The organism is Bacillus sp. NMCN1, assembly GCF_002998085.1.
Lineage (GTDB): Bacteria > Bacillota > Bacilli > Bacillales > Bacillaceae > Bacillus.
The window spans coordinates 1-115,343 of the sequence record NZ_PVQL01000004.1; the positions used below are offsets into that span (position 1 = coordinate 1).

112 protein-coding genes, 1 rRNA gene, 3 pseudogenes, 1 CRISPR repeat array and 2 other annotated features are annotated in these 115,343 nt (G+C 41.1%); of the genes and pseudogenes, 36 read left to right on the forward strand and 80 right to left on the reverse strand.

Features of this window, described 5'->3' with window-relative positions; translation table 11 throughout:
• Together C6W21_RS16550 and C6W21_RS16555 are read right to left on the reverse strand one after the other, a co-directional pair.
• Positions 1-130: ribosomal RNA gene (locus tag C6W21_RS16550) — 16S ribosomal RNA — on the reverse strand; the annotation flags it as partial.
• Between the two features lie 316 nt (positions 131-446).
• Complete coding sequence (locus tag C6W21_RS16555; protein WP_106051500.1) at positions 447-1,325, reverse strand: nucleotidyltransferase-like protein; 879 nt, start codon at positions 1,323-1,325, stop codon at positions 447-449.
• A 190-nt stretch (positions 1,326-1,515) separates the two neighbouring features.
• On the opposite strand from C6W21_RS16555, the gene C6W21_RS16560 reads away from it, so the two are divergent.
• A complete protein-coding gene (locus C6W21_RS16560; RefSeq protein ID WP_003217804.1) occupies positions 1,516-1,863 on the forward strand; it encodes a YgzB family protein in 348 nt (115 codons plus the stop codon).
• 34 nt (positions 1,864-1,897) lie between these two features.
• On the opposite strand, the gene perR is transcribed toward C6W21_RS16560, so the two are convergent.
• Together perR and bcp are read right to left on the reverse strand one after the other, a co-directional pair.
• Positions 1,898-2,335 (reverse strand): peroxide-responsive transcriptional repressor PerR, encoded by a 438-nt coding sequence (perR, locus tag C6W21_RS16565; protein ID WP_012009347.1) that lies wholly within the window; start codon positions 2,333-2,335, stop codon positions 1,898-1,900.
• 157 nt (positions 2,336-2,492) lie between these two features.
• Positions 2,493-2,960, reverse strand: coding sequence for a thioredoxin-dependent thiol peroxidase (gene bcp, locus C6W21_RS16570; protein WP_034664955.1), 468 nt, complete (start codon positions 2,958-2,960; stop codon positions 2,493-2,495).
• A gap of 129 nt (positions 2,961-3,089) precedes the next feature.
• Between bcp and C6W21_RS16575 the strand changes: the two genes are divergently transcribed.
• Together C6W21_RS16575 and C6W21_RS16580 are read left to right on the forward strand one after the other, a co-directional pair.
• A complete protein-coding gene (locus C6W21_RS16575; protein WP_106051501.1) occupies positions 3,090-4,385 on the forward strand; it encodes a glutamate-1-semialdehyde 2,1-aminomutase in 1,296 nt (431 codons plus the stop codon).
• A gap of 246 nt (positions 4,386-4,631) precedes the next feature.
• A complete protein-coding gene (locus tag C6W21_RS16580) occupies positions 4,632-5,705 on the forward strand; it encodes an FUSC family protein (RefSeq protein WP_106051503.1) in 1,074 nt (357 codons plus the stop codon).
• A 228-nt stretch (positions 5,706-5,933) separates the two neighbouring features.
• On the opposite strand, the gene C6W21_RS16585 is transcribed toward C6W21_RS16580, so the two are convergent.
• The 10 genes and pseudogenes from C6W21_RS16585 to fabL all read right to left on the reverse strand — a co-directional run bounded on the left by C6W21_RS16585 (position 5,934) and on the right by fabL (position 15,480).
• Positions 5,934-6,830 (reverse strand): ABC transporter permease, encoded by an 897-nt coding sequence (locus C6W21_RS16585; protein ID WP_106051505.1) that lies wholly within the window; start codon positions 6,828-6,830, stop codon positions 5,934-5,936.
• A 19-nt stretch (positions 6,831-6,849) separates the two neighbouring features.
• Positions 6,850-7,851: an ABC transporter permease gene (locus C6W21_RS16590; protein ID WP_106052105.1), complete on the reverse strand. Its 1,002-nt coding sequence runs from the start codon at positions 7,849-7,851 to the stop codon at positions 6,850-6,852.
• Between the two features lie 61 nt (positions 7,852-7,912).
• Complete coding sequence (locus tag C6W21_RS16595) at positions 7,913-9,499, reverse strand: ABC transporter substrate-binding protein (protein WP_106051507.1); 1,587 nt, start codon at positions 9,497-9,499, stop codon at positions 7,913-7,915.
• Positions 9,474-10,451: an ABC transporter ATP-binding protein gene (locus C6W21_RS16600; RefSeq protein WP_106051509.1), complete on the reverse strand. Its 978-nt coding sequence runs from the start codon at positions 10,449-10,451 to the stop codon at positions 9,474-9,476. The genes C6W21_RS16595 and C6W21_RS16600 overlap by 26 nt, the downstream gene beginning before the upstream one ends.
• Positions 10,420-11,442, reverse strand: coding sequence for an ABC transporter ATP-binding protein (locus C6W21_RS16605; RefSeq protein ID WP_106051511.1), 1,023 nt, complete (start codon positions 11,440-11,442; stop codon positions 10,420-10,422). The genes C6W21_RS16600 and C6W21_RS16605 overlap by 32 nt, the downstream gene beginning before the upstream one ends.
• 112 nt (positions 11,443-11,554) lie before the next feature.
• On the reverse strand, positions 11,555-13,297 hold the full coding sequence (locus C6W21_RS16610; protein ID WP_106056764.1) for an ABC transporter ATP-binding protein: 1,743 nt from the start codon (positions 13,295-13,297) through the stop codon (positions 11,555-11,557).
• Between the two features lie 96 nt (positions 13,298-13,393).
• Positions 13,394-13,924 (reverse strand): nucleoside tri-diphosphate phosphatase, encoded by a 531-nt coding sequence (gene ntdP / locus C6W21_RS16615; protein WP_012009337.1) that lies wholly within the window; start codon positions 13,922-13,924, stop codon positions 13,394-13,396.
• 147 nt (positions 13,925-14,071) lie between these two features.
• The gene (locus tag C6W21_RS16620) at positions 14,072-14,332 is read right to left on the reverse strand and encodes a YgaB family protein (protein ID WP_106051515.1); all 261 of its coding nucleotides are present in this window, start codon (positions 14,330-14,332) and stop codon (positions 14,072-14,074) included.
• 174 nt (positions 14,333-14,506) lie between these two features.
• Positions 14,507-14,653, reverse strand: a pseudogene (locus tag C6W21_RS16625) (gamma-type small acid-soluble spore protein); the annotation flags it as partial.
• Between the two features lie 74 nt (positions 14,654-14,727).
• Positions 14,728-15,480 (reverse strand): enoyl-[acyl-carrier-protein] reductase FabL, encoded by a 753-nt coding sequence (fabL, locus tag C6W21_RS16630; protein WP_003217873.1) that lies wholly within the window; start codon positions 15,478-15,480, stop codon positions 14,728-14,730.
• Between the two features lie 81 nt (positions 15,481-15,561).
• Between fabL and C6W21_RS16635 the strand changes: the two genes are divergently transcribed.
• A complete protein-coding gene (locus C6W21_RS16635) occupies positions 15,562-15,786 on the forward strand; it encodes a hypothetical protein (protein ID WP_003217808.1) in 225 nt (74 codons plus the stop codon).
• Here C6W21_RS16635 and mutY read toward each other — a convergent pair.
• Positions 15,773-16,873, reverse strand: a complete 1,101-nt coding sequence (gene mutY / locus C6W21_RS16640; protein ID WP_106051521.1) for an A/G-specific adenine glycosylase — start codon at positions 16,871-16,873, stop codon at positions 15,773-15,775. The genes C6W21_RS16635 and mutY overlap by 14 nt on opposite strands.
• A gap of 191 nt (positions 16,874-17,064) precedes the next feature.
• Between mutY and C6W21_RS16645 the strand changes: the two genes are divergently transcribed.
• The gene (locus C6W21_RS16645) at positions 17,065-18,045 is read left to right on the forward strand and encodes a metal-dependent hydrolase (protein ID WP_106051523.1); all 981 of its coding nucleotides are present in this window, start codon (positions 17,065-17,067) and stop codon (positions 18,043-18,045) included.
• Between the two features lie 1,122 nt (positions 18,046-19,167).
• Here C6W21_RS16645 and cmr6 read toward each other — a convergent pair.
• The 9 genes from cmr6 to C6W21_RS16690 form a co-directional block, all read right to left on the reverse strand.
• Positions 19,168-19,947, reverse strand: a complete 780-nt coding sequence (cmr6, locus tag C6W21_RS16650) for a type III-B CRISPR module RAMP protein Cmr6 (protein WP_223249623.1) — start codon at positions 19,945-19,947, stop codon at positions 19,168-19,170.
• A complete protein-coding gene (gene cmr5, locus C6W21_RS16655; RefSeq protein WP_041106375.1) occupies positions 19,944-20,312 on the reverse strand; it encodes a type III-B CRISPR module-associated protein Cmr5 in 369 nt (122 codons plus the stop codon). Before cmr5 ends, cmr6 begins: the two co-directional genes overlap by 4 nt.
• Positions 20,309-21,178, reverse strand: a complete 870-nt coding sequence (gene cmr4 / locus C6W21_RS16660; RefSeq protein ID WP_189318218.1) for a type III-B CRISPR module RAMP protein Cmr4 — start codon at positions 21,176-21,178, stop codon at positions 20,309-20,311. Before cmr4 ends, cmr5 begins: the two co-directional genes overlap by 4 nt.
• A 13-nt stretch (positions 21,179-21,191) precedes the next feature.
• Complete coding sequence (gene cmr3 / locus C6W21_RS16665) at positions 21,192-22,424, reverse strand: type III-B CRISPR module-associated protein Cmr3 (RefSeq protein ID WP_106051529.1); 1,233 nt, start codon at positions 22,422-22,424, stop codon at positions 21,192-21,194.
• Positions 22,417-24,228: a type III-B CRISPR-associated protein Cas10/Cmr2 gene (gene cas10 / locus C6W21_RS16670; RefSeq protein WP_106051532.1), complete on the reverse strand. Its 1,812-nt coding sequence runs from the start codon at positions 24,226-24,228 to the stop codon at positions 22,417-22,419. The genes cmr3 and cas10 overlap by 8 nt, the downstream gene beginning before the upstream one ends.
• Positions 24,198-25,493 (reverse strand): type III-B CRISPR module RAMP protein Cmr1, encoded by a 1,296-nt coding sequence (gene cmr1, locus C6W21_RS16675; RefSeq protein ID WP_223260995.1) that lies wholly within the window; start codon positions 25,491-25,493, stop codon positions 24,198-24,200. The genes cas10 and cmr1 overlap by 31 nt, the downstream gene beginning before the upstream one ends.
• Before the next feature lie 57 nt (positions 25,494-25,550).
• Complete coding sequence (locus C6W21_RS16680; RefSeq protein WP_106051539.1) at positions 25,551-26,432, reverse strand: DUF6602 domain-containing protein; 882 nt, start codon at positions 26,430-26,432, stop codon at positions 25,551-25,553.
• A gap of 884 nt (positions 26,433-27,316) precedes the next feature.
• Positions 27,317-27,677: direct repeats of the CRISPR family, unit length 32 nt; unit sequence ATTTCAATCCACGCACTCATGTAGAGTGCGAC.
• Positions 27,678-27,858: 181 nt separating this feature from the next.
• Entirely contained in the window at positions 27,859-28,074 is a 216-nt protein-coding gene (rsoA, locus tag C6W21_RS16685) for a sigma-O factor regulator RsoA (protein WP_080772272.1), read from the reverse strand.
• Positions 28,028-28,630, reverse strand: a complete 603-nt coding sequence (locus C6W21_RS16690) for a sigma-70 family RNA polymerase sigma factor (protein WP_106051543.1) — start codon at positions 28,628-28,630, stop codon at positions 28,028-28,030. Before C6W21_RS16690 ends, rsoA begins: the two co-directional genes overlap by 47 nt.
• A 166-nt stretch (positions 28,631-28,796) precedes the next feature.
• Between C6W21_RS16690 and C6W21_RS16695 the strand changes: the two genes are divergently transcribed.
• From C6W21_RS16695 to C6W21_RS16705, 3 genes are all read left to right on the forward strand, one after another.
• The gene (locus tag C6W21_RS16695) at positions 28,797-28,961 is read left to right on the forward strand and encodes a YvrJ family protein (protein WP_003217819.1); all 165 of its coding nucleotides are present in this window, start codon (positions 28,797-28,799) and stop codon (positions 28,959-28,961) included.
• A 94-nt stretch (positions 28,962-29,055) separates the two neighbouring features.
• On the forward strand, positions 29,056-30,219 hold the full coding sequence (locus C6W21_RS16700) for an oxalate decarboxylase family bicupin (protein WP_106051546.1): 1,164 nt from the start codon (positions 29,056-29,058) through the stop codon (positions 30,217-30,219).
• A 68-nt stretch (positions 30,220-30,287) separates the two neighbouring features.
• Complete coding sequence (locus C6W21_RS16705) at positions 30,288-30,707, forward strand: regulatory YrvL family protein (RefSeq protein ID WP_106051548.1); 420 nt, start codon at positions 30,288-30,290, stop codon at positions 30,705-30,707.
• 7 nt (positions 30,708-30,714) lie between these two features.
• On the opposite strand, the gene C6W21_RS16710 is transcribed toward C6W21_RS16705, so the two are convergent.
• From C6W21_RS16710 to C6W21_RS16725, 4 genes are all read right to left on the reverse strand, one after another.
• Positions 30,715-31,209: a DinB family protein gene (locus C6W21_RS16710; protein WP_106051553.1), complete on the reverse strand. Its 495-nt coding sequence runs from the start codon at positions 31,207-31,209 to the stop codon at positions 30,715-30,717.
• Between the two features lie 48 nt (positions 31,210-31,257).
• Complete coding sequence (locus C6W21_RS16715) at positions 31,258-33,849, reverse strand: YfhO family protein (protein WP_106051557.1); 2,592 nt, start codon at positions 33,847-33,849, stop codon at positions 31,258-31,260.
• Positions 33,850-33,936: 87 nt separating this feature from the next.
• A complete protein-coding gene (locus tag C6W21_RS16720; RefSeq protein ID WP_106051560.1) occupies positions 33,937-34,920 on the reverse strand; it encodes a glycosyltransferase family 2 protein in 984 nt (327 codons plus the stop codon).
• A 290-nt stretch (positions 34,921-35,210) separates the two neighbouring features.
• Positions 35,211-35,483 carry a YfhJ family protein gene (locus tag C6W21_RS16725; RefSeq protein WP_106051563.1) on the reverse strand — a complete coding sequence of 91 codons (273 nt, stop codon included), beginning with the start codon at positions 35,481-35,483 and terminating at the stop codon, positions 35,211-35,213.
• A gap of 116 nt (positions 35,484-35,599) precedes the next feature.
• Here C6W21_RS16725 and C6W21_RS16730 point away from each other — a divergent pair, with 116 nt between their 5' ends.
• Both C6W21_RS16730 and C6W21_RS16735 read left to right on the forward strand, forming a co-directional pair.
• The gene (locus tag C6W21_RS16730) at positions 35,600-35,749 is read left to right on the forward strand and encodes a small, acid-soluble spore protein K (protein ID WP_003217849.1); all 150 of its coding nucleotides are present in this window, start codon (positions 35,600-35,602) and stop codon (positions 35,747-35,749) included.
• Between the two features lie 25 nt (positions 35,750-35,774).
• On the forward strand, positions 35,775-35,948 hold the full coding sequence (locus tag C6W21_RS16735; protein ID WP_106051567.1) for a YpzG family protein: 174 nt from the start codon (positions 35,775-35,777) through the stop codon (positions 35,946-35,948).
• Positions 35,949-35,970: 22 nt separating this feature from the next.
• Here C6W21_RS16735 and C6W21_RS16740 read toward each other — a convergent pair whose 3' ends face one another.
• On the reverse strand, positions 35,971-36,285 hold the full coding sequence (locus tag C6W21_RS16740) for a YfhH family protein (protein ID WP_106051571.1): 315 nt from the start codon (positions 36,283-36,285) through the stop codon (positions 35,971-35,973).
• A 3-nt stretch (positions 36,286-36,288) separates the two neighbouring features.
• On the reverse strand, positions 36,289-37,080 hold the full coding sequence (recX, locus tag C6W21_RS16745) for a recombination regulator RecX (protein ID WP_106051575.1): 792 nt from the start codon (positions 37,078-37,080) through the stop codon (positions 36,289-36,291).
• A gap of 94 nt (positions 37,081-37,174) precedes the next feature.
• Between recX and C6W21_RS16750 the strand changes: the two genes are divergently transcribed.
• From C6W21_RS16750 to C6W21_RS16760, 3 genes are all read left to right on the forward strand, one after another.
• Positions 37,175-38,071 carry a TIGR01777 family oxidoreductase gene (locus tag C6W21_RS16750; protein ID WP_106051579.1) on the forward strand — a complete coding sequence of 299 codons (897 nt, stop codon included), beginning with the start codon at positions 37,175-37,177 and terminating at the stop codon, positions 38,069-38,071.
• Between the two features lie 52 nt (positions 38,072-38,123).
• A complete protein-coding gene (locus tag C6W21_RS16755) occupies positions 38,124-38,234 on the forward strand; it encodes a YfhE family protein (protein WP_017358836.1) in 111 nt (36 codons plus the stop codon).
• A gap of 61 nt (positions 38,235-38,295) precedes the next feature.
• Complete coding sequence (locus C6W21_RS16760) at positions 38,296-38,451, forward strand: YfhD family protein (protein WP_106051583.1); 156 nt, start codon at positions 38,296-38,298, stop codon at positions 38,449-38,451.
• Between the two features lie 36 nt (positions 38,452-38,487).
• Here the strand turns inward: C6W21_RS16760 and C6W21_RS16765 are convergent, their stop codons facing one another.
• On the reverse strand, positions 38,488-39,075 hold the full coding sequence (locus tag C6W21_RS16765) for a nitroreductase family protein (protein ID WP_189318219.1): 588 nt from the start codon (positions 39,073-39,075) through the stop codon (positions 38,488-38,490).
• A gap of 272 nt (positions 39,076-39,347) precedes the next feature.
• Between C6W21_RS16765 and C6W21_RS16770 the strand changes: the two genes are divergently transcribed.
• Complete coding sequence (locus C6W21_RS16770; RefSeq protein ID WP_106051592.1) at positions 39,348-40,604, forward strand: transcriptional regulator; 1,257 nt, start codon at positions 39,348-39,350, stop codon at positions 40,602-40,604.
• A gap of 35 nt (positions 40,605-40,639) precedes the next feature.
• On the opposite strand, the gene C6W21_RS16775 is transcribed toward C6W21_RS16770, so the two are convergent.
• The 3 genes from C6W21_RS16775 to mprF form a co-directional block, all read right to left on the reverse strand.
• On the reverse strand, positions 40,640-41,107 hold the full coding sequence (locus C6W21_RS16775; protein ID WP_106051595.1) for a thiol-disulfide oxidoreductase DCC family protein: 468 nt from the start codon (positions 41,105-41,107) through the stop codon (positions 40,640-40,642).
• Positions 41,108-41,444: 337 nt separating this feature from the next.
• Positions 41,445-41,993, reverse strand: a complete 549-nt coding sequence (locus C6W21_RS16780) for a thioredoxin family protein (protein WP_034665029.1) — start codon at positions 41,991-41,993, stop codon at positions 41,445-41,447.
• A gap of 92 nt (positions 41,994-42,085) precedes the next feature.
• Positions 42,086-44,656: a bifunctional lysylphosphatidylglycerol flippase/synthetase MprF gene (mprF, locus tag C6W21_RS16785; RefSeq protein ID WP_106051599.1), complete on the reverse strand. Its 2,571-nt coding sequence runs from the start codon at positions 44,654-44,656 to the stop codon at positions 42,086-42,088.
• A 168-nt stretch (positions 44,657-44,824) separates the two neighbouring features.
• Here mprF and C6W21_RS16790 point away from each other — a divergent pair, with 168 nt between their 5' ends.
• Complete coding sequence (locus C6W21_RS16790) at positions 44,825-45,304, forward strand: MarR family transcriptional regulator (protein ID WP_008341672.1); 480 nt, start codon at positions 44,825-44,827, stop codon at positions 45,302-45,304.
• Between the two features lie 22 nt (positions 45,305-45,326).
• Here C6W21_RS16790 and C6W21_RS16795 read toward each other — a convergent pair whose 3' ends face one another.
• The 4 genes from C6W21_RS16795 to C6W21_RS16815 all read right to left on the reverse strand — a co-directional run bounded on the left by C6W21_RS16795 (position 45,327) and on the right by C6W21_RS16815 (position 48,143).
• Complete coding sequence (locus C6W21_RS16795; protein ID WP_106051602.1) at positions 45,327-45,608, reverse strand: hypothetical protein; 282 nt, start codon at positions 45,606-45,608, stop codon at positions 45,327-45,329.
• A 12-nt stretch (positions 45,609-45,620) separates the two neighbouring features.
• On the reverse strand, positions 45,621-46,148 hold the full coding sequence (locus C6W21_RS16800; protein WP_106051604.1) for a YfiT family bacillithiol transferase: 528 nt from the start codon (positions 46,146-46,148) through the stop codon (positions 45,621-45,623).
• A gap of 15 nt (positions 46,149-46,163) precedes the next feature.
• Positions 46,164-47,171, reverse strand: coding sequence for a zinc-binding alcohol dehydrogenase family protein (locus tag C6W21_RS16805; RefSeq protein WP_106051607.1), 1,008 nt, complete (start codon positions 47,169-47,171; stop codon positions 46,164-46,166).
• A gap of 708 nt (positions 47,172-47,879) precedes the next feature.
• The gene (locus tag C6W21_RS16815; RefSeq protein ID WP_262982832.1) at positions 47,880-48,143 is read right to left on the reverse strand and encodes an anti-sigma factor; all 264 of its coding nucleotides are present in this window, start codon (positions 48,141-48,143) and stop codon (positions 47,880-47,882) included.
• A gap of 121 nt (positions 48,144-48,264) precedes the next feature.
• On the opposite strand from C6W21_RS16815, the pseudogene C6W21_RS16820 reads away from it, so the two are divergent.
• Positions 48,265-48,644, forward strand: a pseudogene (locus C6W21_RS16820) (YnfA family protein).
• Positions 48,645-48,652: 8 nt separating this feature from the next.
• On the opposite strand, the gene C6W21_RS16825 reads toward C6W21_RS16820, so the two are convergent.
• The 7 genes from C6W21_RS16825 to C6W21_RS16855 all read right to left on the reverse strand — a co-directional run bounded on the left by C6W21_RS16825 (position 48,653) and on the right by C6W21_RS16855 (position 56,092).
• Positions 48,653-50,368 carry an ABC transporter ATP-binding protein gene (locus C6W21_RS16825; protein WP_106051611.1) on the reverse strand — a complete coding sequence of 572 codons (1,716 nt, stop codon included), beginning with the start codon at positions 50,366-50,368 and terminating at the stop codon, positions 48,653-48,655.
• Positions 50,369-50,380: 12 nt separating this feature from the next.
• Complete coding sequence (locus tag C6W21_RS16830) at positions 50,381-51,310, reverse strand: ABC transporter substrate-binding protein (RefSeq protein WP_106051613.1); 930 nt, start codon at positions 51,308-51,310, stop codon at positions 50,381-50,383.
• A 138-nt stretch (positions 51,311-51,448) separates the two neighbouring features.
• Entirely contained in the window at positions 51,449-53,032 is a 1,584-nt protein-coding gene (locus tag C6W21_RS16835; RefSeq protein WP_106051615.1) for a helix-turn-helix domain-containing protein, read from the reverse strand.
• Positions 53,033-53,104: 72 nt separating this feature from the next.
• Complete coding sequence (locus C6W21_RS16840; protein WP_106051617.1) at positions 53,105-54,148, reverse strand: NAD(P)/FAD-dependent oxidoreductase; 1,044 nt, start codon at positions 54,146-54,148, stop codon at positions 53,105-53,107.
• Positions 54,149-54,302: 154 nt separating this feature from the next.
• On the reverse strand, positions 54,303-54,932 hold the full coding sequence (locus tag C6W21_RS16845) for a rhamnogalacturonan acetylesterase (RefSeq protein WP_106051619.1): 630 nt from the start codon (positions 54,930-54,932) through the stop codon (positions 54,303-54,305).
• A gap of 150 nt (positions 54,933-55,082) precedes the next feature.
• On the reverse strand, positions 55,083-55,547 hold the full coding sequence (locus C6W21_RS16850) for a DUF6884 domain-containing protein (RefSeq protein ID WP_106051622.1): 465 nt from the start codon (positions 55,545-55,547) through the stop codon (positions 55,083-55,085).
• Positions 55,544-56,092: a VanZ family protein gene (locus tag C6W21_RS16855; protein ID WP_106051624.1), complete on the reverse strand. Its 549-nt coding sequence runs from the start codon at positions 56,090-56,092 to the stop codon at positions 55,544-55,546. The genes C6W21_RS16850 and C6W21_RS16855 overlap by 4 nt, the downstream gene beginning before the upstream one ends.
• A gap of 173 nt (positions 56,093-56,265) precedes the next feature.
• Here C6W21_RS16855 and C6W21_RS16860 point away from each other — a divergent pair, with 173 nt between their 5' ends.
• The 3 genes from C6W21_RS16860 to C6W21_RS16870 all read left to right on the forward strand — a co-directional run bounded on the left by C6W21_RS16860 (position 56,266) and on the right by C6W21_RS16870 (position 57,577).
• Entirely contained in the window at positions 56,266-56,844 is a 579-nt protein-coding gene (locus C6W21_RS16860) for a TetR/AcrR family transcriptional regulator (protein WP_034620888.1), read from the forward strand.
• A gap of 73 nt (positions 56,845-56,917) precedes the next feature.
• Positions 56,918-57,262 carry a DMT family transporter gene (locus tag C6W21_RS16865; RefSeq protein WP_106051626.1) on the forward strand — a complete coding sequence of 115 codons (345 nt, stop codon included), beginning with the start codon at positions 56,918-56,920 and terminating at the stop codon, positions 57,260-57,262.
• Complete coding sequence (locus tag C6W21_RS16870) at positions 57,263-57,577, forward strand: DMT family transporter (RefSeq protein ID WP_034665057.1); 315 nt, start codon at positions 57,263-57,265, stop codon at positions 57,575-57,577.
• Between the two features lie 52 nt (positions 57,578-57,629).
• Here the strand turns inward: C6W21_RS16870 and C6W21_RS16875 are convergent, their stop codons facing one another.
• Genes C6W21_RS16875 through C6W21_RS16885 form a run of 3 tightly spaced genes read right to left on the reverse strand, consistent with a single transcriptional unit; the run spans position 57,630 to position 64,716 of the window.
• Positions 57,630-57,956 carry a hypothetical protein gene (locus C6W21_RS16875; protein WP_106051628.1) on the reverse strand — a complete coding sequence of 109 codons (327 nt, stop codon included), beginning with the start codon at positions 57,954-57,956 and terminating at the stop codon, positions 57,630-57,632.
• Positions 57,949-58,551 (reverse strand): class D sortase, encoded by a 603-nt coding sequence (locus C6W21_RS16880; protein WP_106052108.1) that lies wholly within the window; start codon positions 58,549-58,551, stop codon positions 57,949-57,951. Before C6W21_RS16880 ends, C6W21_RS16875 begins: the two co-directional genes overlap by 8 nt.
• Before the next feature lie 21 nt (positions 58,552-58,572).
• Complete coding sequence (locus C6W21_RS16885) at positions 58,573-64,716, reverse strand: SpaA isopeptide-forming pilin-related protein (RefSeq protein ID WP_106051630.1); 6,144 nt, start codon at positions 64,714-64,716, stop codon at positions 58,573-58,575.
• Between the two features lie 718 nt (positions 64,717-65,434).
• Between C6W21_RS16885 and C6W21_RS16890 the strand changes: the two genes are divergently transcribed.
• A complete protein-coding gene (locus tag C6W21_RS16890) occupies positions 65,435-66,943 on the forward strand; it encodes an AcpB/EbpR/MafR family transcriptional regulator (protein WP_106056766.1) in 1,509 nt (502 codons plus the stop codon).
• A gap of 52 nt (positions 66,944-66,995) precedes the next feature.
• Here the strand turns inward: C6W21_RS16890 and C6W21_RS16895 are convergent, their stop codons facing one another.
• The 10 genes from C6W21_RS16895 to C6W21_RS16940 form a co-directional block, all read right to left on the reverse strand.
• The gene (locus tag C6W21_RS16895; RefSeq protein ID WP_106051634.1) at positions 66,996-67,277 is read right to left on the reverse strand and encodes a hypothetical protein; all 282 of its coding nucleotides are present in this window, start codon (positions 67,275-67,277) and stop codon (positions 66,996-66,998) included.
• 341 nt (positions 67,278-67,618) lie between these two features.
• A complete protein-coding gene (locus C6W21_RS16900) occupies positions 67,619-68,902 on the reverse strand; it encodes a hypothetical protein (RefSeq protein ID WP_106051636.1) in 1,284 nt (427 codons plus the stop codon).
• Between the two features lie 26 nt (positions 68,903-68,928).
• Entirely contained in the window at positions 68,929-69,495 is a 567-nt protein-coding gene (locus C6W21_RS16905) for a hypothetical protein (protein ID WP_106051638.1), read from the reverse strand.
• Between the two features lie 174 nt (positions 69,496-69,669).
• On the reverse strand, positions 69,670-71,592 hold the full coding sequence (thrS, locus tag C6W21_RS16910) for a threonine--tRNA ligase (protein ID WP_106052110.1): 1,923 nt from the start codon (positions 71,590-71,592) through the stop codon (positions 69,670-69,672).
• A 52-nt stretch (positions 71,593-71,644) separates the two neighbouring features.
• Positions 71,645-71,868: a binding site (T-box leader), on the reverse strand.
• A gap of 37 nt (positions 71,869-71,905) precedes the next feature.
• Positions 71,906-72,128 (reverse strand) — a binding site (T-box leader).
• 74 nt (positions 72,129-72,202) lie between these two features.
• Positions 72,203-73,387: a DUF1835 domain-containing protein gene (locus tag C6W21_RS16915; protein ID WP_106051640.1), complete on the reverse strand. Its 1,185-nt coding sequence runs from the start codon at positions 73,385-73,387 to the stop codon at positions 72,203-72,205.
• A 281-nt stretch (positions 73,388-73,668) separates the two neighbouring features.
• Complete coding sequence (locus C6W21_RS16920; protein ID WP_106051642.1) at positions 73,669-74,499, reverse strand: DNA alkylation repair protein; 831 nt, start codon at positions 74,497-74,499, stop codon at positions 73,669-73,671.
• A 137-nt stretch (positions 74,500-74,636) separates the two neighbouring features.
• On the reverse strand, positions 74,637-75,824 hold the full coding sequence (locus C6W21_RS16925) for an MFS transporter (RefSeq protein WP_106051644.1): 1,188 nt from the start codon (positions 75,822-75,824) through the stop codon (positions 74,637-74,639).
• Positions 75,825-75,850: 26 nt separating this feature from the next.
• Entirely contained in the window at positions 75,851-76,678 is an 828-nt protein-coding gene (locus C6W21_RS16930) for a MerR family transcriptional regulator (RefSeq protein WP_106051646.1), read from the reverse strand.
• 138 nt (positions 76,679-76,816) lie between these two features.
• Positions 76,817-77,140, reverse strand: a complete 324-nt coding sequence (locus C6W21_RS16935; protein ID WP_106051648.1) for a carboxymuconolactone decarboxylase family protein — start codon at positions 77,138-77,140, stop codon at positions 76,817-76,819.
• Positions 77,141-77,166: 26 nt separating this feature from the next.
• Positions 77,167-77,556, reverse strand: a complete 390-nt coding sequence (locus C6W21_RS16940) for a tautomerase family protein (RefSeq protein ID WP_106051650.1) — start codon at positions 77,554-77,556, stop codon at positions 77,167-77,169.
• Between the two features lie 111 nt (positions 77,557-77,667).
• Here C6W21_RS16940 and C6W21_RS16945 point away from each other — a divergent pair, with 111 nt between their 5' ends.
• Positions 77,668-78,552, forward strand: a complete 885-nt coding sequence (locus tag C6W21_RS16945; RefSeq protein WP_106051652.1) for a LysR family transcriptional regulator — start codon at positions 77,668-77,670, stop codon at positions 78,550-78,552.
• 109 nt (positions 78,553-78,661) lie between these two features.
• Here the strand turns inward: C6W21_RS16945 and C6W21_RS16950 are convergent, their stop codons facing one another.
• The 3 genes from C6W21_RS16950 to C6W21_RS16960 all read right to left on the reverse strand — a co-directional run bounded on the left by C6W21_RS16950 (position 78,662) and on the right by C6W21_RS16960 (position 81,567).
• Positions 78,662-79,072, reverse strand: coding sequence for a DUF6508 domain-containing protein (locus C6W21_RS16950; protein WP_106051654.1), 411 nt, complete (start codon positions 79,070-79,072; stop codon positions 78,662-78,664).
• A 137-nt stretch (positions 79,073-79,209) separates the two neighbouring features.
• Positions 79,210-80,595, reverse strand: coding sequence for a 23S rRNA (uracil(1939)-C(5))-methyltransferase RlmD (rlmD, locus tag C6W21_RS16955; protein ID WP_106051656.1), 1,386 nt, complete (start codon positions 80,593-80,595; stop codon positions 79,210-79,212).
• 102 nt (positions 80,596-80,697) lie between these two features.
• The gene (locus tag C6W21_RS16960; protein ID WP_106051658.1) at positions 80,698-81,567 is read right to left on the reverse strand and encodes a DNA-3-methyladenine glycosylase family protein; all 870 of its coding nucleotides are present in this window, start codon (positions 81,565-81,567) and stop codon (positions 80,698-80,700) included.
• A gap of 435 nt (positions 81,568-82,002) precedes the next feature.
• On the opposite strand from C6W21_RS16960, the gene C6W21_RS16965 reads away from it, so the two are divergent.
• The 4 genes and pseudogenes from C6W21_RS16965 to C6W21_RS16985 all read left to right on the forward strand — a co-directional run bounded on the left by C6W21_RS16965 (position 82,003) and on the right by C6W21_RS16985 (position 84,306).
• Positions 82,003-82,509, forward strand: coding sequence for a stress protein (locus tag C6W21_RS16965; protein WP_106051660.1), 507 nt, complete (start codon positions 82,003-82,005; stop codon positions 82,507-82,509).
• 133 nt (positions 82,510-82,642) lie between these two features.
• Entirely contained in the window at positions 82,643-83,602 is a 960-nt protein-coding gene (gene corA, locus C6W21_RS16970) for a magnesium/cobalt transporter CorA (protein WP_106051662.1), read from the forward strand.
• Positions 83,603-83,714: 112 nt separating this feature from the next.
• Positions 83,715-83,945 (forward strand): annotated as a pseudogene (locus tag C6W21_RS16980) (protein rep); the annotation flags it as partial.
• A gap of 25 nt (positions 83,946-83,970) precedes the next feature.
• Positions 83,971-84,306: a hypothetical protein gene (locus C6W21_RS16985; RefSeq protein WP_106051664.1), complete on the forward strand. Its 336-nt coding sequence runs from the start codon at positions 83,971-83,973 to the stop codon at positions 84,304-84,306.
• Between the two features lie 432 nt (positions 84,307-84,738).
• Here C6W21_RS16985 and C6W21_RS16995 read toward each other — a convergent pair whose 3' ends face one another.
• The 3 genes from C6W21_RS16995 to C6W21_RS19405 form a co-directional block, all read right to left on the reverse strand.
• Positions 84,739-85,059, reverse strand: a complete 321-nt coding sequence (locus C6W21_RS16995; RefSeq protein WP_106051668.1) for a hypothetical protein — start codon at positions 85,057-85,059, stop codon at positions 84,739-84,741.
• A 391-nt stretch (positions 85,060-85,450) separates the two neighbouring features.
• Positions 85,451-85,675 (reverse strand): DUF3967 domain-containing protein, encoded by a 225-nt coding sequence (locus C6W21_RS19400; RefSeq protein WP_317615086.1) that lies wholly within the window; start codon positions 85,673-85,675, stop codon positions 85,451-85,453.
• The gene (locus tag C6W21_RS19405; protein WP_317615087.1) at positions 85,566-85,814 is read right to left on the reverse strand and encodes a hypothetical protein; all 249 of its coding nucleotides are present in this window, start codon (positions 85,812-85,814) and stop codon (positions 85,566-85,568) included. Before C6W21_RS19405 ends, C6W21_RS19400 begins: the two co-directional genes overlap by 110 nt.
• Positions 85,815-85,870: 56 nt before the next feature.
• Here C6W21_RS19405 and C6W21_RS17005 point away from each other — a divergent pair, with 56 nt between their 5' ends.
• Positions 85,871-86,329, forward strand: coding sequence for a DUF2716 domain-containing protein (locus tag C6W21_RS17005; protein ID WP_411266046.1), 459 nt, complete (start codon positions 85,871-85,873; stop codon positions 86,327-86,329).
• A gap of 33 nt (positions 86,330-86,362) precedes the next feature.
• On the opposite strand, the gene pdaA is transcribed toward C6W21_RS17005, so the two are convergent.
• Positions 86,363-87,154 carry a delta-lactam-biosynthetic de-N-acetylase gene (pdaA, locus tag C6W21_RS17010; RefSeq protein ID WP_106051670.1) on the reverse strand — a complete coding sequence of 264 codons (792 nt, stop codon included), beginning with the start codon at positions 87,152-87,154 and terminating at the stop codon, positions 86,363-86,365.
• Between the two features lie 101 nt (positions 87,155-87,255).
• Positions 87,256-87,447: an SE1561 family protein gene (locus tag C6W21_RS17015; protein ID WP_106052114.1), complete on the reverse strand. Its 192-nt coding sequence runs from the start codon at positions 87,445-87,447 to the stop codon at positions 87,256-87,258.
• A gap of 146 nt (positions 87,448-87,593) precedes the next feature.
• Between C6W21_RS17015 and yfkAB the strand changes: the two genes are divergently transcribed.
• The 4 genes from yfkAB to C6W21_RS17035 all read left to right on the forward strand — a co-directional run bounded on the left by yfkAB (position 87,594) and on the right by C6W21_RS17035 (position 90,913).
• On the forward strand, positions 87,594-88,715 hold the full coding sequence (yfkAB, locus tag C6W21_RS17020; RefSeq protein WP_106051672.1) for a radical SAM/CxCxxxxC motif protein YfkAB: 1,122 nt from the start codon (positions 87,594-87,596) through the stop codon (positions 88,713-88,715).
• Positions 88,716-88,722: 7 nt separating this feature from the next.
• Positions 88,723-89,559 (forward strand): mechanosensitive ion channel family protein, encoded by an 837-nt coding sequence (locus tag C6W21_RS17025; RefSeq protein WP_106051674.1) that lies wholly within the window; start codon positions 88,723-88,725, stop codon positions 89,557-89,559.
• A 101-nt stretch (positions 89,560-89,660) separates the two neighbouring features.
• Entirely contained in the window at positions 89,661-90,062 is a 402-nt protein-coding gene (locus C6W21_RS17030) for a nuclear transport factor 2 family protein (RefSeq protein ID WP_106051676.1), read from the forward strand.
• Positions 90,063-90,193: 131 nt separating this feature from the next.
• Entirely contained in the window at positions 90,194-90,913 is a 720-nt protein-coding gene (locus C6W21_RS17035) for a YebC/PmpR family DNA-binding transcriptional regulator (RefSeq protein WP_106056768.1), read from the forward strand.
• Positions 90,914-91,266: 353 nt separating this feature from the next.
• On the opposite strand, the gene C6W21_RS17040 is transcribed toward C6W21_RS17035, so the two are convergent.
• The 3 genes from C6W21_RS17040 to C6W21_RS17050 all read right to left on the reverse strand — a co-directional run bounded on the left by C6W21_RS17040 (position 91,267) and on the right by C6W21_RS17050 (position 93,626).
• A complete protein-coding gene (locus C6W21_RS17040) occupies positions 91,267-92,049 on the reverse strand; it encodes a YfkD famly protein (RefSeq protein ID WP_106056770.1) in 783 nt (260 codons plus the stop codon).
• A gap of 67 nt (positions 92,050-92,116) precedes the next feature.
• Positions 92,117-93,184 carry a calcium/proton exchanger gene (gene cax / locus C6W21_RS17045; RefSeq protein ID WP_106056772.1) on the reverse strand — a complete coding sequence of 356 codons (1,068 nt, stop codon included), beginning with the start codon at positions 93,182-93,184 and terminating at the stop codon, positions 92,117-92,119.
• A gap of 64 nt (positions 93,185-93,248) precedes the next feature.
• A complete protein-coding gene (locus tag C6W21_RS17050) occupies positions 93,249-93,626 on the reverse strand; it encodes an OsmC family protein (RefSeq protein ID WP_106056774.1) in 378 nt (125 codons plus the stop codon).
• Positions 93,627-93,701: 75 nt separating this feature from the next.
• Here C6W21_RS17050 and C6W21_RS17055 point away from each other — a divergent pair, with 75 nt between their 5' ends.
• A complete protein-coding gene (locus tag C6W21_RS17055) occupies positions 93,702-94,865 on the forward strand; it encodes an MFS transporter (RefSeq protein WP_106051692.1) in 1,164 nt (387 codons plus the stop codon).
• Positions 94,866-94,881: 16 nt separating this feature from the next.
• Positions 94,882-95,382 carry a GNAT family N-acetyltransferase gene (locus C6W21_RS17060; RefSeq protein ID WP_106051696.1) on the forward strand — a complete coding sequence of 167 codons (501 nt, stop codon included), beginning with the start codon at positions 94,882-94,884 and terminating at the stop codon, positions 95,380-95,382.
• 213 nt (positions 95,383-95,595) lie between these two features.
• Here the strand turns inward: C6W21_RS17060 and C6W21_RS17065 are convergent, their stop codons facing one another.
• From C6W21_RS17065 to C6W21_RS17075, 3 genes are read right to left on the reverse strand one after another with little or no spacing between them, the layout of a single operon-like run.
• Complete coding sequence (locus tag C6W21_RS17065; RefSeq protein ID WP_106051700.1) at positions 95,596-96,414, reverse strand: YihY/virulence factor BrkB family protein; 819 nt, start codon at positions 96,412-96,414, stop codon at positions 95,596-95,598.
• An 18-nt stretch (positions 96,415-96,432) separates the two neighbouring features.
• Positions 96,433-96,765, reverse strand: a complete 333-nt coding sequence (locus C6W21_RS17070) for a hypothetical protein (RefSeq protein WP_106051703.1) — start codon at positions 96,763-96,765, stop codon at positions 96,433-96,435.
• Positions 96,766-96,785: 20 nt separating this feature from the next.
• A complete protein-coding gene (locus C6W21_RS17075; protein ID WP_106051706.1) occupies positions 96,786-97,256 on the reverse strand; it encodes a low molecular weight protein-tyrosine-phosphatase in 471 nt (156 codons plus the stop codon).
• A 174-nt stretch (positions 97,257-97,430) separates the two neighbouring features.
• On the opposite strand from C6W21_RS17075, the gene C6W21_RS17085 reads away from it, so the two are divergent.
• Complete coding sequence (locus C6W21_RS17085) at positions 97,431-98,786, forward strand: alanine/glycine:cation symporter family protein (protein ID WP_106051714.1); 1,356 nt, start codon at positions 97,431-97,433, stop codon at positions 98,784-98,786.
• A 77-nt stretch (positions 98,787-98,863) separates the two neighbouring features.
• Entirely contained in the window at positions 98,864-99,079 is a 216-nt protein-coding gene (locus C6W21_RS17090; RefSeq protein ID WP_003214000.1) for a DUF1128 domain-containing protein, read from the forward strand.
• A gap of 114 nt (positions 99,080-99,193) precedes the next feature.
• Here the strand turns inward: C6W21_RS17090 and C6W21_RS17095 are convergent, their stop codons facing one another.
• A complete protein-coding gene (locus C6W21_RS17095; protein WP_106056776.1) occupies positions 99,194-99,712 on the reverse strand; it encodes a type 1 glutamine amidotransferase domain-containing protein in 519 nt (172 codons plus the stop codon).
• A gap of 254 nt (positions 99,713-99,966) precedes the next feature.
• On the opposite strand from C6W21_RS17095, the gene C6W21_RS17100 reads away from it, so the two are divergent.
• Positions 99,967-104,256: a multifunctional 2',3'-cyclic-nucleotide 2'-phosphodiesterase/3'-nucleotidase/5'-nucleotidase gene (locus C6W21_RS17100; RefSeq protein WP_106056778.1), complete on the forward strand. Its 4,290-nt coding sequence runs from the start codon at positions 99,967-99,969 to the stop codon at positions 104,254-104,256.
• A gap of 49 nt (positions 104,257-104,305) precedes the next feature.
• Here the strand turns inward: C6W21_RS17100 and C6W21_RS17105 are convergent, their stop codons facing one another.
• The 7 genes from C6W21_RS17105 to C6W21_RS17135 form a co-directional block, all read right to left on the reverse strand.
• Positions 104,306-104,740: a terpene synthase gene (locus C6W21_RS17105; protein ID WP_106051729.1), complete on the reverse strand. Its 435-nt coding sequence runs from the start codon at positions 104,738-104,740 to the stop codon at positions 104,306-104,308.
• A gap of 73 nt (positions 104,741-104,813) precedes the next feature.
• Positions 104,814-105,542 carry a trehalose operon repressor gene (gene treR / locus C6W21_RS17110; protein ID WP_106051733.1) on the reverse strand — a complete coding sequence of 243 codons (729 nt, stop codon included), beginning with the start codon at positions 105,540-105,542 and terminating at the stop codon, positions 104,814-104,816.
• 19 nt (positions 105,543-105,561) lie between these two features.
• Positions 105,562-107,262: an alpha,alpha-phosphotrehalase gene (treC, locus tag C6W21_RS17115; protein WP_106051736.1), complete on the reverse strand. Its 1,701-nt coding sequence runs from the start codon at positions 107,260-107,262 to the stop codon at positions 105,562-105,564.
• Positions 107,263-107,277: 15 nt separating this feature from the next.
• Complete coding sequence (gene treP / locus C6W21_RS17120) at positions 107,278-108,714, reverse strand: PTS system trehalose-specific EIIBC component (RefSeq protein WP_106051740.1); 1,437 nt, start codon at positions 108,712-108,714, stop codon at positions 107,278-107,280.
• Positions 108,715-108,878: 164 nt separating this feature from the next.
• On the reverse strand, positions 108,879-109,265 hold the full coding sequence (locus C6W21_RS17125) for a DnaJ family domain-containing protein (RefSeq protein WP_106051743.1): 387 nt from the start codon (positions 109,263-109,265) through the stop codon (positions 108,879-108,881).
• A 79-nt stretch (positions 109,266-109,344) separates the two neighbouring features.
• Positions 109,345-111,069: a methyl-accepting chemotaxis protein gene (locus C6W21_RS17130; RefSeq protein ID WP_106051747.1), complete on the reverse strand. Its 1,725-nt coding sequence runs from the start codon at positions 111,067-111,069 to the stop codon at positions 109,345-109,347.
• Between the two features lie 31 nt (positions 111,070-111,100).
• Positions 111,101-112,759, reverse strand: a complete 1,659-nt coding sequence (locus tag C6W21_RS17135) for a pyridoxal phosphate-dependent decarboxylase family protein (protein WP_106051750.1) — start codon at positions 112,757-112,759, stop codon at positions 111,101-111,103.
• Positions 112,760-113,337: 578 nt separating this feature from the next.
• Here C6W21_RS17135 and ltaS point away from each other — a divergent pair.
• The gene (ltaS, locus tag C6W21_RS17145; RefSeq protein ID WP_106051756.1) at positions 113,338-115,317 is read left to right on the forward strand and encodes a lipoteichoic acid synthase; all 1,980 of its coding nucleotides are present in this window, start codon (positions 113,338-113,340) and stop codon (positions 115,315-115,317) included.
• The last annotated feature ends 26 nt before the right edge of the window (positions 115,318-115,343 follow it).

Sequence of the window (115,343 nt, forward strand, 5' to 3'; positions counted from 1 at the left end):
AGGTTACCCACGTGTTACTCACCCGTCCGCCGCTAACATCCGGGAGCAAGCTCCCTTCTGTCCGCTCGACTTGCATGTATTAGGCACGCCGCCAGCGTTCGTCCTGAGCCAGGATCAAACTCTCCGAGGTATGCAGGATGCATATCACACATGCGTTGCTACACGATGTAGCGAACTTAGTATGTGATCATTTCCTGCCTCGTCAGTTTGACTGACTACCTATGATATATCATAGGATTTTTTTATAAAAACTCGAATTAACAGGTACGTTTTGTCTTGTTTAGTTTTCAAAGATCATCTTCATCGTCGCTCAGAGGCGACTTTCTCAATATAACATTTCGACGCTGTGTGCGTCAAGTGTTTTTTAGAATTTCTTTTTGTCAGCTTTTCTTTCAAAGCAACTTGATTGCTCGTTAGCGACGTATAATAATATACCATCATAATATTCATGCGTCAATATCTTTTTTCACAAAATATCCTCGGTGATAGATTTTTTGTCCCTTTGTCTCAATCGGCTCCACCTGAACAATTCCTTTTTCCACAAAGAAATCAATCATGACGCTAAGGTCAGGCGTGAAATACTTGAGGTCAGGATGCGCGAGAAGCTCGCCAAAAAGCCATATATCTTGCTGTTCCATGACATGACGCAAATGAGCGGCACCAATTTCTGCTTTTGAATGGATCAAAAAATCATTTGCTAAAAATAAAAGTTTCAAACGCTTATGCAAGCTTTCGTGGCTTTCAATGAGTTCTGAATAAAGTTTATATACTTCCGGTTCCATATGACGCACCTGATTCCAAACCGTCACTTCTGGGTGGAAGCCTTTATCGATCACTTCAATACGTGCCAAATGATGCAGAGCATGCACAATGGAATTATATGCATCAAGGAATTGATTTGACTCAAAAAATGCTTTTCCTTCTATATATCTGCGAATGAGCTTGCCGTATTCTAAACCGATTTTAAGTTTGCGGTTTGAAAACGGGAATGTACTCAGTTCATCAATTAAGTTGAAAATATATTCATTTCGATCAAATAGGACTTTCCCATTCAAAATCCAATCAATGATTCGGCGGTTAGTGCCTAGAGTAATCCATTCCTTCAGCTGATCATCTGTGACAACATTTAATGAAGCTGTTTGGTGATCGGATTCATAGTGCTTGATAAACAACGGCTCTTCCGCTTCTTTTACAATGACTAGAAGTGCTGCATCAAAGTTATCCGTCTCAGAAGATACCTTGTGTCTTCTTTCTACTATAATCACAGCTAATGTGTCTGGATGGCTTGCTCTCTCTTGATAAATAGGACGGAGAAGATTTTCCATAGTGATTCCTCCAATACTCGGGTGTAAAGTTCTTCTCTAAATGCTATGTATTTCTCCTCATAGAATCAAAATTCCTTCAATACAAGAAAAAAGATCATTGAATCATTATAAGCAATTTATTCATAAAACTCTATAACTAATTCAAACGGAAAGGTAAAATGTGCTATATTGGAGACAAGGGGGACTAGGGATGGCGAAATACTCCAGTAAGATTAATAAAATCAGAACATTTGCACTTAGTTTGGTTTTTGTTGGCTTTCTGATCATGTATATCGGTGTGTTCTTCAAGGAATCGATTTGGCTGTCGACTTTCTTTATGCTGCTCGGCGTCTTATCGATCGGATTGAGTACAGTGGTTTACTTTTGGATCGGTATGCTTTCTACAAAGGCAGTGCGTGTCGTTTGTCCGGGCTGTGAGAAGGAAACAAAAGTGCTTGGGCGGGTGGACATGTGCATGCATTGCAGAGAGCCGCTTACACTCGATCCAGCATTAGAGGGTAAAGAGTTTGATGAATCCTACAATCGAAAAAAGTCATAAAAAAAGCTGACCATTCAACCGGTCAGCTTTTTCATTAATGATTTTCTTTTTTCGCACATTCTTGACAAGTTCCATAGATCTCCAAGCGATGATGACTGACTTTAAAGCCCGTCACATGGGATGCAAGCTGTTCAACTTCATCAAGGCCAGGATAATGAAAGTCCACTATTTTTCCGCAGTTTTCACAAATCGCATGGTAATGGTCAGATGTCGCAAAATCAAATCGGCTTGAGGAATCACCGTACGTTAATTCCTTTACTAATCCAGATTCCCGGAAGACTCGTAAATTGTTGTAAACCGTTGCGACACTCATATTTGGAAATTTCCCTTCAAGTGCTTTATATATATCGTCCGCGGTTGGGTGAGTCATAGAATTTACGAGAAACTCCAAGATGGCATGGCGCTGCGGAGTAATTCGAACACCGGTTTCTTTTAAAGCATCTAAAGCGTCTTTTAGTTCGTGAGCAGCCATTTCATCATGCACCTCTCTTCAAAAATATTCTTATATTATAATCTTTATAAATAGTGTACCCCCAGAGCCGAATCTTTGTCAATTACAATCCTCTTTTTTACCTATTCTTCTTTACAAAAAAGACCGGCATGTTTGCCGATCTCATCCTGTGATGATATTAAGCGTGAGCTTTCAGTTCCTCAAGCGCTTCTTCTACGTGGTCTTTCACCTTGACTTTTCGCCATTCTTTCACAAGCGTTCCTTCTTTATTAATAAGAAACGTTGAACGTTCAATGCCCATGTATTCTTTGCCAAAGTTCTTTTTCAGCTTCCATACCCCAAAGGCTTCAGACAATTTCTGTTCATCGTCTACAAGAAGCAGGAACGGTAAATCATGTTTTTCTTTAAACTTTTGGTGTTTGTCCTGACTGTCTGGGCTTACGCCAATAATAACGGCATCTAATTCTGCAAAGCTTTGATGGCGATCGCGGAAATCACATGCTTCTGTTGTACAGCCTGGTGTCATATCTTTTGGATAGAAATAAAGGACAATATGTTTTCCTTTAAAGTCAGAAAGCTTTACTTTCTCCCCGTTGTCACCGGTTAATTCTATTTCAGGTACTTGCTGTCCAATTTCGATTGTCATGACACAATCCCTCCAACCTATTTTTTAAATAGCCTATCCAATTTTGAGACGATATTCAACTAAGGACGCTTGCATCGGCATGTTAAAATAATGATAGACGACGTGATACGTTGAGATAGGAGGCTATTTATGAAATTCACAGAATCAGAAAAATTACATCAAGAGGCGCTGGAGCATATTGTTGGAGGTGTCAACAGCCCGTCTCGTTCATATAAGGCAGTAGGCGGCGGTTCACCCGTTGCTATGGAAAGAGGAGCAGGCGCTTATTTTTGGGATGTTGATGGAAACCGCTATATTGATTACCTGGCAGCATACGGTCCAATTATTACAGGACATGCCCATCCGCATATTACAAAAGCCATTACAAAAGCGGCTGAAACAGGTGTCCTTTACGGAACGCCAACGAAGCATGAAGTCACTTTTGCTAAAATGCTGAAGGAAGCCATGCCTGCTTTGGACAAAGTTCGTTTTGTCAATTCAGGAACAGAAGCTGTGATGACAACGATTCGTGTCGCGCGCGCATATACAGGCAGAACAAAGATCATTAAGTTTGCCGGATGCTATCACGGGCACTCTGATCTTGTGCTCGTGGCAGCTGGCTCTGGTCCTTCCACTTTAGGAACCCCTGATTCAGCAGGCGTACCAAAGAGCATCGCCAATGAAGTCATCACCGTTCCATTTAATGATATTGACAGCTACAAAGAAGCATTGGATCGATGGGGCGATGAAGTCGCAGCTGTCCTTGTTGAGCCAATTGTCGGGAACTTCGGCATCGTAGAGCCTAAGGACGGCTTCTTGCAGCAGGTCAATGACCTCACTCATGAAAAGGGCGCACTTGTGGTCTATGATGAAGTGATTACAGCTTTCCGCTTTATGTACGGAGGAGCACAGGACTTGCTTCAAGTAAAACCTGACCTCACTGCATTAGGAAAAATTATTGGCGGCGGACTTCCGATCGGCGCTTACGGCGGTAAAAAAGAAATTATGGAGCAGGTCGCTCCTCTTGGACCAGCCTATCAAGCTGGCACGATGGCAGGAAATCCTGCATCCATTCTTTCTGGTATTGCATGTTTGGAAGTGTTAAAACAAGATGGTGTTTACGATCGCCTTGATCAGCTTGGTGCTATGCTAGAAGAAGGCATTTTAGCCCATGCAAAAAAACATCAAGTAGATATTACGGTGAACCGCTTAAAAGGGGCTCTCACGATTTATTTCACAAAAGAAACCATTGTGAACTATGAACAGGCGGAAAATACGGATGGCGAAATGTTCGCCCGCTTCTTCAAATTAATGCTTTCGCAAGGGATTAACCTCGCTCCTTCTAAATATGAAGCTTGGTTCTTAACGATCGCACATACTGAAAAAGATATTTCTGAAACGCTGCAAGCTGTAGATCGTGCGTTTGAACAGTTAAAACAATCATAATAGGGTCAAAAACAGGCGTAAAAAAATGCGCCTGTTTTTTTATTTATCAGCTCTTGTTTGTCAAAAGCGTGCGAATCTGTTACATTTCTTCTCAATACCTTCTTTTGATGTTTTCATGAACTTTCAAAAATCACTTGAATATTTCGGAAGACCGCTGTATATTACTTAGTTGTTCATCAAAATATTGATAATAAATGACGAGTGATCATCTATTATCAAAAAGAAAGGAATGCAGGGACAAAACCAATGAAACTTGGAGCCCGTATTTTAAAAACTGGTATTGCCATTGTACTCGCGCTTTACCTGGCAACATGGCTTGGGTTGCCAACGCCCGTCTTCGCGGGAATTGCAGCTGTATTTGCTATCCAGCCATCTATTTATCGATCTTTTTTAACGATTGTTGATCAAGTGCAAGCCAATATTATTGGAGCAGCACTTGCCATTACGTTCGGTCTGCTTTTTGGCACAGGACCAGTCATTATCGGTTTAACCGCCGTCATGGTCATCGCCATTAATTTAAAGCTGAAGATTGAACACACGATTCCAATTGCACTTGTAACCGTCATTGCGATTTTAGAAAGTGCTGGGGATCATTTCCTTTCCTTTGCCTTAATTCGAACAGCTACTGTGGTGTTAGGAGTTCTTTCTTCATTTTTAGTGAATTTAATCTTCCTGCCGCCAAAGTATGAAACAAAGCTTGTTCATCACATTATGGAAAATACGGAGGAGATTTTAAAATGGATCCGTCTGAGCTCCAGACAGTCTACTGATCATTCCACTTTAAAGGATGACATCGATCAAATAAAAGAACGCATGATCAAATTAGATCACATTTACTTGTTATACAAAGAGGAACGAAGCTATTTAAAGAAAACAACCTATGTAAAATCAAGAAAGCTCGTTTTGTTCAGACAGGCCATTATGACATCGAATCGTGCTCTGTACTTGCTGAAAAAGCTTCATAAATTAGAAAATGAAATTCATTTGATGCCAGAGCATTTTCAGGAAAGCTTAACGGATGAGATTGATTATTTACTGTATTGGCATGAGCGGACCTTGATGAAGTTTGTCGGAAAAATGAAGCCGCAGGACGATGAATTTCAAAACGAATGCTCTCTTCGCCTTGAAACGTTAACGAAATCATTTATCCAGCATCAGCAAAACCAAGAAAACGACTTGCTCGATTACAATATGCTGAATGTCATGTCCAGCATCATCGAATACCGTGATGAACTAGAGCATTTAGATACATTGATTACAAGCTTCCAGACGTATCACCCAAAAGACAGTGAAATTGAGACAGATGAAAAAGAAGCATAAATAGAAAAGGACGATTCCTAGAATCGGTCTTAGATTGTTGACAAAGGGCTAAAATGATCTTGATTTTAGCCCTTTGTCTTCTTTTCACCGAGATAGAAAACCTTTGCAGCCCTAGGAGGGACGAGTACCTGAGCGGAGCAAATTGAACATTCGTGAGCACCGGCACGCAGGACTGACACCGAATGCGAGGGTTTGTCTGCGCGCTGAGACCGATTCCAAGAATCGGTCTTATTTTATTTTCTTCATTTTAGGATCCAGTGTGTCTCTTAATCCATCTCCCATCAGGTTAAAGCCCAAAACTGTCAGCATGATCGCTACACCTGGGAAAATTAATGTCCAGGGGGCTTGAACGAGATAAGGTCTCGCATCGGCGAGCATTTTCCCCCACTCTGGGCTTGGTGCCTGTGCACCCAATCCTAAAAAGCCTAAAGCCGCTGCCTCGATAATCGCCGTTCCGATCGCAAGCGTCGCCTGTACGATGACCGGCACCATACTATTTGGCAGAATGTGACGCAGCACGATGCGGCGGTGTGACATCCCAATCGCCTTTGCTGCCAGCACGTATTCTTCTTGTTTAATACTCAGCACTTTTGAACGAACGAGCCGTCCAAAGGTTGGGACATTAATGATCGCAATGGCAATAAGGGCATTTTGTAAGGAGGGGCCTAAGATGGAGACAATCGCAATCGCTAGTAGAATACTAGGAAAAGCGAGTAAAATATCAAACAATCTTGAGATCACAGCATCTAGCAATCTTCCGCCATAGCCTGCTATCAATCCAAGCAGTGTGCCTAAAATGACAGACCCGAGAACCGAGAAGAAACCAACCCATAAGGAAATCCGAGCTCCATGCACAACTCTTGAAAATATATCTCTGCCGAAATCATCTGTACCAAACCAGTGCGCAGCTGAAGGGGCGCTAAATCGCTCACCGAGAGATTGTTCATTGATCCCATAAGGAGCAATGAGCGGTGCGAATATCGCTAGGATGAGAAATAAAAAGACAATCACACTGCCAATGACCGCCAGCTTATGCTGAAAGAACTGCTTCATCGATTCAAGAATCAATGATTGAGAGCGTTCTTCTTTTGGTTGAGGTGGTTCAAGCTCTTTTTGCGCTTCCATGTGTTGTCACTCTCCTTCCCTAATATTTAATCCTTGGATCAATGACCGCATACAAGATGTCCACAATGAAATTGATCAGGACAAATATCAGCGCAACGACGAGAATGCCTGTTTGAATGACTGGATAATCACGATAGCTGATGGCGTCATATATATACCGCCCAATGCCGGGCCAAGCAAAAATGGTCTCTGTTAAAATGGCTCCGCCAAGTAAGAGGCCTGTTTGAAGACCAATAATCGTTAAGATCGGAATGAGCGCATTTTTCAGCCCATGCTGATAAATGATGAAAAATGAACGTACCCCTTTTGCTTTTGCTGTTCGAATAAAGTCTGAATGAAGCACTTCCAGCATACTAGCCCTCGTAATCCTCGCTATTATCGCAGCAGGAATGGTTGCAAGAGCTGTACTTGGTAATATCAAATGCTTGATGCTGTCAATGAATTGATCAAACCGTCCTTGTAAAAGCGTGTCCAGCGTATGGATATAGGTGATCGATTCCACTGGATTCCTTACGTTTTCACGGCCCGTTGTTGGCAAAATACCTAATTCGATCGAAAACAGCCACTGCCCCATTAAGCCTAACCAGAAAATCGGCATGGACACTCCTATGAGTGCAATAAACATCGCGACATAATCAAAGAAAGAATGCTTAAACCAAGCACTAATGATTCCTGCATTCACTCCCACAACAATCGCCAGCACCATGGCAAAAAAGGTCAATTCTAACGTCGCAAATAAGTAAGGCTTCATTTCCTGGGCAATAGCCGCTCCTGTTCGTATCGAAGTCCCTAAATCCCCTTTTAAAAGGCCCAGCATGTAATGTCCGTATTGAACATACCACGGCTGGTTTAAACCGAGCTGGATGGTTAACTGTTCTACTGCCTCTTTCGTTGCCCGCTGCCCTAAGATGACCTGTGCTGGATTCCCTGGAATAAACCGAATAATTGAAAACACGACCAATGTCATTCCGATCAGTACTGGGATGAGCATTCCTGCCCGCTTCATACAATAAGCAAACAAACAGCTTTCACCGCCTTTTTCTTTGTTTGAATAAGGGAGATACAAGATCTCCCTTATTTGCTTATTCGAAATACACGTCAGTCAAAGCTTCTGAACCAGTTGGATGCGGCTGGTAACCTTTTAAATCACTAGATGCTGCAAGCATTGGGATCGAATGCACCAATGGAATCCAAGGTGCTTCATCATGAATGATTTCTTGTGCTTTTTTATACAGCTCATTTCGTTTCTTTTGATCTGTGTCTGTCTGCGCTTCAATGAGAATGTCGTGCATTTTATCGTTTTCGAAGAATGTATAGTTGTTGCCGCCAATGCTGTCTTTGTCCAAAAGTGTGTAGATGAAATTATCAGGATCGCCATTGTCCCCTGTCCAGCCTAATAAGAACACATCGGCTTCCCCTTTACTTGCCTTATCTAAATAAGTCGCCCAGTCATATGTCACAATTTCTGCTTTGACGCCGACCTTTTCAAAATTTGATTGAATGACTTCTGCTACCTTCATCCCATCTGGCATGTATGGACGCGGTACAGGCATCGCCCAAAGCTTGATACGAAAGCCGTCAGGAAAGCCCGCTTCTTTTAATAGTTCCTTCGCTTTTTCAGGATCATACGGATATGGATCAATGTCGTCATTGTAGCCTTCTAAAGCTGGCGGAAGAGGATTTTTTGCTGGCTCGGCAAGTCCGCCATAAAATGACTCAATGATGGATTCTTTATCGACCGCATAATTGAGCGCCTGACGAACGAGCTTGTTATCAAGCGGCTTTCTTGTGACGGTCAGTCCGATATAGCCTACGTTCATTGATGGTCTCTCAATGAGCTGGAGTGCTTTGTCGGTTTTAATGCCATCTAAATCTGACGGATTCACACCATCCATCAAATCGATTTCGCCTGTTTTCAGGGCATTTAACCGAGCAGAGTTTTCTGGAATGGAACGAAAGATGATTTGATTCAGTTTTGGTTTATCCTTCTGCCAGTAATCCTCGTTCTTTTCTAACACAATACGGTCGTTTTGCTTCCACTCCTTAAACTTGAATGGTCCTGTTCCCACTGGATTCTCGCGAAATGAATCGCCGCTTTTTTCAACAGCCGCAGGACTTGCAATGCCAAACGGTGACATGGCAATGTTTTTAAGGAATGTCGCCTGTGGGCGCTTTAGCTGAAATTCAACTTCATGCTCACCTTTGACGATGATGTCTTTAATGACATGTCCTTTATCTTTTTTATAGCCGCCAAACATGCCATAGTAAGGAAATTTTTCTGCATCACCATTCATCCAGCGGTCAAAGTTGAATTTCACTGCTTTTGCGTTAAAGTCTGTGCCATCGTGAAATTTCACACCTTCTCTCAAGTAGAACGTGTACGATTTTCCGTCCTTTGCTACATCCCAGTCTGTTGCGAGACCGGGGTGGATGGTCGTGTCTTTCTCACCATAATTCAGTAGCTTTTCAAATATATTCTCTGTGACCTTGAAGGTTTCGCCTTCTGTCGTTGTGATCGGATCAAGTGAAGTGGAATCTCCTCCTCTGCCAAATACGAGGGTGTCTTTTGTTGCTTTTTCTTCTGATGACGGAGCGGACGAACATCCCCCTAAAAAGAGTGCAAGTGCCAGCACAAAAATGAAACTACTGAATAACCATTTCTTCATCATTGTGTTCCTCCTTTTGATATAAGTAACACGCCGCCGCGTGCCCCGGTTCCTCCTCATACAAAGAAGGAACGGCTTTCAGGCATTTCTCCCACCTTTTTGGACACCTTTTGTAGAAAGGACAGCCGCCTTCTATCGTCATTGTGGACTCTTCTACTGACACATCTTGCGTCTCTAGCACGTGATTCATATGTGGAATGGATTTCAGAAGCAGCGACGTATAGGGATGAAGCGGGCTGTGAAACACGTCTTCAGCAGGCCCCATCTCGACAATTCGGCCAGCATACATGACTGCGATTCGGTCGCTCATATACCTGACAACGCCAAGATCGTGAGAAATAAACAGATACGTCAGAGAAAGCGTCTTTTGCAATTCAAGCATCAAATTCAAAATTTGTGCTTGAACGGATACATCTAAAGCAGAAACTGGTTCATCGGCAATGACAAGACTTGGATGGGTAATGAGTGCTCTAGCGATACCAATACGCTGCCTTTGTCCGCCGCTGAATTGGTGCGCATAACGTTCCCCGTAGGAAGGATCAAATCCGACAATGTGCAGCATCTCTTTTACCCGCTTTCGTCTATCTGCTTTCGTCCCATGTTTATGAACAATCAGCGGTTCCTCTAAAATATCTTTGATTTTCATTCGTGGATTTAATGAAGCATATGGATCTTGAAAAATCATTTGAATGTCTTTTCTGAAAGAACGCATGTCTCGTTCTTTCAGAAGAGTGACTTCTTGCCCTTTCAGTTGAATAGAGCCTGACGTCGGTTCAGTCAATCTCATTAAGCTTTTGCCAAGTGTTGATTTCCCGCAGCCTGATTCACCGACAATGCCAAGCGTTTCCCCCTCCTTCACGTGAAAGGACACTTGATTTAAAGCCAGAGTCGAATGTTTGTGTTTTGAAAAAAAAGCAGCAGTGTCATACCGTTTTGTCAGCTGGTTCACTTGCAAGAGTGGATGACTCAGTGTCTTCTCCTCCTTCCATTAGAAAACATGCGACGCGGTGATCCTGTTCAATGGATTGTAAGGCTGGATCTTTTTCAAGACATTGCGCCATTTGATAAGGGCAGCGTGGTGCAAATTGACAGCCGGACCGAATGGCTCCCGGCTTAGGTACATGACCTGCAATAGAGATGAGCTTTTCTTTTTTCTCTTTAAACGATGGAACTGAGGCGAAAAGACCTTTTGTGTAGGGATGCAGAGGTTTTTGAAAAATACGGTCAACGGTTCCTTCTTCTACAATTCGACCGGCATACATAATCATGACTCGCTGGCATATTTGCCGCACAACGCCTAGATCATGGGTAATAAATAAAATAGCGGTGTCCATCTCTTCGTTCAGCTTTTTGAGCAGGCGAAGGATTTGCGCTTGGATGGTCACATCAAGTGCAGTTGTTGGTTCATCTGCGATCATGAGCTTTGGATGGCAAAGCATCGCCATCGCAATCATGACTCGCTGGCGCATGCCGCCTGATAATTCATGCGGGTATTTTTTAAGTAACGATTCGGCTTGCTTCAATCCGACTGTCTGAAACAGATCAACCGCCTTCGCTTTTGCTTCTTTCTGACCGATTGCTTGATGTGTGAAAAGGGCTTCCGTCATTTGTTTCCCGATGGTCATTAATGGGTTCAGAGAGGTCATTGGCTCTTGGAAAATCATCGAAATGTCATTTCCTCTTATCTCTCGCCACTGTTTTTCTGAAAGCGACAGCAGGTTTTGCCCTTCGAATTGAACTTCACCCGTTGTGTCTGTTTGCTGGTTCAGTCCCATTAATGACATAGATGTGATACTTTTCCCGCAGCCAGATTCGCCAACAATTCCTAAGGTTTCTCCTTTTTGAATCGAGAACGATATGTGATGGACGATGGGTACTTTTTGCTTTTTTTGCTGAAATGCAATGGACAGCTGTTTGACATCTAGCAGCACGTCTTGTTCTTTCACATATTCACCACCCCGTCATACTTTTTAAAATTGTATTGAGACAAGCTGGGAAATATGTCATGTTTTTGACAAGCATAAAAAAGCCTATCCGCTAGAATCGGATAGGCTTCTACTAATTTAATGTTTGAATGGTAAATAGATGGCGATAGTGGCTGTCTCGGTTCATTAATTCTTCGTGTGTTCCTTTTTCCACAATCTCGCCTTGTTCGATGACCACAATGAGGTCAGCATGAGTAATCGTCGATAAGCGGTGCGCGACAATAAAGGTTGTGCGGTCCTTCGCTAGCTTTTGCATCGCTTCTTGAATGTAATGCTCACTTTCTAAATCAAGTGCAGACGTTGCTTCATCTAAAATCAAAAGCGGTGGATTTTTAAGAAAGACCCTAGCTATTGAAATCCGTTGTTTTTGACCGCCTGACAGCTTCACGCCCCGTTCTCCTACCTTCGTGTCATACCCTTCAGGAAGAGACATAATAAAATCATGGGCATTTGCCGCTTTTGCAGCCGAAACGATTTTTTCAAAAGATGCTTCTGGATCTCCAACCGCAATATTTTCTTTAATCGTGTCACTGAATAAGAATGTATCCTGCAGCACCATTCCGACTTGATTTCGAAGGCTTCTTGCTTTGTACTCTTTTATATCGATGCCGTCAATTTCAAGTGACCCGTTTGTCACATCATAAAACCTTGGAATTAAGCTGACGAGTGTCGATTTCCCTCCACCGCTCATTCCTACAAGTGCAACCGTTTGTCCTTTTTCTACTTTCAAGGAGACATTGTGCAGAATCTCTTCCTGCGTGTGTTCATAACGAAACGACACATTTTTAAATTCGACCTCTCCTTTTAAATGATCGGCTTCTTTAGCATTCGGCCGATCTGTGACCTCATATGGCTCATCAATAAATTCAAAGATACGATCCATTGACGCCACCGACTGAGTTAAAGTCGTGGATGAGTTAATGAGGCGGCGAATCGGGTTGTACATCCGGTCAATATAACCGACAAAGGCAATCATGGTCCCGATCGAAAGTGATCCATTAATGACGGTGTAGCCAGCAAATGCAATGATTAATAGCGGTGCAATGTCAGTGATGGTATTGACGACGGCAAATGTTTTAGCGTTCCAATTCGTGTGATTAATCGCTTTGTTTAAGAAATTTTTGTTTTCATCATGAAAATGTTCTTGTTCATATTCTTCAATGGCAAAGCTCCGAATGACTGGCATTCCTTGTACCCGCTCATGCAGATGCCCTTGCACTTCAGCCAGCGCCTGCGACCGCTCTTTTGTCAGCTTGCGGAGCCTGCCGTAAAAATACTTCACTGCAAACGCATATAGCGGAAAAATAATGACAGACACGATGGTGAGTTTGATGTCCAGAGTACACATAATGGCGATCACGATCAGCACGGTCATCAAATCCAGCCAAATGTTCATAAGACCTGTGATGACAAACTCTTTTGTCTGCTCCACATCGTTGATGACTCTAGAAATGATTTCTCCTGTTCTCGTGTTGGCATAATAACGAAGGCTGAGCTTTTGAATATGCGAAAACAGCTTTTCCCGAATATCAAACAATACCTTACTGCTTGTCCACTGCGCATAGTATTGTCTATAGTATTCAACAGGCGGCCTCATCACTAAAAATAAGACGAGCATGATTCCCATAATGATTAATAGAGATGATGTCTTTTCTTCAGCCGACCCCGAGCCTTGAATAACATCATCAATGACATACTTTAAAAGCAGAGGCAATGTTAAGGGAATCGAGAACTTGATCATCCCGATGACCATTGTCAATGCAATCTGTTTTTTATACGGTGTAACAAAAGCCATGTAGCGTTTAATGACCCCCATGTAAATCTCCTTCCCAATCTATCAGTGCCTCTTATCCGTACGCAATCAAAAACCTGTTAGCCTAAAAAGCCAAACAGGTTTTTTTGATGCTCTTGCTTATTTTGTATAATGTAAAAAACGTTCATACCACATATCCACAAATTCAGGAGCAAACGGACCTTTCCGCTGGTGAATCCAGTGCAATAATGTATTCAGATGCTCTCTTAAGATACTATCGATTTCCTTTGGATAATTCATCTGCCTCTTATGATCTGCATATTCATCCTCATCCAAAATATTGTACGTCATGTCTGGAAAGACTTTGACATCTAAATCGTAATCAATATACTTGATTGCTTCTTCATCTGTCGCAAAAGGAGAGCTGATGTTGCAGTAATAATATACGCCATCATCTCTAAGCATCCCAATTACATTAAACCATTGTTTTGCATGGAAATAGCAAATAGCCGGTTCTCTCGTCATCCAAGTACGGCCATCGGATTCAGTCACCATTGTTCGGTCGTTTGCGCCAATGATACACAATTCCGTTGCTTTCAGAATGGTGGTTTCATTCCAAATCCTGTGGATCAAGCCATTGTGTTTATAGCTTTGAATTTGGATGGTTTCTCCTTCCTTGGGATAGCCCATATTTTCTCCCCTACTTTCTATAACAAACAAACCTAACAGTCCAAAGACCTAATTTCCCAACTAAACATGTCTCTATTATATTATACCGTTACATCATTAAAAAATGAAATGAAAAAGCCATTCAACCCAATTGAACGGCACACTGTCTTACATCACGGTTGAACTCTTTTCCATCTGCTTATATGAATTGATGACCTCTTCTGTCTGTTTTGTAAACAAGGTTTGGACTTTTTGCAGTTCCACACGTTTCTGTTTGATTTGATCACAAAGCCTATGCCACTCTTCTTTTTTTTCATCCTGCAGCAATTGTTTTTCTGTTTCTAAGCATAGATCGAGTTCTCCCTGTATATCGAGCAACTGATCCATGAGCTGCATTTGTTCTTTGACAAGCTGATCAAAATCAGACATCTAACTCCTCCCTTTGATTCGATTCCACTTTTTGTCTGTATACCATTTCTTGAAAGATCGTGGAAATCCTTTGACTGTTTATGTAGAGGTTTTACAGATTTTGTCGGATGGTGGTGAGTGGCAAAAAGAAAAGCACTTCATTCGTAGATGAAGTGCTTTCCTCTGTTTCAGTGATTAGCTGTTTTGTTGTTTGTTTTGCTCAGCTTTTTGGTTGTGTTTTTTTACTTGCTGTGCGTCAGTCTCGCTAGCAAATTCAGTACCATATTGACCTTGAGCAGAAGCTTGGTTTTGTTTTTTCACTTGTTGTGCGTTTGTTTTGTTTTGTTGTTGATCCATCATTATCACCTCCACGCACATTAATTTGTGCAGAAGGTGTACATCCTATTCATGATTTTTTAAACAAGCAAAGAACGTCCGCCATCCACAATAATGGTCTGGCCTCTAATCATGTCTGCTTTTCCTGATACAAGGAATTCCACGCTGTCGACCATGTCTTTAATTTCCACCATTCGGCCGGCAGGTGTGTTTTTCTTCGCATCTTCTAAAAGCTCTTCCCGGTTCGGGAAATGTTTTAGAGCATCTGTATCGATCGCGCCGCCTGATACTGCGTTCACGACAATATTTTTTTGTGACAGCTCAACGGATAGGTAACGCGTTAAAGCTTCTAGTGCTGCTTTTGATACGCCGACTACTGTGTAATTTTCAAGGTAGCGGATGGAGCCTAGTGAGCTAATGCTGACGATATGTCCGCCGCCGTTTTTCTCCATTAATTTCGCCGCTTCTTGTCCGCAGAATAACAAGGCTTTCGCATTGATATTCATTGTCCAGTCCCAATGGTTTTCTTCAAGGTCCATGATTGGGCGCTGAACGCCAGACGCCGCATTGTTGACAAATATATCTAAACGGCCAAAGGTTTCATCGATTTGCTGAAACATGTCTTTGATTTTCTCAGGCTGACCAACATTGGCTTTCACGACCAATGTTTTCACGCCCATCGCTTCAATTTCTTCCGCTGTTTCAAGTGCGGCTTTTTTGCTTCTCGCATAGTTAATGACAATGTCATATCCTTTTTCAGCTAGGCGAAGGGCAACTTCTTTCCCGACACCTCTACTGCTGCCTGTAATTAATGCACATTTACGTTGACTCATTATGGTTCATCTCCTGATTTGAATAGTTTTTGTTCATTCGCTTCACACTAATAGGAAAGTTCCTATTAGGAGGTTACATTCATGTATGTCGGACGCGATTTAAGCCAGCTTGGCATGATGTCCAAGGATCAATGGAAAGATACTGAGCTTGCTTATTTTCATCATGCTTTCCAACAAATTTTACCTTATTTAAACGAAGAAGGGCAATCTAAGTATCGAGAAATTATTTCAGAAATCGAAGACCGCGGGGGTCTGCACAGAAATGAAGCTGATTATACCCACGGTACAACGGTTAAATACGACTAGGCTCTTCAAGTGCCAGCTTCCATATTTTTTGGTGTGAGACTGGCAAAGCATACGCCTCAAATTCTTCTCGTGTGACTTTTTTTAATGCAGTGTCATCAGATACAGACGTGACACGTCCAAAGAAAACAGAAATATTCCAGATGAGGTGGGTAAATACATGCTGAATGGTGCCTTCTAAATCACCAAGCTCTGCTTGTACACCTGCCTCCTCTTTTAAGAAATCCATTAGCTGCTCTTTTTCCGTTTTTCTTCCCTTTATGGTTTCCAAGTTAGGGAATTCCCATAAATTCGCAAGAAGGCCTGTACTTGGCCGCTTATGAATATAGAGGTTGCCTGCGTCATCAAATAACACCGCTGCTGCCATTGATTTTGCAGTCGGTTTTTTCTTTTTGCTTTTCACTGGGAGCTCATGCTGAACGCCTTCCTCCAGTGCCGAGCAATGCATGTTCACAGGGCAAATAAGGCAGGCAGGAGATGTTGGGGTGCAGATGAGCGCACCAAGCTCCATCAGCCCTTGATTGAATTCTGACGGCTTTTCCCGGGAAATGAGCTGATCCACCGCAAACTCGAAAATGTTTCTCGTTTTTGGTTTTGCAATATCATCCCATATGGACAAAATACGAGAAATGACCCTCATGACGTTGCCGTCTACCGCAGGGTACGGCTTGTTATAGGCGATGCTCAGCACTGCGCCGCTCGTATATGGGCCTACACCTTTGAGCTTTGAAAATTGCTCTTTCGTATCAGGGACAACGCCACCATAGGATTCATAGACTTCTTTCACAGCTGCCTGTAAATTACGCACTCTTGAGTAGTAGCCAAGACCTTCCCATGCTTTCATGACCTTTTCTTCATCAGCTAGAGCGAGATCCTTCACCGTCGGGAATTGCTCCATAAACCGATTGAAGTACGGAATGACCGTATCCACTCTCGTTTGCTGGAGCATCACTTCTGATACCCAGACGCGGTATGGATCTTGATTTTCACGCCATGGTAATGTTCGTTGTTCTTTTTCATACCAATCAATTAAATCATGCTGAAAGCCCGCAATATCTTTGCGGTCCAGCTTTTCTTGAATGTCTTTCATATCTATACTCCTTCTTATTGAACCGAGGGCTAACATTCTGAAAAGAACCTTATTTGTTGTATACTGTTTGTAGATACGTTAACATGTTACATTAAATCAGAACAAAGCAAAAGTGATTTTGCACATAGTCTTGAAAGAAGACGTATACTTTGTATGATTGTTCCTAAGCATGACAACTAGGAGGTAATCAATTGGACACTGGTACTCATGTAGTAATGGGCATTTCTCTTGGGGGACTTGCACTATTAGATCCAGCCGTCAGCGCTGATCCACATATGGCACACGCCGTGATGATCGCGACCATCGCCGGCTCCCAAGCACCAGACATTGATACTGTGCTAAAACTAAAAAATAATGCGGTTTATATAAGAAATCATCGAGGGTTTACTCATTCCATTCCGGCTGTACTGTTCTGGTCATTGCTGATTCCGGCTGTGCTTTTCCCATTTGTGCCGGGGGCGGATTTACTTCACCTTTGGTTATGGACACTATTAGCCGTCGTGCTTCATGTGTTTGTCGATATATTCAATGCATACGGCACACAGGCCATTCGTCCATTTTCAAAGAAGTGGGTAGCGCTTGGGATTATTAACACGTTTGATCCGTTTATCTTTTTTACACACCTTGTCGCTATTGTCGTTTGGGCGATTGGCGGGCATCCCGGCTATACGTTTATTACGCTGTATGCGGTGATTTTCTGTTATTATATCGTCAGGGTGATCATGCAGCTCCAGATCAAACGTCAGTTGCGTGCACGATTCGATGAAATTGAAGACATTATTATTTCGCCTACGATGAAGTTCAGACAATGGCGCATTGCCGTGAAATGTAAATCTTCTTTCCATGTTGGACGCAGTATGAATGGAGAGGTTGTCATTTTAGACACCTTTAACCGTGTGCCGGTCCCTGATACTGAAATTATGAAAATTGCCAAACAAGATGAAAACATTTCAGCCTTTCTCTCCTTCTCTCCTGTCTACCGGTGGGAAGTAGATAAATACAAGGATCATTATGAAGTGCGGTTCATTGATTTGCGCTACCGCAGCAAAGGTCACTATCCTTTCGTCGCGATCTGCCATATCGACATGGACCACCAAATCAAAAATTCCTATACCGGCTGGATTTTCAGTGAAGAAAAACTGCAAAAAAAATTAAGACTCGGCTCTGTGTGAGCGAGTCTTTTTTTGTTGTGTAGGGCTTGGATTTAGGGGGAAGTACATTATTTTGAATTTATGTAATTCGCAGAAACAGTGATCTATGCACTTATGTTGAGTGCGACTAAATACTTTGCTGATGGAATAAGAGACCAGTTATTTCAATCCACGCACTCATGTAGAGTGCGACTGGAAGCGGGGCGGAGCGGATGAACCAGCCAAAAATTTCAATACACGCACTCATGTAGAGTGCGACGCTAACTGTACATGATTCGAAATTTGGAGAAAATTTCAATCCACGCACTCATGTAGAGTGCGACTGCGATTTCTGCCCTAATTATAACATTTTGTAGGGAATGATAGCCAAAACCCTCAATTTTCTATATGGAATTTTGTTTTCACCTCTAAATAATATACATTTTTTCTCAATGTTGTCGAATAAAAAGGTGCGAATGCCCCAGGGATTTTATGTTCTCCTCACATTCGCACCGAATATTTCTTAACCCTATTTAATTAAAAACTATTGCTCTTGAAAATCATACCTATTTTCACTGTTTCATCAACAGACTTGAATCCATTTAAACATATGACTACTGAGTAAGTCATGTTTTTCATACCTATATCAAGCGCAATTGTCAATATATCTTTAAAGCTATCTACTGACGAGAATTTCCATCCTCACACTCATATAGAGTGCGACAAACTGTAGTGAATCCATACAAAGCAGGTCCAGTATTTCAATCCACGCACTCATATAGAGTGCGACTTATTATGACGTGCCTCTGATCAAGGCCAGTATATTTCAATCCACGCACTCATATAGAGTGCGACTTGCTGTCGCTGGGTTGATGGGAGGACTTGGATAATATTTCAATCCACGCATTCATGTAGAGTGCGACGCGAAGAGACTGAGAGACTCCTGGAAATTGCAAATTTCAATCCACGCACTCATGTAGAGTGCGACTGCAATTTCCGCCCTATTTATAACATTTTTTAGGGAATGAGCGTCAAAACCCTTAAGTTTCTATATAGGAATTAAGTTTTCACCCCTAAAAAATATACATTCTTTCTCATTTTTGTCGAATGAAACGGTGCGAATGTTCCAGGGATTTTATGTTCACCTCACATTCGCACCAAGTTTCATGAAATGACGTCGTCCATTTTAAGTCTTCCATAACCTGCATTTGTTTTAGCACCGATTCCTTCGTGTTCTAAAGCGCCTAGTAAGATGGTTTTGGCGAGTTCGAGCCATTCCGCATCTTCTGATAGATTCTTTTTTGTTTTCAATAGAAGTTGAAAGCGGCCGTTGACCACCGTTAAGAAATGAATAGGTGTTGGTGAGTCATCGTCTCGAGGGGCTGGAACACTTCCCTCTTTGTTCATCTTATCTAGCTTGACACTGTTGTAGTCTGAATGATGTGGTGTCATCACATCTACTTTGAATGCTTCCTTTACTGTCTCAGGCATCATGAGCGCATCATGAAATTCGATCATGCCGGCACGTTCGTTTGTTCCAAACAATGTGTTGTAATCACTACCACCTTGTTTTAGTTCTTCAAAGTTTTCACCTAATACAGAATGGGCATAATGAGAGGCTACACCTTTTAAAGCTGTTCCTGGTAAATAAGGAACGCCGTATATCGGGTGTAATAACAATCCCGTTTCAAGTACACCCTCTCCTCCATGTCCAATGACTAACGGCGATATGGACTTGACTAAGCATGTGGGGTTCGTATCGGTATAATATCGCTCCACAAATTTTTCATACAGCAAGTGATTGTATTTTTCCCACTGTTCTTGATGCAGCTCTATCACATTTTCATAAAATGACTGCTTCTTCGCACTGTCCTTTATGATGTCCGACAATGTAGAACCACCAATCTCCCATTTGCTTTTGTTTAAGGTTAATGACAGATTCATTGGATGTCCTCCACATTTTCCGCCCCTTGTTCCACCTTTAAAATAGATTCCGCATATCTTTTTAACCAAACAGATGCACTTAAAGCTTGTCTTGATTTGATTAAGTAATTTCGATTAGAAGCTGACCAATCTCCTTGTATATCTAGTGTTTCTTTTATATCCTGAACGAATTGTTGATAAGCATTTCCTTTTTTTGATTTTGCTTCAAAAAATGTAATGGTGAGCCTTAACCCATTTGTTAAGATCATTGAGGCGAATCTGTGACAGAGTTGACCATATTGATTTGAGAAATTCTCCTCATTCGTTTTGGCATTCATCACATGTTGATACGCTTTCTCAGCATAATGATGCTGAATGAGTTTCATGATCCCTCCCCTCCTGTCATACGCCAGGATACTCTTCCTTTACCTACGTTTGTGTTTCCGCCTAATTGAAGATGCATCTGTTTTTCTAGTTGATTTAAAAGTTGATGTCTAACAGATAAATCATTGCTTCCATCGACACGATCACACCACATGAGCCCATAAAATATGGCTTCTGCTGGTACATACTCTTCATACCAGAGAGCACCTTTACTAACTGTTCGGGTTTCATGATCAATTCTAATACGAGGTGTCACTTCAGAATTCATAGTGACAATGTATTGAAAAACGTCATCACTTACAATCACAAATCGTTCTATCCAAAGAGTTTGTGATTGTTTATCGTCGAATAAAAGTTTGGCCATCTTTTTAGCAAAATCGGTTAGTTGTTGAGATTTTTTGGCTGCCCCTTGGAATTCACCTAGATATAATTCGTCATTCTCTACTAATTTAGAATTCATGGTGACTAGTGTGCTTGATTCTTCTATGAGATCAGGGATATCCAGTGATACGCCTAATGCTTTTGCATCGCGGGCTAATCTTTTCAATATGAGTGGACTTGCCACATATCCAAATGTACCGTATCTACTCGCCACCGGGAATGAAAATAACCGGCCATCTGTCATGACGACTGCTCCTGCGCTTCCATCTTGATCTCCTTGTGTACCAAATACTTGTTGTACGAATGTGTCTTGTCCTTTCGCGCGATAATGTTCACGCTGCACACCTTTGATACTGCTTCCAGGTATAATCGGCCATTCTGTGACTTTTTCTCGTTGAATGGGCATATCAATCACGCCAACTCCTTCACCCGCTCCAATATGAAGGGGGGATAAACAATGTATCCAAAACCAACGGCTTGCTTCCATCGTCTCACTCCTCTTATTCATTCGGTTTCCATGTTCCCCAAAGTGCTAACCCGCAGCCATCTTCACGATCAAACGCTTCTTTGCGCCGGTTACGATCAGATACTGATTGAAGCCACATTTTTTCGGCCAGTTCTGCTGGATCTCCTTCTTCTACTGTAAAGAAGTAAACACTACCTGCGGGGACTAAGCGGCGTATTGCTTTTTCACGCCCTTTGTCTTTATTTGCTAAACTCCATCCAGAGATAGGCTGCCAATGTGGAACAGAGGCCCAAACCAATTTCAGTCGTACATTTGTATCAAATAGTGGTTTTGACATGAGCTGTTCATCCAGCCATCCGGGCTGCCATCCTTTACTGAAATAAGCGGGTGTCGCCAATATCATGCGAACATACGGCTTGTTTTTGAGCGATTCTTTAATAGCATCCGGACATGTCCAATCTTGTTGGTATACATGTGGCCGGTCTTCTATATGAGCCAGCCGCCGTTCACCACCGATTGGGTGAATGCCTGAGAAAGGCTTTAATTCTTCTGACTCTTCAGTAGATAACTCTATTCCTGCCTCCAGTTTAAAGTCATCTGGGAATAAGAGCGATTCTGTTGAAAATAGATGCTGATCTTTTGCCTTTTTACTGCCAGTTTCCACCTCAATTTGTGTTCGTTCCTGACGCTGTAATGCTGGAATAAATGCAGGTGGTGTTTCCTTTTTGAAAGAATGATTTTCCTTCTGCATGTATTGATATTCAGTCAAGGCTTCCTTCACCTGACTCTCATTCACTGCGTCTGTCAGCCAGTTCACCATCCACTTTAGTGATACAAAAGCAGGCGACGATTTCATTTTTTTACGAGCACCAGCTCCAATTGGTGGCCATAATGCCTCACTAAAACGGCCTGTTTTTCCTGTACCAAAAAAGCCCTGTCCTTCCGACATCATTGGCTTCGGTCTCACTTGATACATGCTATACTCATCATCAAATAACTCAAGGTCATGAGGCATTGGCACATATAAATGATCATGCCAGCGATATAAAGGACCTCGCACAAGAGATTTTGAATAATAAGAAAGTGGCGTAGTGTGTTTGATTGATTGTCGTTTCTTCGCTAGAGCTGTACGAAGTGTTCCTGCGACCACACTCGGCGGAACATCGTTTAATGAACGCGCCCGTATACCCGGTACACTTTGAAATGGGCGTGCATCACGAATAAGCAGCGGATCAAGCGGTTGAATGTGAAACCATCTTTCAGGCATGTCCACTTACCTCCTCTAGTTGAAGAGCAATGATCATACATTCAGCGATTGTATGTAATTCTTCTAATGTATTCTTCTTCGGTATATACTTCGCAATCAATTGATCGATCCACTCTTTCGTTTCTTGCTCTGTTTTTGCTTCCGTTTTCTTTTTGAATGCAAGACGTCTTATCTCTAGTGGAATGAGTTCATCTAAAATTTCCGGCTGTTTTCTAAAAGAAGACTGTTCGTATGTTTGATACAACTCTCGTAAGCCATATGCAAAGCCATTCGTGAAATAAGACTGTTTTAACCACGCCGTCATCTCTTGGATAGAGGCCACTGGATCTATTTGAAATGAGACTGAGATATTCATTGTGTCTCCTCCGCCTCGCTTTTGGAAATGAATCGCTAATGAATTTCGCTCTTGTTTTGCATATTGTTCGGCCTGACGTGCCATGCTTCTTACTTCTTCAAGAGGCTCAAGCATATGAACGATGGCAATTCCAATTGAAATCGAAGGAGGTATTTCACTATGTTGATGAGCCTTCATCGTTGAAACAAATTCTCTTTGTAATTTCCCAGCTGCTTCTAAGCATTGATGCACCGGTACATAAGCCATGACATCATCTCCACCGCCATAGATCAATGTACCTTCACATTTGGAAATAATCCCACGAGCCTTTGAAGCAAAAGTTGAGAGTGTTTTAGAAAATGCAATATGACTTTCTACATGCTGTATATTTCGCAGTTGGCTGCCCATCTTATCTCCATCGGCCATGAGAAAGGCATAGTAAGGTGAAGGTGCTGGTGGTTTAACCGGCTGGCCGTGATGCTTGCTGTATTCGCCTTTGAAATATTTTTCGAGCAGCTGTGTGATGTCATTTTTCGCTTCTGTTCGTGTGGTCCCGACAAGTCCACGTTGTTCAAGATAATCTTCTATTCTTCTTTCATAAAAAAGCGATGCCTCACTCAAATCAATAGGGGCTACTGTCAGATTCATATTCTTAAGATATGTTTCTACATCTTTCACATATTGTGTGGCTGCTTTCTTCATCTGTTCATTTTGGTCCAACATATTTTGATAGGGAGCAAAAGCTTTATCACATACAGATGGAAATGTCATACTCGGATGCTTATGTAAGGACAATCGTTTGATCACTGAAATCGCATCTAATGATTCATGTTCACCAATTCCCCATTTCGCTAGTTGCGCCACTTGCTGTGGTGTTTTTTGCTTTTGGAAAACAGACTCTCGTCCACCGTCAAGTGATGATTTTGGTTCACCGAATAACGCCCCTGGTTCATTTTGTTTAAAATCTCTTAAAGTCTTCCGTGCCGCCATTAAACCTTCGACTTCTTGAAGAGCCAAATGATATGGACTTGCGGACGCATTTGCCGCTCTGTCTTGATTTTGCACCTCAGTCCACACAGCATAAAATTCCAATAAATCATCTACTTGTCGATTCCATGTGCCTATTTGAATATAAGGATCCACAATCTCTCTTACAAAATCTGCGTATTCCTTCCATTTGTCATATATTGCTTTTTTCACTTGTCTTGCAACGGATGAAGGCTGTTCGTATGAGATTTCCCCCAGTATTTTATTTGGTGCGTTGTTTGATTCTGCAGAGGATTCGTTGAACACAGGGAAAATAAGCGTTCCACCCAGTTCCTGAAATTTCTTCGCACCTGCTTTACTTAATTCAGATAGAAGAAAAGAGCCAAACCATAAATCACGCGTCCGCCTTGCTTGCGCAATAAATTCTTGAACAGGCCCTATCGAAAATAGCATTAATGTTTGTTTTTGTAATTCTTCTGACAAAATGTTTGCACCTCCTTGCTATGTAAAAAGGCTTGAATCGCCGATGAGTGCGTACGGCCACTCTCGTCTTGTAATGGGTTGTTTGAGTAGGTGGCTGTTGGGTAGATACTTTGTTCATCTGTCACATTGGGCAAAGGCTTTCCGTACCCTAAAAGCGATAACGCTTCGATCTTTGGTTGCTGCAACACCATCACCATGCCCACCGATTCCTTTTGATTAATAGCTAACGGTTTTAAGATTAGTGGTGAAGCCAAACGATTTTTATTTCGCGGGACTAACGTCTTTGTATTAGGCTCCTTTTGAAACCACTTTCTTTTTGCTATTTCTTCTTCGCTTCGCTCCTTATCTTTTTTCGATTTCTTTTTAAAGTTAAAAACAATCGGCATACCAAATTGCGCCCTAGGAAAAGCGATATATCTCTTTGGTTTATTTGAAGGATATGGTAATTGATGATCAGGATGTGACATATTCGCTAGATGACGTATGGAATCTGCCTCAGGCCAATAACTTCTCCCAGCCTCCCCATTTTGGATATTATGTTTTTTACGAAATTCAATGTATGTATCCATTGTTCTCGTCCAGGATACATGCGTTTGAGAAGCTTTATTTTGTAATCTAAACTCCCAGCTTAGCGTTGCCCATTCACGAGGCACTTCGGGAATAGAGATAGCATATTGACATATCTTCTCTTTAAACCATTGATCAAATCGCTCCTTAATGACTTCTTGCACTTTAGGAGAAAATGTTTCACAGTATAAACTCCCACAACCACGTCTCGTTCTTGCGCCAAGTCCCCCAAAATTGATCCACGCCCATAGTGCAGCTTCGATTTCATTGCCTAACTTCTTTTTGTCTTGTGAAGTCATTGAAGCACTCTCGGTCAAATACACATTCATTTTGAAATATCCCATAAACATTTTATTTGGTGTTTTTTGAAAAATATATGTTGGAGGGAATTTGATTTGTTTTTTTTCTTTAAATATTTCTTCAACGATTACTTTAATTAAGCTGCTTTTTTCTGTATGACCAAATATCTCTGCTTCTCGTTTAGATAATTCATTTGCATTCTTGCAAACAGCTCCTCGAGTTGCACGCCACCAGAAACGAAGATGGCCACGAATCGCACTTTCTCGAATCGGTCTGTCTTGATCAATTGAGTTTGATTGGGGCCCTCCCCCAAACATTGGCGTAACTAAATGAATAGTGAGCGGCTCTTTAAAAAGTCTTTGGTCTTCATGAATGTTCGTGTCAATCGCATGTTTCACATCATGCCAATTCGTTTTGGGTTTACTAGATTCCCTTGTCATGTCGCTCTCCTTTCTTCACTTCGTTATCTGTTTCTGAAATAGCTCGGCATATGCATAGTGAGGGAAAAACATGGGATTATTGATGAGCATCAGCAATTGATTTAATTGGAAGTTTAGCGTTAACAGCTCATTGTGATCAATACGTAATTCACTGAGTTTGTTCAAAATCACTTTGTCTTCACTATCATCTTCATTATTTTCTTTCTTTTCTTCATCCTCTTGTTCCTTAGACCTTTCTGGATCATAACAATTTAATTCATTAGCCCACCATCCTAGGTGTTCACCTTCATTAGGAGATCTTAAATGAAATACACTCTTTTGTTTCATAAGTATAAAATCAAATGCTTTGTCTAATATTTCAAACATCTTTGAAGATGAATTTGCTGTTTGCCTTTTTAAATTACTTGCTAAAATTAAAATAGGACGTGTTCGTTTCTGTGTATCATTTTCAACCATGACAACCCCTTGGGCGGCCATCCTAGCTATTCCTTTTGTTTTCGGTACTAATTTTTTTATATTGTCAGACCAAACTTTTAAATTATCAACATCGAAATTTGAACTTTTACATTCTATAGCAACCGCAACCGCCTCAATCGGTATAAACTTCAACGAATTGTGTTGGAACACATACGGCGTATACTGCTCATCAAAAACGGCAATATCGACTTCGTTAGAATGATTTCCTTCTGAGTCAATAATGATGACACCTTGTGCTAATGAATATTTTTTAGGAATGATTTTCCGAAAAAACTCCAACCACATCACTTCTCTAGAATCTCCTGTCAGCCCGCCATGATTAGAAGCAAAGTCGACTTCTTCGGATATCATGCTGTTTAATCTTTGATAATTCTCTAAGATCAGCTGCTCCACTTTACCGGTTCGCTCCGTTTCACCCAAAACAATTCCTCCTTCATCATTCACTACGAATGGATAAAATTTGAATCTAAATGACTACTTTTCATTTCGACTTATTTTGAGATTTTTTAAGGTTTATTTAGGAAAAAGAAGAAGAAAAAAACATGACTGCAAGGAGTCATGTTTTCACTGTACAAATGAACAGTATATTTGATGGCTATTTGAAAGAGGATGTTGTAAGAAGATGATCTTTAAGTTAGTCATAACCGTTTAAGACACAATCATTGAAAACCATGCGCACCTCATATATGGGTGCGACAAATACTATGAAGATTTAACAGACGAAGAAATCATTTCAATCCACGCACTCATGTAGAGTGCGACCCCAAGCCGTCCAAGTTTCGGCATCTGCTTTGCGATTTCAATCCACGCACTCATGTAGAGTGCGACAGGTGGATGGATTGTTGATAACGTTCAAGTGAAAGATTTCAATCCACGCACTCATGTAGAGTGCGACAATACCACTCTTTTGTCATACTAACGTCAATCGTATTTCAATCCACGCACTCATGTAGAGTGCGACTGCGATTTCTGCCCTAATTATAACATTTTTTAGGGAATGATAGCCAAAACCCTCAATTTCTATATGGAATTTTGTTTTCACCTCTAAATAATATACATTTTTTCTCATTTTTGTCGAATAAAAAGGTGCGAATGCCTCAGGAATTTTATGTTCACCTCACATTCGCACCGAATCTCTCTTAATCCTATTTAATTAAAAACTATTACTGATGATAATCATACTTATTTCGCTGCTTCATCAACATCTTTGAATTCATTAATAAAATGGCTGAGACAGAGTTATGTTTTTCACACCTATTTCAAGCGCAATGTCAATAAATCTTTCAAGCTACCTACTGACAAGAATTTTATTCCTCACATTCATATAGAGTGCGACAAATATAAGACCTGTAATTAATACGGCTACTGTATTTCAATCCACACACTCATGTAGAGTGCGACGCGTCTTTCTTTCCTTCTGGTGCATCCTCAGCGTTATTTCAATCCACGCACTCATATAGAGTGCGACGAGGATACGCCTATGCAGGATCGGGCAATATTATATTTCAATCCACGCACTCATATAGAGTGCGACCTTTTAGAAAGTGGATTATGAGTGGAGCTAAGTTATTTCAATCCACGCACTCATGTAGAGTGCGACAAACCATATGAAGCCAATATACGCGTACGATGAATTTCAATCCACGCACTCATGTAGAGTGCGACTGCGATTTCTGCCCTAATTGTAACATTTTTTAGGAAATGATAGGCAAAATCCACAACTTTCAATAAAGAATTTTGTTTTCCCCTTTATAAAATATACATTTTTTCTCAATTTTGTCGAATGAAAAGGTGCGAATGTCCCGGGGATTTTATGTTCACCTGACATTCGCACCATCAGTTCCTCTTACAACTTCGTCATATATTCCACAATAAACTCCCAAAAGCCAGGTCCTTCTTGGTAAATCAGCCTGTCTACTTTTTCGATGAGTTTGATATAGAGTTCTTGTTCGAGGTCTTCTCTTTCTTGATATGCCGTGTTTTGTAGTTTCTTTTTGATCATGGGTGTGAAGGTTTCAATGAGTTCTTCCATTTCTCCATTGGTCATTTTGTCTTCTTGCATGGACATCTCCCCCTGTTTCTTCTTTTAGTTTGTTGAGTGCTTTTTTGTGGATGTTTGAGATGTTTTGTCTCGTTTCGTCTAGCCGGTCGGCTATTTCTTTCATTGTTTGACCTTCAACATAAATATGGGTTAAAACCGTTTTTTGTTTGTCTGTGAGCTGCTGATAGGCCTTGTACAATCTTGGGTCTTGCAGGTGCTCCCCTAAGTCTTGCTGGTTAAAGAGCACAGCTTCATACGTATCTGTTTGAACAGGGTCTTTCACTTCTTGCGTATCAGGATGATCGAGTATGAGCGGAAAACGATGCTGCTTTTTTTTCACTCGTTTGTCAAAGTCGACTGAAAAAATGCGGATCATTGTGGAAATATACTTGATGATGCGGATTTTTTGATAAAACTGCTTGAACTCGGAATCTAGTTTTTTCGCATTTTCTTCGTTTGGCTCTTCCATGACTTGCCGGAGCAGCTGCTGGTTTTTAGGATTGCTTAAAAATTGCTGAATGAGCGGGTGATCAACGATTTCCTTCCATTTTGCTTTCAATAACAGCCGATAATCCATGTGCATCCTCCCCTTTGTTCTCTCTACTTGCATTAAGTGGACAAAAGTTAAAAAAAGTAAACTTTGTGAAACGGGTCTAATGGTTCATTTTCTCCCCCTTTGATTTCCTATTTCTTCTTTCATACCACTTATAGAGAAGACGAGCATCCGCTGGGAGGTGAGACAAATGGAGACCTTTTTTTCGGAGGAATGGCTGAAGCAGCTCGGTCAGGCTGGCTTTCCTGCCATTTTGACAGTTTACTTGCTGACACGTTTTGAACGAAAGTTTGATGAATTAAGCAAACTCATCCAACGATTGGTCGCTGTTCAAAAAAATGATGAATCAGATTGACATCTTCTTGATTCGTTTCACCTTATGAAAGCGAGGGCGAAATGAAAGGCCTTTTGTCACCTCACACAATACGATGTTGAAAGGGGATTTTATCATGAGTGAAAAGCAAAATGGGGTACCGCAGCCGATTCGAGGAGAAAAAGGAGCAACAGTCAAAATTCCACGTAATCTCGAGCGAGACAGACAAAACCCAGATATGCTCACGCCACCAGAAACCGATCATGGAACGGTTCCCAACATGAAATATTCTTTTTCTGATACGCACAACCGTTTAGAAAAAGGCGGCTATGCCCGCGAGGTAACGGTGCGTGAACTGCCAATCTCTAAAAGTCTTGCCTCTGTGAACATGCGACTAAAACCTGGTGCGATTCGCGAACTGCACTGGCATAAGGAAGCGGAATGGGCGTACATGATTTATGGTGAAGCCCGAATTACATCGGTTGATGCAGAGGGGCGCAATTTTACAGAGGATGTGACAGAGGGTGATTTGTGGTATTTCCCTTCAGGCTTGCCGCATTCTATTCAAGCACTTGAACCGGGAGCTGAATTCTTGCTTGTGTTTGATGATGGTTCCTTCTCTGAAAATAGTACGTTCCAAGTGACTGATTGGCTTGCCCATACGCCAGAGGAAGTTGTGCTCCAAAACTTTGGAATGACAAAGGAGCAATTTGAAAAACTGCCAGAAAAAGAGAAGTATATTTTCCAAAAAGGAATTCCTGGTTCCCTTGAGTGTGACAAGGTGAAAACAGAGCAAGGAGAAGTCCCGACCTCCTTTAAATATGAGCTGTTAAAGCAAGAGCCGATTACGTCAAGCGGCGGACAAGTGTGGATTGCGGACTCTACCAATTTCAAAGCGTCTAAAACGATTGCATCCGCTCTTGTGAAAGTTGATCCAGGTGCCATCCGTGAGCTGCACTGGCATCCAAATACGGATGAATGGCAATATTTCATTTCTGGAAAAGCTCGAATGACGGTCTTTGCTTCTGATGGACATGCAAGAACCTTCAACTATCAGGCGGGAGACGTTGGCTATGTGCCATTTGCGATGGGGCATTATGTAGAAAATACAGGAGACGAACCGCTCTATTTCTTAGAAATCTTTAAGAGCGATCATTATGCAGACATTTCACTCAATCAGTGGCTTGCGGTTACACCGAAACAGCTTGTTTTGGATCATTTAGATCAAGGCGAAGATTTCTTGAAACTGCTTGATACTGAAAAACATCCTGTGATCGCTGCGCCTAAAAAAGAGGATTAACGTATGACTTCCTGCAAAAAGGCTGTCCTTTTTGCAGGTATCTTCATGTAAAGGAGTGTTGTTTCCCCATGCAGCAATCTGTTCACGCTTTATGGCAAGGGCTGAAATGGCTCATGGCAGCATCGGCTGTCTGTTACATATTTCTGTTGTTTTGTGTGCTGTTCTTTCATTTAACGGGTGCTTTTTATCAATCGATTTTATCGATGCTTTTATTTATGGGTATCTATGTGGTACTTGGGATATCCCTTGAGCATGTGGAACATGTGCTCATGAGGGTTGTTAGAAAGTGCCGTTCCAAAAAACGCTCCATCGTTTTCTATGCCATTTCACTTCATCTTTTGTTTATTTGGGGTGCTGTCTATTTATCAGACGAATTGGTTGACGGCATTTGGCTGTCTACTTCTGAGGAAATTCTTTTTGCCCTTAGTCTTTGGCTATTTCATTTTTTGTTTGATTATGCGACGTTTTCGTTTGATAAGGAAGCTTAGTGAGGCGCTATCGTCTTTCTGTAGAGAGCGCTTGTTTGACCTGCTCCATATGATGAAGATCATGCTTAATCAAACCTTGAAAATAACTTGATAACGTCAGCTCGGTTTGACCGATCAGAAAGGGTGTAGTCCAGCGAGATGCTTCGATTTTCTTCATTTCTTGAAGCAATTCTGTTCTGACAGCAATAAATCGCCCAATCGTCTCGCTTCTCTCTTCGTGTCTTGCCCTTTCGGCTGACTGTCGATTCATTTCATGCACATCAGGTGCCTTAGATAATGGACGATTGTTCCAAAATTCCTTTAAGCGATCGTGTAAAATAAATTCATCCCACGGAACGAAATGTGCGATGATCTCAGCAATGCTCCACTTTCCATCAGCGATGGCGCTGCGCCATTCTTCGTCTGTTATTTCCGCTAGTGACTGTACCCATTCAAGGGTGTGTTCATAATGATCAGTAATGGATTCTTTGTTTAACGTCAAATGGTTTTCCCCCATTCTCATGCTTTTATGTTGATTGTATCAATTTTGAGAACGATAAAAAAACACCACTTATGATGAAAAGTGGTGTTTCTTGTGTTTTCTCCTTGCATATAGGATCGCACCAATCAAACTGAACAATGAAATCAACGCAAGAACTCTGATATAAGGCGGATAGTAGGTTAGCACAATCTCGTTTTTGCCTTTTTCTATTGGAAAACCAATAAAAGTGTAGTTGGCTTTTTCAATATCAGTCTGCTGACCGTTTACCGTGAGCTCCCAGCCTTTTTCATATGGTACTGGCAGAACCATATAATTATCACCGCGCTTGTTATCATAAGAAATCGTAAAGCGGTTATTTTCAAGCTTTACCTGCTGGCTGCCATTATCCTGTTTTTCTTTTTCATATGCTTTCTCTAGGATGCGGTAAGGCTCTTGATACAGTTTCAGTTGATTGAGCTCATATGTCCCTTTTGGTACTCGAATGGAGAGGATCTTTTCCGCAGGAACCCGAATGGTCACTTCATTGACACCTGTTTTGTAGATAGATGTATTGCTTTTTCGTGAGGTGACGTAGTCGTCAACGGATAACTGAAACCCTGCGTTACGGTCGGTCCGCTTCACATAAAAGCTCACATACACATCCCCAGCGCGGGCCATATCATCTGGCAGTGTGATATTCAGGCCGCCCTTTTCTCCATATACATCAAGCGCGCCTTTTTCGTATACGGCTTGTTCCGTATGAATATTGGTATCCTTGACTCGATCTGATGCGCGCTCGATTTCAGCATTTCCTTTTCTGTCTAAAATGACGCCTTGCAGCATCGCATGCTCTTTATCAAGTGCTGAGGCATTCTTTAAGGATCTTTCTGAATAAACGGTGCTCGTTGTTCTTGCAAATGGCAGCGGCCGTGTATTTTCATATACCTCATAATGCTCGCTTTCTAATATTGGTTTAAAATAAGCTGGCGGTGAGTAAGACATCCTCTTGTCTCTCATATAATACTTCCCGTAGGTCAGGCTGTATAAATTCGCTCGGTCTCCCATTGTTGCATATCGGCTGACACTTTCCCTTCCCATATCGATTTGCAGGTCATTCCAGTAGAAATTGAGCAAATGCTGATTCAATATACTTGAATACACACTCATGCCTTGGAAGCCTTCAAATAACGGGGTATTGTTTCGCACGCCGTTCATCCAATCAATACGGGCGAGCGGATCTTTTGAGCGGCTTTGAATCTGCTGGATCAGCTTCATTTGCTCAGGCCCAGCATACGCTTCACTTTTCAAATACGTATCTGATACTTCCTTAATATTGCTTCTTTCAGATAAGTAGCCCTGCTGATACACGCCTGCTGTCAGTAAGCTAATGGCAAGAAGCACAGCTGAAAAGAGACGAAGGTGCTGGCGTTTTTCCGCATGAATCCATAGGAAAAACAAGCTGATCACAAGCAGACCTATGCCTGTAAATACAACAACATCCATATTTCCCTTTGCCCGTTCTGAAAGGGCGACAGCGAGGAGAAAAACAATCCAAGCACCTAAGACCGCACGCTTTTTCCACTTCCACTCGATTTGTGAAAAATGCTTGATGGTGATGGCAACGACCGCTCCAACTGTAAAGGCAAGAATGTATTCAAACCTGTACTGCGGTGCTGAAAAACCATTAAACACGCTCGCCATCTTTGGGCTAAAGTGAAAAGCAATGAGCAGAATACTGATGGATGTGAACATGAAAAACCATCTGTTTCGGTAAAGCGGAACGAGGAACATACAAATCAGAAAAATCACGGGTAATAAATACACCCTGCTTGCAAACAACAGATGATCATGCAGCTCGAACCAAGGAATGGCCTGTTCATACGGTGGTCTTACATTATTGAGAAAGCCATAAACAGACGGGATAAAAAAAGCGGCACTGATCCCAAAGGATAACAGCGTAGAGATCGCAAGCGTCCAGAACACCTTCCACCCGCGCTCCTCACTTCGAAGCTTGATCATATATCTGAAAACAAGATAGATCGCTAAAAAGATAAAATGAATATAAGCAAAGTAAAAGTTGTTGATGAGCATCAGGCTGCACGCCAAAATAAACCAAGCCGGCTTACCCGTTTTGAATATCCGTTCAACCCCAAGCACAAGCAGCGGAAGCCACATCATGCTGTCGGTAAAAAACTCCCAAAATGTTTGATGCCGAAAATACACAATAGACAGTCCGTAAATTGCGGCACCTGTCATTGCACTTAGTCTATTTTGAACCATTGAAAGAAGCACACGATAAGCGATGATTAGAATGAGCGTCAGCTTGATCACGCTCAGCCAAATCACGGCATGTGCCCAGAAATGAATGTCTGTTGACTGTATGAGATGAAGCGCATTCATCAGCCAGACGACAGCGACTGTCACCATAAAGACCGTCGACGTTGTGAAATAATAACCTAATTGTGTGTATGTACCGCCGCCTAGACCGAATTGATAGGAATAAAAGAAATTCCCTTTGACATATTCGTCGTAAAGCAGCTTTTTAAATGGGAGCATTTGTGAGATGCCATCCCCATCTCCTGTCATGTACCGGCCTTGCGTATATTCATATAAGAAAAAGGAGTGTCCTAATAAAGCAAGAATGAGGCACATTCCAATGATTATCCATCTACGTTTCATCATCTAAATCCTTTCCACAAAAGATCCACTGTTCTTTGAAACAAAACAACCCAGCAAGCGATTCGTGCTTGCCGGTTATTTGACTCCACGTTATTTAAATAACTGTGTTAACACTCGGTCTTGTTCTTTTGAGCTTGTCTCTTGTTGCATGACATTTGATTCCTGGATCAAATAATGCGGCCTCTTTTTCGTTTCATAATAGATACGGCCAATATATTCTCCAATCACACCTAGACTCAAAAGCTGGACACCTCCGAGGAAAAGTACAGCCGATATTAAAGTGAAATAACCCGGTACCATCACGCCCGTTCTGACAATTTGAATAAAGGTGGCCACGATGTAAATCAATGAGAGAAATAAGATCAGTATGCCAGTATAAAAACAAATTCGCAGCGGGCGGTTGTTAAAAGAAATAACGCCATCTATGCCATAGTTAAACAACTTCTTTAGTGACCATTTTGTATCACCATGCTGTCTTTCTACATTTTCATAATAGATGACCTTTTCTTCAAACCCAATCCAGCAAAAAAGCCCTTTTGAAAAACGATTTCCTTCTTTCAGCTGAAGCAATGCATCGATTGCTTGGCGTGAAATTAAACGGAAATCCCCAACGCCATCACGCAAGTCCACTTCTACTACCTTGTTCATTACTTTATAGTACATGGATGCTAAGTATGAGCGAAGCTTGCTGTCTCCTTTACGGTTTCGTTTGGCAATGACTTGATGATAGCCTTCTTCATACCCTCTGACGAAGTCTTGAATCAAATACGTTGGGTGCTGCAGGTCGGCGTCCATGATGATCGCAGCTACTCCCTTCGCATATTCAAGTCCTGCCAGAATAGCGGCTTCCTTCCCAAAGTTACGCGAGAAGGAAATGTATTTGACCTTTGCACTTTTGCGAGAGAGCTCTCTCATGTATTGAAGTGTGTTGTCCTTGCTTCCATCATTCACAAAGATGATTTCAAAGTCATAATGAAAATCGCGAAACTCTTCCTCGAGTGCCTCAAAGATTCGTCTGATGTTTTCACCTTCATTGTAAGAAGGAATTATAACAGAGAGCAATTCTCGTTCCATATCGCACCTTCTCTTCACTTTTTTCACATAGTCTGTTATGTTCATTATTCCTTTTTTGTCAGAAAACGAAACCCTTTTTTATTATCCATAAATTACATGTCTCTTTAATCGTTCCATTATATCAAAGTTTTATTTCCAGTGATTTTCAGTAAGATGAATTTAATGTAATTTTAAGTTTAACCATTGTAAAAAGCCTGTAATTTCGATCACAGACTGGGTATTGTATCATAAAATTGTTTGCTTATTTATATATTTTCCTATTTATTGAAAAAGATGAGTGGGCACTTCTTTTAATGAAGCAGCCCTTTGTTCTGCCCTTGCAGATGCTCGTTTGCCTTTGATTGTTTATTTTGAAATAAATGCAGCTGCGCACCGTAGCTCTCAATCCACTCTTGGACAATCCGTTCTGTTGTTTCCTGCCCTTTATACTTGCGGCCAGCCTTTGCATAAGTTGTTTCAAAATCACTCCAAAGCAGCTCTACCCATGTACGCGCTTCGTCATATGTCAGCATATTGTTTTTTTCCATGAGTTGTTCTGTTAGTCGCTCAAAGTATTGTTCCATGTCGGTTCCTCCTTCATCTAGCAGAAAGTGCCTTTTTAAAAAAACCTCTTTTTTCATATACTACCCTTACGTCTTCAAAAGACGCAAATGATTTGTATTGTTTGGAGGGAATCGATATGCGTAATAAAGCAAAAGGCTTTCCAAATCAAGTGAATCACAAATTTGAAGGCGAGCCAGGCGCCACAGATGCTTATGCGTCTAAAAGGCCGAATGGTGAGACAAATACACGTCCACAGGAACGTATGAGGGCATCAGGGAAACGCTAATTTTTCCAAAGGGAGTGCTTGAGATATGAGTTCAAATGAGAAATCGTATATGGCAGACTTTGTTCAATTAAGGACAACCGCTTACCCTCAACCATGGGCGAATGCAAAGCATTCTGCCTCTCAGGTCAACGGAGAAACGCAGCAAACGCAGCACGACATCGTACTTCAGAACAACGTCCGTAAACAGCGTTCGAAGTAAAGAAAAGGACTGATCTCTAGGATCAGTCCTTTTGCGTAAGCATTGAAATCGGCAGGGCATCTTCCTTATTTGGAGCCGATACTCTGTATCCCCATGCAAATACACCATTTAGATATTCTACGTAAAATTGCTCGTCTGTATCTTTGATTTGATAAGTCGTTTTGATTTGAATCAAGGCTGGATCTAATAAGTAGGCTTTGGCCATATCGATTTTCCGTTCTAAGACGGCATATTCATTTACAATGCCAAGCTGTTCAGCCTTCCGTGCTTTTTCAGAAAGAGAGGCAATTTCCTGCTTCAATTCGTATTCCGTCATCTCACTATAGCGTTTTTCCATCTGTCATTCCCCTTTGTCTAAAACGTGATCAATTGTATCTAGATCAAAGCCTTTTCTGTATAAAAATTGCTTCACTTTCATCTTCTTTTCAAATGATCCGTCATATCCTACCTTGCGCTTTGCTTTCTCTAGCATATAGAGGAGGGCTTCTTCTTCCTTTTCCTCTTCTTGTCCATCATAGGCTTCTTGAAGGGCTTTATCAATAATCCCAAACGAAAATCCCTTTCGCTGCAGCTGCAGCTTGATGCGCTGCTCAATCTCTTTTGCGGAACGATTTTTTTCTTTTCTCACAAGCTTGAGAACCTGCTTCACAGCTTCCTCCAGCTGTAAGTCATCAGGATATTGAGATAGCGCTTGTTCAATGTTGTCATCATCTATCCCTTTGAGTTTTAACTCTTTTTTCAGGACGGACGGCCCTTTGCTGTTCGTTTTACGGTGGGTGCTTACATAGGCTTCCGCAAATTCAAGATCATTTACATACTTATAATGCTTTAATTTGTGTATAATTTCACTAATAGCAGGTGCTGGTATTTCTTTTTTCGTCAAATAATCGGTGACTTCTTTTACTGATCTCATGCGATAAGATAAATAATCGACGGCCTGCTGAAATCCTTTTTTCACAGCATCACCGAATTGAATTTCAATGATATCGGCTTCGTCCAGCTCTTTCCCTTTTTTCAAATCGTGCTGGACGAGCACATCTAGATCAACGCTAAAGGCGTACTTTTCATCAAGGAAGATGTTGACGCGCTCTGTATTGTTTTTCTGAGCAGAAATTTTTGTAATATAAGGCATCCTGTAATCACTCCTTTTCTAAAACAGTCAGGATGTTTCTTCTGATTCAAAATTGTGAAAGATATAGGTATGTATATGAGAGGAGAGATGTCAATTGAATATCGCCATTACCGGAGGAACCGGTTTTATCGGCCAGCATGTTACAAAAGTGCTCGTAGCTGAAGGACATCATCTATATATTTTAACAAGAAACCCAAAGAAATCCGAACAAAATCATTTACATTACGTGCAGTGGCTGACAGAAGGTGCCGCCCCTGAGCATGAATTGCCTGCCATCGATGTCTGGATTAACCTTGCTGGAAAATCCATTTTCACACGCTGGACAGACAAGGCAAAAGAAGGCATCCTCTCTAGCCGTCTACAATCAACGCAAGAAGTGAGACGCATCATCGAAGCGCAGGAATCGAAACCGTCTGTGCTTATTCAAGCTAGTGCTGTCGGTATTTATGGCACATCTCAGACAGGAGATTTTACGGAGGAATCACCTCCTGCGGATACTGATTTCTTAAGTCATACATCAAAGCGTTGGGAAGCTGAGGGACAAAAGATTGAAACACTCGGCATTCGTACAGTCTACACACGGTTTGGCGTCGTGTTAGGAGAAAAAGGCACACTGCCACTAATGACACTGCCATATAAGCTGTTTGCCGGCGGGACGATCGGCTCTGGTTCGCAATGGGTTTCATGGGTTCATGTCGAAGATGTGGCACACCTCATGGCTTATGCGATACACAATGACGACATCTCAGGTCCACTCAATGTCACTTCACCAAATCCTGTTCAAATGAAGCAGCTCGGACAAACCATTGCATCTGCCCTTCACCGCCCTCACTGGCTGAAGGTCCCATCCTTTGTCATTCAAACGGCACTTGGTGAAATGTCATTACTTGTTTTAGAAGGCCAGCGTGCGCTGCCGAAAAAGGCGCTGCTTTCTTCTTATGACTTTTTGCATCCTGAATTAAAAGAAGCGATTTTGCATTCAGAGGAATAAATTTTGTCAAAAACACCCATCCTATTAGAAATGAGATGAGGGGGCGATTTTGATGAAGAAAAAAGAACACCAGCCAACTTCAAAGCTGAAGAAAACCCAGGAAGTCCTGTATCAGCAGGAATTCAAAAAAGCGGAAAGAGCAGCAGAAAAAAGAAACAAATAAGATGGATATTCCACTCCAACAAGCACATAACTAAAGTGATCTTGTAAAGGAGGGAAAGGCTTTGAAAAAAGACCAACACCAAAAAACCAACCACGAGCTTGCGGCTCAAGAGACGGATGGCGAATATGTTGAATTTTCCAAAGAACTTGCAGATCCGAATGACGTAAAAGCAATGGCACGTATGAAAGCAGCCGACCAGCGTGCCAAAAAACAATAAGTAAAAAAGCAGACACTTTAGCGGTCTGCTTTTCTTTTATTGAATTTCAGTGAGAAGACTTGATGCTTTCTGACGTGATTTTTCCTCAGGCACCTCTTCTGGATAACCAATGTGAAGGATCGCAGCAAAACGCTCGTTTTCCTTTAAGCCCATGTCTTGTTGAAAGCCTTTGTCATATAAAATGCGGCCGCTCTTCCAGACCATACCGATCCCTTGATCCCACGCAAGCAGCTGGAGATTTTGAATGAGCGCACTCACGGCGGCAAAATCATCATTTCTCACCACAGGGTTCTCGTCTTCTTTTAGCACGACAAGTAAAAGCGCTGGGACCTTAGAAAAGTAATCTCTATATTGATTGATCTTTTCTTCCTTTGCATCTGGGTTGTTGCGCAGAAAGAACGCAATGAAGCGATCAACAAATGTCGCTTTCGCCTCATCCGTCACCGCATATAGAAAGCGCCATGGCTCCGTGATTTTATGGTTCGGTGCATAGACTGCATCCTCTAATAACGGCTGAAGCTGCTCAATGGTCACCGGCGTCTCTTTGAATTTCCGAATGGATCGTCTATATCTGACAGCGTCTCGAACCGTTAACGCTTCTGTTTGTTGTTTGATTTCTGGCATATCTGTCATCCTTTCAATCAATCTTAATTGAAATTGATTCTCATTCACATTATAAACATCATTTCGGGCAGTTGCAAATGGTCTTTTCTTTCCTGTCTGCTAAAAAGTTGTTTGACTTTTTCAAGTAATGTTACAATCATATTACGTTTTAAACAAATTTTGATAAAAAACCCAGGATGATGAAATAGGTTTAGGTATTCCCATTTTGTCTGATGCGGTTATTTTGTCAAAAGGCTTTCAACCCATGTTTGGAAGGGAGGCTTCTGGATGGAATGAAAATCAATATCGGGCAAATCATCAAGCTCTACCGTTATAAACAGAATATGACCCAATCTGAATTGGCAGAAGGAATTTGTTCTGTCTCTCATTTAAGTAAAATCGAAAATGGCTCAAAGGAGGCCAATCAAGATACGATCAATTTACTGCTTGAACGACTAGGCATCAGTCAAGAAACGCTGTCACAAAAGGCTCGTCACCTGCTGTCACTCTTGGATGAGTTTCAAATGAATATGTATTTCTATGCACTCGATCAGGCAGAACAAAATGCAGAAATGATCATTCAGCACGAGGAACAGTTCTTTTCGCTGGATTTAGGCATTCAGTATCATTTGTCCTTATTTCAATTTTATTTATTAACGAAAAAACAGCCGCTAGCCTTAAAAACACACCGCGTGCTGAAAAAGTTTGAAAAAACCTTTATTAAAAGGGAAAAAGAAATTTTCGAATATCTAGATGGCATTCATCAGATTAAAAATGGTCAGCTCGAAGAAGGACTGAAAAAGCTTGAAAGCTGCTTTTCTTATGCTTCTGTTGAACAGAGCGACCTGTATTATCACTATGCAAAAGCGCTTGGCAACATGGGACATCTTGGTGATGCGCTTGAAGCTACACATCAAGCAATGGATTTATATAGACAAAAGAACAATTTTAAGCGGATTATTCATTGTACACTCATTCATGGCGTGATCTCACTGGAACTAAAAGCCTTTCAAACCGCTAAAAAATATTTAAAAGAAGTGATTTTGCACACTTCTCTTCACCCTGATGCCTATATTAAAATGACGGCTTATTTTTATTACGGGGTGCTCTTAAAACGTGAAGGTGATTTCTCTTCTGCTGTGCCTTATTTACTAGATTCACTCAATTACTTTAATCAAGAACAGATAGAAGATCGTTACTGTGAAACGCTATATGAAATTGCAACATTATATGCTGAATATGACCGCAAAAAGGCCCTTCCCTACATACACGAGCTGTTAAAACAGCCTCGTATTCAGCCAAACTGTTTATATATGATCAAAATCTATAAATTGATGATTGAGGAGAATCCTCATGATTTGAAAACCTATTTAGTCGAAGCAGCCATTCCTTACTTTGAACAAAATGAGCTGCACAGTGAGTACTTGTTTGCTCTTAGAACCTTGCTTTCCTATGCAGCTTCTGAGCTTGACGAACGTGCGTATATGTCCTACACGGGGAAGCTGCTTGATCACCTAGCGTCATATGTTCCCTATTACAAAAAAGCATGACCTTCTGCCGATCGAAGGTCATGCTTTTCTATTCATTAAATGGTTTTTTGTTGATCTGTATCAGGACGGGTGACTTGTTCGACAGAATGAATATACCGTTTTCTCGCAAAATAATCATACGCATGCTGTCCAAATCCTAGCCAAATGCTGAGCACAATGAATGGGACCGTTCCCCATAATGCTGGGATGTTATAAGCAATACGTAGCAAAGTATATATCCCTGAATTTTTCTGATTTTTGGCTAAGGAAATAGACACGATTCGTTTTTCTGCCTTCTCTTCACTTATTTTATTCAGCCTCAGCAGCTGTGAATGTCTAAATGATTCGAAGTGAATACGGTTCTTCCAATCGAGTGATCTTAACAGGTCAATCGCTTTTGCACATGTAGGACTTTGTCCATCATAAAACACAAGCAGCCTGAGTGATTTGATGGAACGCTGATCTCTTTTTTTTGATTCAGCGAGCTTCTTCTTTTCTTGGTCGAGATAAATAATTTTTTTCATAGATTGATCGCCAGCCCTTTTCCGTCATTTGTTTTTTTAGTTCGTTCAAAGGAGATTACAATTAGATTACTATAGTTGCTGGGCCTCTTGTATTGGGAAAAAGCAAACCAACGTGCGTTATATGAGCCTTTAGATAAGGGCAAAATTGATGATTCCATGGCATATATGAGGTTTTTCAACTAAAAGTGGTTGGGAAAATCGTGGTGCTTTGCGGTTTTCTGCGGTTTTCTGTAGAATTCTGCGGTTTTTCTACATCTTTATGCGGTGTTTTGTAGGTGAGACGCAAAAACAAGATAAAAAAAGACTACTTCCCGTTGCGGGGAAGTAGTCTTTTGGTTTATATTTTTTCCAAAACTTCTACTATTTCTTTCTCAATATCTTTCCATAAGTAACGATCTGTCGTATAGTGATGTGCGGCTTCTTTCGCAAATACTTGAAAAGCTTCTTCAAAATCAGGTGCATCCTTGTCTGGTTTTTTCTCATCAACAAAGCGCTGTGCTTCTGTTGAGCGTGGCCCCCATTTTCCTACTTCATTCCCGTCCTGATCAATGATCACGATAATTGGAATCGATCTTGCGGTCCCGTTCGTTAAATACTGATCCATCAGGTCTAGATGCTCGTCCCGAATGAAATAGCGCGCATCAATGAGTGCTTCACTCGCGATACGCATGAAAATCGGTACATTGACCATCGCATCCCCGCACCAATCCGCTGTGATGACAAGCGCTCTGAGCTTTTTCTTTTGCAGCTTTTGAAGCAGCTCTTTTTCTTTTTGATGAATTGCGTACTGATTGTACACCGTAAGCAGATTTTCTCGGTTTTTCTCCATGTTGTGTACATATGTACGTTCAGTTAATCCCTTTGTAAACCATTCATTTAATGTCATATTTACATCCCCCTTACCCTTCAACTTTACCACTTTTTCTGTTCTTTTGTCTAAAAAAACCTTCACCTAGTGAAAGGTAAAGGCTTTATGACTTATTGACGCCGTTTCCGATTTGGATCCATCCCGATCAGCTTGGTGACAAGCACCATGGTAACAGCTAGTGACGTATTCTTTTTATACGCTAAATATTTTCCGTGCCATTCGGGTTTATATTTCTGTTTAAACGACCGTAATCCGCTGAAACTATACATATACCTGACGTTATTGAAGATGACACTCGCCAAACGTTCTGTGAGGAAGGACTGATGAAACGTCCCTACATTTGATAAAGGCGCCATTCCCATGTTAAAGGATTTGTAGCCTTTTTCTTTCGCCCATTGAAAAAGGTGGATAAACAGCGCATCCATCATCCCGTTCGGTGCATCATGCATATGACGCATTAGGTCGATGGAAATCTCCCCTTCTTGATACATCGGCATTAGTGACACAAAAGAAATGATCTCCCCTTGTTCATCCTTCAGTATCGCAATTGGTGCTTTTTGAAGATAATCTTCTTGAAAATAGCCGAGCGAAAACCCTTTTTCATTTTTCTTTCCGAGCCAGCTGTCAGAAATCTGTTTTAAGGTTGAGATGAGCTCATCTGAAAAAGGCGGTTCCAGCATTTCAAACGTATAGCCTTCTCGTTCAAACTTATTGGCCACAGCCCGTAAATTTGATTTTTTCTTACCGGAGAGAGAGAACGTTTCTAAATCGACCATGGCTTCTTCTCCAAGCTTAAAGAAGTGAAAGCCTAAGTCATGATAGAGCGCCATCCCTTCACGTTCTACTTGATAAAAAGCGACGCGATAGCCTGCTTTTTCTGTCTGCTGTAAAAACTCCTCAAGCACAAGTGGATAGGACGCTTTACGTCCAGAGGGATCTCCAAGCACAATGACGCAGCGGCCAATTCGTCCAAATTGAAGCATCGCCTCTCCATCACTTGAGAAAAATAATTTTTTATCGCCTAAAAAGCCAAGATGACTAAGGGCATTTCCGCCCTTTTCTTCTAAAAACGTTTTTAATTTTTCCTCATCTGCTTTTTCTCCAATCGAGAATGCTTTTTTATTAAAAATCAATTTACTAATGAAAAAGAAAAGTGGTACACCGATGAGAGCAATCATGCTTGTCATCGTGATATGACGTTCATTATGCACCAAGTAATCCTTACTCAAGAAATGCCCGATTTTTGTCCAAATAAAGTTGCCGATGACATTATAGTTAAACAGCACGAGTAAATATCCAGCGGCAGCCGCCACAAACTGATACAACGAATAAGGTGCCTGCTGCTTCACAAATTGATTTCGAAGAGACAAAAATACAGCCATGATGACTGGCAGAATAAAGATAAGACTCAAGTTAAATCCTTTTAACAATGTAAACACAAAGCCGCCTGCTAGGGCGATCATCGTCAGCACGTACGATCTTTTTGTTCGTTTATACACTTCAATGGACAAAATCATCAGGATGATTCCGAACATTAAAGAAAGACCATTAAATCCTGATCCCAGAAAGCGTGGAATGATTGTAATTACGCTTAAACGATCAACAGGAAGCACAACAGAAGCCATAATGAGCAGGCCGCTTCCAAACGTTAAAATGGATATAGACCCGTACAATAAACGGATTAATAGGGCGCGGTGTAAGATAATTAAGACGTTCGTTGTTTCAATGGCAGGTGCCATCCTTGGGTTGCCTTCAAGACGTCTAAGCGTCGTTCCGGTTAAATCATATGCAGCAAGACATAGCCCAAGAATAAACGGGAAGATCGAGTATACGAAGCGGTACAATACTAGCGCCGTCAGCACCATCTCTTTGTCAAAACCAATGTATTGCATGCTCAGTAAAAAGATGAGGTCAAACGAACCAAATCCGCCCGGAACCATACTGATTAAACCGCCGATTGACGCAATCGCAAATACGCCTAAAACAATCCGGACATCGACATTCATCCCCATAGAGACGACAGCCATGTACATGACGAGACCAGCTGCCAACCATTCTAAAAACGATGCACCAATATAAGCGTAAATTGGATGCTTCAGTCCATTTTCACCGCTCTCAATCGAACTTTTTCGAATGGATGCCATGATGATATATATCGGTACAATACAGGCAAAGATGATAACAAAGGCCCATAGCCACGGCTCTTGGCTGATAATACTTTCAACAGGAAGCACCCTCACCAAGATCAGATCACTGAAAATAGATAAACCCAAAAGGACCGAGGAAGTCAAAAGGGCAATGCCTTTCAGCAGTTTTTTCGTATCTGTTATGTACTCCTTGTATAGAAGCGTTCTAAGCCCTGCTCCTGATAGACCGCCGAACCCAAGTACACTGTTAAAGGAGTTCGCAATCCAAGAAATACGAATCGTTTTCCAGCCGCTGATTGGCATATTAAGGCTTTTTCTTAAAATAAAATCATATAAGGACATCGATAAAACCGCGACAAGTCCAAGAAAGACAAGAATAAACAAGTCCATTCGATTCAAGCTGTCAATAATATAAAACGTTTTTTTAATGGAAAGGCCGCTCAGTTCCTGCTTGGCGACAAAAATTAAGACAAGGATAATCACGATCGGAAAAAGCAATTTCAAGATCGTCATACCCGTTTTTTTGTTCCACATGTTTTTCCCAACTTTCTAGGTTGTTTCATTTATTTCAACTGAATATTATTATACAACAAATACCACTTGATTCATGCAGTTTAACATTCAAAAGCTTGACGAACCTTTCAATTAGAAGTAAAAATCAGTAATATAGAGAAAAGAGCCGCTTAAAGGAAGTGAACAAGCGTGGAATATAATATTCATGACACCACCGTATTAAAAGAAGAAATTCTATCTCCAGAGGAAAAAAAGACATGGGTGCTTTATATGAAAGTACTCACAGCTGCAGGTCTTGGAGATGTTTCAGAATGGATGAAGCTCGATATGAGTATGCCTCAAATGAAGGTGCTCATGCTGCTCAATAACCATGGCTCTCTCAAGGTATCCGAAATTGCTGAAAAAATGGGCGCTTCTTTGTCCAATATGACAGGCTTGCTTGACCGTTTAGAACAGTCTAACTTTGTTGAGCGAAAGCACTCTGAACGTGACCGGAGAATCATTGTCGTAGAACTAACGGAGGAAGCGAAAAATATTTTCAGAAGCATTTATCAAAAAGGACACGAAAAAATCAAAAATTCCCTGCAACGGCTCAATGATGAGGAAAAAGAAAAGGTCAACGAAGGGCTGGCTATTTTAGAAAAAGCACTGCGTCCTGAACGCGGCTAAACATGAAAAGGAAAAAAGACGGTCACTTGAGATCCGTCTTTTTTATTTCTTCTACTTGTCGATCTGGGGTGAAAAGATTTTTACGAATGACTTCCCTGTCGTCCCATAAAAGATATCCTAAACCGATGAGGACAAAAAGGATACTGATCCATGTACCGCCGGGGAGCAGCTGTTCCAGTTCCTCAATCGTTCTTTCTGAGCCTAAGCTATTACTATATCGTATCTCAAAAAGCACATATTTCGCTATATAAAACAATGCCGCCATACAGATAAACATGGCGCCGACAATTCTTCTACCAGACATGTGATGACTCCTTTAATTCCAATGATTTCTTTTGATTAATTCCGTGATATGGGCAAGGTGATGCTTTGAATGCCAGACGTACATTCCTGTTGCATCATATAAGGACACCGTTTGTTGATCAGCTGGGTGATAATATGACGCAGTGAAGTCATCCTCTGTCATCCCTCGAAGTAACGTGACCCACCTGCGATGCAGACTGCTGATCAAGGGCAGTGACAGGCTGACGGGCGCCTTGCTGTCTGGAAGCTCGGCAAATCCCTCCTGATCGTATGGACGTATGTCCGGTGTCTCTTCTGTGAGCGCAAGCTTGAATCGTACATAAGCATTCAGGTGGCTGTCTGCTACGTGATGAATGAGCTGACGGACGGTCCATCCTCCAGGCCGATAGGGTGTATCCAGCTGAGCATCTGTCAACTGATTGGTCACCGCTTCATACTCTTGTGGAATCGCAGCCAACTGATCAATCCATACCTCAAGCTGTTCTTTCGTTTTTTCTTCAGCCGGTTCATATAAGCCAATCGGATATTGTAATGACGTCATACGCTCTCCCCTCTCTTAAAATCCTTCTAGCACAAATTTGCCAATCATTTTTCCTTGCTCAAGCGTTCGATGTGCCTGCTTCAAATGAACAGCATTGATCGGACTGAGAACCTTTGTTAAGGTATGCGTTAATGTTCCCTGTTCAAATAACTCAGCTGCCTCTGTTAAAAGCTCATGCTGTTTGATCATGTCCGCTGTTTTGTACATAGGTCGTGTGAACATGAACTCCCATACAAATGCAGCACTTTTATTTTTGAGTAATTGAATGTCTAGGTTGTGCTGATTCTCGACAATGGTACAGATCGTGCCTTGGGGTTTTATGGCTTCTGCCATGCCTTTGAAATGTCCGTCTGTATCATTTAAGCATAAAATAAAATCCACTTCGCCTATTCCTTTTTCCTGAAGCTGCGCAAGAAGCGGCTCATGATGATCAATGATATGATCGGCACCTAATGACAGACACCACTCTTTTGTTTCAGGTCTTGATGCGGTGGCGATCACAGTGGCATTCGCTAATTTGGCTAGTTGAATGGCGATAGAACCTACCCCGCCTGCACCGCCGATGATGAGCAGTGTTGCCCCTTCTGCATTCCTCTTCATATGCATTCGGTCAAATAATGCTTCATATGCCGTAATGGTCGTAAGGGGCATCGCGGCTGCTTCTGCAAAGGAGAAATTGGCAGGCTTTTTCGCCACAATCCGTTCATCCACAAGCTGGTATTCACTATTTGAGCCTTGACGGGTGATATCTCCCGCATAGTACACGTGGTCACCAGGCTGAAATAATGTACACGCTTCACCGACTTCAACAACCGTGCCGCTTGCATCGTAGCCAAGAATTTTTAGTTTTTCTTCCTTCTGATCCTTCGGTGACCTCACCTTTGTATCAACTGGATTCACTGACACAGCCTCTACCTTCACCAGTATATCCCTGCCAGTCACTTTAGGCTTTGCTACTTCCTGATCCATCAGGCTTTGCTCATGCTCAATCGGTAAATACTCTAATAGTCCAACAGCTTTCACTCGCTCGCACTCCCTTTCTCCATGCTTCTTTTCCACATTTTATCATAATTTTCTGATGTTTATGGATAGATCAAATGAGTGATTGCACATTTAGGACCCTTTCAAAGCCTTTCGCTCCCTCGCTATATAAGAAGGTCGAGCCCTTTGCAATGAAGGAACATAGGAGAACCAACTTTTGGATTTAAAGAATATCTGAACGTAATAAAACTGGATGTGCTGAAGGAAAAAGATCATTAATAGAAAAATAGCTAGTGACAGAGTTAGGCTATCAGCTGCCCCCTGCATCCATTTAGTGATAAAGAAAACAACAAAACCGATCATCATCAGCTGTTCCAGCCTCTGCATGAGCTGGACAAAGACGTGCCCTCGTTTGGGGAGATCGCCTGACTGGCATTTCCTGATCTTTCTCGATTTATAAAACCAAATGGTACATTCTACTAAGTTATGAGTCATAAAAAGAGCGATGAGGGCGATCAATAAAGGTGATGGGGTATAAAGGACTTGTGCAACAAACGGAAACACTAAAAAATAACATGCAATACATGCGTGTCTGACTGATAAGAGAAATAGTTCTTTTTCTATGTATGGTTTCATCTGTTTCACCTCCATATGTACTACGTCTTATCTGCCAAAAAGTTCCCTCTGCCTATCAAAAAAGGATGCCCTGAAAAAGGCATCCTTTCAATAACAAACTTTAAAATGCAGCGCTTAGTACGACAGGTCCTTGCGGCAGCTTGTTATCCTTTTTTGGTTCAAGGGTGACTGCCACGGTATCCTATGATTCGCTCGCTTCTTTTTCAGATAACGCATAGGTGACAGTTCCTTCTCCTTTGTTATCTGTTTTAAAGCACCGGCTGGAACCGGCTGATCTCCTTTAAAGAGCCACACTTGATAAACAGCAGATGAATCAAGCTGACCCTTTAACCCGTCTGCACTCACAACAAGCTCTTTTTTGCCGTTATGCTCAATCACTGAAAAAGCACCCGTTGTTTTTGGTGATGCGGCTGATGCCAGTGATTTTGTGGCAACAACTCTGACAGGTTCTTCCGCATGTCATAATAGAGGGTAACGAAACGAATTGGAGTGTCCTTCAATGATCTTGACGATCGTTCTATTTTTATTAGCAGGATTAGCGGAAATTGGCGGCGGCTATCTTGTCTGGCTTTGGCTGCGTGAAACAAAGCCCGTCAGTTACGAGATCGCCGGAAGACTCATTTTGGTCGCTTATGGCGTCATCCCCACCTTCCAGCAGTTCCCGACTTTCGGACGGGTTTATGCGGCCTATGGCGGTGTTTTTGTCATTCTTGCTGTGTTTTGGGGATGGTGGGTGGATCGAAAAAAGCAACTGATTTGTACGATTGGGTAGGCGCTCTTATTTGTTTAATAGGTGGGAGGATGATGCTCTTTGCCCCTAGAAACTTTGTCATGAGAAAAAAGCCGGCGCTCTTTTCCCGGCTTTCACATTTCTCCTAATGGGCTTTTTATGCCCCGAATTGTGTTTCATAAAGGCGCTTATATAAGCCATTTTGCGTTAGTAATGTTTTGTGATTTCCTTGCTCTGCAATGCCACCTTTTGTCACAACAACAATTCGATCTGCATGTTGAATAGTTGCAAGGCGATGCGCAATGACTAGCGTCGTTCTACCTTCTGAAAGCTCTTCTAGTGATCGTTGGATCGAAGCCTCTGTTTCAGTATCTAGTGATGAGGTCGCTTCATCCAGTATTAAAATAGGTGGATTTTTCAGAAAAATACGTGCGATTGATACACGCTGCTTTTGTCCACCTGACAGCTTGACGCCTCTTTCACCAATCATTGTATCAAGACCTTCGGGCAGGGATTCGACGAGTTCTTTTAGCTCTGCTTTTGAAACCGCCTGCCATATTTCATCCTCAGTTGCATCAAGCTTTCCATAAAGAATGTTCTCTCGAATGCTCCCATTAAATAAATAGACGTCTTGTTGTACTATTCCAATTTGTTGGCGCAGTGAAGACAGCTTCATCTGTCTACTATCAATGCCGTCTATCGTAATGGTACCAGATTGCCATTCATAAAACCTTGGTAATAAACTGCATAGCGTTGATTTACCAGCACCGGAAGGACCTACAATGGCAACCGTTTCCCCTTGTTTGATCTCCAGATTAATATGCTCAAGGATCAAACTGTCCTTCTCATAACCAAAGCTGACATCATGAAATGTAATTTCACCTTTTAGCCCATCGACATGAATCGCATCAGGTACGTCCTTTTCGTCTGGGGCTTGATCTAAGAGCGAAACAAATCTCTTAAAGCCTGCGACTCCCTTTGGATATGTCTCAATCACTGAATTAATTTGTTGAATGGGTCCTAAAAAGATTCCAGATAGCAGGACGAATGAAATGAATTCGCCATAGGTCATATTCTTTTGCATCACAAACCATGTCCCGCATACAAGTCCAAAGATGGTGACGCCCTTCATAAGCAGGTGACTAATCGAAGCGTGTAATGCCATCATTTTGTATGTGGTTAATTTCGTTTGTTTAAACTGTTCATTGTGTTCAATAAAGCGATCAACCTCATGCGTTTCATTCCCAAATGCCTTCACTACTCGAATTCCGCTCACATTATTTTCAACCCTTGCATGGAATTGACCAATACTTGAAAACATGTGATCAAAGGCAATCGACATTTTCTTCGTAAAATAAACCGATAGCCCTATTAAGAATGGGACAATGAGAAACGTGAGGACGGCAAGCTGCCAATTAATTGATAGCATCAGGGCAAATGCACCTGTAAGAGTCATCATCGCAATAAATAAATCTTCAGGACCGTGGTGAGCAATTTCACCAATATCCATTAAATCGTTTGTCATGCGTGAAACAAGCTTTCCTGTTTTCTTTTGATCAAAGAATCGAAAAGACATTTTTTGTACGTGGGTGAATAGTTGACTTCTCATATCTGTTTCAATATTGATACCTAGCTTATGTCCGAAATATGTCACCACATAATTCATCATTGAGCTGACGACATAGACTGCCAGTAAAATTCCACTCCAAATGAGAATCATTTCCCAGTTTCTGTTTGGGAGAAGGTCATCTACAACCATACTGATCGCGAGTGGAAATGATAATTCAAGTAGTGCCGCTATGACGGCACAGGAAAAATCTAATATAAACAGCCCCATATATGGCTTATAATAGGAGAAAAATCGTTTTAACAAAAAGCAGCCCCCTTACTTCTGAGATAAGTCAGTCAATATCTCAACGAATTTTTCTGCTTGATTGACGATAGCTATTGGATCAAATGGCCAGAAATACGCAATATCCAAGTCATGTACTTGATTCTTTTTCACTGCTTTTAAGCTTTTCCATATTGAATTGTTCTTATCGAATGTACCTCCGTTGGCTTCATCAACAAATATATAATCACCTGCATACTTTGGTAGCAGTTCATATGAAATATGTTCAAATCCTGACTTTCCATTTAAAATAGTGTCTGCAACCTCTTTTGGCGGCTGAAGCTGCAATTGTTCGTAAAGTGCTTGTCCACCTCGATAGATACCATTCCCATACACATAGACATCATTTCTAAATGCACCCAAGATTGACACTGTTTCGCCTTCTTTGATGACTGTTTTCACTTTCTTTCTAGCAGCTTCTATACGTTGATCAAATTTTTTCAAAAACGCTTTTCCTTCTTCTTCTTTATTCAAGATGCCGGCTAATGTAGTGATCTCTTCTTGTGAACTTTTAAATACACCGAACGGGTAAACAATCGTTGGGGCAATTTTTTTGTAGACGTCAAGTACCTTTTCATCGTCTACAGCTGAAATGATGAGGTCTGGTTTTAAGCTTGCCACCTTTTCGGCGGAGCGTTCATCACTAATGTCTGCCACACCATCCACTTTGCCTTTGAGATGTATGTTTTTTAAATCTTGTGTTGTGGCACCAATCGGTTTTACCCCTAGTGCAATAGCACTACCCAAATAGCCATCTACGAGAATACGCTTTGGATTTGCTGGAATCTCGACCTTGCCTTTCACTGTGTCAACCGTTTTTGTTTTTTCTTCGGCTTTTTTACTTTCTTCCTTTTGATCGCAGGCTGCTAGTGCGAATAATAACAATAAAGCCATTAAACTAAGAAATATGCCTTGTTTTTTCATAATTGCTTTTCTCCTCCATATCATGATGAATAACTGAGAATCATTATCATTTATTTGTCTCTCGTATTCTATCAACCGCTTGTCTATCGGTCTATGGATAATCGTCATAACTTGTTTATGGACAATTGTTAGATACTCTTATTCTTTTATTAAAAATTGAGAGAATCGTTTCATGATTTCTATCGCCCGTTCCCCTTCACCAAATCTAAATTCTTCTAGTTTTAACAGGTAGAATGTATCATTTTGCACTGCGGGTAAATTACGCAGGACATCACTTTCCTTCATACGTTTGTCCATATGTCTGTACCATCCATTTCGAACAGCAACAATAAAAAACATATGATCTGCTGCATAATCTGCTAAACGCTCAAGCGGAATCACAACATGTTTATCCGGTTTCAGCACCTCCTCTTGAATGGCTTCAGGGGGCTTCAACCCCAACGTTTTATATAGGTTGATTGCTCCTCTCGCGTGAAAAGACCACATATACACCTTGTCATGTCCCCTTACTTCATATAAAGCAACCGTTTCCTTTTTTTTCAAAAACGGCGTCAAGCGAGCTCTTTCCTTCTGTGCTTGCTTCTCATAACGTTCCACCCATTGCTTAGCTTCTTCGCTCCTTCCGATGAGGCTACCTAAACAAAGTACCTCATCTACAGGACTCAGGCGACTATATGGAAAAACAAGCACAGGAGCGAATTTCTCCATACGTTTCATCCATTCTATGTTTGTATAGAAATAATCAGGCATTAAAATGAGGTCTAAGTTCATGTCTGTTAAAACGGCGTCAGGTGTATGCTCATGAATGACGAAGACATCACTGAGTTGACCTTGAAGCACATCTGAATAAAGAGCAATATCTTCTTCCATGCAAATTGGTTTCACTCCGAGCGCAAGCAGAGAGCCTACAAACTGAAAAGCGGCAATTCGTTTTGGTTGGCGACTCAGTCGATACTGACTAGGAGATCTGCCCGTTTTTTGACGAAATTTTCTGCTGAAATAGAGGCTATCAGTATAGCCTACTCTTTGTGCAATTGCCTGAACCTGTTCATCGGTTTTGAACAATAGCTTTTTTGCTTCATCCATTCGAATTTGTGCAATATAATCTGTGACACTCATCCCGACGCTTTTCTTAAAAAAAGTAGAGAAATAGCTTTCATTAAAGCCCATTTTATGTGCTAAGTCCTTACGTGTCAGTTCTTGTTGGTAATGCTCAGCAATGTATTGAAGAATCATTTGTATTGAATAATGATCAGCATGAGTTGTTTTCTCATTTTGTTGCTGAAATATTTGCAGTACTAGCTTTAGTCGCTTCACTTGGCTACTTTCTGAATAAGAGGGATCACTTAAACGTTTAATATGATGAAATAATACCGGTGAGCCCATCACCACTTGCCCGTTATCAGGCAGGGTATCATAATTGATTTTATAAATTAATTCATCATCAGTATCATTTGTGAGCATGTAATGTTCAAATGAAACAGCAAAGACTGTGACTTGCTGATTAGATAAAGAACGGATGACAACAGGGATGTGAGATCGTATAAACAGGCTATCCCCACCGTCAAGCTCGTACTCCATTCCCTCTAGCTGAATGACAACGGTACCATCAGCTGTTAAAACACTTGGAGATTTTGTCAGCCATCTGTTCGTTTGTTTTGCTTTCAAACACATCTGAATTTTCTTTTTCACATGTAGCATCGTTTCCATTTGTGCGTTCATCTTGAGATACCTCCTTTCAGCCATAAAAAAGGATGGTGCCGTTACGGCACCACCCTTCTTGTTTTGTTTTTTTTAGCGATCCGCACCGGCTGCCAGCAATTCTTTGTTTTTTTCCTTAAAACGTTCATTATGAGAAGATACATACGCCACTTTCTCCGCATCTGGTTCGATATATAATTTCGCACTATTTAGTGCGTTCACACCATCTACAAACGTTCCTGCAATCAAGCGGACCTTGCTTTTATGTGTACATAAATCACCTACTGCATACACACCTGGTAAATTGGTCTCCATCTGCTCATTCACTTCAATGAGCCCCCATTCACCTTGCTTTAATCCCCATTCTGCAAGAACACTTAAATCGCCTTTCATGCCGTGGTTGACAATGACTGCGTCTGTTTCAATACGTTCTTTTTCACCTGTTTCTAAATGCTGAACAGTGACAGCTTCGATTTCTTTTCCGTTACCATGTAGGTCAGTTAATTCATGTGGGGTTAAAATACGTGCACTTGATGCTTTCATATTCGCCACGTTTTTTTCATGCCCACCAAACATATCTCTGCGGTGTATAACAGTGACACTTTTCGCAATTGGCACAAGGGCATTTGCCCAATCCACCGCAGAATCGCCGCCCCCAGAGATGACGACTCTTTTTCCAGCGAAGGTTTTGAGCTCCTGAACCGTATAATAAAGGTTTGTTACTTCATATCGATCTGCATTTTCAACTTCCAGCTTTCTTTGAACTGGAATACCATGCCCCATTGCCAAAATCAAGGTTTTGGTTAAATGACGATCACCATTTTCGGACGTAATCAATATATTTCCATCTTCTAAGCGATGAAAGTCTGTTATTTTTTGATTTAATGCAATGACAGGTTCAAATGTTTTGGCTTGCTGTTCAAGCTGTTTAATCAATTGCTCTCCTCTTGTCGGCACTAAGCCACCTACATCCCAAATGACTTTTTCAGGATACAGTAGGATTTTCCCGCCAAGGCTTTCGTTATACTCCAGTACCTTCGTCTTTAAATCCCGCATCCCACTATAAAAGGCGGTGTACATTCCTGCTGGACCGCCGCCAATAATGGTGACGTCAAACAATTCAAGCTGCTCTGTCATTTGAGTCCCTCCAGTTTTTCATCGATTGATCTATTTATAAGTGATATTGATTCTCATTATCATATGTACTTATTGTAGTCTACTCTGGTGAAGAGAATCAATAGCTTTCTGCAAAAAAAAGAACAGGACGAGCGCTTTCTCGTCCTGTCATCCATCACACAATCGCTAATCCAAGGTCTTTTAATTCAAGCGAAACAAGTCTTGCAATCGCATCTGCTCCTTCTTTTGTAAAGTGCGTGCGATCCTCTATGCCTGTTGACAGCATAAAGTAAGAAGTCGTTTTCTCTATGCCGGAAATTTGATAAAATTGAAGGCTTGCCGTATTTAAATCAACAAGAAGGACTTCTTCTTCATCAGCTAGTTCTTTCATAGCGGCACAGTAATCAGGGAAGTCATTGATATATTCTCCGTCTTTTTCATGAAAGCGGCCGACTGGCGTTAATAAAAGCGGTGTAGCGCCTTTCGCTCTTGCTCCGTGAATATATTGAGACAAATAGCTTTTATACGTCGTGAAAGGATCTGTATGCCGTTCGGGCTTCTCCGTTGAAGCATCATTGTGCCCCATTTGTGTGAACAGCCAGTCCCCAGGCTGAATGTCAGCCAATATTTTATCAAGCCGTCCTTCTTCAATGAATGTTTTTGAGCTTCTTCCACCGATTGCGCGGTTGTCGACGCTCACGCCTTGCGCTGTATAGCGATGTAAAAACTCTCCCCATCCTCCTTGAACAGGACGATCCGGGTAAGATGCAACGGTTGAATCACCAGCTAAATAGATGGTTGTCATGTTCATACGCCCCCTTGTTCATATAGCCACTCTTATAAGCGATGCGGACATCCAAGTGGCTGCTGAAAAGATATGAAACAATCAGCATCGCTACTTCAGTCATTCTCTTTTTAATGATCAAAACCCTGCTTATCGGTAGATGTGAATACGTTAAATATGCGGCGGAAGTTCTACTTTTGTCTCAACGGCTTGCTTTAACGCCTGAAGCATATAGCCAATTCCTTTATATGGAGCCAGCGGATAAACCGCTGTTTGATGAGGAAGTAATAAAGGATCGATCACCTTTCGATACTTCTTTCCACCAAGTATCACTAGTTCATCATATGCAGTGAGATGTTTTTCATGAAATTGTTGCCTTAATGCTTCACGTGTCATCTGATCAGCATGCGGTGTACCAAAAGCCACATCATAATTTTCATGAATGATTTCATCTGCCTTTAAGAATCCATGCTTCGCTGATATGATCAGCCAGTCTGAAAAGAACATTTGGGCATAGCTTTTCGTATGCTGATGCAGCGGACTTAAATAAACGAGGTTCGCTGGCTGGCTCCCTGCTTCTGGATGGACATCCCAAATTTTCTTCGCCCCACATGGAATGATACATACTCGCTTCACTTGATTTTCTCCTTCCTTCGTCGATACATTCGATACAAAATACAACCTAGCGCTGTGCCGAGTGTATTTAAGAGAATATCATCAATATCGCTGCTTCTTGTAATCATACCAGATTGCGAGAATACCCATTGAAGCACTTCAATCATTGTTGACAAGAAAAAGCCAGCAAGAATCGCCTTTTGCCAGCGCATGGTTCGGAATGCTTGATAGAGAAAAAAACCAAGTGGCACAAATAACAAAATGTTCCCTGCCAAATTTAAAAAAACAAGATTGGGATAGCCGTGATGATAGGCATTGAGATTTTGATAAATGGACTGCAAAGGCATGAGGTTGACACTCACCTGATCCCTTGGTGCGGAAAAACGATTAGGAAAGACCGTCAAATACAATAAAACATTCGTATAAATAAACAGACAGGCAAGAACGATTTCTGTGCGTAAATAGATAAATCGTTTTTGCTTTTTCGCCTGTCTGTATCTCATATGTAGATAGAGCGGGACGAGCAAGAGAAAATAAGCAATTGAAAACATAGCACTGAATGTCATACGAAGAGCTGCCCCTTTCTCACATGATGCTTGACCATATTTACAGCTTATTCAGGCCTGCCCGCATCTATTCATCACTTATTCTCCTATTCAATGACGAGAAACCCATATTGACAAATCGTCATTTTTCCGTTAAACTGACTGACATTCAGTCATTTAAGGTCGGTGATGATATGTCAAAACGAGAAAAGATTATGCTTGCTGCTATTGACGCGTTTAAAGAAAAAGGAATTGAAAAGACGACCATATCGGATATTGTAAAAGCAGCAGGAGTGGCGCAAGGAACGTATTATTTATATTTTCCTTCAAAGCTGTCTGTCATGCCTGCTATCGCAGAACATCTGATCTCGCAGATGGTCCCTGCTATTGAAAAGGAACTGACTCAGCATGCGGATGTTCTCGATCAAGCAGATGCGCTTGTTGAATTCATTTTCTCTTTTACAAGACAATACCGTGATGTCCTTGCTCTGACCTACTCTGGTTTAGCTGCCACCGAGCATTTAAAGGAATGGGAAGATATTTATGAGCCGATTTACAAATGGGTTGCTGCTTTTTTAGAAAAAGCAAAGCAGGACAAAAGAGTCCGTGCGAACTTGAACTGTCAATATGCAGCGAAATTCATTATCGGTTTACTTGAATCGTCTGCTGAGCAAATGTACTTATTTACAGAAACAGATACAGAAGAGGTTCTGATTCAAAAGCGAGAGGTGAAGCAATTTCTTCTTTACGCACTTGGCATAGAGACACCTTAACTTAGTACAGCACTTGCTGTACGCTCTTTTTTGGCTTTAAAATGACGAATCGTCAGTTTTAGGAGGAAATAGGATGAAAAAAAGCTGGATGTATGTCGCACTCACTTGTTTATTCGAATTACTTTGGGTGTTTGGTTTAAATAAAGCTGATGCGGTGTGGGAGTGGGCGATCATTATCTGCCTGATCCCGATTGATTTTTATTTTTTAATGAAAGCCTGCGAGAAGCTGCCGACAGGGACCGTGTACGCCGTGTTTGCCGGAGTTGGAACGATTGGTACGTCTTTGATGGATTATGCGCTGTTCGGCGGTTCGTTTTCATTAGAAAAGCTCTTATTTATGGGCATTTTAATTCTCGGCATTATTGGATTGAAAGTGTCTGATGGAGATGCACATGAACAGAAAGGAGAAGTGGTATAAATGGGCTGGTTTTTTGTGCTGTTAGCCTCTGCCTTTGAAATTGGCGGAACCATTGGTCTCAATATGTTCAGTAAGAAAAAGCAAATCACGACAGGCATTTTATTTGTCGGCGGATTTGCCTTATCCTTTTTGTTTTTATACGCCTCGTTCTCTTCCGTTCAAGTATCCGTTGCCTATACGGTCTGGATTGGGCTTGGAACGGCGGGCTCTGTCTTGTTTAATATGATTCTATTTAAAGAACCGAAAAACATGATTCGTATACTCAGCTTGCTACTGATTGTGATTGGTGTGGTTGGGCTGAAGTTGTTTGCGTGATTGAATGACAAAAAAGGAAGGGATCAAAGCCCCTTCCTTTTTTGTTTCTCGTTTAATGGGTATCTTGCTGCTCGAGCAAGAGATCCATTGCGTAAATTGTTTCGCCTTTTTCATCTAATAAAAAGTACACAATCAAAGGCTCTCCAAAAACGGCTGTTTGCTGCGTGAACAAAACACACGTGAATTTTTCGATACCAATTGGTAGCTTTCTTTTTAATATAGGATGAAGAATAGGCGAAGTCCGAATTGTATCTACATCAACATCCCAACGTTCATTTTTCAATGTTGGATAATGCTCTGATAACAATTGGTGTAACATGTCGGTCGTGAGCGCTGCTTTTCCATCGTACCCATCATCTATTATGTTGATGTTATACATCCGACGGTTGCTCACCCTTTGAAGCATTGATTCGTATTCCTTTTAAGACAAAGCGTTTCTGACCATCAAGAGTACAAGTGATCAATGTCAGTTCGTTTTTCCCGCGATCCTTGAGTACATCAACATCCGTCGGTTCAATCGTAGCTGAGCTGACAATTTTATATTCGTATGTTTCTGCTTGATGATGTAAGACGACTTTTTCTCCTTTCGGTACTTCTGGCAGCTGCCTGAAAAGACGATCGCCTCTATACCCTCTATGGCCTGCAATCGTGAAATTCCCTTCACCTGGCATTTGATGAGATTTAATTTGAGTCAGTGCAATACCTAAATTTTCTTTTGATGTAACAGGAAGCACTTTTTCGTTTAAATCAATTGACGGGATCTCTAGCTCCATCACATCTCGCAGGTCTTCTTCTGACACTGTGAGATGTGGAATAGAAGAAAGGGCATCACTGTCATTTTCTTCAATCATCTTTAATGCCTGTTCCATTGCTGCTGTCTCTTGAGAAGTTCGCCACTCATATATAAAAGGAACGGAGATGAGTATCAGCCCCGCGAACACCAAAAAGCTGCCTAATAAGGTTCTTTTTTTCATCAATAAACTCGTTCCTTCCTTTTACTGAATGGTTCTTCTTCTGACAACAAGAAGAACAGTTCCAGAAGCTACTAGTAAAATCCCTGCATACATCAAATAACGCAGCCATTCTTCTCCAGTCTTTGGCAGCTCACCGTTTGAGTCGTGAGGCGGATGTTGATCACCTTTAGGTGAGGCTGGAGGATTCGTGTGTTCCTCTTCATTCTTCACTGGTGCATTTTTCACGATCATTGTCTTGATCTCCACTTCGCCCATTTGAATTGTAAAGATGAGTGGTTTCTTTAAAGCTACATAACCTTTTGGAGCTTTCGTCTCTGTGAGTATATACTCTCCAGGTTTAAGCCCTTTGACAATGGCTTCTCCGTCTTTTCCTGTTGTCATAGATTTTATGGTTTTCCCGGCTTTTGTACGAATGTCAAAGGCTGCACCTTCTAAGGTTCTATCTGTCTGCTGGTCTACCTTTATGATACGCAGACTTCCTAAGATCAAGTGATTCTTCGCTGTTAATTGAAGTGGCTGCTGCTGATTTTTCTCAATTGTAAACAGGATCGGCTGATCATCCAATTGATAGCCGTGAGGTGCTTTCGTTTCAACGAATTGATATTCTCCCGGTTTTAGATGGTTGATATGGAGCTTTCCTTTTTGGTCCGTTACAAGTGATTTTTTCAACGTTTTCCCTTCTTTACTCAGAAGAGCAAACTCTGCATTTTCCAGCGTATGTCCCTCATCATCCACTTTGGTCAGTTCCACTGCTCCCGGCGTCAGTTTGTTGATCATTTCTACTTTTGCTGGTTTGTCTTGACCTAAACGAATCGTAAATGAGATAGGTGTCTGATCCAATTCATAGCCGGCAATGCTTGCTGTTTCGACAAATCGATAGGTTCCTGGCTTCAGTTGATCGACTGTCAGTTGACCGTTTTTGTCTGTCTTTAAGTCTTTCTGAATAGGCTGATCATGCTCATCAATCAGGTCAAAGGTCACCCCAGCGAGCAACTGACCATCCTCCCCTTTTTTCTGAAGCTTCACAGCACTTGTCGTCCGAATATTTTCTTTTGTCACTTTCACCAGTTGATTTGGGTTGAAATCAATCTTAAAGTCTACAGGCTCTGCATCTAGTTTATGTCCAAAAGGAGCCTTCGTTTCAACCAATTGGTAAGCGCCTGGTTTCAAATCGTTTATCGTGATGATGCCTTTCTCGTTGGTTGTTACACCTGACATCAATTTTTTACCATCGTCATTGAAAAGTGTAAATTCTGCGCCCTTCAATCTTTCTTTTTCTTCCCCTATTTTTGTTAGTTCTACAGAACCTTTCTTGAGCTGATTGATTGCCTCCACTTGAATCAACTCTTTTTGACCTAATTCAACCTGAAAGACAAGTGGTTTCGCACTCAATTCATAGCCTTCAAGACTCTTTCTTTCAACAAATTGATAGGTTCCAGGTTTTAGACCTGTGAAGGTGATCTTTCCATCCTGATTGGTTGTGATCCCTTCTCCTCCTGCCACTATCTTTCCTTTGGCATCAGATAGATCAAAGACAACCCCTTCTAATGATTTCCCATCTTCGCCTTTTTTGTGCAACAGCACTCCGCCTGTTGTACGGCTATTTTCTTTTGTCACACTTACCAGCTTCTGAGGGTTAAATGGAATAGCAAAAGTGACAGGTGTTTCGTCAAGCTCATGACCGAATGGAGCCTTCGTTTCAACAAACTGATAGGTTCCAGGTTTAAGATCGCTGAATGTGATCTGCCCGTTCTGATCTGTGACGAGACCTGTTTCAATCTCTTTTCCATTTGCATCTAAAAGCTTGAATTCTGCTCCTTTAAGCACATCATTTTTTTCACCGAGCTTCGTGAGCTGGACAGCTCCAGTTTTGAGATCATTGATCACTTTTATCTCTGCCTGAGTTTTTTGAGCGACTTCGATGGTAAAAGGATAAGGTTTATTTTTCTTTTGGTAACCATCAACACTCTCTGTCTCCACGAGCTGATATTTGCCCGGTTTGAGGTTGTCGATCAAAAGCTTCCCATCTTCATCTGTTGTCAAATCTTTACGCACGACTTCGTCATTTTGATCCATGACTTCAAATCGAACACCTTGAAGCTTCTTGCCATCTTCCCCTTCTTTCATCACTTCTAATGCACTTGTTTCATATAGGTTCTTTTTCGAAATGATGACCGGTTCTTTTGGATCAAGTGGTACTTCAAATTTGATTGGCGTTTCATCTAACACATAACCATCAGGTGCTTTTGTTTCAATGAGCTGATACGTACCCGGTCTTAGTTCGTTTATCGTGATCTTGCCATTTTCTCCTGTGACAAGCGAACCATTTAGCTCATGCCCATCTTGATCTAAGAGCTTGAATTGTGCACCTTCTAGTCTCTCTCCGCCTTCACCTATTTTGCTCAATTCTACAGAGCCTTTTATCATGTCATTTACTGCGGTTACAGTCGTTGTTTCTGTTTGATTCTCTTTAATAGTGAACGGCCATTTTTGCTGATTTAATTGATAGCCTTTCGGTGCGTTTGTCTCAACAAAATAATAGGAACCTGGCTCAAGATGTTTGAAAAGAATTTCTCCTTTTTCGTCCGTTTTCAAATGGGTTTGAAGGGTGTCTCCAGATTCATTTTTCAGTTCAAATTCTGCATTCTCTAATGCCGCACCCGTCTCTTTGTCTTTTTTCATGAGCTTGACATGCTGGCGGATTTCTTGGTTCTCCACCGTCATGCTATTTCCTGTTTTCGCTTGATCTCCTGATTCGTAAGGCTGATCAATCGTTACATGGATCGGTTCCTTGCTCTTCATATAACCATCAGGTGCTTTCACTTCTGTCACTATATAGTCACCATACAAGAGACGATCAAATCGAAGAGCTCCTTCTTCATCTGTTGCCTTTGTTCCAATGACAATACCGCTCGCAGCATCTGTCAGAGAAAAGCTTGCTCCTTTTAGCGCTTTTCCACTACTCGTATCTACCTTTTGAATGGTTAAAGCGCCAATCGCTCCTGTGCCATCTCCCATGCCAGCAGTGCGTTTTACCACAATCGAGGCTTCAGATTCCTTTTTTATTTCTTGTACATTTTCACCTCTAAACGTTACTTCGTTTTGAAGTGTACTTCCCACCTTATCTAAAATGAGAGATTGGTATTCTAAAATATATGGTCTCGTGATTTCTTCTTTAAATTTGATTTGAAAAGAATCTGGATCAAATGCAAGGTCTAGCTCATAATCCTTCCCTTTTTCCAGCTCTTCCTTTTTGGTCACTTGCCCCTTTTCATCTATTGTCGTCGAATAGAGATGAAATGAGTTTTCTAATAATGCTTGGTTACTGCTCGGATGATCTATAATCGTCGCATCTTGGACTGTTGATTGACCAAAATTGATATTCAGTTTCCAATCAATGACCTTCCCTTGTTGATTTCCTGATTTGCTCGTGTATTTCCCTCCATTTGGAATGGACACCACAGCATTCACGTCTGATTCTTTTGTCTTTCCATCATAAAGGATCGCGTTATTTTCGTAGGTTTTCTCTACTAAATCCATTCCTTCAACACTTGTTTTATACGTGATTTTGTATGGGGAATCTATGGCTTTTTTGAAAATCACTTCGAACCCTGATTCTCCTTTTGCATTTTCAAGGAATTTGATGTCATAATTTTCTTTCGCTAATACCTCTTTTTCTTCTGCACCATTTTCCCCTCCATGTAAATCAAGCGAGTAGATGGTGATTGAATCTTCAAGCAAACGCTGATTTCCTTGAATGAAATCCTCGATTCTCGCCTCTTCTAAATGTTTCAAGTTATAGTTCACACCAATATTCCATGTGATCTCTTTTTTCTTTGCATCATATGTTCCGTTCTTGAAACCATTTGACTGCGTGTATGTGTCAGGCGTGAAGACAGACTGATTTTCCTTCGACAGGTCCTTCCCATCTTCATTGGTCCATTCAAGCTTCACATGATTCCGCAGATTTTTTTGATCTTTATCTGCTCTTTTTTCATAATCAAATGAAGTTGTATACGTGATGGTATGCTCAGTCTTGATTTCTTTTGTAAATTGAATATCAAATCCATTTTCATGTTCAACTATTTGATAATCTGTGCCCTCTTTAAGCACTGAATTACCTGTCGTCACTTTTAAACGATCTTTTTGCAGCGTCAATCCTTCGTTTGTAAACGTATCTTTTATTGTCAGATTGTTCATGGTTTGTTGATCTTTGTTGAAGGTGATACTCCAAGGAATGGTTTTATTCTTGTAGTTCGGTGTCCCATGGTTTTTCGTTAGGATTTGTTGGTCAATTCTTTGCTTAGCTTGTTTGCTCTCTTTGCCAGCTGTCACAGTATTGATAATCTCTTCAGCTTCGAAAATCCGATCGGTTGCTTTTGTTTGATATGTGATGAGATAAGCTGATTGAATATCTTGATTGAATTGCAAGGCAAACCCGTTTTGCTCTTCCTTTTTTATAGGTTGAACCACGTAGTTTTCAAACGCTTTTGTCCCTGCTTCATTGCCATTCTGATCAATTGTGACTTCCTTGACTTGAAATGAATCGGATATCAGCGCCTGTGTGCCATTAAAAAAGTCTTCTAACAAAGCGTCATTTTTAGCCATCGTTTTTTCGTTATAGTTATAACGAATTTCCCAAGTAATTGTCTGTGTGACTGGGTCGTAGTGGGCGGCTTTTTTATTTAAAGGACTACCTCTTGTCACATTCACTGTTCCTTCTGCTGAACTCATCACTTTGTCAGCAGAGACAAGGGACGCTTTATTACGAAACGCAGACTGATCTTGATTCGTAATGTCCGTTTCATACATTAAACGGTAAGCTAGATGCACGTCATCTTTAAATTCAATCGTGAAATCTTGACCATCTGCTGTTTGGCCGATCGTGTAGTGGTTTTCGTCAAGCTGCTGACCAATCGATGTTTCACCATTAAGCTTTGTATCAACGCGATAAAGCTTCATTGAATCTTTTTTCAAAGATTGACCGTTTTGAATCGGATCCACCAGCTTGGCTTGCTTGACATCATCTAAGTCCATATTAAAATCTACTGTCCATTGAATGGTTTCAGCATTGTACGATCGATTTGGCTCTCCCTTTTTTGAAACGTTTGGACCACTAGGAAGGTAATTGATGGGAATAGCGACGGTATCCTTGCCTTCAATCGGGGTAATAATGATTTCTTTGTCTTCAGTGATGACTGTTTGTTGATCTAATTTCGTCCAAATTTGGAGCGTTCCATGGATGTTTGAATATTGCTTGATTAAATCAGTGAACTCTATGGAGGCATTTCCACTTTCATCTACTGAAAAATAACCAATGGTCGCCTGATTAAATTTCATCTCAAGACGATCGATTTTTTCGTAAATGACTAATTCATCTGGAACCTTGAAATGGAATTCATCCCCGCCATTATAGCTATGCCCATTTGGGATGGCCCACTCATAGTTAATGGAAATAAGCGAGTTAATGTCAGGCCTATCAACTGAATTTCCTTCCTGATCTTCAAATATTAATTTCGCATCAGTGAGGAGATTTTCTTGTATCAGCATTTGTTTTGAAACACTTTGCAGCCCTACACGCTTAGATACGTTCACTTTGTTTTTTAGTAATTCATCCTCATCGCTTTGTTTCGTTTGAGCGGCTTCTTGATTCTTAGCTGCTTTGTCTTTCTCAGATGAGGTTGAGTCATCTTTTGGAAGGCTTTCTTCACGCTCGTTTTGCTTTGTTTTCTCTTTTTGTTCAGCTATACTGGTGACGTCAATATCTATAGATCCTTCTAAATTCGGATCAAGCTCAACATCTTCACTAAATATGACCGTCACTTCATTTTGTTTCGAAACGGTATACTCGCCAACAGGTACTTCATTGATAATAATTGGTTCCTTCTGCTCCTTCTCTACTTGTATGGCTGAAGGAAGAGAGAGAACATACGGATATTGCTTTTTTAGATCAATTCCTTTTATTGACCAATGGACAGTGGCTTTTCTTATTTGCTCATCTTCCATGTGTGATAACTTGTTTCCTTCGCTATCAGCAAACTCAATATCCCCATAAATGTTTTCTTGGCTTTCTTTGGCTTGTGCCCCTGCCAAAGGCAAGATTCCTAATATACTGGACTGTATGACTAACACGGTGATGAGAGCCAATGACAATATTCTTTTCAATACATCCACCCTTTTCTAAAATTAATTTTCAACATCGATAAAAAATCATTTATATACTGTCTGATAAACCACTCCGTTTCTGATCAAATATTTTCTAAAAATTGCATCTTAAGACCCTATGAACAAAATGAGATGATCAATTATGAGCATGAAAGGTAAGCATGAGTAGTGGATATAGTAACTGGATAGGGACCTATGAAATGGAGAATAGTGAGAGGAAATCATTAAAAGAACAAATGTGAAGTTTCTATTTATACTGGAATGAACAATAAATGATGTGTACATGCTTATATCAGCATGTATTCACATATGGTTCGTTCATATGAAACAAGTATGTATCATATGGTATGTATGGTGAGACAGTTCAGCATCATGTAGATCGCATTCCTCTCTACTCCCATCCATATGGTAATCAAAAAGCTCCTGCTTTTTATTCTTACATTTACCGTTTAAACAGCAAAAAAATAAACGGAATATCTAAAATGATCCATTTTTATAGGATTCATGGCTTACTTATAACCTTTTAAAAGAAAATTATGGGGAATCAGCGAATAACATTTGTTTTCGTCTAATTTTTTTCTCTTTTATCATCAAAAGTGAAGACAAAACGATTTAGCCTAAACATTACAATCATTTCATGCCTATTTTGAGAATCACATGTTCTTTATCTGAACTTCATAATATATAGGGCAAACCAGAAGAAGGAGTTAGTTGTTTGATGGAGCTCATTGACAATAAATCAAAGAGATGGATAAAAATTTTAAAACTACTTGTATCAAAAAATAAGTGGTGGACTCTTCAAGAGATATCGGATGAAAAAATCGGCTCGGTTCGTGCCATTCAAAGTGATTTAGAACAAATGAAATCGTTCCAAACAGAGAATGGAGAGCCGTTAATCCGCATAAAGCCAAGACAGGGCATATCCATTTGTTTTACACAGACGATACGAGAGGACTACTATATCAAGGAAATACTAAAAGATACGATTGAAATTCGATTGATTGACGGCATTTTTTTCGAACAAAACAGGTCTTTCTATGAATGGATGGACACGCTTAATATCAGTAGATCTACATTGTATAACACCATTCATAAAATCAATTCGATCCTTACATCCTATGACATCGAGTTACGCCCAGATAGTATGCAGTTCCATGGGAATGAGAAGGAGATTCGTCAATTCTTTGTTGAGTTTTTGTTTGAAGTGTATAGAAGCCGGCTTTGGCCATTCGATGATATTCAAAAGCAAGACGCCGTTGATTTATTACAAGAGCTATTTCAGGTGATCGAAGTCAATGTACCAGATGTGGCTATAGATAAATACTGCCTGTGGCTCGGCGTTTCCATTCACCGAGTGAGGAAAAACTTTACCATACGACGCAATTATACGTACTCGATGAATGAAGAAAAACAGACCTCTACAGCCAAAGGTATCTATAATCAAATCAAAAACTGGGAAGAGCACATTTGCCAAATGACAAAGGACATTTTTGATATTACGCTGGATCATCACGAATTTGTCTTTTTACTATTGATCGAACCAGCTATTGGCCACTTTAAATCAATTGAGTCAGTTGAAGAAAAATTAACATTCTTTCAGTCACATACGCCGCGTCTATATGAAGCCATCCATTCATTTATCGATCAATTGGAATTGATTTATCATCAAGAAGTAGCTAATCGCAAGGTGCTGACACTGCTTCTTCTCCAATATTATGTGTATTCTAATGAAATTACCGGAAGAGATGGATTCCTTTTCAAAAAGAAATCGCGTTATTTATCAGAGGTAAAAAAACAACTTCCCTACTTCTATTCGAGGATTACTCATATCATTCAAGAGTTAAAAACAGATGATATACTCGCTTCTTTTGTTAAGAATGAACGAGAATTGATACGTATCATTACGTCTAATTGGAGAGGGCTTGTTCCATTGGAAATGGAGCGGAGAAACGTGTTGAACATATTTGTCATTTCAACATTAGGCTATAATCATAGTTTGTTTATTGCAGATTTAATTAAATTAAGCGTACCTCCTCTCATTCACATTTTCACCAGTCCAGAAAATACATTAAATGATTTAACGATGGATCAACTTGGGATTGATATGATTGTGACCGATACTGAGCTTCCTATTCAATTCGGACGATCTACGCTGCTGATCAGCTCATTTCCAACAAAGAAAGAATTGGACAACTTGCACCGAAGATTGGTTGATATGATCGACTAATGCTCATCAAAAAAAGCTGCTGAGAAGCCTCAAGCAGCTTTTTGGTTCTGTATTAATGAAGCACTATTTGTTCATTCATTAAATCAATGGCGTAAAGCGATTGTTCATATTCATCTAATAGAAGGTATACTTTGAGCGGTGGAGCGGTTTGATCTGTCTGCTGCGTGAATAGGACACAAGTGAATTTTTCGATTCCTTCTGGCAGCTTGCTTTTCAGAAAAGGATGAAGAATAGGAGAGATTCGAAGGGTATCAACATCTTTCAGCCACAGCTCATTTTGTAACGCAGGATAATGGTCAACCAAAAACTGACGAAACACTTCCAATGTACTCAAGATAGATATCCTCACTTTCTTCTATTATGGGTTTAAGCTTACATAAAAACAAACATGTTCAACTCATCCTACGATCTCAGTCCGCCTATTTTCGCTTACTACTAGAGACACGATTTCATTTTTGTTCTAAATGTATTGTAGATCAACTTTCCTGTCAGGGGTGTTCTATATGTATGACGTTTACTATATTAAAAACGAATTTCAACCGATGGACCTATGATCATATTCTTATCTGTTTCTTTCGTGATAAAACGACAACTTCCTGCTACAAAATTCCATTTTTCTTCAAAAAAGAGGAATATGGGACAAAAAAGAACAGCTCCTCACTGTTCTTTTAAAAGTTATGAGAGGTCTTTCAAAGAGAACACTTCGCCGCTCTCTGCATCAACGCCATCATGACAATCAAGCATTCCGCATAGAACATATCGTTTTTGCGCTTCGTCATAGACGTAGATGGGTGTAAGTTCGAGGTGTTCTCTCAATTTTTCAAAGGCTTCTTTTTGAGATATAGTGATTTCACTAGCCGCTTGAGATGGATTCAGTATCCCACACACTTGAAACATTTCTTTTTTGTCTATGTAATTAACGGCTTCAAACGAGCTGGCATCAATGAAGACCTTGATCTTGTCCATAAATCCACTGCCTTCTTGCTCGTTCGTTTTTAATATCGCTTGGATATATCCATGATCACGTTGGAGTGTTTTCAGAACCCACTTTCCTGTATCCTTTGAATATTTTTGCGCCAAAAAGGTTCGGACTGCTTTGATACACTCAGCTTGCTCTTCTTTTGATATCGGGATGGTATCCGGTGAAGGCTCCAATGAGCAGGCTTGTTCAGCTGAAATGTCCTCATGAAGATTCATTTCCTTTTTTTCAAAGGCATTGTTTAACGGTTCATTCCACTCAATGACCTCATTCATGTGTATACAAAGCGTTTCTTCACGCCCAATTTCAAACGGTATAGTTCCTGTTCCATCGTTCTTGACATACATTTCTTCTAACGCATAAATAGATCGGATTCGATTTTGCTCGAAGGAAGGCCATTCAAACCGCTGCACTTGCTGCTCGGCTAAGTTCTCCAGCTTATCAATGGAAAGCACATATTTCTCAGCTCTCAGTAATGTTTTGGCTAAAAATGGTCCGTGGTGTGTAAAGTACATGAGCTGGCCATGTTCATTCCATTTCACTTCAATTCTGCCTGAAGGTGTCACTTTCACACCATCTATTTCTTCTTCGAAAGAAAGTTCCCCTTTTTCTTTATGATTCATGTGAAAATGCTCACCATAGATCAACCCTGTTTCTTGTTCAATCCACTGAATGACATAAGCTGGAAATGGTCTCTTAAATGTGACACCATTCTGTGCAAAGGTTTTGTCCATGACAAAAATAACCGTTTCCACCTGTCCCGTATTCAAATTCACTTCAATAACGGCTGTGCCGTCTGGATTGACATCGTCGTCCTCAGGTACAGCTTCATGAGAGGGGAACCATTCCATATTCAATGTATAAATCGTTTCATTAAACAGATTGACGTAACGATGAAAGCTGTGTCTTTTTAGATGGTAAAGATCTAAGCCAAATTTCGCCTTTGTCTGATCAATCAGTTGTTGAATTTTTGCATTCAATGGTTTCACCTCAAATTGATTAAGTTTTATGGAAGAACAAAAATAACGATAAAGATGAAGATGACGATTACTGTCAAGAATCCTAAAGCGATTCCCATTATGTTTGACTCTTTTGTATAGCCTGTTAATTCGCCTTCAATCGATCGATCAATTTTTCTAAAGCGAAAAAGCATGCTTATATTGATAAGGGCTAGAGCCATAATCAATAAGAAAAGTAGAAATATAGGTTGGATATCAAAGAATGGGTCCGATACATCTTGGAAGCTAAATGATTGAAAGAACATAAGCCCACTCAATATCAGTTTCCAAAGATTATCCATCTTCTGTTCTTTCTCCCACTCTTTCCCCAATTTTTCTTTTTCATAAATAGCTATCTGCTCGAAAATTGGAATGAAAGACTTTGTTGATCCTTTTTTAATAAAACCATAAATGCTTTGAAGGAGCATTAAAATTCCTAAACAAAGAAAGAATTGTGTAAATCGAATTTCAACAATTTGAATCAACATAAAAAAAGCGACGATTATGATAGCGGCTATTAAATTAGAGATGACTATTTGTTTTATCCTCATCTTTTTCAGTGCAGCTTGTTCCATGTAATACTCCTCTCCGTTTCAAACGGTTTCTGTTGAACGCTCTATCTTTATTACGATTTTACCCGAAGAAATGTTTCAATATTTTCCCTTTCCATTGCAGATTCAGCTTTTCAGCAAATGAAAAGACGCCCATCATTCAATGAACGTCTGATCCTTCTTCATGAAATCACCACATCATATTTGAGCAGTTGTTCTTTCTTTTATTTGCTGAGCTGCCAAGTGTTTAAAGTCGTCAATAGACAGCTGTCTAGATGTCTTTTCTCCATGCTGTCTGATATTCAATGTTTTATCTTGCATTTCTGTATCACCAATGACAGCGATATAAGGAATTTTTTGCATTTGTGCTTCTCTCATTTTATAGCCGAGTTTTTCATCCCTTTCATCGATTATGACTCTTATTCCGATCCTTCTTAATTGCTGCTGCACCTCCAGGCAGTGATCCAGATGAACAGTTGAAACAGGAATGATTTGTACTTGTACTGGTGCCAGCCATAACGGAAAGGCGCCGGCAAAATGCTCGATAAGAATGCCAAGGAAACGATCCAGAGAACCGAAAATGGCACTGTGAATGACAACTGGCCGTACCTTTTCATTCTTTTCATTGATATATGTTAAATCAAATTTCTCAGGCATTTGGAAATCCAGCTGAATTGTGGCGCACTGGTGGCTCCGCTGCAAGGCATCTTTCATATGAAAATCGATCTTCGGGCCATAAAATGCTCCATCCCCTTCATTTAGCTGGTAATCGACCTTTAGCCGATCAAGCACATTCTTTAGCGCTGCTTCAGAGATATCCCAAATGGCATCATCCCCTAACGCTTTTTCAGGACGAGTGGATAGTTCCACGGAGTATTCAAACCCAAATGTCCGATACACATGATCAACTAATTGGAAAATACGTTTGATTTCAGCTTCAATTTGATCTTCTCTCAAAAAAATATGGGCATCGTCTTGGCAAAATGTTCTGACCCTGAACAATCCATTTAATGCTCCGCTAAATTCATGACGATGCACCTGACCAAATTCAGCCATCCTGATCGGAAGGTCTCTGTATGAACATAAGCTGTTTTTAAACATGAGCATATGTCCTGGACAATTCATCGGTTTTAAAGCAAAGCTTGTATGGTCTACTTCTGAGAAATACATATTTTCATGATAATTATCCCAGTGCCCCGAGTTTTCCCATAGCTCTTGGTTCATCATAAACGGTGTGCTCACTTCTTCATATTGCGCTTTGCTTCGCACTTCTCTTGAAAAGGCCATTAATTCATTTCTCACAAGCTGGCCTTTTGGTAAATAAAACGGCATACCTGGCGCTTCTTCGGAGAACATAAATAGATATAATTGTTTCCCTAATTTCCGGTGATCACGTTTGTTTGCTTCTTCCATGAAATGAAGATAATCAGCTAGATGTTTTGGATGTTGAAACGCTACACCATACACTCGCTGCAATACATCTTGGTTACTGTCACCGCGCCAATAAGCCCCTGCAACACGTGTTAGTTTAAATGACTTTACGTACCCAGTAGAAGGCAGATGAGGCCCGCGGCACAAGTCGATAAATTCACCCTGTTGATAAACTGTGATGGCTTCTTGAGAGGGGAGACCTTTTAAAATATCCAGCTTATATGGATCATGTGCAAACAACGATTCAGCTTCTTTGTAAGAGACCTCCATTCTGTGGATGAGATGATTCTCGTTTATGATCTTTTCCATCTCTTTTTCAATTGCTGCCAAATCCTCTACGCTTAATGTTTGATTTAGATTCATATCATAGTAAAATCCATTTTCGATGACAGGTCCGATTCCAAGTGTGACATTGTCATATAACCTTTTCACCGCTTGGGCTAATACGTGTGCCGATGTATGGCGCAGTACTTCAAGCCCTTCTTTTGAATCGAGTGTGACAATAGACAGCCGAGCATCGCTGTCTAGCTGGTGACTTAGATCGACCATTTGATCATTGATCTTTCCTGCCACTGCTTTCTTTCTTAAGCTTGGGCTAATATAGGAGGCAACATCTGCGACAGTTGTACCTGCAAAAAACTCCTTTATCTTTCCATCTGGAAATTGAATCTTCACCATTTTTTCTCCCATGACTGACACACCTTTCACTTTTTTTGAAATAAAAAAACACACCCATCCCTCATAGAGGGACGAATGTGTGATCCGTGGTTCCACCCAAATTCCCATAATGCGTATACGCTTTATGGCTCTGGTGCCGTAACGTGGCATAATCGGTATTGGATACTAAAATTTCCCCAATACAGCTCAAAGGTGGTAAGACAACTTTTCTGCGTTAGGAAGATTTCAGCGTGACTTCCCTCTCTGGTAACCAATAAAAGCTGCTCATGTCCTTTTCAAAGCAATAATGATATATGAGAGAACAAAAAAACACACCCATCCCTCATAAAGGGACGAATGTGTGATCCGTGGTTCCACCCAAATTCCCATAACGCGTATCCGCTTTATGGCTCTGGTGCCGTAACGTGGCGTAGACGATATTGGATACTGTGATTTCCCCAATACAGCTCAAAGGTGGTAAGACCATTTCCTGTGTTAGGAAGATTTCAGCGTAACTTCCCTCTCTGGTAACCAGTAAAAATGGCTCATGTTCTTTTCTTCGCTTTTAATTTCTCCATATCTTACATGAAGATGATGGATTATGTAAAGCTTTATTTTGTGCAGTGCTATCGAAATTCATTCTTTAAATGATATGTTGAGTGTATTTACTTGGACTGTATTCAATTTGAAACGCAGGAGATAAGGCTCGTTTCACTTCTTCAGTGATACGCTCTCCTTCTTGATTGAATTTCTTTTCCATGTCTGCGCCATTTGGCACCAAATCATCTGTCTCTTCGTCAAACCAGCGGCCATACTGTATGTTCCAATTCCAGATCTTCGAGAAAAGGGGATCACTCATTGGTACATCTTCTCTTTCTAAATGACATTGACAATGCCCACAATGAAAAGGTTCATCACCATAATCTCCTTCAATTTTCACAAAAGGGTGATCCTCAAACTCTCGACAGCACACCCATTTTTTAAAGTGCTGTCCGAATTCTGTCAGTTTAATTGAGTAATAACGCATGGAAGTGCGCCTTCCTATCATGTCAAAAATCCCTTGATCAATTAATGTCTTGAGTCGATACTCAATAAAATTATCACCGATATACTGTTCTAAATGACCGATGATTTCTCCAATTAAGCGTGGAGTTACGATATACTCCTCTTCTGGCTCGGACTGATGTAGCCGCTTAGCCATTTTCACTAAATAAGCATCAAATTCACCCTCTGGTACGCTGATCGTTTGTCCTTTTTGCCATATCCGCAGCGTATGATTTTCTTTAGCAAATGAAAGCCATTCGTTTTGTAATCTCTCTCTTTCTTCTTTTGTCACTGAATGAATATGCTCTTTACTTCTGTACAAAACCTTCAATTTTTCAGATGTGATTTCCCCGGCATGTCGAATATCCATTCGTCTTGTATTTGTATTGAATAGCTGATCAAATGCAGTCGTTGTATTGATGAGAGACAATTCAATGCTTTTCTCTTTTAATAAATAGATGGCATATCGTAAACCAATTTGCTCATGTGCATTACTGCCTGTCCAGATGAGAATACGCGTACCGTCTTTTATATCTTTTATTTGCTGAAGCATTCTGTGATGATTGGTGACCATGTCACCAAAATAGCCAAATTCATTTGATATCACGTTACGCAGCCACTCTATACGCTTCTCCTGGCCTTCATGTTCATGCAAATGGAGAAGGGGTCCAATCGAATAAATGTCATCAAAAGCGATGATCTCATTTACTTGGTCTTGCTTCATTTCGCGTAATGCTTGTTTTAAACTACCGGCAGTTGCTGCCCCAAATACGATATGTATCATCAGTCGTCTCCCTTTATCTTACAGTTTATTTCATCTTCACCTATTCATTGTTCTTTCGTCAATTCTATTGAGTCAATTTCATTCAAAAGTATGACATTGAGACGTTAAGATAGATAATATGGATGCAGAATCGAGGAGACTAGATTTTTTATAAAAAAAGAAAAGCCCCACGAAATGGGGCCATCTGCGTACAAAAAATGGAGCTAGCTTTGAGACTTTCTTTTTTAATAATTTATTGATAGAAATCCCCTCAAAAAAGGAATTTCAATTCATATTCTTATTTACAAATTCCCCTTCACAATCGTTCTCTTGGCTTTCTTGATCGTCCTGCAAGTTGCTTTTGTATCAGAATCCTTTGACCACTGTTCGCACAGATTCGTTACCCAATTTGGTTGTGTTTTACTAGCGTCATTGAGCCAGTTTCCTACAGAATCTTGAACATATGTTGATCGATCAGATTTGAGTAAATTTAGAATAGGCAGTGCCCTCTCTGGCTCCTGTTTTAATAACTCAATATGCTTTGTCCATACACCTCTCGGACGGATCGCCTCTACAGAGAACCGGCGAAGATTTTCATCCTCGCTTTTTGCCCATTCTGTTAAATGCTCTATACTTTGATCAAGCTGAAGACTTAGACTTTCTCTTACTGACATCCACGCAATTTCTCGAACACCAAAATGATGATCAGCTGCAAATGGCTGAATGTACGCAAGTTTCTCTTCCAGAGTTGATAAACGCTGTTTGTTCATATAAGCAGCCCAGCAGCGAACGCTATCAGATACGTGGTGAGCAAATGCCTGTTGCACTTCCGCATGTTTTTCTTCATTCTCTTCGTGTAGCACTTCATCTAACAATTGACCGATGAGACGGATTGCTTTCATTCCTGATTCAGCTTTTTGTTTAGTGATCTCAGATGATACATCGTCTAAATGATGGTCTAAACCAACGGACGGCAAAACATGCTGTATTAACGTCATATGATTGACAGCCAGCCATTCAGTTAAATTCACACTTTCGATCTCTCCCTGATTCAAAAGGGTCAAGACGTCACGAGGGATATCAGTCCCCTTTCGAGCGCCTTTTCGATTGATGATCTCCTCACTTTTTTGCATTCTGTATTATCTCCTTGTCTGTTGGCTTGGATATTGACTCCTATTGTAGCAAATAAACAACTGCACTGGTGCATTCTTCAAATCAAAAAGGAACTACCCGAAATAAGTAGTCCCTTCAATACAAAATTTAATTTAAGTTAGCTTCCTTGCTCCACCACCTTCAAACTCTTAAGCTTAGAAAATCGGTCCAACGCCACCATTAGAATGGTCATGAGTAAAGCGAGAAAAACCGTGCCAGCACTGATCCAGCTTAGGTTTAATATAGATGTTTCGCTTAACACAATCCCTCCTACGCCAGAGCCTAAAGCAAATCCGAATTGAATAAATGATGTATTGACACTTAATGCGATATCAGGAGATTTTGGTACAAGTGTTACAAGATATAGCTGCTGAGCTGGTGATGTGCTCCATGTAGCGATCATCCATATCATGATGACAGCCACCATGACCACAAGATTCCCTGTGACAAATGCTAGTAGCACGAGCATGATGATTTGCAGAATGATTCCAGAGAAAATCGTGAATATTGGGCCCTTTTTATCTGCTGCAATCCCTCCAAGGCTGGAGCCAAAAAAGCTGCATATTCCTGCTAGTAACAAAATGCCACTGATTTCTGTGATGCTAAGGTTTGCTGATGCTTGCAGGAAAGGCGTTAAATAGGTAAATAAAGTGGAATATCCCCCTACATAAAATAGCGTCACTGCCACCGCAAGTAATATTCGCTTATCTTTTAAAATTGATAACTGCATACGAAGCGTCACCGGTTCTTGTTCTTTCATAGAGGGAATCCGCCTATACACAACAATCAGCGGAATGAGCGTGATCAATCCAATGGCTGCGAATAATGCTTTCCATCCGATCATACTGCTTAGAAATGTCCCGATTGGAACGCCTAAAACCAAGGAGCTGCTTAATCCCATTAAAATAATGCCAATGGCTGTTCCTCTTTTTTCCCGTTCTACAAGACGAGTCGCAACAGCCATTGCCACCACAATCGCCGTCCCCCCACTGATTCCTTGTAAAATCCTTGTCATCATCACCATTTCAAACGAATGACTGACACTTGTGATGAAATTACTTAAAATAAAAATGATCAGCATCCATGATAATATTTTTCTGCGGTCCATATTGATGGTCAGTGCAATGACAATCGGTGCGCCGATTGCTGCTGAGAGCGCTAAAGAGGTGACCAATAATCCAGCAGCAGACGTCGTGACATGTAAATCATCTGCGACCATCTGGATAATGCCTGTAATGATATATTCGATCGTTCCGATTAGAAAGGCTGCTAAAGCAAGTAAATAGACGACGGCTTTATTTTTCATCGTGACGTTTCTCCTTTGGGCAATGTTTACGATTTGATCTCATCTATAATAGGAATTTGAATTTCAATGAGTCTGCCTTCTTCATTTTCTGACAACGGGTAATAAATCTCTCGGCCCGGCTGGTCTTCTTTCACGCGGTATCCGTTATTTTCAATCCATGTCGCCAGGTCAACACAAGCAGTTTGTGCGGATGGAGAATGTGAATGAAATAACAGCGTTGCCATTGTTTCTTCGGCGGGTAACGTACGTATCGTGATCCCTTGAGGAAGAGAGCCCCTTAACGCTTTGACGGAATACCCCACCTCAAATTCGAACTCACTTTCTTTTTCGAGTGATTCCCTCCATAGCACCATTTGTGGTCCCGAGATTGATTCTTGCTGATTTTTAAGCAATAAATGATGAAACGTTTGAAAGAATGAAGGGATTTCATCAACCGTTCCGTTGGATTGAAAAGACATGATACGTTTACTTTCAACAGATTTGATGATAACCTCCTGTTCTTTTTCAACACACCCCTCTCGTTTAATGAGGTGCATCCGCTCCTTAATACGCGCTAATTTCTGTTGTTCTCTCTCGATCAATTGCTGAATCTCACTTTCTTTCAGCAGAAACATGCCCTGAATCTGCTCTACCGAAACATCTTCACGAAGAAGCTGAGCCATTTGCTTTAACGTAAAGCCTAACTCCTTGTATAGAAAAATTCGATTGACCTCAAGCAGCTGTTCAGCTGAGTAATAACGGTATCCCGAATCCTGATCGATCTGCTTAGGCTTTAATAAATCAATTTGGTCATAATATCTTAACGTTTTGACAGGAACTTTACTTAACATAGAAAAATCGCCGATCTTGAACATCCTGCATCTCCTCCGTTTTGTTGATCTGATCAAAGTATAAACCTTTCAGTTAAGGGGAAGGTCAACAGAAGATTTTAAAATACAATTGTTCGCATATAAAAAGCCCTATCTCAAATAGGGCTCGTTGTTTGATGAACTTTATTTGTCCTCCAGAATATGTTTAGCCGCTTCTAGTGCTGAAGCTGCTTTAGGCCATCCGATATAAAAACTAAGATGTGTGATGACTTCAATCAATTCGTTCTTCGTTACACCATTTTCTTTGGCAAGATGTAAATGATATTCCAGCTGATTCAGGCTACCCGCACTTACTAAAGCTGACACTGTAATCATACTTCGGTCTCTTAGAGAAAGCTCTTCTCTCCTCCACAAATCTCCAAAGAGAACTTTTTCTGAATACTCAACAAATGCTGGAGCAAAATCTCCGAGTGTTAATTTCACAGTTGGCTTGATTGGTTGATGCATAGCTATTTCCCCTTTCTTTCGTTCCGTTACTTGATCATCTGTGCAAGTCCTTCACCAAAAGACCAATTCTCCAAGCCTGTCTCAATCAGCATAATGAATATATTTTCTTTTCGTATATTGAGTTTGCAGTACAATTGATCAGCTATTTCCTTATATAAAGACTGCTTTTGTTCCTGAGTTCTTCCTGAACCACATGTAATTTGGATATATAAAAGACGAATATCCCTCTCGTGACGAAGAAGATAATGGGGATCATAATTAAATTCTTCTTTCTTATGTGAACTGAACACATGAAAGTAGTCTTTTTCAGGTACATGAAACTCTTTCATCAGAGCCTTCATGATCGTTTGGCTAACAGAAGCTAGGCTTTCTTTATCGTAAGCATTTTCCATATAACTGACTTTTACAAATGGCATGAATGTCATCTCCCTTTTTCTGACTCACTTCATTTTACATCCCAATATTCGTTTTATATAATTGAATAATATATAAATTTGTATTCATAAATCGAATGGAGATTATTAGAAATGGACTTAAAAGAGTTAAAAGCATTTCAAGCCGTGATTCAGGAAGGGACATTCTCAAAAGCCGCTCATAAATTGAATTATGCGCAGTCGACCATAACGAATCAGATCAAACGATTAGAACAGGAGTTAGGATTTCAATTGTTTGTAAGAGGATGGGAGGCTGAATTAACCCCTTCAGGACGATTGTTTGCCAAAGAGATTGATCAGTTGATTCTCCATTGGAACTTTGTATTAGATCAGTCACAAAAGCTCCAAAAGGAAGAGGTCGGAACCTTGAATATAGGCGTCATAGAACCAATCGCTGCCTCTATTCTTCCTTCTGTTCTTCAAACATTCAGGAGTCAAAAACCCAATATTACATGCCACTTTATCATCGGTAATACAGACTTTCTTCACAAACAGCTGCTCAAGGGCGAGATTGATTTCGCCATTGCAGGGGAACCAGTGATGAATACACTTCCGTTTGAAGAGTTGTACAAAGAGGAAATATCTTTTATTATCTCAAAACAGCAGGCAGATCAAGTTGGAACGATTTCTTTGATCAAAGATCTTTATAAACAGCCTTTGATCATAGGCGGGGAAAGTTGTTTATATCACATAAAGTTACAAAAGGAGCTCTCAAGATTAAATGTTGAGCCGTTCACTTATACCATCAGCCAGATGTCAGCGATTCCACCATTTCTAAAGGAATTCCCCTCTGTCGGAGTCGTCCTTTCCTCTACCGCATTGTCAGACGAATTTGTGAAAGTTCCAATTGAAATGGAGGACCCTTTTATCCCAATAGGTATCTTATCTCATAAGGAACCCCATCAATCCCTGAAAAACACTAAGGAACTGCTGCTTGATCTATTTCGTCAAGAAGCTGAGAATTTAATATACTCGTGATCTTGTTCCATCACAGAAGAAATGATTCAAAAAAACTTAGATTTCATATCATCTAGGTTTTATAGTGTTTCAATCCATTTATGTTCAATTTTTTAGGCGCTCCCATTTCTTAATCCAAACAATCCAATCTTTCCAGGCATTTGACAATAGCTCCGCTTTTAAAGAAATTGAATAGGGTACCTTCGCAAAATCGTTCAGCTCTCACAATCCCCATAATAAGAGCAAGCACACACTGCGCATTTAAATTGGAGATGTCCATATTCTCCATATCATTCATTCCCGATTCAATCCCATTTTCTTTGAGGATCTCTCTGTATCGGGTAAGCTCCATCTCTTGGTGTTGTTCTGCAAAGATATAAATATCTTCGATAAAGTGACGGACCGCTTCGGAATAATTCACAAAGGGCATCTGAATCGGATGTTCAGCTGTTCCATCATTTTCTTGATCAATTACCCATTCTCCAATACGTTCCTCCTGAAGCATCGGTATGTATTTTGTTAGAATTTCGAATTGACTCATTTCCATCCTCCTCTACCTCATTCATATGGTTTCCTCTGATCGACACATATGGATCAGTATATAAAAAAATCCGTGATCATCCTACCAGTTAGCAACCAGTATTCAAATCACGGACAGTCTTTATTCACTTCATTTTTTTACACTCTTACCATTGATACAACAGTCTCCACATGCGCCGTATGCGGAAACATATCCACTGGCTGCATGTATTCGATTTTGTAGTCTTTTGACATGTATTCGAGGTCTTTTGCTAGTGTTGATGGGTTGCAAGAGACGTAGACAAAGCGTTTTGGTTTCACTTGTTTGACGGTGTCTAAGAAGGTGCGCTCGCAGCCTGTTCTTGGTGGGTCCACGACGATGACGTCAGGACGGAAGCCTTCTTTGACCCATTTTGGCAGCCACTGTTCAGCTGTTCCTGTCACATAGGTCGCGTTTTTCATGCCGTGTTTTTTGGCATTTTTCTTTGCATCATCAATCGATTCTTTGATGACATCCATTCCTCTTACTTCTTTTGCGCCATCTGAGAGCCACATACCAATGGTTCCAACGCCGCAATACGCATCGACAACCTTTTCTTTGCCAGTCAGTTTGGCCGCTTTTTTCGCTTCGTCGTAAAGCTTCAGTGTTTGCTTCGGATTCAATTGGAAGAAAGCACGTGCACTCAGTTCAAAGGAAACGTCTCCTAAAAATTCTTGAATGACCATATTGCCAGCCAGGTGAGATGTCTTATGACCAAAAATGACCGACGCTTTTTCGCCATTGATGTTGTGCATAATGGATGTCACTTCTGGCAGACGTTTTTGAATGGCTTCGGCGATATCTTTTTTCTTTGGAAATTCAGGTTTCGATGTCACAAGGACGACCTGTACTTCACCTGTTTCAAAGCCGACACGTACGACAATCGAGCGTACGTCGCCTTTTCTTGTCCGTTCATTGTAGACCGATACACCGAATTTCTCTAAAATTTTGCGGACAACGCCCGTTGTTTTGTTCGTTTTTGGATGCTGGACGATACATTCTTTGATCGGTACAAGCTTATGAGAATTCAGTCCGTAAAGCCCTGCAATGATGTCGCCGCTATGAGAACGCCCTACTTGGAACTGACTTTTGTTTCGGTAGTGCCATGGATCTTCCATGCCGATCGTCGGTCGAATATCTAGCTTTTCGACTGATAGTTTTGTATGTCGTTCCATCGATTGAATGACAATATCTCGTTTTTCCTTTAGCTGCTGCTCGTATGCTAAATGCTGTAGCTGACAGCCGCCGCACTGCTCGTATACTGGGCATGGCGGTTTCACTCGATGCTCGGAGCGCTTTCGTACTTTCCTGACCGTACCTTCTGCATATTTTGCTTGGACATTTGTTGCTTCCACAACCACTTCCTCGCCTGGAAGCGCACCCGGGACAAAGACCACTTGCTTTTTAAAATAACCGACCCCTTCCCCATTAATGCCAAGGCGTTTAATGGTAAGCGGGAACTGCTGTCCCTTTTGTAAAAGGGCACCTTGCTGTTTTTCTTTCACTTCATTCTCTCCGTTCTATCTGAACCCTTGATAGGTTGTCTTCATTTTATTCCATCTCATTAGTATATCATGACTTGGACAAAGAGAGAAAATCCCTTTCATTTATTTATCTGTCTCAATGCTTCTCCATAAATATAGAGAAGCGTAGCTTAAATACGGGGTCCACTCCTTGCTGAATGCTGCCATCTCTTCTTTTGTCGGCTTTTCAGGCAGGTCAAAGTGCCGCTTGATGGCGTTTTGAATACCGATATCTGCCACCGGAAAGAGATTGGGCCTTCCAAGTCCATTCATAAGCACATTTTGAACCGTCCAAGGTCCAATCCCTCTAATCGGAAGCAGACGTTCTTCCACCTCCAGATCAGTTAAATCGTGTAATTCCTCTAAACAAAGAGAGCCGCTCGCAATTCGCTTCGATACATCGATGACATATTCCGCTTTCCGCTGACTAAATTGAAGCTTTCTCAAATCCTCTGTTTCAAGTGAGGCGATGGTTTCCGGTAATGGATCAAACCAAACGCCTTCTATTTGCTCGCCGTACGTATGAACAAACCGTTTCGTGAGCTCATAAGCAAACGCCAGATTGAGCTGCTGATGAATGATGCATTTCATCAAACAATGATATAAATGGAAATCCAGCATGAGCGGTGTCCCAATATGACGCTCAAAAATGGGCGCTAGATTTGTTTGAGAAAAATGCTCATGCACAGCGTGTAATTGATGCTCCATACCAAATATCCGCTTCACCTCAGATATGAGAGGTTCCATAGGACCGTTTCCTTGCACCCGAAACGTGGGCGCTTCTTTTGTTCCGGTGGCTTGAATGACGACAACGTATGGTTTTTGTTCTAATCTGATTGGCACTTTGATTTCTCTTTTATTCAAATCGACTGCTTTTAATGGATCACTTGATAAGCGCCTGAGCACTTGATCGAAATGATACGGCGGCTCCACCACCAGCTGTTTTTCCCACATGCTTTTCCTCTTCCCTTCTGCAAACACACGCAGATGTGATTGGTTCATTTTGTATGAATCATTCTCTTGATTGAATACATTTAAACATAAAGAGTACAAGAATTTATCAGTTATATCTTCCTTATTTATGGTCATTTTCCTTTTGGATGAAGGAACATTTTTAGTCGAATTCAGCTAAAATTCGACAGCATCCTTCAATATTTTAGGATTATTTACCTTAAATTAGAAATAGAACCTCTGGGTGATATCTTCTATTCCGAAAACATTTGTATAATTATGACATATCAAGGAGGTGAACAAAGGAATTAGCGGATTAGGCAATCATTTGTTTTATCTTGCAGGAACATATTTTACCTCATTGATAACCGGCTTCACCTAGTTTCACTTTTTACGAAAAGGAAGACCCAAAATTTTTAAACAAAGGAGATCCGACCAATGAAAAAAACCATTCTTTCTGTTGCCCTTGCCACTGCTGTTTCTTCGACACTACCAGTATTCGCTGACGCTGCTGAACAAAAAACTACTCCAGTTTCAACTACTGTTCAGCAAACTGTTTTAAACAAAGCTGCTGAAAGTAAAGCATCTACAACCGCAGGAAACGTTAATATTAACTTTGACGTACTTGGTATAGCTAATGCATTAATCAATGCTGCAAATGCTAACACAAACCGTGAAGGCTTTGTCAAAGGACTAATGGAGTCTGCTTTCTATGCTGCGGGCGCAAAATACAATGTCATGGTATTTAACTTAAGCCAAGGTTATGAGACTCGTTTCAGCGGAGTCAAAACGTTTGCTACTGTGAAATACGGAAGCATTACTTACGGAGTTTGGGTATTTGAAAATGGATCTTTCACAAACAAAGGTGACGGCGGCTACATCAACTGGGCATTTAGAGGCTGGTTCGACCGTAACGGTGGTTTCGTCAACTTCCGTCGTCCTTAATTCTCGGTTTTATCCATCAATCATACACGCACATTGGACCGATCTCAGTGATGAGATCGGCTTTTTTTATGGAGAACACGTATAAGTTCACCCGCGCTGCTTCATGATATAATGCAAGTCTGGAGGGGTGCACATGCTGAAGAAAATTGCAGTGACAAAAAACGGCGACTTGATTGAACATGCGACATTGCAGCAGCTTTCAAGCCCCGATATCGCCTGGTATTGGATTGATTTTCATGCGCCAACGGAAAAGGAAGCAGCGCTTTTAAAAGAATACTTTCAGTTCCATCCGCTTGCGATTGAGGATTGCTTCCATTATTTACAGCGGCCGAAGCTTGATTTTTATGAAGGGTATTTATTTTTCGTGCTTCATGCCTTGAATCAAAAGACGCTTCGATCTGAGGAAATCGATCTGTTTTTTGGTGATAATTATATCGTGACCTTTCATTTAAAGGAGGCGCCATACATTGACCGTGTCATTCGAAAGCTTAAAGGGTCTGACAAAGACAGAAACAGTGGACCTGAGCATATTGCCTACATGCTGATTGATCAGCTTGTCGATGATTATTTCCCTATTATTTATCAAATTGAGGACAGGCTGAATGAAATCGAGGATGAAGAAGGTCATAAAACATATGGAACGCTGATGAACGAAGTATTCGGAATTCGATCCGATTTGCTCAAGCTGCGAAGAACAATTATCCCAATGAGGGACCTTTTATACCGTATTGTGAACACAAATACGATGAGAAACGATACGAACCGGCAAGCATATTTTAATGATATTTATGATCACCTTTTGAAATTAACCGAAATCGTCGAGTCAAACCGTGATATGACGGCCGATTTACGAGACAGCTATCAGACGCTGAATTCAAATCGAATGAATGCGATCATGATGACATTGACCATTGTGTCAACCATTTTTATTCCACTGACCTTTATTGTTGGGGTGTACGGAATGAACTTTGATAATATGCCTGAATTACACTGGAAATATGGCTATTTTGGCGTGCTGATTTTCATGGGTCTGCTCGTCTCGGGTATGCTTTTGTGGTTTAAGCATAAAGGGTGGTTCCGCATTTTCAAATAATGTGTGAAGAGAATGGCTGAGGAGGCGGTTAGATGAAAAACTTGATTCCATTGTCTCATCAAAAACTAAAGCTCGTATGGGAGACGCTCTATCGAGATTTCAAATTTAATCCGTGACCGATGAGAATTTGGATACGGTCTATTATTTGGATGATGCATTAAGTGCCAGGCGTTTAATCGGTTATGGGGGGATCTTGAAAGAGATTCATAAGGAACTGAATTTGACGGATGCTGAGGACGGGGATCTGATCAGAATTGAAGAAGATGATGATGAGGGGGCAAATGAGACATTTGAAGTCATGGCTAATTGGCATGTTGGCATCAATAATTATATAATTAACTAAATTTTACTTTGGAGGTGACTTTTGTATGTCTATTCAAGTGGATGATGATGATGTTTTAGAGATGTGTAATATATATGCTCAAGAAACTCATCACAGAGAAGCATTGATTCTAGGAAACAGGAAGGGTCTATTGGAATTAAAAAATGCGATAGATCAGGCTTTAAAAACTGGTAGTGCTGTTGCAAATTTATACCCATCTGATTTTGAAGGATATGAAACTTGTATTGCTTTAGTAGATGATGAAGATCAGTTTGAGAAATTGATGACTCCTTATGTAGAGAAATATGTACAAGATGATGATGCAATTGATCCAATTGAAATTATTAAAGATTACGATGCTAAAAAAGAAAAGCCCTTATAATAGGGCTTTTCTTTTTTAGTGGAGTATTGTTCTACCTTTTACAGCTTTGTGTTTACTTGGTACTGATGCTCTCAGAGCATGGTGTATATTAATTTTTGGAGCTACATGAAAATGCCAGTACCAGTTTGATGATCCTGGTTTTAGTGGTATGACTCCGTTATCAACTGCAAATACTCGTATTTTCTTTTTTCCTTTTTTATGGAACACTTTTACAAGACTCTCGACTTTTCCTTTTCTATTTTTTACATACCAATCGATATGATAGTTCTTCCCAAAACCTTTTATTCTGTTTTTCAAATACTTCAGTGCAACTTTTGCGCCTTTTGATCTTATGGCCCATAAAGCAACTCTTCCTACGGTCATTGCGATTGGTACGAAGAATATTGGTAGTGCTTGTGTTGTTATTTCACTCTGACTACTTTTCGAGTCAAGTTATTCCATTCGGTTTTCTAAAGCTAAAAATTCTTCATTGTTGAAATATTGATCTATTACTTTATTTTGTTCTGACTCTGACATGTTTCCAAATTCTTTTTCTGTAAATGGCAGGTTTTCTATGTATTCCCCCATTTTCTTTTCAAGTTCGTCTAATTCTTTGTTAGCTTGTTCATTTTGTAGAATTGTCGGTGTTACTAACGCTTCTAATTCTTGTGAATTGATAGTGTTTGTTTCTGCTGATGCTTCTGATGAAAATGGAGTCCATATAGAGATGACAAGAGCTAGGGTAATTAGGGTTAAAAGTGTTTTTTTGAACATTTTCGTTTATATGCCTCCTTTTGTATTAAATTCCAAAATTAAGGTTATCTAATTAAAGTGAGTGTATCAATGGATTTAAGGTAAATTTAAGAATATTGTTTTTTTGTTGCGGTGTCCGCAATCATTTTTTTTATTTTTCAGTGCTTCGTTTTGAGGAATATTTTTGTGATAGAATCCGTTGACTGTGGAGGGGAACGTGATGACAATTGAAATTCATGTGATGGATTTAGGGGCAATCATTATGTTTGTTTTGATGATCATTGCATGTGCGATTTCAGAAACAGAAGAAGCCGACAATTGAGTTGGCTTCTTCTTTACACGCTTGACGGAAATCGAGAGATTTTAGCACGCACACAGGGGTGTGTATAAGTGCGCCATTTTCATGGGTGTCCTATTTCCAAAATTGCCACCACTTTTTTTGTTGAGCAGCAGCAATCATTTTTTTTGCTTCAATGGATTCTTTCAAAGCGAGCATGAGATTTTCATCTCGCTTTTTTTGTTGTTCTTCAAATTGTTCGAGTCGTTTTAGGATGGCCCGATTGAATTCTTCTTGTCTTTGAATGAGATCGGCGACATTGATATCTTGTAGCGGTGTAGCGGTATCCGATATGGACAAGTTTGGCTACTTCTTCTAGTGATTTACCACTCAATTTAGAGTGTGTGTATATATACTCCATAGCGGATAAATCGGACTCATTATACTGACGCCATCCCTTAGTGTCTCTGGCGAAGTTATAACCGTTTTTCTCAAGCATGGCGGCGTATTTACGTATCGTGACGCTGGAGACATTGAGCTTATTTGCAATGTCTTATGAATAAAGATAGGTTGATTCATTCGCTACGGTATACGCTACGTCCGAGCCTCTCTCGTTTCCGCTCATTTCACGTACCTTCTCCTTTCATTACATATGATATCTCTGTTTATTTTGATGCCCCTTCCCTTCTTCATGCGGAGGAAGACCTTGAAGAGAAAGCATTACGTGCTTTTCAGGAGCTTATAAGAACAGACGAATATATACTGGCACTTGATTGGCAGTATGAATGCTACTGGATCACACCATACGGCTCATTTGAAAAAGATGAAATTGGGGAATGGAGAATTCCTGTGCTTCCTGATGGAGATTACTATTTCTTTTTATCAAAAGAGATGCATTGGGGATTGCTAGGGCATCCTTGGGAGCAAAGCATCACGATTTTCGGTGAGGGCTTGATCGACTCTTTTACGCGTCATCACCCGATTTTGTTTCAGCGTAAAATAAGAGAAGGATAAAGAAAAAGCTCGCAGATTTCTGCAAGCTTTTTTCTATAGCTGAGGCAGATGCCATACTTTTTCAAGCATGAGATCGTCTAGGCTTTTAAAGGAATATCCTTGTTTTTTCAGGGCCGTGATGGCATCATCCAGTGCCTCGGCATTGTCTCTTGAGACGGTATGAAGTAAGTAAATGGCACCTGGGTGCGCCTGCTTCATCATTTGATCATAAGCATACTGTTTTCCTTTTTGATGGTGAATATGCCAGTCCACAAACGCTACTGACCAGAAAACCGTTTGGTAGCCGAGCTCTTTTGTTTCCTTCAGCACCCTTTCACTGAATACACCGCGCGGCGGACGAAGATAGAGGTTGTCTTGTTTTCCAGTGATTTTGTACACGGCTTCATTGACACGCCCCAGCTCTTCTTTGATTTCTTTCGTACTCTTTGTTGTTAAATCTGGATGGTGATAGGAGTGGTTGCCAATGATATGACCTTCCTCTGCCATACGTTTAACGAGCTCAGGCTGGTCCTTGACAAAATGACCTGTCACAAAAAAGGTGCCTGGTACTTGATGTTTTTTCAGCACGTCTAAGATCTTCGGCGTGTACCCATTTTCATAGCCATTGTCGAAGGTAAAATAAATCTCTTTCTTTTTCGTGTTTCCTAAATAAAAGGCATCATACTTTTTTAAAAGGACGTTCAATTCTTTACCCGCATCTGCTGGCTTGTGTTCTTTGCTTTTCGCAAATCCCCAGTGGACGGGCTTATTAGACACGGCTTCCGCTTCTGAGAGAGGCATCGATACAAAAAGCGCACATAAACAGATGAGCATGTATTTTTTCATTTACGTCACTTCCCGGTTTTTCTTCTATTGTGCAGAATAAGACCGAGACTCATACACTGATTCACCTGCCAATTTAAAGAAAAAAGCCCGCAATGCGCGAGCTATTCTTCCTTCCAATCGTTTTTAAACCGTTCATATTTCGCTTCTAGGTCGTCAATCATCTGGATCAGTCTGTCTATATCCTCAACATCTGTTGATTCAGGATCTAATGAATCAATCACATTCATAAACATATCTAATCGGTTCTTTAAATACTCAACCTGCTGCTCTTTGCTGTCTGCTGCCTTGCCCATAGATACACTCCCTTTAGCATTTGTTTCTAGCTTATCTTTTTTTCCCTTGTAAATCAATGATGCCCCACTTGCGTATAACGGTGATGGGGCTTAAAATTAACTGTTGGCGGGTCTACGTTTGCCCGAATGTAAAGGAGATAGATACCATGAACCAAAAAACAGCACTTCGTCCGATTACACCTGCATACGACCCTTGGGAAGCCTATCTCGATGTGCAGGATTACGGAGAGATGAAGCTGACAAATATTGAATTTACGACAACGACGTTGTGTAACATGAGATGTGAGCACTGTGCGGTCGGCTATACCTTACAGCCTAAGGACCCGAATGCACTGCCGCTTGATTTACTGCTTCACCGTTTAGATGAAGTTCCGCTTCTGCGCTCAATCAGTATTACAGGCGGAGAGCCAATGCTTTCTCTCAAATCTGTGCGGGAATATGTCGTCCCTTTATTAAAGTATGCCCATGAACGCGGCGTCCGTACACAGATCAATTCAAACTTAACACTTGATTTGGCGCGATATGAGGAAATTATTCCATACTTAGATGTCCTTCACATCTCACATAACTGGGGAACTGTCGAAGAGTTTGCAACGGTCGGTTTTGCGATGATGGACAGAAAACCAACCTTTGAGCAGCGCGAGAAATTATTTAACCGCATGATTGAAAATAGCCGGGCACTTGTCAAAGCGGGTGTTACCGTATCTGCTGAAACGATGCTCAATAAGCGCACGCTTCCATATATTGAACACATCCACCGGCAAATCGTGGAGGAAATGAAATGCCAGCGCCACGAAGTTCACCCGATGTACCCAAGTGATTTTGCCAGCGCCCTTGAATCATTGACGCTTCCGCAAATGCGTGATGCGATTCATCAGCTGCTGGATATTCGTGATCAAGACACATGGATGCTGTTTGGCACCCTGCCATTTTATTCTTGCAGCACAGATGAAGAAGACCAGCGCCTCCTCAAGCGATTACGCCAGGAGAAACATGTTACAGTACGAAATGACCCTGACGGCCGCTCACGGTTGAATGTGAATATTTTTGATGGGAATATTATTGTGACAGACTTTGGCGATACACCGCCGCTTGGAAACATTGCTAACGATACATTGCAATCTGCTTATTCACGCTGGATGGACACAAAATTAGCAAAAGAGCTGAATTGTCATTGTCCAAGCGTACAATGCCTCGGTCCGAATGTCCTTGTGAAAAACAGCTATTATCAAGATGTTGATTTTACTTCTCGTACAGCCAGGGGGTAACCGATAGATGGACGATACTTTTCTGACAATAGTCAAGAACAAATACATTGAAATTCTCCTTGTTGGACTCGTTCTTTGGCTTGCCGTCTTTATGATTAACAAAGCGCTTCAAATTTTCTTTAAACGAACGGAGTTTATAGAGGACAAGAAGAAAAAAACGATCGAGAGCTTGGTCAAATCTGTTACAAAATACACCGCTTCGATTTGCTTTGTCATGTATGTCATTTCTCTCTTCTTTCATGATTTCGGAAAAATCCTTGCAGGTGCTGGTGTTGCTGGGATCGTCATCGGTTTTGGCGCCCAGACGCTGATTCGCGATATTTTAGCAGGCATTTTTCTGATCTATGAACGTCAGATTCATAAAGGGGATTATGTGACAGTGAATAACCTCTTTAACGGAACGATTGAAGAGATTGGTCTCCGCTCTTTGCAAATTAGAGAATGGAGCGGCAAGCTGTTAACCATTTCTAACGGAGACATCCGGCAAATTCAAAACTATAACATGCACTACATGCGGATTACGGAGTCTGTATTAATTAGTGCGAATCAAAACCCAGATACAGCCTTTCAAGCACTCGAAACAGCATGTGACCATTTAAATCAGATGCATCATGATTTTCTCAAAAAAGATGAATTTCAAAACGCCATTGAACCCTTTCAAGTCCATGGCATTATGGGTCTGAACAAACTAAACCGCGGGATTGAGATCACAGTGAAAGGAATGGTCGAGGACGAAAAATACTTCGATGCTGCCCTCGCTGTCCGAAAAGAAATGATCAATCAACTTCATCAGCATGATGTCAAATTGCTTGAAGATCTCGTTTATCCCCAGCCTGCAAAATAACCTCATTCGTGATGGGGTTATTTTTTTGATTGTTTTTTGTTAACCAGTTAATTATAATAAAATATAGTTAACCAGTTAATATAAAGAGAGGATGTTGATTCATGACAAAAAAAGAAGCGATATCATTTATTAAAGAGATGTATGAAGAGGTATTAATCAAATTCAATATAGAAAAAGTGGAGGCTTATTTTTCACCCGATTATCAGCAAGTGACTGATGGAAAGGTTTCGACACTTGATGAGTTTAAAAAGCATCTATCCACATTAAAAGGATTAACAAAACAGCTTGAGATCCCCGCTTTTCATGATGTGTTATTTGATGAAGATACGCAGCAAGGGTGTTTTCGTTACACTGTACATGTGGAACTCGCAAGCGGAGACCGGGGTTTCATTGATGTCATGGCTCTTTTCACGTTATTAGATGACAGGATCATTCGATGTGACGAGCTGACCCGGGCTCACGAAAAACATGAAACGCTTGAACAGCTTGGCCACATCAGCTAACAATTCTCTTCATTTCAGCCCTCTTACTTCTATCCTCTTGACTGATTCATGTATAATAGAAAGCAGAATGATTTCATGCAGCATGGGGACCCTCATACTGTGTATTTACTAAGTGAAAGAGAGTGAATAAGATGGGTCGTAAGTGGAACAACATTAAAGAAAAGAAAGCATCAAAGGATGCCAATACAAGTCGTATTTACGCAAAATTCGGGCGTGAAATCTATGTGGCTGCCAAACAAGGTGAGCCAAACCCAGAATCAAACCAAGCACTTCGCTTTGTTCTAGAACGTGCAAAAACATATAGTGTCCCAAAACACATTGTAGACCGTGCCATTGAAAAAGCCAAAGGCGGTGCGGAAGAGAATTTCGATGAGCTGCGCTACGAAGGATTTGGTCCAAACGGATCAATGGTGATCGTTGATGCCCTCACCAATAACGTCAACCGAACAGCGTCAGATGTTCGTGCGGCATTCGGGAAAAACGGTGGAAACATGGGCGTTAGTGGATCTGTTGCTTACATGTTTGACCAAACGGCAGTCATCGGTGTCGAAGGAAAAAGCGAAGAAGAAACGCTTGAACTGTTAATGGAAGCAGACATTGATGTACGTGACATCATGGAAGAAGATGAAACGGTGATCGTGTACGCTGAACCAGATCAATTCCATCAAGTACAAGAAGCATTCAAACAAGCCGGCGCTCAAGAATTTACTGTTGCTGAAATTACAATGCTTCCTCAAAATGAAGTGACATTAGATGATGAATCTAAAGAACAATTCGAGAAACTAATTGATGTATTAGAAGAGCTTGAAGACGTGCAGCAGGTTTATCATAATGTGGATTTAGGGGAATAAACATTTAAGCCATAGTAGTGGTTAGGTTCATTCAACTGCTGCTATGGCTTTTTTATTTTCTCAAAACATGTAATATATAAATAAAATGTTAATTTCTACAACTATTTAAGGAGCTGAGCTTCATTTTTAAAACATGGTGGTTTTCTTATTATGGATTTATGATCATTCCTATTCTTGGGCTAAGTTTTATTTTCAGCAACTTCATGATAGTAACAAAAATTTTCTTCTTTCTCTTCATCGCATGGTATTTATATAACATCTTTGACTTTTACAAAAGTGAATTGAAAGGGAAAAATGATAAAACCAATTAGCAAAAAACAGTCATCTCCCCTTGATAAGAGGAGATGACTGTTTTAATTCATCCCTTGAAACCCAAACGTCAGGTGATCCTGCACAGGAATCCAAGCGCCGATTCCTTGTGAGGTCACGTTTTTCACGACGAGTTTTCGTTTATTTCCTTTAAGCACAAGGTACACTTCTCCGTATGTCACCTTTCCTTTTTCGTTTATCGCCGGTGCATAGGCATGAAGCGAAGCTGCTTTTTTCGGAGATACATGGTACGACTGATCTCGTTTTGTTCCTGCGCCAATCACTGTGTCAAAAGCGAGGGGCAGCTTTGTTTTTTGAATGGCTTTTTGCATCATCAATGTTTTCACATCTTCCGGGTTTGGCACCTTTGCTGTGAGCCCGCCGCTCACTTTCACTTGCTGCTTTTGAACGTATTTGCCGATGGCTGTTTTGTTGCCGCCTCTGTTATCAATGTGATTGGTATTCACTTTTTTGTATTCCCAGTTGGCAACCGTTTCGTTTGAATCATAGCTCAGTGCCCATCTGCCAAGGAAAATGGTCGCACGGTAACCAACAGCTAATGGCGTCCCTGAAATGCTGGATTCATTTAGCATTTTGATCAAATGGGTATTCTCAATAGGAACATTCGTTGTTTTAAACAATTCGGCTGTCAGCTCGCTCGGTTGGAGCAATGGCTGATCCTGTGACGCATTCGGATACGTATTCTCCTTAGAAATACTGGCGACAGACGATGGCACCTTAAATGACTTCGCCGCCTCCGCTGGAAAGCTATATAGAAAACTTAAGGATAAGAGAACAACAAACATGATGCGGGGCATCTTTTTCATATCATCACTCTTTCTCATTCATTTTTCCATAGTATTTTCCGCAAAGACGTCCCTTATCCACAAAAGATTATAAAAGGAAAAATCCAATCGCCATAATGAGATAGGCAGCAAGTAATGTGGCGCCTTCAAACCAATTTGTATCTCCGTCATTTGATAAAATGACCGTGAGTAATACAGCGGATGCCATCGCAATGAGCTCTGGTAAGGAGAAAATGAGCGGCATCTGCTTATTGAAAAAAAGAGAGCTGATGACAAGGATTGGCGCCACCATCATGGCAACCTGAAGCGTGGAGCCAAAAGCAATTTCCACAGCGACATCCATTTTGTTTTTATACGCCATGATGACAGCAGAGGCATGTTCTGCGGCATTGCCGACGATGGCCACAATAATGACTCCGATAAACAGCTCACTCCAGCCAAATTGTTCTCCCACCGTATCAAATGTATGGACGAGGCGCTCTGAAATGTACGCAACGGCAATCGTCGCAAGCAGCAAAACCACAGTGGCGAACTTACCAGACCATTCAGGTGTTTCTTCTTCCGTCTCCGCCTCCCCGTCCATGCTCTCCTGCTTGGCAACATAGACACCGCGGTGGCTGACCAGTTTGAAATAGAGCGCTGCGACATAAAGCAAAATCATCACAATGCTAATTCCAATGCTTAAAACAAATTGCCTATCCTCTGCCATCTCCACCGAAAACACTTCTGGAATGACAAATGCCACAATAATTGCAAACATGAGCAAGCCGGAGTTGTGCCTTGCATCGTGGACATTGAACACTTGGCGCTTATATTTTAATCCGCCAACGAAAAAAGACAGCCCCGCCACAAGCAGTAAGTTTCCGATAACTGATCCAGTTAATGAAGCAAGTACAATAGCTGTCAGCCCTTGCTTTAATGCAAAAAATGAAATAATTAACTCTACGGCATTTCCAAATGTGGCGTTTAAAAGTCCGCCAATTCTTGGACCCGCTATAATGGCAAGACTTTCTGTAGCTCTTCCCATAAAACTAGCAAGACCAATAATGGCAATACAATACACAGCAAACATGATGACCTGCGGGAAATGAAGAAAACTGCCAATGACCGATAGCGGCACACCAATTGCGACAATCACAAGAAACAAACGATTCATACAGCCATTCTCCTTTACATATGTCTGACTGTTATTCTTTCGTGAGTGCCGGCTTCATATACATTTAGATTCGCTCGTGTGAGAAGGTGATTTCTATACTTCCTTTCACAGACTGCACCATAGAGCAATGCTTCAATGCAAGTGTGATGACTTTCTCTATTTGTTCATCAGATGTACTGACGCCCTCAAATAAAATATGTAAATGAATGCGGGAGATTTTGTTTACAGCGCCTGCTCTTGTCGTTTCAGGTATAATCGTCAGCCCTTCACAGAATATTCGCCTTTTCCGGCAAACATGAATGAGCATTTCTCCAAAACAGCCGGCAATAGCTGAGGTGAACAATTGATATGGCCTGTACCCTGTTTCTTCTTTCCCTGAGATAGGCAGCTGCCTGTCACCTGTACCCGCGATCCATCGGCCTGATTCGTATATCAGTTTCATTCCTTTTCCACCTTTCTATTGAAACCCCTATGGTTCCATTGTACGATGAAAATATGAACTTGTAAGGAGCATCTTATGTCGAGAATTCATTTTATGATTTTAATTTTACTTGTATCCGTATCTGGTTTTTCACAGGGAGCGTTACTGCCTGTCATTTCAATTATTTTTGAACATGCCGGCACTTCTCCTACGTTGAACGGACTGCATGCCACAGGCTTATATCTCGGCGTGCTGCTTGCATCTCCCTTTATGGAAGCGCCGCTTCGCCGGTTCGGGTTTAAGCCGTTAATTGTCATTGGAGGCGCTGCTGTCTTTTTAAGCTTGTTCAGCTTTGTGTTTTTTGAATCTTATGTCGTCTGGTTCTTTCTGCGGCTTGTGATCGGGATTGGTGATCATATGCTGCATTTCTCTACACAGACGTGGGTGACCTATGCTTCGTCATCGAGAAATCGCGGGCGAAATATTTCATTGTACGGGTTATCCTTTGGACTCGGTTTTGCCGCTGGACCCTTTTTAACGCCACTCATTGAAATCAACCCATCTTTACCTTTCATTGTTTCTGGTGCCGTTAGTTTATGTATTTGGCTGCTTGTATTTGTTTTGAAAAATACATATCCAGATACCGGCGAAGTGCAGACGTCAGAGCAGACAAATAGTTTGAAGCGCTTTAAGAAAGCCTTTCAATTTGGGTGGGTCGCCTTTATGATGCCATTTTGCTATGGCTTTTTAGAAACGACACTTAATAGCAACTTCCCAGTATATGCACTCAGAAGCGGAGTAACAGTAGATGCAGTTGCGTTTATTTTACCTGCGTTTGCTATTGGGAGTATTGTCTTTCAGCTTCCTCTCGGGATGCTCAGCGACCGGTTTGGGAGGCGCCGTATCATTTTATGTGTGACACTCGCTGGGTCTTTCTTTTTCCTATTGGCAGGGATTTTCATTCAATCGGTTTTGGCTGTTGCGATTTGTTTCTTTATTGCCGGAATGGCTGTAGGCTCTACCTTCTCACTTGGCATCAGTTATATGACCGACTTATTGCCGAAGCATCTGCTTCCTGCTGGAAATTTGATGTGCGGGATGGCATTTAGTGCAGGGAGTATTCTCGGTCCTGTTCTCGGTGGAATCTTTGTGCAAACGTTCGAAGGAATGAATTTACTTTACCTTGTCAGCATCGTGATATTATTCGTATTTTTCTGCGTTCGATTTGGGCGGACGTCGGCAGTGCTTGAAAGTCATTAAAATGGAGGGGCGATATTTGTTTACATACGACGTCACAAATGAATTGACTTTGGCATCTCTCCAATTAGATGATGCGGACACATTATTTAAACTGATTCAAGAGAATCAGGCTCATTTAGGGGAATGGCTTCCATGGGTTCATCACTGCAAAAGCATAGAGGATGTCAAAACATTTATTCAAGCCACTCAAACCATCTACAATGAACAAAAAGGGTTGGAAGCTGGCATTAAGCTGAACGACCGATTTATCGGGGTGTTCCGCCTGACGTTTGATCAGAAAATAGGCAATATCGGTTATTGGATTCGTCAAGACGCGCAAGGTCGGGGTATTGTGACAACGATCGTGAAATATATGACAGAAATATTTTCTACAAAAGTCGATGGATTTGAAATTTTTTGTCCTGTAGGTCATGTTCGAAGTGAACGTGTAGCGATAAATGCCGGATTCCAGCTAGATCCTCACTATCAGTCAAAGCCTGATGCCGCTTTTAACCTTAGGCGATATATACGATCGTGAAATAAAGACTCCCCTGCGCTATGCAGAGGAGTTTTTTTCATTTAATGATATCCATTTTGCCCGTTCGCACTGCCGCTTGTTTTGTGCTTAGGCTGATGGCCTTTGTTTTGTTTCGTATTGCTTCCGCCTTTTTTCGATTGTTTAGACATAAGTGATTTCCCCCATCCATTCAGATTGAACTTGTTCGTTCTTCTTTAGGATGCCCGGATTTCTTTATAGCTTGCCTGGTACGATTTTACGCTTATGTAAAAGCGCATTGAGCTCGCCGCCAAGGATAATCATGATGCCGGTTAGATAAAACCAGATCATTAAAATAATGATTCCCCCAATGCTTCCGTACATCGCACTGTAGTTGGCAAACTCGCCTACGTAAAATGAAAACAGCATGCTGACCAAAATCCATCCAATCGATGCAAAAATAGCGCCCGGCAGAACAAATTTCAATTTCAGCCTAATGTTTGGAGCAAAATAGTACAAGGATGTAAAAACAATCAATAAAATCAGCGGGCTAATGATCCATCTCATCGCAGTCCATACGGTGAGAAAGGCATCTGACTGCCCGATTAATTTAGCCACAAATAAACCAAGTTCTTTTCCAAAGACAGGCAGCATCAAGGCAAAAATAATGGTCAAAACCATCGCTATCGTTAAGATGATCGATGTTAAACGTACGAGAATGAAGGAACGATTCTCCTCAACTTCGTAAGCATGGTTAAATGCTCTGACGACGGCATTAATGCCGTTAGATGCTGACCAAAGGGCGGCAATAATCCCGAACGACAATAACCCGCCGTTACGATTATTCAGCGTCTGTTCGGCAATGGATTCAATCATCGAAAGCGCTCCTTCTGGCGCATAACCAGAAATGACGCTCAGGACATCCTTTGACGTCAGCGGCAAATACCCAACCAGCGTCAGCACGAAGATGAGAAACGGAAATAATGAAAGCAAAAAGAAATACGCAAGCTCAGCAGATTTTGCCGGTCCTTCATGCAGCAAAAAGCGTTCAATTAACGCTTTAATAAAACCCATACGCCTCATCTCCAATGATCAATCTTTCTGTTTCGATTGAAAGTGATCCTTTGTTTCTTCAATAATTTCTAATACCCTTGGGGTTGTTTCCTTTAACTGATTGACCTGTTCATTTAAAAATGACAAATCATCTGAGACTGTTCGCATCAGCTGCTTCGTTTCTTCCATCTTTTCTTTCATGCAAGCCGATATCCTGCCTGGCTCCTGGCGGTACTCATCCAGCTTTTGCTGGCAGTCATTCCATTTGTTTCTCAGTGCAATTCTCGTTGGCCGATGAAATAAAGTCAGCAATGCACCGCAAGCTGCTCCTATGGCAGCTCCTCGGAGCACGATTTGATTTTTTTCTTCCATCTCGTCTAATCTCCTTTCAGTTAAAGGTGGTTCTCTTTCTTTACATACGTCAAAAAACGGTCAATTCCTGTTTCAATTAATTCATGGACTTCCTCAAAGTTCCCAGTGTAATAAGGATCTGGCACATCATCTCGATCGTCGTCTTCTACAAAATCAAGAAGACGGCCAATAAAGTGATGTTTCCCATAGCCGGCTATACTGCGAAGTGCCCCTACATTTTCAGCATCCATCGCCATGATATAGTCGTATGTTGTGATGTCCTCATCCATGATTTGTCTTGCGGACATTCCTTCATAGCTGATGCCTTTTTCATCAAGCAGTTTTCGCGTTCCTTCATGCGGAGGACTGCCTTGATGCCAGCCGCCAATACCTGCTGAATCAATCACAAAGTGCTCGCTAAGCCCCTCATCTTCTACTTTTTTTCTAAACATGGCCTCTGCCATCGGTGACCTGCAAATATTGCCAAGGCACACGAATAACACACGAATCATCCTTCATTCTCCTCCTATCTTTTCCCTAAGAGTTCTTTTTGAAAACCTTGACTTTATCATATCAAGTCCCTTTTCTTTTGGAAACTTTGCAAGAAAAGCTCTCATCGCCATTGACAAAATACACAAAAACAGGAGAAACTTTAGGAGAATTACACAAACAAAGGGGGATATTAGATGGGAATAATTGAGCAGTTTGTCACGACGATGAACAATTTTTTGTGGGGACCTCCCCTGTTGATTTTAATTGTTGGTACTGGAATATACCTCACCTTTCGCGTTCTCTTCATTCAAATTAGATTACTTCCGTATTCTTTAAAGCTCGCTTTTTCAAAACAAGATAAAATGTCAGAAGGAGATATTTCTCATTTCCAAGCGTTAATGACAGCTCTTGCCGCAACTGTCGGTACAGGGAATATCGTAGGTGTGGCCTCGGCTGTTATAGCGGGTGGTCCCGGAGCAGTATTCTGGATGTGGTTTGCTGCATTTTTCGGGATGGCCACCAAGTTTGCAGAAGCTGTTCTTGCTGTGAAATACAGGGTCAAAAACGAAAAAGGCGAAATGTCTGGTGGACCTATGTATTATTTAGAACATGGCTTAAAGCAGAAATGGCTAGGGGTGCTATTTGCTGTTTTCGGTGCCAGTGCTGCCTTTGGGATCGGCAACCTGGTACAGTCTAATTCCATTTCGGGCGTCATGAATTCTACCTTTCAAATTCCAACATGGGTAACAGGTATCATTATTACGGCTTTTACGGCACTTGTGATTTTAGGCGGAATTAAAAGTATCGGCCGGGTCACATCTATTTTTGTACCGGTCATGGCTTTATTTTACGTCATTTGCGGACTGATCATTCTTATTATGAATGCTGATCTTGTTCCAGGCGCAGTTAGTCTTATTTTCTCAGATGCCTTTACAGGTCAAGCTGTGGCCGGTGGTGCAATAGGGACTGTCATTCGCTGGGGTGTGGCACGAGGAGTATTTTCCAATGAAGCAGGCCTTGGGTCAGCACCAATTGCGGCGGCGGCTGCGAAAACGGATATGCCTGCCCGTCAAGCCCTCGTCTCTATGACGCAAGTGTTTATTGATACAATCATTGTTTGTTCTATCACTGGCATTACCATTGTCATGGCAGATATGTATTTAACAGTGAAAAGTGATGCGTTAACCTCGTTATCCTTTGCTCATTTCCTCGGTCCAGTTGGCTCAACCATTGTGGCAATCGGGCTGCTCTTGTTTGCCTATTCCACCATCATTGGCTGGTCCTATTATGGCGAAAAATGCTTTACATATTTGGCGAAGGATTCGTACGTCATGTATTATCGCATCGTGTTTGTCATAGCTGTCTTTTTTGGTGCCGTGTTTAAGAATGACTTCGTATGGGGCGTAGCAGATATGCTCAATGGACTGATGGCCATTCCAAACTTAATTGGTCTCATCGGTTTATCGGGCGTTGTCGTATTTGAATCAAAACGAATCATTGATAAAATCAAACAGGAGAAAAAGGAGAAAAACATCTCTGTGTCGTCTTAATAGCCCTTTTATTCTTTTGCATTTCTGTTAAAATAGACATATTATTCGACACATATGCAGGAAAGGACGTGCCGCCCTTGTCAGAGCAAAAAGCGGCTGAAGTCAATCAGCTGATTGAAGACATTTCGCAAAAGTTAAATATGCTGAATATTGGAGTCATCAAAGCCGAGGACTTCAGTCCAGACAAGTACGAAGATATCGAATTTCTTCACCAAATGGTGATGAAAAAATCTTCATTCAGCCCAAGTGAAATGCAAGCCATCGCAAGCGAGCTAAAAAACTTAAGAAAATAGTGGTGCAAAAAGAAGCTGCTTTACGGTCTACACGCAGCTTCCTTACATCATGCGCAGAAAAAGCCAGCACCCCGCAAAGGTGCTGGCTTTTTTATATCCTTTTACAACTGCGGTTTATTTCTCAAGCAGTTTTAATGATTCACGGTTAAATGCTGGAATGTCATCAGGTGTACGGCTTGTCACAAGCTGATCCTGACAAACGACAACTTCTTCGTCTTTAAATTTAGCGCCTGCGTTTTCCATATCGACTTGAATGGATGTATAGCCAGTTGCGCCTCTTCCTTCCAGCGTCTTCGCTGTAATAAGCAATTGCGGTCCGTGACAGATCGCAAATACTGGTTTTTTCTCATCCATAAATGCTTTAGTGAATTGGACGTAACGATCATCTGCACGCAGAATATCTGGTGAGAAACCGCCAGGAATGAGAAGTGCATCGAAGTCTTCAGGCTTCACGTGATCAATGGACGCATCCACTTTCACTTCTGCCTCTCCTTGCTTCCCTTTCACTGTTTTTCCTTTTTCATTTTCAATGACTGTGATTTCATGGCCTGCGTCTTTAAAGGCTTTTGCAGGCTCGGTGAATTCAACATCCTCAAAGTAATCTGTTACTACAACTGCAATTTTCTTACCCATGTAGAAACCCTCCTGCTTGATTATCGTTTACACTACACACTATACCCGGGCATGTTGAAATGAAACATCCTATCCCTATCAGAAAACCCCTTATGACAAAGATAAGTAATTCGACCCATTCGCATCCCCTCAACAAGGTAATTCGTATGATTTATGTTATCTTTACAATAATCTGCAAAAAATAACTACAAAAGTTAACGAAACATTTCTACAATAGGTATTGTGGTCAAAAAAATTAGAAAGGCGGAGATCAGGTGAAGAAGCAAGCACATAGGTCTAAACGAAGGAAAAACCTGTCTATTCTGCTCACTTCCATTATGATGATTAGTCTCATTCTCCCAGCAGTACCTACTTATGCAGAAACAGAAAACGGCAATGCCGTAAAGGTCAGCATTTTAGCCACAACCGATGTTCATGCGAACATGATGAACTATGATTATTACAGCGACAAAGAAACAAATGAATTTGGTTTGGCAAAAACAGCCGAGCTGATTGACAAGCACCGTTCACAAAACCCAAATACACTCCTTGTTGATAACGGAGACCTGATCCAAGGAACCCCTCTTGGAGAATACGTTTACAAACATGAGAAAGACAGCATCATCAATCAAACAAAGGTTCACCCCATTATTCATACACTCAACAAACTAAAATACGATGCAGGAACACTTGGCAATCATGAATTTAACTACGGGTTATCCTTTCTTGACGGTACCATTGCGGGCGCCAACTTCCCGATTGTCAATGCAAACGTCAAAAAGCTAAATGGAGAACACCGTTTTACACCTTATGTGATCCAAGATAAAACCTTTAAAGATGCAAACGGAGCCTCACAAAATGTGAAAGTTGGTTACATAGGATTCGTTCCACCACAAATTATGACGTGGGATAAGAAGCATTTAGATGGACAAGTGCAAGTGCAGGACATCGTCGAATCTGCCAATGAAACCATTCCTGAAATGAAGGCGAAGGGCGCAGATGTCATTGTCGCTCTTGCTCATACAGGAATTGAAAAAACCGCTTCACCTAAAGGATCAGAAAATATGATCTTTGACCTTGCGACGAAAACAAAAGGTATCGATGCCATTGTATCCGGCCACCAGCATGGCACATTCCCAAGCGCTGAATATAACGGCGTCGACAAATTCGATGTCTCAAAAGGAACCATCAACGGCATCCCAGTCGTCATGTCAAAAAACTGGGGCAGCTACCTTGGTGTCATTGATTTAACACTAGAGCCTGACGGCAGCAGCTGGAAGGTCACAGACGGAACAGGCAAGATCGAATCTGTTGCCGGAGTATCATCTCAGAACAGCACAGTAAAAGATGCCATTCAAACAACGCATCAAAACACACTTGATTACGTGAGAAAGCCTGTTGGCAAAACAGAAGCAGACATTAATAGCTTTTTCGCTCAAGTGATGGATGACCCTTCGATTCAAATTGTGACAGATGCCCAAAAATGGTATGCACAAAAAAAAATGAAAGACACAGCGTATAAAAATTTACCGATTTTATCTGCAGGTGCCCCGTTTAAAGCCGGCGGCCGAAACGGAGTAAATTATTATACAAATATCGCAAAAGGAGATTTAGCGATTAAGAACATCGGCGATCTCTACCTTTACGATAACACTGTGCAGATTGTGAAACTGAGAGGTAGTGAAGTGAAAGACTGGTTAGAGATGTCTGCCGGTCAGTTTAATCAGATCAAACCAAACGATTCAAAAGAACAGCCGATTTTAAACGAGGAATACCGCTCGTATAACTTTGATGTAATTGATGGTGTCACATACCAAGTTGATGTGACGCAGCCTGCTAAATACAGCACAACAGGCACACTTGTCAACGCCAATGCAAACCGCATCAAAAACCTGTCTTACAACGGGAAACCAGTCTCTGACAATCAAGAATTTTTAGTCGTGACAAATAACTATCGTGCTTCTGGCGGCGGAGGCTTCCCTCATCTGACGCAAGATAAAGTGGTGCTTGCCTCAGCAGATGAGAACCGTCAAGTGCTGATGGATTATATTATCGAACAAAAAACCATCAACCCAAGTGCGGATCAAAACTGGTCCATTGCACCGATCAAAGGCGCAACAGTAACTTTTGAATCTTCTCTTTTAGCAAAACCATTTGCTGAGAAATCAAGCAACGTAGACTTTGTTCGTAACGCAAGCACAGACGGTCTTGGTGTGTACAAGCTAGCCTTTAAAGAGGATGGCACAACAGAACCGCCTGCATCAGACAACTGGAATTTAACGGTGATGCATACGAACGATACACATGCACACCTTGATGATGCGGCAAGACGCGCAACAAAGATCAAGGAAGTCCGTGCTGAAAGCGAGAACAATATTTTATTAGACGCTGGAGATGTCTTCTCGGGTGACCTGTACTTCACAAAATGGCAAGGACTTGCCGATCTGAAATTGATGAACTTAATGAAATACGATGCCATGACGTTTGGTAATCATGAATTTGACAAAGGCCCTTCTGTACTCCGTCAATTCCTGACAGGTGATGCATCAGATGTCGATCCGAAAAACCGTCATCAATTTGAAAAGCCTCAATTCCCGATTGTGTCATCAAACGTGGATGTTTCGAAGGAAAAACAATTGATCGACTTAGTGAAAAAACCAGCCTCATTTAAAGCTGGTGAGAAAAAAGAAGCCGGGATTTACCCTTACATCCTGCTTGATGTTAATGGTGAAAAGGTTGCCGTATTCGGCTTAACGACTGAAGACACAGCGATTACATCCAGCAGCGGCCCTAACATTCAATTTAAAGATGCGTACAAGAAAGCAAAAGAAACAGTCAACACCATTCAAACAGAAGGAAAAATCAATAAAATCATTGCGTTAACACACATTGGCTACAACCGTGATCTTGAGCTCGCTCAAAAAGTAGACGGGATTGATTTAATCATTGGCGGTCACACGCACACCCTTGTTGAAAAATTAAAGGTCATCAATAAAAAAGAACCTACCATTGTCGCTCAGGTGAAAGACTATGGACAATTTTTAGGAAAAGTAGACGTGGCCTTTGACAAAAAAGGAGTCGTACAGCCAAAAGAATCTTCTTTTGACCTGATCTCTATTGATGACTCTGTCAAAGAAGATGCAGATGCAAAAGCGATCCTTGATGGGTACAAAGCAGATATTCAAGATTTAAAAACAGAAAAAGTCGGCCATACAGATGTCCTATTAGACGGACAACGCGAGCACGTCCGTGCGAAGGAAACAAATCTTGGGAACTTTATTGCCGACGGCATGCTGCAGAAAGCGCAAGAATCTGCCGGTGCTGACCTTGCCATCACAAACGGCGGCGGTATTCGTGACAGCATCGAAAAAGGAGATATCACGTTAGGTGATATTTTAACAGTGATGCCTTTCGGAAATACACTTTATGTCGCAGATTTAAAAGGCAGTCAAATTAAAAAAGCACTTGAACAGGGGCTGTCAGGCATTGAGGAAGGCGGAGGTGCATTCCCTCATGTAGCTGGCATTGAATATACGTTTACACTCAGTAAACCAGCTGGAAGCAGACTGATTGATGTGAAACTGAAAGACCAAAAAGGTCAACTGACAGACATTGATGATGAGAAAACATACCGCGTAGCCACAAACGCATTTGTCGGCACAGGCGGCGACGGCTACAGCGTCTTTACAGAAGCCTCTCACGGCGAAGACTTAGGCTATGTCGACTATGAAATCTTCAAAGAGCAAATTGAAAAGGCAGACGGTCAAATTTCGCCTGTTATCGATCATCGAGTGAAAGAAGTGTTCCTTCCTCGTGCGAAAGGAAAAGGCGCTTATGACATTCAAGATGATAAGAAGTTCCAAACGTATGTGCAGCATACAAACAAAGCATTGCTCTATCTAGACAAAGCAAGCAAAGCGAAAAACGTTCAATTGTCTCTATCAAAAGCGCAAGTAGCCGAGCTGAAGAAAAGAGAGCAAGATCCAATCGTCACCATCTATCATGACAAAGTGGGACTCGCATTGCCGCTCTCCAATTTGTCAGAGAAAAGTGCAGAGATATGGATGACAAAGACGGATAAGGTGAAAAACGCATTAACAGATACGTATGATTTCCAAATCAAACAAGACAAGAAAAAGGTTACTACCTTTAAAGACCCTGTCACACTATCCTTTACATTAGACGAGCCTCAAAAGGCGAAAAAACCTAGTGTATATTATGTGGATCGCAAGAAAAATCGTTACGCCAAAACAAGTAACGGATCGTTCGACAATGGAGTCGTATCAGGTCAAACTGAGCACTTCAGCGAATACACCGTCCTCAACCAAAGTGGGGCAGCTGGAACAACGCCAGATCAAACTGGTGGAGACGGCGGAACAACAGCACCAGGCGGAGGTACAGGTACAGATCCAAACCAAGATGGAACCGGCCTTCCAGGCGGCACACTGCCGAATACAGCCACGATGATGTATACAGCTGTACTGATTGGCGTGCTCATGCTCGCAGCAGGCGGTATCCTTTATTACTACCAGCGCAAGCGTACAAGAAAAAATGTATCATCCTAAAGGAAATGGACAGAGCCTATGCTCTGTCCACTTTTCATGGAATAAGTCATCAATCTTGAGATAAATAGATCCAATTGCGGTCGTCAAATTCTTTCACATCATCTGACCCTATATGACGAAGCATTCTATTAAAGAACATGATGTCATTTTCATCATCGACATCATATAAATCCTCTAAAACATAATCCCTCGTAATAAAATTCGTCAAGTTCGTATTGTTTACAAAATCAGCAAAATAATTTTTTACAAGAGTTAAATCCTCTTTGCTTAATTTTTCATCATTGATAATCGAAATATGAAACACATTCAAAATCGCTTGTATATCTTCTTCATCCATATAACATAATGGGTCTAGCTTTCTGTCTTCTTCCGTAAACGGTTTTCGCGTATCTTCAATGATGACGTAACATAAAATCTGATGATCTTTCATCACGCTGAAAATTTCTAAATCTCTTAATTTTAGTGGTCTATTTAATCTAATCATCTTTCCTCCTGAAAATGGTGCACTATTCGTCATCTATCCCTCGGCTTCTCCCAAAACCTGAAAAGGACAGAGCCTATGCTCTGTCCACTTTTTCTCTTCTTGCAAAATCGACGAATCTGAAGCGGTCTAATCGGTGACGGCTTTCTGTGTATTGAAATAAACTTGTATCCTCTAAAAACACGTAATTCTTCACGACGACGACATGATCAAATCCGTTCAAATCAAGATACTTGGCATCCTCTTCTGTACATGGCTCGACCACAAATTCCTTTTGGGCATAGCTGATTGATACACCGAGCTCTCCTTCAATATACTCGTAGATTGATCCTTCACATATGTCCTTCGACAAGACTGACACATGCTTTTGCAAAAAGTAATCCTTGTCTAAAATTACTTCTTCCCCGCTAATATTGCGAGATCGAATGACTTCCCAGACATCCTCCTGCCCACTTATTTTCAGCTGAGACTGAATATACTGATCCGGCTTGATTAAACCAAATTCGTGAACCGTCGTAACGGTCTTGCGGCCAAGCGTTTGGGAAAGTTCTTTAAAGCTGACGAGACCCGAGACTGGAAATTGCATTTTCTCACGATTCAGCAAGACAGAGCCTTTCCCGCGGATTTTTTGGATATAGCCATTTTGCACAAGGATATTTAATGCCTTTCTCACCGTCTCACGGGACGTGTCGTACATCAAGGACAGCTCATGCTCTGATGGCAGAATGCCTTTATCCTGCCATTCACCTTGTTCAATTCGTCTTGCGAGCTGATCATAAATCACTCGAAACTTATTCTCTTTCATTTTCCCTCCGCCCCATTTTCTAGCGTTTGGTTAAATGATAAACGATTGACTCATATGGACGCAACGTAAATCCCTTCATATCCGCCGGTACATCCTCATAATTGGATAACAGCACTTGCCCCGCCATCTCATCTACAGCCTGCACAAGCTCATTAGGAAGCGTAAAGTCCGCCTCCCCTGCATAAAAATGATTGATCACAAGGAGCTTCTCCTCATGGCTTTCTCTGACATAAGCAAAAACCTTCGGATCATCTGCTAAGAGTAACGTGAAGCTTCCATATGTGATCACGTCAAGTTCTTTACGCAGCCTGCAAAGGGCTTGATAATGATAGAAAATAGACGACTGGTCCTTTAATGAAGCTTCCACTGAAATGCCGTTATTGGCTGACTCAATCCAAGGTGTCCCTTTTGAGAAACCTGCATTCTTTTCTGAGGTCCACTGCATCGGTGTTCTCGCATTATCTCTTGACTTTACCTGTAAAATGGCGAGGGCTTCTTCCTTTGATTTCCCTTTTTCAAGCATGGCTTCATACATATTGAGAGATTCGATATCACGGTAAGACGATATGTCCTCAAACTGAGGATTCTTCATACCAATTTCTTCACCTTGGTAAATATACGGAGTCCCTTGCATGAGATGAATGGTGGTCGCCAACATCTTCGCTGATTGCTTATGATACGTTTCATCATCACCGTATCTTGAGACGATACGCGGCTGATCATGATTGCACCAGAAGAGCGCATTCCAGCCGCCGCCCTCATGCATTTTCGTCTGCCATTCAGACAGAATCGACTTCAATTCCTGGAAATCAAATGGTGCGAGGGCCCATTTTTCTCCATTTGGATAATCGACCTTTAAATGATGGAAGTTAAACGTCATATCCAGCTCCTGCCGATCCGTTCTTGTATACCGAATACAGTCTGCGATATTCGTTGAAGACATTTCCCCGACTGTCATGCTGTCATATTTCGAAAAAACCTCTTGGTTCATTTCGTGCAGAAACTCATGAATTCTTGGGCCATCCGTATAATACATCCGGCCGTCTCCTTGCACAGACTGTCCGGCGTCATCTAAGAAGCGTTGATCCTTCGAGATATTGTTGATGACATCCAGCCTGAATCCATCAATTCCCTTTTCAAACCAAAAGTGCATGATGTCATATACTTGCCTGCGCACCTCATCCTTCTCCCAATTGAGATCCGCCTGGGTGACATCGTATAAATGAAGATAATACTCTCCTGTTGCTTCATCTAGCTCCCAGGCTGGACCGCCAAATTTTGACTGCCAATCATTCGGCGGGGAGCCATCCGCTTTTGGCTCCTTCCAAATATAATAGTTTCGATAAGGGTGATCCTTTGACTCGCGCGAGGCTTGAAACCACTCATGGAAAATGGATGTATGATTGACGGCTAAATCCATGATGACTCGTATGCCTCGATCATGGGCTTCCTTCAGCATGTGTTCAAAATCCGCCATTGTACCGTACATATCATGGATTTTTGTATAATCACTAATATCATAGCCGTTGTCATGCTGCGGAGACTCATACATTGGCGTGAGCCAAATACAATCCGCCCCCAGCTGTTTGATATAATCAAGCTTTTTTGTCACACCATTGATATCGCCTGTACCTGAACCCTTTGTATCTAAAAAGCTCTTCGGATAGATTTGATAGACCACCGCTTTTTTCCACCACGGTTCGTTTGTTTGTTGTTTCAATTTCCTTCACCACCACTAGTTAAGTTCTTGTGAAACATCTTTCTTTTTTTTTAGTTTTGCATACAAAAGGGTTCCGATGAATGGGACGATGAGTACAATAACCATCCCTATCGCAAATGCGCCCCAATATTTCGGGATAATGGAGAAGATTCCTGGAATGCCTCCAACACCAACTGAGCTTGCCAGCACCCCTTGAGAGGCGATAAACATACCAGCTAACCCAGAGCTAATGAGTGCAAAAATAAATGGGAATCGATAGCGCAGATTAACGCCGAACATCGCTGGTTCGGTAATTCCTAAGTAAGCGGAAATACTTGATGTCAGTGAGAGCCCCTTTTGCTTTTCATCTTTTAAGACAAACATCATCGCAAGTGCGGCTGATCCTTGTGCGATATTAGACAGTGCGAGCATCGGCCATAGAAACGTGCCGTGCAGTTTGGAATTAATCAATTGAATATCAACAGCGAGGAACGTATGGTGCATTCCTGTAATGACTAACGCAGCATACAAACCGCCGTATAATAGACCGCCAAGTGCTGCGAACTGCTGGAATACAGCCACAAGACCAGATGTTAAAACGTTTCCGATCGCAAATGTAATAGGTCCAATGACGATAAAGGATAAAAAGCCAATGACTAATAACGTAATCGGTGCAACCACTAACAGCTGAATGCTTTCAGGTGTCCGTTTTGTGATAAACAATTCGAGCTTCGCTAGTAAATACGAGGCGACGAGTATTGGAAGAACCTGACCTTGATAGCCTACCTTTTGCACTTCAAGTCCAAACAAATTCCAGACAGGAATCTCACCGGACTTTTCAGCCGCTCCATAACCCCACGCATTTAATAAGTCTGGGTGTACGAGCATCAGCCCAAGGACCATCCCTAAGAGCGGATTTCCCCCAAACCGCTTCACTGCTGACCAGCCGATTAATGCGGGCAGGAATGTGAAGGCAGTGCCTGCAATCAAGTTGATCATATTCGCTAAATCAGCCCATGTCGGATACACATCCACAATCGATTTTTGATCAAAGAAAATATCTGGAGCTGTTAAAATATTATTAATCCCCATTAATAAACCGGCTGTGACGATGGCAGGAAGAATCGGAATAAAGATATCCGCAAGCGTTTTCACAGCACGCTGCAATGGATTTAATTTTTGATCAGAGGCACGCTTAACATCCTCTTTTGTGGCTTCCCCAATGCCTGTCTGTTTCACCATTTCGGCATATACCCGATTGACGACCCCTTGGCCGATCACAACTTGGTATTGACCGTTCGCTGAGAATGATCCCTTCACTTCTTCTATTTGTTCAAGTGCTTTCTCATCAACCTTTCCTTCATCCTTCAGCACAAAGCGCAGCCTTGTCACACAATGTGTCGCTTGATCAATATTTTCTTTGCCGCCGATGGCTTTCACAATCTGATCTGCTGCTGCCTGATAATCAGCCATGCTATCCCCTCCGAGATCGTTTTTTATAAGAAAAAAGAACCAAAAAACTTGTATATACATGTTTGTTTCTTATTTTATATTTGTATATACATGTAGTCAACAATAAAATGTAGCGCTTTCATAAAAAAAGCTCCCTCAATGTGCTCAGGAGAGGCAGCGTGTCATCATCTTTTTTTATGCTCCGTTAATTTTTCGTAGACCCTGTTTTTATAAAAGGAGGAGGCTGGACGGGCAAAAGTTTGGCGCTTAGATGTGAGTTCATCCAGGCGTTTTTGTTTTTCTTCACATATGAGAGAAAGCTTTTTTCTTTCCTCTCCGTCTATACTGGTGTGAAGTAGCTCTTTAACGGTCATGAGTTCTTTTTTCAGTGCTGTTTCTTCCCCAGCAAAGCCAGCATTTTTCATCATTCGGTAGCCCATTCTTAGTTCTTCAGGTACATGAGCAGCGTCATCTTTAGGCAGAGGTTTGCCAAAGCCAGATAATCCTTCAAAAGCCCCGTTATCCATCGCTTTTTTGATCCGTTCTTCTGATAATCTCTGCGCAAAATCCATGGCGTTTCTCCTTTCGTCCGCAACGATTTGTTTAAGCATAGCAAAAAAGCTGACTCTCTCACAAGAGTCAGCTTTCTCGTTACTTATTGTCGATTTTAAAGGTAGATACCATCTGTGCTAAGTCCTCTGACATATCAGAGAGCTGTTCAATCGCACTTGAAATTTGCTGCATACCAGCACTTTGCTGTTCTGTTGCTGCCGCTACTTCTTGAGAGCTGGCTGCGTGTTCTTCCGATACAACCGAAATTTGTTCAATCGATGTAGAAATCGTTTGATATGCTCGTTCTACTTGCTTAATAGAAGCAAGCAAATTGTTCGTTCTTCTTGCAAACTGAGACACGCCGTCGTAAATCACAGCGAAGTTTTGTGACGTGCCTTCCATTTGCTCACGTCCTTCTTCCACTGCTTTACTGCTTTCCTCTACGCTTTCAAGAACACGCTGACTATTTTCCTGTGTGCCGATGACGAGGTCTGAAACGGTTTTAGCCGCATCTGCTGATTGCTCAGCTAACTTACGCACCTCATCTGCCACAACAGCAAATCCTTTTCCTTCTTCTCCAACACGTGCCGCTTCAATTGAAGCATTCAGTGCAAGCAGATTCGTTTGCGCTGAAATGTCCGTAATAATCGAGATGACACTTTCAATCTCCGTTGAATGGGATTGTAATTCTTCTGCTGCCTGCTTTGAGTTGGTCATCTTGTCATGTAACATATTCAGATGATCAAGCACATGGTTCACTAGTTTTTGACCAGATTCTGACTGCTCTTGTACGTCAGATGAAACTGATTTCATTTCATCGACTTCTTTTGTGACGCCTTCGATTTGAGTATCGATCTCTGCAACGGATGTCGTACAATCCGTAATATTTGCGACAGAATCATTGATTCCTTCACTCATATTCGTCATAGCTTCTGATACTTGCTGCGCACTTTGACTCGATTCGTTCGTTACGGTGCGAAGCTGTGAAGACATTTTCGACACTTCACTAGATGAATTTGAGATCTTCGCAATGAGCTCTTTGATCCGCCCCTGCATCTTTTGGAAGGATGCGGCAAGCTGACCGATCTCATCTTTACTTTTAACCTCTACCATTCCAGTTAAATCACCGTCAGCAATTCTGTTCGCTGATTCCATTAACGAACGTGCTGGTTTCGCAATTCGTCTTCCCATGAAGAATGAGAAGAGTAATCCGCCGATGAGCACAATAGCAGATGCAACTGTGATATAAATCGTCAGCTTTTTCGTTGTTTCAGGCACAACAGATGCATCTAAGTCAATTCCTAAAATTCCCGTCAGTTCACCGCCTGAATCTTTGATTGGTAAAAAGACTGATTTATGTGTGCCAAATGAGTCTTTGTAAATATCACTTTTGACCATTTTATCTTCAGAGAGCGCTTGTTTCATCTCATCTGAAAAGGCATAATCTTGATCAAAATCATTTTCTTCCCCAGTTAATATAATAATTCTTTCTTTGCCGCCTTTATTAGATAGCACGTATAAGTTCTCAAGCGTATGATCTTCTTGAAGCTCCGTGAATTTCTTTTTGACCTCCACATAAAGGGGATCATCCTTCCCGCTAATGCCAAGAACGTTTCCATCCATCTGATCGATTTCTTTCTTTGTAGTATCAATATCTGTTGTTAATCGATAATCAAATTGCTTTAATAACTGGGATGATAAATCCTGGCTGACTAGATAAAATGTTAGAACGAATAATGCAACGGTTGCGAGTAATGTTACGACAACGACTGACATGATTTTAGAGGATATCGTGTATCCTCCAAATTTCCTTTGTTTCGCCATTTTTTCCTACATCTCCACTCTCAGATTTGATTTAAGCATGTACATGTTCAAATTGTCCACAAACAGATGCGATCACATCTTTTAAATAAGATACGATATGTGGGATATGCTCTGGTAATGTATAAGGTGAGATGACAAAAAACTTACTAACACTTAGATAGAATTCTTGTCCTTCTCTTGCATTTACAAGTAAAAACTTCGTTGTATCGCCAAAGAACATTTCGTCCCTTTTCTCCCCAAGCTTTTCAAACAGCATTTTGTTCAATTCATTGTTCCGCTCAATTTCCATTGCAGTCGCTTCGCCTGAAATCTCTTCTTGAAAGCGAGGTGAGCCGTCTAGGTAAATTCTAAATAATGTAGCCATACCGACATTGTCATCATTCACGACTTCTGCTTGCGGAATTTCTTGACTGAGTGCTTCTCTGAAGGCAAGGTTCACTTCTAGGAATTGACCGAGCAAGCGCTGGTAGCCTTCAATTCCAAACGTTAACAGCACACTCAGCATACTGATCGAGCTTCCCATTCTTGAGCATTCCAGTGTATAACCCGTATGGTATTCGCCGTAGCCTCTATGACCAACATATGGTGTCTCTTGTTCTTCCAGGTCTAAACGCTTTAAATCAGCAGCGTTTTTCACTAAGAATAAACTAGATGTGTAAGGTGTTTGGCCGAGCTTTTGAAAGTCAAAGCACATCGTGTCAGCAAGAGAAAGATGCTGGAATTTCGCTTTGATTTCCTTTAGCATACGAAGAACACCGTCTGAGAATTGCAGCGGGTTTTCAGCTAGATCATACTCATTAAAGAAAGCAAAGAATCCGCCGAGCGCTGAATCCGCATGAATATGCGGCACCTTTAGACCATACTCCTCAGCAATGGTTTCTGCTGTTTCCCGTACCCCTTTTACATCATCAATTGCAATGGCATCTGTTGTTCCGGTTGTTGCGACAATATAAACGGGAATTCCGCCATTTTGTGCAACACGTTCCATTTGACAACGCAAATCTTCCATATCCATCGAATGATCTTTATTCGTTTTAATTCTGATCAAGTTGTCTGTGCCAAGTCCTGTTGCTTCCATTGACTTAAATAAGCTGTAATGTGCCGCATCAGAACAAAACGCATAAAGGTTTTGCGGAACACCTTTTCGCAGTGACTCCGGCGCAGCTTTTGCAATCGCTAAACGCAGTCCTGAGAAAATGGCTCCTTGACCTCCCCATGTTGTATATCCCCCGCTCACACTTGGATCATATCCGATGAGCTTAGACATCATTGAGACCACTCTGACCTCAGCTTCCGCTCCTGCTGGTCCATAAACATCCCATAGGTTGTTTCCATTTACCAGCATGGCCGTCAGCATGCCTAGAATTCCTGGTGTACTTGCCATTGGCAAAATGTTCGTGAAGAAATACTTTGTGTGGTATGGATGGTTATGTAAAAGCTTCAGTAATTCTTCATTCACAAGTTCCGCTTGTTGGCCGTTCACCGGAATTTGACTTGTTTCAGTGAGCTTTTGGTAAAAATCCTCCCCACGATTCTTTTCACCCTTTAGGTGTGCACGGTTCGGATCTTTCAGGTGATCGACCCCTGAAACAATCTGCTCCATCAATTTGATGAGTTCTTTACGCTCTGCTGCATTTCCGTCCTCACTCGGAAACCAGTTCTGAACGAGGTTGTTTGCTCGTACAGTCATATACTATCAATCCTTTCAATGGAAGATTTCCTGTCAAAGTCTATATCGACCCCAATTCAAAAGTTTATAGTCTCGAAATGTTCACTTAAGTATATTTAGATAATTTGTTCATTCATCAAAATAAATAAAACCCTTACAAAACACATCGAAACCATTATTTTGATGAAACAAAAAATTATATCGATATATCTCATATCAGGAAATTTCATCCATGTTCTTTCTCCATTCTTTTCCTCATTTTTTTTACTTAATCTGCATAAACATTAAGAAACACTGGAAATACTCTCTAAATCATCATTGTAGAAACCAAATTAATTCTTTAGACTCGTGCCTTTTTACCTGTTTTATTGATATAGCAACTGAAAAATGGCGGAATTTTCTGTTAATAATAGGATGAATTTCATAAAAAGTTTTTCGAAGAGCGAATATTTTCGTTTTCTTCCCTTTTATTACTCGGACAGGCTGCTGACGCTCTTCTTCGGTTAACACTTTTCTATTTGAGCATTTCATGGTATATTCTAATGGTTCGTTTTCTTTCGTTCCGCCTCTTCCGTGTATCGGAGAAAAGGAGTGTTTTTATGAAAACATTTATTCAAAAACGAGGCCTCGGCTTCTTTGTTATTGCAGCCATCTTACTGTGGCTCAAAACGTATTCAGCGTATTTAATTGAATTTAAACTTGGTATATCAAATGTGCTTCAGCATATTTTGCTTTTCGTGAATCCTATTAGCTCCAGCTTGTTCTTTCTTGGCTTTGCTTTATTGTTCAAGAAAAAATGGCAGCCTGCCGCTATCATTGTGATTCATTTTTTCATGTCATTTTTACTATACGCAAACATCGTGTACTATCGATTCTTCAATGACTTTATCACGCTGCCTACCGTGATGCAGGCAGGAACGAATGGCGGACAATTAGGTGATAGTGCATTTTCACTCATGCGTTGGACTGATATGTTTTACTTTATGGATACAATCATTTTGATCGTACTCGCAGTCCGCATGAAAAAGCAGCAAGCAAGTACAGCTACTGTACCTGTTCAAAAGTCAAAATCGTTTAGACTCGTCCTTGTGTCCTCTGTTGTGATCTTTGTGGTGAACTTAGTCGCTGCAGAGATTGATCGTCCAGAGCTTTTATCAAGATCGTTTGACCGCAATTATTTAGTGAAATATTTAGGTGCGTATAACTTTACTGTGTTTGATGCCATTCAAAATGTGAAATCAAACAGCCAGCGTGCTCTGGCAAATTCAAATGACGTGACAGATGTAGAGAACTATTTAAAAGCGAACAGCGCTGATCCTAACCCGGCTTATTACGGGAAAGCGAAAGGCATGAACGTGATTACCATTTCTCTCGAATCTCTGCAAAACTTTGTCATTGATTATAAAGTAAACGGAAAAGAAGTGACGCCATTCCTTAATTCATTGGCTCACGACAACAAAACGTTTTACTTTGATAACTTCTTCCATCAAACAGGACAAGGAAAGACGTCTGATGCTGAATTTATGATGGATACTGGGCTATTCCCATTATCACAGGGCTCTGTTTTTATTAACAAAGCACAAAACACGTATCAAGCCATTCCTGGCATTCTGAAGAAGGATCAATACACGTCAGCAGAATTCCACGGCAATACGAAAACCTTCTGGAACCGTAATGAAATGTTTAAGTCGTTTGGATATGACAGATTTTACGATTCTGAGTACTACGATATGAACGAGCAAGATACGAAGAACTATGGGCTGAAAGACAAACCATTCTTCAAAGAATCTATGCCAATGCTCGAAAACTTGAAGCAGCCGTTTTATTCGAAATTCATTACGTTATCGAACCATTTCCCATTTGGAATGGATGAAGGGGATACCGATTTCGAGCCTGGTGACTTCGGAGACTCTGTCGTCGATAACTATTTCCAATCGGCTCATTATTTAGATGAAGCCATTGAACAGTTCTTCAACGACCTGAAAAAGTCTGGTCTCTATGACAATACAGTCGTCATTATGTACGGAGACCATTACGGCATTTCTGAAAACCATAATGAAGCGATGGAAAAAGTGACAGGACAAAAAATTGGAGATTATGAAAATGCGCAGCTCATGCGTGTGCCGCTCTTTATTCATGTACCAGGCGTAAAAGGCGGACAGATTCATAAATACTCTGGTGAAGTCGATGTCGCACCAACCCTTCTGCACCTGCTTGGCGATGATACGAAGAACTATTTAATGTCTGGTTCTGATATCTTATCGAAGAACTTCAAAGAGCTAGTGCCATTTAGAAATGGTGACTTCGTCTCTAAGGATTACACAAAAGTAGGCAATAACTATTACAGCAACAAAACAGGCGAGAAAATCGAGCCGACTGATAAGGCATCACAAGAAAATGAAACGGTGAAAAAGATGCTTGAGACATCTGATAAGATTGTCACCGAAGATTTACTCCGTTTCTACAAGCCTAAAGGCTTTACACCGATTGATCGCAATCAATATGACTATACAAAGAAAGTACAGGATGAAAAAGATTCCTCTTCCGCCAAAGATGAATCCAGCTCTTCATCAAAATAACTTTCTCATTTTAAGAACCAGCCGAT

Bases quoted from the DNA above. Each gene is read 5' to 3' on its own strand.
- C6W21_RS16555 (WP_106051500.1), bottom strand. From the start codon at position 1,325: ATGGAAAATCTTCTCCGTCCTATTTATCAAGAGAGAGCAAGCCATCCA.
- C6W21_RS16560 (WP_003217804.1), top strand. From the start codon at position 1,516: ATGGCGAAATACTCCAGTAAGATTAATAAAATCAGAACATTTGCACTT.
- perR (WP_012009347.1), bottom strand. From the start codon at position 2,335: ATGGCTGCTCACGAACTAAAAGACGCTTTAGATGCTTTAAAAGAAACC.
- bcp (WP_034664955.1), bottom strand. From the start codon at position 2,960: ATGACAATCGAAATTGGACAGCAAGTACCTGAAATAGAATTAACCGGT.
- C6W21_RS16575 (WP_106051501.1), top strand. From the start codon at position 3,090: ATGAAATTCACAGAATCAGAAAAATTACATCAAGAGGCGCTGGAGCAT.
- C6W21_RS16580 (WP_106051503.1), top strand. From the start codon at position 4,632: ATGAAACTTGGAGCCCGTATTTTAAAAACTGGTATTGCCATTGTACTC.
- C6W21_RS16585 (WP_106051505.1), bottom strand. From the start codon at position 6,830: ATGGAAGCGCAAAAAGAGCTTGAACCACCTCAACCAAAAGAAGAACGC.
- C6W21_RS16595 (WP_106051507.1), bottom strand. From the start codon at position 9,499: ATGATGAAGAAATGGTTATTCAGTAGTTTCATTTTTGTGCTGGCACTT.
- C6W21_RS16610 (WP_106056764.1), bottom strand. From the start codon at position 13,297: ATGGGGGTCATTAAACGCTACATGGCTTTTGTTACACCGTATAAAAAA.
- ntdP (WP_012009337.1), bottom strand. From the start codon at position 13,924: ATGGGCTATCCCAAGGAAGGAGAAACCATCCAAATTCAAAGCTATAAA.
- C6W21_RS16620 (WP_106051515.1), bottom strand. From the start codon at position 14,332: ATGTCTGATTTTGATCAGCTTGTCAAAGAACAAATGCAGCTCATGGAT.
- fabL (WP_003217873.1), bottom strand. From the start codon at position 15,480: ATGAGTCAACGTAAATGTGCATTAATTACAGGCAGCAGTAGAGGTGTC.
- C6W21_RS16635 (WP_003217808.1), top strand. From the start codon at position 15,562: ATGTATGTCGGACGCGATTTAAGCCAGCTTGGCATGATGTCCAAGGAT.
- mutY (WP_106051521.1), bottom strand. From the start codon at position 16,873: ATGAAAGACATTCAAGAAAAGCTGGACCGCAAAGATATTGCGGGCTTT.
- cmr6 (WP_223249623.1), bottom strand. From the start codon at position 19,947: ATGAATCTGTCATTAACCTTAAACAAAAGCAAATGGGAGATTGGTGGT.
- cmr5 (WP_041106375.1), bottom strand. From the start codon at position 20,312: ATGAAACTCATTCAGCATCATTATGCTGAGAAAGCGTATCAACATGTG.
- cmr4 (WP_189318218.1), bottom strand. From the start codon at position 21,178: ATGGAAGCAAGCCGTTGGTTTTGGATACATTGTTTATCCCCCCTTCAT.
- cmr3 (WP_106051529.1), bottom strand. From the start codon at position 22,424: ATGCCTGAAAGATGGTTTCACATTCAACCGCTTGATCCGCTGCTTATT.
- rsoA (WP_080772272.1), bottom strand. From the start codon at position 28,074: ATGCAAGAAGACAAAATGACCAATGGAGAAATGGAAGAACTCATTGAA.
- C6W21_RS16690 (WP_106051543.1), bottom strand. From the start codon at position 28,630: ATGGATTATCGGCTGTTATTGAAAGCAAAATGGAAGGAAATCGTTGAT.
- C6W21_RS16695 (WP_003217819.1), top strand. From the start codon at position 28,797: ATGGAGACCTTTTTTTCGGAGGAATGGCTGAAGCAGCTCGGTCAGGCT.
- C6W21_RS16700 (WP_106051546.1), top strand. From the start codon at position 29,056: ATGAGTGAAAAGCAAAATGGGGTACCGCAGCCGATTCGAGGAGAAAAA.
- C6W21_RS16705 (WP_106051548.1), top strand. From the start codon at position 30,288: ATGCAGCAATCTGTTCACGCTTTATGGCAAGGGCTGAAATGGCTCATG.
- C6W21_RS16710 (WP_106051553.1), bottom strand. From the start codon at position 31,209: ATGAGAATGGGGGAAAACCATTTGACGTTAAACAAAGAATCCATTACT.
- C6W21_RS16715 (WP_106051557.1), bottom strand. From the start codon at position 33,849: ATGATGAAACGTAGATGGATAATCATTGGAATGTGCCTCATTCTTGCT.
- C6W21_RS16720 (WP_106051560.1), bottom strand. From the start codon at position 34,920: ATGGAACGAGAATTGCTCTCTGTTATAATTCCTTCTTACAATGAAGGT.
- C6W21_RS16725 (WP_106051563.1), bottom strand. From the start codon at position 35,483: ATGGAACAATACTTTGAGCGACTAACAGAACAACTCATGGAAAAAAAC.
- C6W21_RS16730 (WP_003217849.1), top strand. From the start codon at position 35,600: ATGCGTAATAAAGCAAAAGGCTTTCCAAATCAAGTGAATCACAAATTT.
- C6W21_RS16735 (WP_106051567.1), top strand. From the start codon at position 35,775: ATGAGTTCAAATGAGAAATCGTATATGGCAGACTTTGTTCAATTAAGG.
- C6W21_RS16740 (WP_106051571.1), bottom strand. From the start codon at position 36,285: ATGGAAAAACGCTATAGTGAGATGACGGAATACGAATTGAAGCAGGAA.
- recX (WP_106051575.1), bottom strand. From the start codon at position 37,080: ATGCCTTATATTACAAAAATTTCTGCTCAGAAAAACAATACAGAGCGC.
- C6W21_RS16755 (WP_017358836.1), top strand. From the start codon at position 38,124: ATGAAGAAAAAAGAACACCAGCCAACTTCAAAGCTGAAGAAAACCCAG.
- C6W21_RS16765 (WP_189318219.1), bottom strand. From the start codon at position 39,075: ATGCCAGAAATCAAACAACAAACAGAAGCGTTAACGGTTCGAGACGCT.
- C6W21_RS16770 (WP_106051592.1), top strand. From the start codon at position 39,348: ATGAAAATCAATATCGGGCAAATCATCAAGCTCTACCGTTATAAACAG.
- C6W21_RS16775 (WP_106051595.1), bottom strand. From the start codon at position 41,107: ATGAAAAAAATTATTTATCTCGACCAAGAAAAGAAGAAGCTCGCTGAA.
- C6W21_RS16780 (WP_034665029.1), bottom strand. From the start codon at position 41,993: ATGACATTAAATGAATGGTTTACAAAGGGATTAACTGAACGTACATAT.
- mprF (WP_106051599.1), bottom strand. From the start codon at position 44,656: ATGTGGAACAAAAAAACGGGTATGACGATCTTGAAATTGCTTTTTCCG.
- C6W21_RS16795 (WP_106051602.1), bottom strand. From the start codon at position 45,608: ATGTCTGGTAGAAGAATTGTCGGCGCCATGTTTATCTGTATGGCGGCA.
- C6W21_RS16800 (WP_106051604.1), bottom strand. From the start codon at position 46,148: ATGACGTCATTACAATATCCGATTGGCTTATATGAACCGGCTGAAGAA.
- C6W21_RS16830 (WP_106051613.1), bottom strand. From the start codon at position 51,310: ATGAAAAAACAAGGCATATTTCTTAGTTTAATGGCTTTATTGTTATTA.
- C6W21_RS16835 (WP_106051615.1), bottom strand. From the start codon at position 53,032: ATGAACGCACAAATGGAAACGATGCTACATGTGAAAAAGAAAATTCAG.
- C6W21_RS16840 (WP_106051617.1), bottom strand. From the start codon at position 54,148: ATGACAGAGCAGCTTGAATTGTTTGACGTCACCATTATTGGCGGCGGT.
- C6W21_RS16845 (WP_106051619.1), bottom strand. From the start codon at position 54,932: ATGACAACCATCTATTTAGCTGGTGATTCAACCGTTGCATCTTACCCG.
- C6W21_RS16855 (WP_106051624.1), bottom strand. From the start codon at position 56,092: ATGACATTCAGTGCTATGTTTTCAATTGCTTATTTTCTCTTGCTCGTC.
- C6W21_RS16860 (WP_034620888.1), top strand. From the start codon at position 56,266: ATGTCAAAACGAGAAAAGATTATGCTTGCTGCTATTGACGCGTTTAAA.
- C6W21_RS16865 (WP_106051626.1), top strand. From the start codon at position 56,918: ATGAAAAAAAGCTGGATGTATGTCGCACTCACTTGTTTATTCGAATTA.
- C6W21_RS16870 (WP_034665057.1), top strand. From the start codon at position 57,263: ATGGGCTGGTTTTTTGTGCTGTTAGCCTCTGCCTTTGAAATTGGCGGA.
- C6W21_RS16875 (WP_106051628.1), bottom strand. From the start codon at position 57,956: ATGTATAACATCAACATAATAGATGATGGGTACGATGGAAAAGCAGCG.
- C6W21_RS16880 (WP_106052108.1), bottom strand. From the start codon at position 58,551: ATGAAAAAAAGAACCTTATTAGGCAGCTTTTTGGTGTTCGCGGGGCTG.
- C6W21_RS16890 (WP_106056766.1), top strand. From the start codon at position 65,435: ATGGAGCTCATTGACAATAAATCAAAGAGATGGATAAAAATTTTAAAA.
- C6W21_RS16905 (WP_106051638.1), bottom strand. From the start codon at position 69,495: ATGGAACAAGCTGCACTGAAAAAGATGAGGATAAAACAAATAGTCATC.
- thrS (WP_106052110.1), bottom strand. From the start codon at position 71,592: ATGGGAGAAAAAATGGTGAAGATTCAATTTCCAGATGGAAAGATAAAG.
- C6W21_RS16915 (WP_106051640.1), bottom strand. From the start codon at position 73,387: ATGATACATATCGTATTTGGGGCAGCAACTGCCGGTAGTTTAAAACAA.
- C6W21_RS16920 (WP_106051642.1), bottom strand. From the start codon at position 74,499: ATGCAAAAAAGTGAGGAGATCATCAATCGAAAAGGCGCTCGAAAGGGG.
- C6W21_RS16925 (WP_106051644.1), bottom strand. From the start codon at position 75,824: ATGAAAAATAAAGCCGTCGTCTATTTACTTGCTTTAGCAGCCTTTCTA.
- C6W21_RS16930 (WP_106051646.1), bottom strand. From the start codon at position 76,678: ATGTTCAAGATCGGCGATTTTTCTATGTTAAGTAAAGTTCCTGTCAAA.
- C6W21_RS16935 (WP_106051648.1), bottom strand. From the start codon at position 77,140: ATGCATCAACCAATCAAGCCAACTGTGAAATTAACACTCGGAGATTTT.
- C6W21_RS16940 (WP_106051650.1), bottom strand. From the start codon at position 77,556: ATGCCATTTGTAAAAGTCAGTTATATGGAAAATGCTTACGATAAAGAA.
- C6W21_RS16945 (WP_106051652.1), top strand. From the start codon at position 77,668: ATGGACTTAAAAGAGTTAAAAGCATTTCAAGCCGTGATTCAGGAAGGG.
- C6W21_RS16950 (WP_106051654.1), bottom strand. From the start codon at position 79,072: ATGAGTCAATTCGAAATTCTAACAAAATACATACCGATGCTTCAGGAG.
- C6W21_RS16960 (WP_106051658.1), bottom strand. From the start codon at position 81,567: ATGTGGGAAAAACAGCTGGTGGTGGAGCCGCCGTATCATTTCGATCAA.
- C6W21_RS16965 (WP_106051660.1), top strand. From the start codon at position 82,003: ATGAAAAAAACCATTCTTTCTGTTGCCCTTGCCACTGCTGTTTCTTCG.
- corA (WP_106051662.1), top strand. From the start codon at position 82,643: ATGCTGAAGAAAATTGCAGTGACAAAAAACGGCGACTTGATTGAACAT.
- C6W21_RS16985 (WP_106051664.1), top strand. From the start codon at position 83,971: ATGTCTATTCAAGTGGATGATGATGATGTTTTAGAGATGTGTAATATA.
- C6W21_RS16995 (WP_106051668.1), bottom strand. From the start codon at position 85,059: ATGTTCAAAAAAACACTTTTAACCCTAATTACCCTAGCTCTTGTCATC.
- C6W21_RS19405 (WP_317615087.1), bottom strand. From the start codon at position 85,814: ATGCTTGAGAAAAACGGTTATAACTTCGCCAGAGACACTAAGGGATGG.
- C6W21_RS17005 (WP_411266046.1), top strand. From the start codon at position 85,871: ATGAATAAAGATAGGTTGATTCATTCGCTACGGTATACGCTACGTCCG.
- pdaA (WP_106051670.1), bottom strand. From the start codon at position 87,154: ATGAAAAAATACATGCTCATCTGTTTATGTGCGCTTTTTGTATCGATG.
- C6W21_RS17015 (WP_106052114.1), bottom strand. From the start codon at position 87,447: ATGGGCAAGGCAGCAGACAGCAAAGAGCAGCAGGTTGAGTATTTAAAG.
- yfkAB (WP_106051672.1), top strand. From the start codon at position 87,594: ATGAACCAAAAAACAGCACTTCGTCCGATTACACCTGCATACGACCCT.
- C6W21_RS17025 (WP_106051674.1), top strand. From the start codon at position 88,723: ATGGACGATACTTTTCTGACAATAGTCAAGAACAAATACATTGAAATT.
- C6W21_RS17030 (WP_106051676.1), top strand. From the start codon at position 89,661: ATGACAAAAAAAGAAGCGATATCATTTATTAAAGAGATGTATGAAGAG.
- C6W21_RS17035 (WP_106056768.1), top strand. From the start codon at position 90,194: ATGGGTCGTAAGTGGAACAACATTAAAGAAAAGAAAGCATCAAAGGAT.
- C6W21_RS17040 (WP_106056770.1), bottom strand. From the start codon at position 92,049: ATGAAAAAGATGCCCCGCATCATGTTTGTTGTTCTCTTATCCTTAAGT.
- cax (WP_106056772.1), bottom strand. From the start codon at position 93,184: ATGAATCGTTTGTTTCTTGTGATTGTCGCAATTGGTGTGCCGCTATCG.
- C6W21_RS17050 (WP_106056774.1), bottom strand. From the start codon at position 93,626: ATGAAACTGATATACGAATCAGGCCGATGGATCGCGGGTACAGGTGAC.
- C6W21_RS17055 (WP_106051692.1), top strand. From the start codon at position 93,702: ATGTCGAGAATTCATTTTATGATTTTAATTTTACTTGTATCCGTATCT.
- C6W21_RS17065 (WP_106051700.1), bottom strand. From the start codon at position 96,414: ATGGGTTTTATTAAAGCGTTAATTGAACGCTTTTTGCTGCATGAAGGA.
- C6W21_RS17070 (WP_106051703.1), bottom strand. From the start codon at position 96,765: ATGGAAGAAAAAAATCAAATCGTGCTCCGAGGAGCTGCCATAGGAGCA.
- C6W21_RS17075 (WP_106051706.1), bottom strand. From the start codon at position 97,256: ATGATTCGTGTGTTATTCGTGTGCCTTGGCAATATTTGCAGGTCACCG.
- C6W21_RS17085 (WP_106051714.1), top strand. From the start codon at position 97,431: ATGGGAATAATTGAGCAGTTTGTCACGACGATGAACAATTTTTTGTGG.
- C6W21_RS17095 (WP_106056776.1), bottom strand. From the start codon at position 99,712: ATGGGTAAGAAAATTGCAGTTGTAGTAACAGATTACTTTGAGGATGTT.
- C6W21_RS17105 (WP_106051729.1), bottom strand. From the start codon at position 104,740: ATGATTAGATTAAATAGACCACTAAAATTAAGAGATTTAGAAATTTTC.
- treR (WP_106051733.1), bottom strand. From the start codon at position 105,542: ATGAAAGAGAATAAGTTTCGAGTGATTTATGATCAGCTCGCAAGACGA.
- treP (WP_106051740.1), bottom strand. From the start codon at position 108,714: ATGGCTGATTATCAGGCAGCAGCAGATCAGATTGTGAAAGCCATCGGC.
- C6W21_RS17125 (WP_106051743.1), bottom strand. From the start codon at position 109,265: ATGGATTTTGCGCAGAGATTATCAGAAGAACGGATCAAAAAAGCGATG.
- C6W21_RS17130 (WP_106051747.1), bottom strand. From the start codon at position 111,069: ATGGCGAAACAAAGGAAATTTGGAGGATACACGATATCCTCTAAAATC.
- C6W21_RS17135 (WP_106051750.1), bottom strand. From the start codon at position 112,759: ATGACTGTACGAGCAAACAACCTCGTTCAGAACTGGTTTCCGAGTGAG.
- ltaS (WP_106051756.1), top strand. From the start codon at position 113,338: ATGAAAACATTTATTCAAAAACGAGGCCTCGGCTTCTTTGTTATTGCA.